This is a genomic window from Microbacterium sp. K27, from assembly GCF_004794435.1.
GTDB lineage: Bacteria > Actinomycetota > Actinomycetes > Actinomycetales > Microbacteriaceae > Microbacterium > Microbacterium maritypicum_A.
In genome coordinates this window covers 56958-152245 of sequence record NZ_SSDK01000037.1, presented here as the reverse complement: position 1 = coordinate 152245, position 95288 = coordinate 56958, and the positions used below count along the sequence as shown (strand labels likewise).

The following is a 95288-nucleotide window of genomic DNA, read 5'->3' as shown; positions in this document are numbered from 1 at the left end:
CTCCTCCCGATTCATTACGCGACTTCTCGAAATTCCTTCGTACGAGTTTCGGGGACCCCCGACATCCGGCTCCAGCGGCACCTCTGGCGAACCCGGGCATCGCCTTGGAGTTCCGGGAAAGGGTGGCTTCCCTGGGAGATTCGCGAGAGAATGGAGAAGTCGCGTGATGAGAGGCGCTCTCATGCGTCTCTTCCCGTGGAGGCGCACCTGCGCCCGGCGACAGATGGATGATTGTGCACGAAGAGAACACGACACACGACGAAGCGATCGGCGACGCCGACCTGATCCTCCGCACCCGTTCGGGCGACACGGAGGCGTTCGGTGAACTCTGGCGACGACACTACCCGTCGGGTCTCTCCGTGGCCCGCTCGGTCACCTCGTCGATCGACCCCGATGACCTCGTGCAGGAGTCGTACACGCGCATCTATCAGGCGATCATCAAAGGGGGCGGGCCGAACGGATCCTTCCGCGCCTACCTGTTTACGAGCATCCGCAACACGGCGGCAGGCTGGGGACGCGCCCGCCGCGAGACCGCGATCGATGAACTCGACACCGTCGCCGACCCCGACACCACCGATCAGGCTGCGAGCGAGGCACTCGACCGCAGCCTCACCGCGCAGGCTTTCCGCAGTCTCCCCTCCCGCTGGCAGGAGGTGCTCTGGTACACCGAGATCGAGCAGATGAAGCCGCAGGAGGTCGGCCCTCTCCTCGGGATGAAGGCCGGCGCCGTGTCGCAGTTGGCCTTCCGCGCCCGCGAGGGTCTGCGCGAAGCCTGGATCCAGGCGCATCTGCGCAGCGCCGAAGACGGCTCCGAGTGCCAGTGGACCATCGAGCACCTGGGCGCCTACTCACGTGGCAACCTCAGCACGCGCGACCACAAGCGGCTCGAGCTGCACCTCGATGAGTGCGCTCGATGCATGATCGTCGCGGCCGAGGCGAAAGATGTCTCCAAGCGTCTCGCCCTGGTGCTCCTGCCTCTCGTCCTCGGCGTCACCGGCGCCGCCGGCTACCTCGCCACGCTGCAAGGCGCCGGCACGCCGATCGTCGCGCTGGCGGCCATGCCGTCGAGCATTCCCGGAGCCGTCTTCGCCGGTGACCCCGGTGCTTCACACGCCGCGACGGGCCTCGCTGCGACCGGTGGTTCCGGTTCCGGTGGCGGGGCCGGCGGCTCGGCGGGAGGCACTGCCGGCTCGTCCGCCGGTGCCGGATCCGCGGGTGGTGTGTTCACCGGGATCGGCGCGCTCGTCGGTGTGGGATCGGCCGCTCTGGTGGTCGCCGGTGTCGTCGCTGCCGCCACGATCCTTCCCGGACTCGCCGGCGCCGACCCGGCGACCTCGCTTCCGAGCGCGGGGGACGAGGACCCGTCGTCGATCTCGGCGGACGTCGGACCGGACGAGAAGCTGAGCCTCGACGAGCCCGTCGTCATCGAGCCGCCGGTCACCGTACCGGAGCAGCCTCCTGCGCCGCCGGCCGTGGATCCGGTGCCGGGAGCAGATGAGGTGGGTCCGGCCGCCGCCGCGCCCCCCGCCACCCTCCCTCCCGTCACGCCCCCTCCGGTCACGGTGCCACCCGTGGACCCGGTCGACCCCGTGGACCCGGTCGACCCGGGTGTCCCCACGGAGGCTCCCGCCTGGGAGACCGCCACCATTTGGTTCAACGGCCTCCAGGTCCACTACAGCGTTCCGATCACCGGAATGGCCGGTCAAAGGGTCGAGGCCCTTCTCGACGACAGCACCGGCGGCGGTGACAGCATCCTGCTCGACGAGTCCGGCTTCGGCGTCATCGATCTCCGCCCGACTTTCTGGCAGTTCGTCGACGCGGACATCACAACCGTCACCTTCCGTTACGTCCTCGCGTCGGGCACCAGCCCCTCCACGGTCACCACACTGCTCGAGCTCGAGCCCAACCGTCCCGAGGGTCCGGAAGAGGAGGCTCCGATCGTGTCCGCCACCGCGACGCCGGACACCGCGAGCGATGTGTCGACCACCTCACCCGCGGCGTCCGAGCCGACGTCGGTGGCCGACCCTGTGACGGCTCCCGCACCTGCACCCGTCGACCCCGCACCCGTCGAGCCCGCGCCCGTCGAGGCCACGCCCGTCGAGGCCACGCCCGTCGAGGCCACGCCCGTCGTGGCCATGCCCGTCCCCGCAGACTCGACCGCAGCCGCACCTGCGCCTCTGGCCGAGGCCGCCGCTGCCCCGGCTGAGGACGCCCCCGCCGCCGAATAGACTGGATCCATGTCCTCGGATCCCGCTCCCGTTCCCGGTGTCGACCGCCCGGTCATCACCGCTCTCGACATCGTCCGCGCCGTCGTCCTCATCGTCGCCGTGGCCTCTCTCGCCCTCTGGGGCTTCGCGAGCTGGGACCTTCCCTGGAACGTCGTCATCGGCGTCGGGGCCCCCGTCGTCGTGATCCTGATCTGGGCGCTGTTCCTGTCGCCGCGTCCGGTCCTGCGCGTGCACCCTTTCCTCCGCGCCGCCGTCGAGTTGCTGATCTACGTCGGAGTCACCATCGCCTGGTGGTCGATGGGCCAGGCCCTCATCGGCACGGCCTTCGCCCTCGTCGCGGTGGTCGCCGGTGTGCTCAGCGGCCGACGCGCGCTGTCCTGAGACTTCTCTCGTGAGCACACCGTCGTGAGCACGCCATCATGAGCGCCCTCTCCCTCCTGCAGGAATCCCTCGGAACGCTCGTCGACACCGACGACGCCTCGCTCGAACAGGCCAGGGCCGACCGCTCCGGACATGCCGCAGTGGGCCGTCCACTCGCCGTCGTCCACGCGGAGCGGATCGAGCATGTGCAGCAGACAATGCGCATCGCCACCGCCACCCGCACTCCGGTCGTGATCCGCGGCGCCGGAACCGGGCTGGCGGGCGCCGCGAACGCAGGAACCGGCGAGATCGTGCTGTCGCTGCGCCGGATGACAGCGATCAACGAGATCCGTCCCGATGATCTGCTCGCCGTGGTCGAGCCCGGAATCCTGAACGCCGACCTCAACGCCGCACTCTCCGAGCACGGGCTGTGGTGGGCGCCCGACCCCGCCAGTCGCGACATCTCGACCGTCGGCGGCAACATCGCCACGGGCGCCGGCGGTCTGCTCTGCGCCAAGTACGGCGTCGTGCGCGACGCGGTACTCGGGGTCGACGTGGTGCTCGCGGACGGGCGGCTGGTGCACCTCGGACACCGCAGCGTCAAAGGCGTCACTGGACTGGATCTCACCGCACTGATGGTCGGCTCGGAAGGAACGCTCGGAGTCGTCGTCGGGGCCACCCTGAAGCTGCGCCGTCTCGTCCCCGGCGAGATCTGCACCGTCACAGCGACCTTCCCCGGCGTACGCACCGCGGCCGCCGCCTCCGCCGCCGTCACCGCTGCCGGCGTCCAGCCGGCGATCATGGAGCTGATGGATGCCGCGAGCCTCTCCGCCGTGCATGCTCTCCTCGCGCTCGCTGTTCCCCCGGAGGGCGCGGCCCAGCTGACCATCCAGACGGACGGCCCGGCGGCTGCCGCCGAAGCGGACACGATCGCCGCGATCCTGCGCGATCACGAGGGGGCGGTGATCGTCTCCCATGACCGCGACGAGGGCGAGCGCCTCCTCGCCGTCCGGCGGTCGATGCACGCAGCGATGGCATCGCTGGGCACGACGCTGATCGAAGACGTCTCGGTACCGCGCAGCGCCATGCCGGCGATGTTCGACGAGATCGCGCGCATCGAGCGCGAGTACCGCATCGTGATCCCGACGGTCGCCCATGCCGGCGACGGCAACCTGCACCCGAACTTCATCTTCGAGGGGACGGAGACGCCGCCGCACGTGTGGGCGGCAGCAGACGAGCTCTTCCGCGCCGCCATCCGTCTCGGCGGCACCCTGACAGGCGAGCACGGCATCGGAGTCCTGAAACGGCGCTGGCTCGCCGAGGAGTTGGGTGACGACCAATGGCAGCTCCAACGTCAGATCGCCGCCGTGTTCGATCCGCTCGGCATCCTCAACCCCGGAAAGGTGTTCGCCTCCGATGCCTGACATCCATGTGAGCGCGGCGGTGATCGTCGATGAGTCCGGACGCGTGCTGGTCGTCCGCAAGCAGGGCACGACCATGTTCATGCAGCCGGGCGGCAAGCCCGAGGCCGGCGAGTCCGCCGCGCAGACGCTGATCCGCGAGCTCGACGAGGAACTCGGACTGGTCCTCGACGAAGCCGACCTCGAGCCTCTCGGCACGTTCGTCTCCGCGGCAGCGAACGAACCGGGGCACCGGGTCGTCGCAGAGGCTTTCGCGACCTCCGTCGACCCCGGGGCGGTGAGTGTTCAGGCAGAGCTCGCCGAGCTGCGGTGGATCACCCCGGCCGACGTCGCCACGCTTCCGCTGGCGCCGCTGAGCGTCGAGCACCTGCTCCCGATCGCCTGGCCAGCGCCGGCGAGCTGAGCGCGCCGGCGCGGCGCTCGGGCAGGCCTCAGATGCCCTGCCAGGCGGGCTTGTTGGCGAACGTGTAGCGGTAGTAGTCGGCGAGTGCGAGGCGCGACGCCGCGGCTTCGTCGACCACGATCGTGGCGTGCGGGTGCAGCTGGATCGCGGAACCGGGCAGGAGAGCCGTGAGCGGTCCCTCGACCGCTCCGGCGACGGCCTCGGCCTTGCCCTCGCCGAAGGCGAGCAGCACGAGGTGACGCGCCCTCAGGATCGTTCCGAGCCCCTGGGTGATGCAGTGCATGGGAACGTCGTCGATCGAGTCGAAGAAGCGGGCGTTGTCTTCGCGCGTCTGCTCCGTGAGCGTCTTCACGCGAGTGCGGGACGCGAACGACGATCCGGGCTCGTTGAAGCCGATGTGTCCGTCCGTGCCGATGCCGAGGATCTGCAGGTCGACGCCCCCGGCGGCATCGATGGCCGCCTCGTAGTCATCGCCCGCGTGCTGGATCGTCGCCTGCGCACCGTTGGGGACATGGATGCGCTGCGGGTCGAGGCCGAGCGGCTCGACGACCTCACGGGTGATGACGGAGCGGTAGCTCTCCGGGTGCGCGGGGTCGATCCCGACGTACTCGTCGAGGGCGAAGCCGCGCACCTGCGAGACGTCGTGACCCGCGAGCTGCGTGCGCAGCGCCTGGTACACCGGCAGCGGTGTCGATCCGGTGGCGAGGCCGAGGACCGCATCCGCACGACGCGCGATCAGCTCCACGATCTCGGTGGCGACCAACGCACCGGCAGCCTCGGCATTCTCGACGATGACGACCTCAGCCATGGGGAACGATCTCCTTCTCGGTGATGGAAGCGCCGACGAGTGCGGCGCCGAATGCGGCGGCGGGAGAACCCGCGGGGAGCAGTTCGATTCTCTCATCCAGGCGGAGCGACCGCATGAACGGTGACGCCTCGGCGCCCGCGTGCAGGGCGGCGCGGATGCCGTTCTCGAGCCGGTCTCCGAGAGCGGTGAGTCCTCCCCCGATGACCACCGTCTCGACGTCGGCGGAGAGCACGAGAACCCGCACGGCGGCTGCGGCTCCGTGGTAGAGGTCGTCGCGAAGGGAGAGTGCCAGCGGATCGCCGGCGTCCGCCGCGTCGAAGATGTCCCGGATCGGCAGCGCCCCGGGGCGACCCCACGCCTTGGCCAGCGCGCCCCCACCGCAGAAGGTCTCGACGCAGCCGTGCTGTCCGCAGCCGCACAGTCGTCCACGCGGATCGACCGAGAGGTGACCGACCTCGCCGGCCGTTCCCCGCGCGCCGCGCCAGATGCGCCCGTCGATCACGATTCCGGCGGCGACGCCCGTTCCGAGGTTCAGGTAGGCCATGGACCCGGCGACTCCGCTCAGCACCGCGGCTCCGAGCGCCGCGGCCTTCACGTCGTTCTCCACCCGGAAGGGGACACCGAGTGCACGCTCGGCCGTGGCAGCGAGGTCCAGGGACTCCACCCCGAGGTTGACGGCGTGATCCACGCGGCCGGCCTCGGCGTCGACGAGTCCGGGGATCCCGATCCCCACGGATCCGACGTCGTCGAGGGTGAATCCGCTCTCGACGGCGAGGGCGGTGACCGCCGCGACGATGCTCTCGACGACGGCGTCGTCACCCCAGCCGGTCGGTCGGCGCAGTCTCCCCCGGATGTCTCCGGACGGATCGACGGCGACCGCGTCGATCTTCGTACCGCCGACGTCCAGGCCCACTCGAATGGGCCGACCGGAGCGGTCGGCACTGCCGGCACCCATCATCGGATGCTGCTCCCTGCCGTGACGGTGATGATGGCGTCGACGATCACGACACTCCCAGCTGTCCGGAGAGCACCATGACGGCGGCTCCTCGCAGGACGATGTCCTCCTGGTGCGTCAGCCGCACCACGACATCCTCGAAGACACCCTCGAGGGTCCGCGCGTGCAGCGTCTCGATGGCGGCGTCGATCAGGATGCCGTCGAGCAGCTCGGCCGGTCCGGAGAGCACGACCTCGGAGAGATCGAGCGCCGCGACGATCGGGGCGACCGCGATGGCCATCCGCGTTCCGGCATCACGGAGGATCTCGTCTCGCGCATCGGGGTCCGCAGCGATTGCCGCGCCGAGGCGGCTCACGCTGAGCCACGCTTCGAGACAGCCGTCCTTGCCGCACGCGCAGCGCGGTCCGCCGTCGGTTCCGACCACGACGTGACCGATCTCCCCTGCGGCGAAGCGGCTGCCGAGCAGAGGCTGGCTGCCGGTGATGAGACCGGCGCCGACGCCCTTGCCGATCTTGATCAGCATGAAGTCGGCCTTGGCGTCACCGAAGGTGTACTCCGCGAGCACCGCTGCGTTGGCGTCGTTTCGGGCGAGGACGGGAAGGTCGAGGTCGACGCCGAGCTTCGCCTCGAGCGGGAAGTTCGTCCAGCCGAGGTTGGGCGAGCTGAGGACGAGGCCATCGGGACGCACCACACCGGGCGTGCCGATTCCCACACCCAGCAGAGGCTGGGTCGATGCGGCGACGAGGGCGTCCGCCAGCTCACGCAGTGCCGCATAGGCCGCCTCGCCGTCGGGCGATGCGGGGCGGGCCACCTCGCGCCGCTCGAGCACATCTCCGTCGAGACTCAGCACCGCACCGGTGAAGGCGTCCGGTCCGGAGAGGTCGAGACCGACGATCTGATGCCCGAAGCGGTCGATGTCGATGAGGATCGGCGGCTTGCCGGGGCCGACGGCCTCACGGACGCCCATCTCGATCACGATGCCGTCGGCGATGAACTCTGCGACCAGGTCGGAGATGGTGACCCGGGTGAGTCCGGTCTCCCGGGAGAGGTCGGCACGACTCATCGCGCCGGCGTGGTAGAGCGTCTGCAGCACGAGGGCGCGGTTGTGCCCTCGTGCGTGCTCGGGCAGCACCTTGGATCGTGAGCGCAGGTGGCGCCCGGGGCCGAAGGCGTGCGCATTCGCACCGACGTACTCTGACGGCGATGCGGAACGCTGTTCATCCGAAACGGACATGTTTGTTAGTAGACCTTACGAACAAAATTTGCGCAACCTCTACCCGCGGACGCGCGAGCAGGGTTACCGAAACGTTACATTACTTTCGATCGTCTTCGGCGACCGTGTTCGAGCGCTCGAGGAGACGCTCCACCAGGCCCGCGACGATCTGCTCCCGCGCCTCGATCGTGAGCGGCTTCCCCGGCACGCCGGGACGGCGCTGAGCGGGTTGCGGACCGTCAAGGGGACGATACCGCACCCCGGCGGCGGCGAGCCGGCGCAGATGGGTCGGCAGGCGGCGTCCGAAGCCGGCATACGGTGCGGCGTCGCCTCCTTCCCAGAGTCTCTCGGCGATCGCCGAGAGACGCGGGAACACCGCGAAGTCGACGCGATCCGCTGTCGGCAGATGCTCGCTCCACACGTTCGCCTGTCCCCCCACTGCGCCATCCACGACGCGCAGCGTGTAGGCGCGCTCGATCGTGAGCGGCGGACCGACCCTGATCGGCTCCTCCTCGGACTCCGACTGCGGGTAGTCGAGATAGACCTCGAGGTCGGGGCACGCCACGACCTCGATACCGAGACGCAGCGCCTCGCGCATCGCCGCCGGGCCGCGCCAGGCGAGGATGCGCACCCCCTCGGGGACATCCCCTTCGAGAACCTCGTCCCAGGCAAGCGCGGTGCGCCCCCGGGAACGCACGTGCGCCACGAAGTGCGCGGTGAACCACGGCTGCACGTCATGCGGCGTGGCGAGGCCGAGCTCACGCATCCGCGCGCCGGCCGCTGCGCTCTGCGCCCACTCGGTGACCGGCACCTCGTCGCCGCCGATCCCGATCCACTCCGAATCGAAGGCATCGCACAGCGCATCGATCGCCGCACGTCCGAAGGCCAGAGCGGCATCCGTGGGCGCCAGGGTGCGCGGGTTCACCCCGAAGCGCTCCCAGGCGGAGGGCGCCGGCTCCCCGACGTCGAGGTTGCCGAGCTCGGGGTACGCGGCGAGGCCCGCCTGGATGTGCCCCGGCAGTTCCACCTCCGGCACGAGGGTCACGAATCGCTCGCGAGCGTAAGCGACCAGATCGTGCAGTTCCGCCGTCGTATAGAACCCCTCGTGCACACCGGGGACGACGGTCGACGACGGACCGTGTCCCAGCTGTGTCGCCTCCCGCCGCCCGCCCACCTCGGTGAGCCGGGGGAAGCCGGGCACCTCGAAACGCCAACCCTGGTCGTCGGTGAGGTGCAGATGCAGGACATTCAGGTGATGGTCGGCGAGAAGGTCGATGAACCGGCGGACCTCCTCGACGCTCCGGAAGTGCCGGGCGACGTCGAGCATGGCTCCGCGCCAGCTGTACGCGGGCGCCCCTTGCCAGACCCCCGCGGGGATCAGCGCCGTCGTGGCATCCGAGTCCCGGAGCTGTCGCAGTGTGGTCGCGCCCCGGAACACGCCCACGGGACTCGCGCCCCTGACCTCGATCCCGGACGCGCTCACGGTCACCCGGAAGGCCTCGTCGCCGATGCGGCCGGCGACGGCGGCATCCGCGCCGAGGGACTCGTCGATCACCAGACGGATCGGCGAGAGTTCGCCGTCGCCTCCCTCGCCGCCCAGGCGCGCCACGGATGCGCGGATATCAGAAGCGGTGAGATCAGAAGCGGTGATACCGGAAGCGGTGATACCGGAAGCGGTGCGGATCGGCGTCCGTTCCGTCCACAGGAATCCCGGGGCGGCCGGATCGATACGCGCATCGACGCGCGGCACCGTTGCACGGTGCGGCGGTGGCGGCATCCGCAGCGCGCGGCCGGGAGTGTGTCCGGTGACGTCACCGTCCGACACCACCGGTACGCCGTCGACCAGTACCTCGACGATGCCCTGCGGGGCGGCGAAAGGCGCCTCGAAGGTCGCTCCCGCCGCGATGGTCTCCGGATCGAACAGCACCAGATCCGCGGTCGCACCCTGCGTGACGATGCCACGGGGTGCATCGCCGCGATCGAGCCCCAGACGCCTGGCCGGAGTTCCGGAGAGGTGACGGACGGCTTCCTCCCAGGTGAGGATGCCGAGTTCGCGCACGTAGTGCCCGAGGTATCGCGGGAATGTGCCGCGCCCGCGCGGGTGCGGCCGGGCGCCGATCAGGATCCCGTCGCTTCCGCCCGCGTGCCGCGGATGCCGCATGATCGCGCGGACGTTCTCCTCGTCGCCGATGTGCATCAGGATCCCGGTGGCCCCGGCATCGTCGAGGATCGTGTCGAGCACCACATCGACGGCGCGGCGGCCGGTCGTGGTGGAGATCTCGGCGATGGTGCGTCCGACGAGATCGGCCAGGGCCGGATCGGCGGTGCCGGAGATCTGGATCTGCGTCCAATCGGCCTTCTCACCGTGGAAGCCGTCGCAGCCGACCTCCTCGAGCTCCACGCGCACGGCCTCTCGGCCGGCACTGTCGAGCCCGGCGATGGCACCGAGCAGATCGCCGGTGGCTGCGAGCCTGCTGGGCAGCAGTGCGGAGAGAGTGGTGGCGCCGGGAAGATAGGGATACGTGTCGAGCGTGACGTCCACGCCATCCGCGATCGCCTCGTCGACCAGAGTCAGCAGGTCACGCGCGCGCCCCCGGTTCGGAGCGAAGTTCATGGTGGCATGGGTCAGATGCACGGGGCATCCCGTGCGACGGCCGATGTCGAGCGCTTCGCGGTACGCCTCGAGCGCCCCTCCCCCGTAGCTGCGGGTGTGCGGCGCCCAGTAGCCGCCGCGTTCGGCGACGACGCGGCACAGCGCCTCGAGCTCGGCGGTGTCGGCGTACATCCCCGGCGTGTAGGTGAGTCCGCTCGACATCCCGAACGCTCCCGCATCCAGCGCTTCGCCCAGGAGGTCGGCCATAGCGGACACCTCGGCCGACGTCGCCGGACGGTTCTCATGACCGACGACCATCATCCGCAGGTTCCCCTGCGGTACGAGGACAGCGGCGTTCGCGACCGCTGCGGCGTCGATCGCCGCGAGCAGATCGTCCATCGTCCGCCATGGCACCTCGGCGGGCATGCCGTTCCATCCGGCGATCTGCGCGGGGATGACCGCGGCCGCCGCATCGTCGAGGGGCGCGTACCCGAGGCCGTCCTGACCGAGCACCTCGGTCGTGACGCCCTGGCGGATCTTCGCGTCGTGCGCCGCGCCGCTCAACACGGCGAGTTCGCTGTGCGCATGCATGTCGATGAATCCGGGGGCCAGCACGAGGCCGTCGGCTCCGACCTCCACAGCCCCGTCGGGAAGCGCGAGCACCGGCTCCGATGCCCCTTCGGGGATGATCGCCACCACCCTCTTTCCCTCCACGGCGACGTCGGCGACATACCTCGGCGCGCCCGTCCCGTCGATGACGGTGGCTCCGCGATAGACCCGGACCAGGCCGGCGGCCGCCTTCTCCGCGCTCAGAAGCATGTCGCCACCGCTCCGATCACCCGCGGGTCGGCGGCGTCCGGATCGTCGATCACCGCGACCACCCGCCATTTGTCGAACGCCGTGCAGGGATGTGAAAGTCCCAGCCGCACGACATCGCCGACGGCGACCCTCGCGTCATCCGCGAGGCTCAGGAACGCGTGCTGGTCGTTCAGCGCGGTGATCGCACCCGCGACGCTCTGGGGAACGGGCAGGTCGAGATCGAAGGGCACGTCTCGACGACCGGCGTCGAGCAGCGCGAGGCCGTCCTCGGGCTGCGACACCACGCGCGACCAGGCGTGCATCGCAGAACGCAGCGGTGCGGTCCCGGTGAGCGGCCCGAAGGGCGACATACGGGAGTAGAAGCCGTCGTCGTGGATCTGGAACGCGCCGGAGCGCAGCACGACATCCGCCTCGGCGCCCACCGTCCCGAGCACCGCCGCCGCCCGGTCGGGGAAGGAACTGCCGCCGGCGCTCAGCACAGGGCGCACGTCGTCCGGGTACTCCAGCCGCGTGTGCAGCTCGATGAGCGTCTCCAGGTAGGCGTCGACCGCGGCCACGGAGGTGTCGCCGCGGTCCGGCCCGAACGGCCCCTCGTATCCGGTGACGCCCGCGAGGCGCAGTCCCGGGGCGGCGGCGATGGCCTGCGCGATGCACTCCCCCTCCGCCACCGTGCGCGCGCCGGTTCGACCGTGCGCGCCGCCCAGCTCGACCAGCACGTCCAGCGGACGCGACGCATCGCGCATGCCGTTCGCGAGGATCATGACGCCGTCGAGGGAGTCGGCCCAGCACAGCACACGCAGCCCGTCGTCCGCACCGAGCAGGGATCCCAGTCGGCGCACCGCCGCGGGATCGGTGACGGCGTTCGCGATGAGCACGGTCGAGACGCCGGCATCCACGGCCACTTCGGCCTGCCAGGGCGTCGCGACCGAGATCCCCCACGCGCCCGCGTCGAGCAGCCGCTGCCACAGGGCCGGCGCCATGGTGGTCTTGCCGTGTGGAGCGAGCAGCACGCCACGGTCTTTCGCCCAGGTGAAGACGGTCTCCTCGTTGTGCGCGAGGGCACCCTCATGCACCGTCAGGACCGGGGTGACCAGATCGGAGAGGTGCAGGCCGGCCTCGGCCACCTCGGCGAGACGCAGTCCCGCAGCATGCGCCGGGAAGCCCTTCGTCCAGGCGCCGAGAACGGGATCCGGAATTTGTAGAGGCATCTAACAATGCTACTAGGCTTGACGGCATGACCGAGAAGATCCGCGTTTCCACCGATGCCGCCCCCGCCCCCGCCCACACGTTCTCGCAGGGGATCCGCAAAGGCCCGTTCGTGCAGGTGTCCGGTCAGGGCCCCGTCGACCCGACGACGAACGAGTACCTGTTCCCCGGCGACGTGGCCGCCCAGACCACCCGCACGCTCGAGAACGTGAAGGCGATCGTCGAAGCCTCCGGCGCGACGTTCGACGATGTCGTGATGCTGCGCGTCTACCTGACCAAGCGCGAGGACTTCCCGATCATGAACGACGCCTACGGGGAGTTCGTGACCGCGCACACCACGAACGGGGTGCTGCCCTCGCGCACCACCGTCTTCACCGGCCTGCCGCGCGAGGAGATGCTGGTCGAGATCGACGGCATCGCCATCGTCGACTGACCTGGCGAAGCGGGGAGGAACGCTATCACGGACCGTTGCCTCCCCGTTACCTCCCATCCCGTACCATTGGACGTCAGGACACGTTTGAGAACCGGGGGGTGAAGTTCGTGACCGATCTGATTTCTGCGCCGGGCGCAGCAGCCGAGGCGCGTGGAGATGACTCCGCGCCCACTGCAGTGCTCACTCCCACGGACGCTCCCACCGAGACCGTTCCACCGACCACAGGCGACCAGCCCCTGGCCTGGGCACCCATCGAGCCGTCTCCCAAGAAGCGCCGCCTCGGCCTCTGGATCGGACTGGGCCTGGGCGTCGTCGCACTCGGCGCCGGCGCCGCATCCATGATCCTCATCGCCCCAGGCACCACGGTCGCGGGAATTCCCGTCGGATGGATGACACCTGGTGCCGCAGCCGACGCCATCGACTCCCACCTGGCCGAGACCGAGATCACTCTCACGGGAGACGGAGACGGCACTGTCCTGACCGGCGCCGACCTCGGCGTCACCGTCGACGCGACCGCTCTCGCCGACAAGGCCTTCGCCGAGCACCCGCTGTGGAACCTCGGCGCGTGGATGGGCGAGCCCGTGCCGGCGGAGATCGCATTCGACGCCGAGAAGGCGACCACCGCACTGCGCGACGCGGTACCGACCAGCTTCGACGACCCCGTGGACGCGGGTGTCGTCTTCGATGCCGCGAGCGGCACCTTCGTCATCACCCCGGCCGAAACCGGAACCGGCATCGACCTCACCGCGCTCAACGCCGCCTTCACCGAGGCGGTCGGCGAAGGCCGTACCACGCTCGAGTACTCGGGCGACGCCGCCGAGGCCCTGCCCGCCGTCTCGGACGACGATGCCACCGCCACGGCCACGGCTCTCAACACCATGCTCCCCACCGTCGGGTTCTATGTCGGCGAGGAGCGCACCGTACCGGTGGATCCCGCCGTCGTCGCCACCTGGCTCACGGTCTCGGACGACGACGGTCAGCTGCGCATCGACGCCGATCCGCAGGCGATCCAGGCGACCGTCGACGGTCTTCCCGCTCTCGTCGACCGCGCGCCGGTCAATGCGACCAACATCGTCAACTCCGCCGGCACCGTGCTGCGCGCAGAGCAGGAGGGCGTCGCGGGGCGAGCGCTCGGAGACACCTCCGGCATCGCAGAGAAGTTCGCCGACCAGCTCGCCGCCGGCAACGGCGCCTTCGCGCTTTCGGTCACCGAGACGCCGTTCGAGACGGTGAGCCTGTTCCGCCGCATCGACATCAACCTGAGCTCGCAGCGCGCCGTTCTCTACGAGAACAACGTGGTCGTGAACTCGTGGGCCGTGTCGACCGGCCTTCCCGGAACGCTGACGCCCACCGGCAACTTCACGGTCTTCGCGCACACCCGCATCCAGGACATGGGCTGCTACGAAGGTGCCCCGTACTGCACCAAGGACGTGCCCTGGATCACCTGGTTCGCCCCGAACATCGGCTTCCACGGCACCTACTGGCACAACAACTTCGGCCAGCGGATGAGCCACGGTTGCGTCAACCTGCCGATCGACCTCGCCAAGTACGTCTACGACTGGTCCCCGAAGGGCCTCGAGGTCTCCGTCCACTACTGACGAGCGCTGTCCCTCTGCGCACGTGGAGGGACAGACGCGTCCCCCGCTGCCGACGACCGCATCGTCGCGCTCCGGCATCACGCGATCAGGTCGAGTCCGGAGACAGGACGCGCCACCCGCGCACCCGCGCGCCCGGCGCGGCATTCCGCGCGGACACGACGCGGGCTTCCGCGCGGGTACGCAGAAGGGGGCGGACGCCGCGGCGTCCGCCCCCTTCTGTCGACTTATGCGTCGACTGCTCAGCGTAGTGCGTCGACGATACCGTTCAGGGTCGCGGACGGACGCATGACCGCTTCGACCAACGCGTCGTCCGGACGGTAGTAGCCGCCGATCTCGACGGGCGCGCCCTGCACGGCGTTGAGCTCGGAGACGATGGCCTCCTCGTTCTGCGCGAGTGTCGCGGCGATCGGTGCGAACGCCGCAGCGAGGTCGGCGTCCTTCGTCTGCTTCGCCAGCTCCTGAGCCCAGTACAGACTCAGGTAGAAGTGGCTGCCGCGGTTGTCGATCGTGCCCAGAGCACGACCGGGCGAGCGGTCCTCCTCGAGGAACGTCCCGGTCGCGGCGTCCAGCGTCTCGGCGAGCACTCGGGCCTTCTCGTTACCGGTGCGGTCGGCGAAGTGCTCGAGCGAGGCAGCCAGCGCGAAGAACTCACCGAGCGAGTCCCAACGCAGGTAGTTCTGCTCGACGAGCTGCTGCACGTGCTTGGGCGCCGAGCCTCCGGCACCGGTCTCGAACAGGCCGCCGCCGGCGAGCAGCGGCACGATCGAGAGCATCTTGGCGCTCGTGCCGACCTCGAGGATCGGGAACAGGTCGGTCAGGTAGTCGCGCAGCACGTTGCCGGTGACCGAGATCGTGTCGAGCCCGTGACGCATGCGAGCGAGCGTGTAACGCGTGGCCTCCTCCGGCGCGAGGATGGTGATCGTGAGGCCCTTGGTGTCGAGGGTCGCGAGACCCTGGTGCACCTTGGCGATGATCTGCGCGTCGTGCGAACGGTTCGCGTCGAGCCAGAAGACGGCGGGGTCGCCGGTCGCACGGGCACGGGTCACCGCGAGTTTGACCCAGTCCATCACCGGGATGTGCTTGGTCTGCGTCGCGCGCCAGATGTCGCCCTTGCCGACCGTGTGCTCGATGAGCACGGTGCCCTCGCTGTCGAGCACCTGGACGATGCCGTCTGCCGCGATCTCGAACGTCTTGTCGTGGCTGCCGTATTCCTCAGCCGCCTGCGCCATCAGCCCGACGTTGGGAACCGTGCCGATCGTGGCCGGGTCGAGCGGACCGTTCGCGATCACGTCGTCGATCACAGCCTGATAGACGCTCGCGTACGAGGAGTCGGGGATCACGGCGAGCGTGTCGGTTTCTTCGCCCTCCTTGCCCCAGAGCTTGCCGCCGTTGCGCACCAGTGCCGGCATCGACGCATCGACGATCACATCGCTCGGCACGTGCAGGTTCGTGATGCCCTTGTCGGAGTTCACGTACGACAGACGCGGGCCCTCGGCGATGGCCTTGTCGAAGGCCGCGGCGATCTCGGCGCCGTCAGCCACGTTCGCGAGACCCGAGAGGATCGAGCCGAGCCCGTCGTTCGCGCTGAGGCCCGCAGCGGCCAGCTTGTCTCCGTACTGCGCGAACACGTCTGCGAAGAACGCCTTCACGACGTGACCGAAGATGATCGGGTCGCTGACCTTCATCATGGTCGCCTTGAGGTGCACCGAGTACAGCACGTCGTCGGCCTTGGCCTCTTCGAGCGTCTGGGCGAGGAACGCGTCGAGCTCCTTGGCGGAGAGGAACGTCGCGTCGATGATCTCGCGCGGGAGGACCTTGAGCCCCTCCTTCAGGACCGTGACCGTTCCGTCCTCCGCCGTGTGGCGGAAGCTCAGCACGTCGTCGTGTGCGGCGACCCAGGAGCGCTCGTTGTGCTTGAAGTCGTCGTGACCGAGAGTCGCGACGCGCGTCTTGGAGCCCGAGGCGAAGGGCTTGTTGCGGTGCGGGTGCTTCCTCGCGTAGTTCTTCACTGCCAATGGGGCACGTCGGTCGCTGTTGCCCTCACGCAGCACCGGGTTCACGGCGGAGCCCTTGATGCGGTCGTAACGAGCGCGGACGTCCTTCTCCTCGAGCGAGGACGGCTCGTCCGGGAAGTCGGGGATGTCGTAGCTCTGCTTCTGAAGCTCGGCGATGGCCCCCTTCAGCTGCGGAATCGACGCCGAGATGTTCGGCAGCTTGATGATGTTCGCCTCCGGGAGCGTGGCGAGACCGCCGAGCTCGGCGAGCGAATCGCCCACCTGCTGCTCCGGGGTGAGCTTCTGCGGGAAGGCGGCGAGGATGCGGCCTGCCAGCGAGATGTCGCGCGTCTCCACCTCGATACCGGCCTGGCCGGTGAATGCCTGGATGATCGGGAGGAACGAGGCGGTGGCGAGCGCCGGTGCCTCGTCTGTGTACGTGTAGATGATGGCGTCGTCGGTCACCGGGAGGTACTCCGTTCGCGGGGAAATTGTCTCGATACCAAGATACCTGAGCCGGTCTGGCCCTGCGGCCTCGGCCCACGACCGGTGGCCACCCCATATCGACGAACGGCCAGAGCGCAGCGAAATGTTGTCCGGAAAGGTGTCGCGCCTGCCGGGAGGGGTTAGCCTGGGTCCATGTCCGAACTGCGCATGGTCGAACTCTCCGCTGCGACGATCGTCGCCGTGAACAACCTGTCGCTCAAGCCCGGGCAGGAGCAGTTCCTCGCTCCGGTCTCGTACGGGATCGCAGCGACCGTCATCAACCCGCAGACCTCCTGGCAGCGGGTGATCCTGGACCGCAACGAGGTCGTGGGCTTCGTCAGCGCCAACTTCGACGCGGAGGCACCGGAAGAGCACTTCCGTTCAGTGCTGTGGCGCATCAACGTCGATGCCGACGACCAGGGCCGCGGTGTCGGCCGGTACGCCGTCGAGGCGCTCGTCGATGAGGCCCGCGCGCGCGGCGTCGACCACGTCAACGTGATCTACGAGGCGGGCGAAGGCGGTCCGGAGACCTTCTTCCACCGCGTCGGCTTCACCCCCGTGGGCGAGACCGCCTACGGCGAGGTCATCGCCGAGATCCGGGTCACGACCTAAGCCGGGCGGCGGGGTCTCGAATCCCCTCCCCCATCGAGACCTCGTCGCCCTTTCACGGGGTTCCGGGGGAGCGCTCTCACGACCTCCTCACGTGACGCACTGTCGTGGCGTCCCCCTCGTGACTCAGGGGCGTTCGTCCGGCTTGCCACCGCCGGGCTTGCGCCGATTCGTCCACGACGTGAGGGCGGCCGCAGCCGCACCGGCCGCTCGGTCGAGGGCTTCCGCGGAGCGGCTGAGCATGTCCTGCGCAGCGTCCTGCCACGCTGCCGTGGTCGGCGCCTCCCCCGCCTGCACCTTCGCGGCGTGCTCGGCCGCTTCGAACGCGCGCTCGAGCTCGGCGACGGCATCGCGATAGGCGGCGAACTCCGCCGGGGTGATGCGCCCGGCCGCCGCGCGGCGCATGTCCGTCGCGTGGCCGGCAGCACGGAAGTAGGCCGCCGTCTCGGGACTCTTGACGTCGGTCATCGCCGGATAGGAGATCTGCAGTGCCGGATCGGTCTCGTACCGCATCCACCGCGCCGTCACAGCATCGTGAGCGGCGTGCAACCGCTCCAAGGGGCGGGGCTCCGATGCCGAGGGCACCGCGGCCCGCGCCGCATTGAGACGCACCTGACGCGCGCGGACATCGGCCGAGGCGGCCTTCGCATCACGCTCCCGCTCCTTCAGCATCCGTCGCGCACCGGCCACCTGTTCGGCCGTCGCCCGCTGCGCCGCCCGCTCAGCGGTGACGCGAGCCAGGTCGGCGCGTGCGATCTTCCAGGCGGTGCGCCTCTCGGCCGCGGCCAGTTGCGCCTCCCTGAGATCATGACGCGCAGCATCGACTGCGAGGCGGCGTCCGCTCACCGTGCTGTTGCGACGACGCATTCCCATCACCCCCACCGTCCCCGCGGCGACCGCACTCGGCGCGATCCACCACCACTCGGCAACGAGCAGCAACGGGTCCATACCTCGATGCTACCCACGCACCGCGCTCGATGCGCGCCCCCGGACGTTCGCCCGAGGTCTCGACTGCTGCGGCCGCGATCGCCTCGCCGGGACGATGAGGCGGGCGTGGTCGCAGCAGTCGAGAGGGCGATCAGACGAGCGTCTCCTGCCACGCCGCGTGCAGCTGGGCGAACTTGCCTGTTCCGCCGATGAGCGCGGCAGGGGTGTCATCCTCGATGATGCGTCCGTGCTCCATCACGAGAACCCGGTCGGCGATCGCGACCGTCGACAGGCGGTGCGCGATGATGATCGCCGTGCGGTCCTTGAGAAGGGTCTGCAGGGCATCCTGGATCAGTCGCTCCGACGGGATGTCCAGCGACGCCGTGGCCTCGTCCAGGATCAGCACCGCCGGGTCGGCGAGGAAGGCCCGGGCGAACGAGATGAGCTGACGCTGACCGGCCGAGACCCGACCGCCGCGCTTGTTCACATCGGTGCCGTAGCCGTCGGGGAGCGACGAGATGAACCCGTCGGCGCCCACGGCCCGCGCCGCCGCCTTGATCTCGTCGAGCGTCGCCTCCGGCTTGCCGAGGGCGATGTTGTCGGCGACGGTCCCGCTGAACAGGTAGGCCTCCTGCGTGACCATGACGATCGCGCGGCGGAGGTCCTTCGGGTGCAGCGAGCGCAGGTCGACGCCGTCGAGGGTGACCCGCCCATCGGAGGGGTCGTAGAACCGGGAGATGAGCTTGGCGAGTGTCGACTTGCCCGCGCCGGTCGTGCCCACCAGAGCGATCGTCTGCCCGGCCGGGATGTCGAGGGAGAAGTTCGGGAGGATCGTCTTCTCTCCGTTGTAGCCGAACGTCACCTCGTCGAACTCCACGTGCCCGCGGGCTTCCCAGAGGTCGATCGGCTTCTCGGGATCCGGAACCGTCGGCACCTCCTCGAGCACGCCCGACACCTTCTCCAGCGCGGCCGTGGCTGACTGGTAGGAGTTCAGGAACATCGCGATCTCCTGCATCGGGGCGAAGAAGTTGCGCACATACAGCACCGCCGACAGCAGCACGCCGACGGTCAGCGCCCCCTCTGAGACGCGGATACCACCCCACAGCACGACGATTCCGAGCACGAGGGCCGCGACACCCATGAGCCCGGGCTCGAACGTGCCGAACAGCAGCATCGAGCGACGGTTGACGTCGCGATAGTCACCGGCGATCTCCTGGAACGCCTTGTCATTGCGCGGCTCCTTGCGGAAGGCCTTCACGGCCCGGATGCCGGTCATCGTCTCGACGAACTGCACGATCACCTTCGCGCTGATCACCCGCGACTCGCGGTAGACCAACTGCGAGCGCGAGTAGAACCACTTCATCAGGAAGAACAGCGGCACGCCGCCGATCGCCAGGATGAGACCCGACTGCCAGTCCCAGAAGCACAGCGCGATGAAGGTGAAGAGCCCGAAGAGCACGCCGGAGACGAGCTCGTTCAGACCGCCGTCGAGGAGCTCCTTGATCGAGTCGAGGTCACTCGTCTGGCGCGAGATGATGCGCCCGGACGTGTACGACTCGTGGAACTCCAGGCTCAGGCGCTGGGTGTGCAGGAAGATGCGTTTGCGCAGATCGAGCAGCACCGCCTGGGTGAGCTTGGCCGCGATGATCACGTACCACGCGATCAGCACGGCGGCGAGCGCACCCGCCAGCAGATAGATGCCGCCGATCATGAACGTCGGCATCCAGTCGGCCCGATCGATGGCCGCGGGCAGCGCGCGATCGAGGCCGATGCTGATGAGGATAGGGCCGGCGACCTGGAGGGCGGTCGACACGATCAGCACCGCGGCGGCGAGGACGATCCTCGGCTTCAACGGGCTGACCAGGGATCCGAGGAGTCGGAGGGATCGACGACGGATCTCCCGGCTCTCTTCGCGGGTGTACTCGGAACGATCCTCGTTCTGGGTTCCGGTGACGGCGGAGCTCATCGCTGCACCTCCTTCTCGGTGATCGGGTCTTCGTCGGCAGCCTGCATCCCGAGGCCCTCGCGGACCTCTTCGTCGATCTCGGCCTGCTCATCGCGGATCACGGGGATCGCGCCGGTGCGCGCCGCTTCCTCGGCCTCCAGGCTCGAGATGACGTGGCGGTAGTGCCGGCTCGACTTGAGCAGCTCGGAGTGCGTCCCCACCGCCGTCACACGACCCGCCTCGAGCAGGGCCACGCGGTCGGCGAGGGCGACGGTCGAGGGCCGGTGCGCCACGATCATGGCCGTGGTGTCGGCGAGCACGTGTCGCAGGGCCTCCTCCACGAGGGCCTCGGTGTCGACATCGAGAGCCGACAGCGGGTCGTCGAGCACGAGCACCTTCGGCTTCGCCGCGACCGCACGGGCGAGGGCGAGCCGCTGACGCTGGCCGCCGGAGAGGCTGAGCCCCTCTTCACCGATCACCGTCTCGACGCCGTCGGGCAGCGCGTCGACGAACGACGCCTGGGCGACGTCGAGGGCCTCGCGGAGCACGCGCTCGCCTTCGTCGCTGTGCACATCGAGTTCGGCACGTCCGAGCAGCACGTTCTCACGGACCGTCGCCGAGAACAGTGTCGCGTCCTCGAACGCCATGGCGATGTGCTGACGGAGCTCGGCGAGAGGGAGATCCCGCACATCGACACCGTCGAGCGTCACCTTGCCGCCCGTCACGTCGTACAGACGCGTGGGCAGCGTGGTGAGAGTGGTCTTGCCGCTGCCGGTCAGGCCCACCAGCGCCATGGTCTCACCCGGGCGCAGCACCAGGTCGATACCGTCGAGCAGATCCCGCTCGTGGGCACCGGCGTCCTGATAGCGGAAGTGCGCGTTCTGGAACGCGAGCTCCCCACGCGGGTTCTCGATGTGCACCGGGTTCTCCGGGTCGGTGATGGTGTTGGTCTCCGAGAAGATGTCGAACACGCGGTCGGTCGCCGTGCGCGCATCCAGCATGAACGAGAACAGGAAGCCGATCGACTCGATGGGCCACCGCAGCACGACCGCCATCGCGAAGAAGGCGAACAGCTGTGCCTCGTCGATCTGCCCCACGGAGATCAGCCAGATGCCGGACATCAGGCTGAGACCGAAGGCGATCTGCGGCATGAGGTCGAGCCAGAACCAGATCGACGCGATCGCGCCGGCCTTGCTCATCTCGGTCTCGCGCAGCGTCTCGGCCTGGCGGCTGAAGCGGCTGAGAGCGTGCTTGCCACGACCGAACGCCTTGAGCACGCGGATGCCGTGCACGCTCTCCTCGACACTCGTGGCGAGGTCGCCGGCCTGGTCCTGGCTGCGACGGGTGAGCGCGCCGTAGCGCTTCTCGAACAGGTAACCGCGGATCCACAGCGGGATCGCGGTCACCAGGAAGATCGTGCCCAGCAGCCAGTGCCAGCGGAACAGCAGCACGGAGCCGATGATGATCGTGAGGATGTTGACGACCAGCAGCACGAGCCCGAACGCGAGCCAGCGGCGGATGAGGCCGATGTCCTGCATCATGCGGCTGAGCAACTGTCCGGAGCCCCACCGGTCGTGGAACGACACCGGAAGGGTCTGCAGGCGCGAGTAGAGCTCGGTGCGCATCTTGTACTCGACCTCGGTCGACGGGTTGAGCACGAACTGGCGTCGCAGCCACACCATCAGGGCCTCGCCGAGGGCGAGAGCGAAGACGGCGACGGCACCCCAGACGATGGCGCTGATCTCACCGGAGCGAACGGGTCCGCTGATGATCTGCTCGAGCACGATCGGGATCATCAAGGCGATGACGGCGGCGATGAGCGCGCTGGCGGCACCGCCGGCGAGCCGCCAGATGACGGGCTTCACGAAGGGCTTCAGGCGCCACAGTGCGGCCGGAGTGGAAAGGGTCGATGAAGGCGAGGGATTCTGCACGGAAGGCGAGGAAGACATGTCTCTCAGACGAGTTTCGTATGGAAAGCGATTGCGGAAGGGGACGGATACGAGAGCGGACTCGTGGAGTCCGGTATCCGACGAAGAAGGGGCGGGGTGGCTCTAGGAGAGCGGACGCGCCGGGGTCGAGCCGAGAGCTGCGATCCGCGCGGTGGCGATCGTGGTCATGGTGTCCTCCTCAGGGGCTCGGCGATGTCGTCCGGTTGGCGCGACAGCCCACCAGCCTATTGCTGTGAACCAGCTGAAAGCAAGAGTCATTCCCGATTCGTCGACCGCGGCTCTCGAAGACCGCGGAGGGGGACGCCGGGAGCCTCAGGCGAGGGCTGCGGCTCCGAGCCCGGATCGGAGGAACCGCTGCAGGTTGCCGCCGAGGACGGCGAGGATCTCCTCTTCCCGCCAGCCACGACGCATCAGCGCCTCGGTCACGAGCGGGAGACCTGCCGGGCCCTCGAGGCCCGGCAGGTACCGATCGGCCGGCACGCCCTCGATCGTCGTCTGCACGCAGCACGGTGCCGTGGTGTCTTCCAGCACTTCGCGGACGAAGTCCGGCCCCATCCCGACGTGTTCGATTCCGGCGACCGACACCACGCGTTCGAAGTGGTCGATCAGTGTGTCGATCGTGTACGCGCTCTCATGCAGGTACGGAGCGAAGAAGTTGACGCACACGACTCCCCCGCTCTCGGCGACCCCGGCGATCTGGGCATCGGTGAGGTTGCGGTGGTGGTCGAACAGCGCACGGGCCGAGGAATGCGTGGCCATGACCGGGCGCGTGGCGAGCTCGAGCACGTGGTCGACCCCGCCCGCTCCGAGGTGGCTGATGTCGAAGATCATGCCGATGCGCTCCATCTCGGCGAGCGCTCGGACCCCGGTTCGCGTCAGCCTGCTGCCTGCGGCGTCTTCGCCGCTGCCGTCGGCGAACGCGCTGCGCCCGAAGTGCGCCACCGAGCCGATCCGCACCCCGAGGCGATGCACGGTCTCGAGGAGCTCGACGTCGTCGGCGATGCCGGGCATCCCCTCCAGGGCGAGCACCAGCGCGATGCGGCCCTCGCCGATCACCCGATCGATGTCGTCGCCATCCCCGCACAGACCGACGGTGTCTGCGTTGCCCTCCGCCAGCCGATGCGCGGCCTCGATCATGCGGAGGGTGCGACGCAGCGCCCCCTCCGGGCGATACACGTCATCGATGAACACGGGCAGCACCTGCAGCCCGACACCACCTTCGTGCAGCTGGGGAAGCCACTGGGCGCGGAAGTAGTCCGACCACTCGTCCGCGGGGCGGCTCGCCACCGAGCAGAGCAGATCGTTGTGTGCGTCGGCGACGACGGCGCGGCGGTGGAGGGCGAGTGCATCGTTGGCGGTCACGGCACGAGCCTATGGCCGCGTCGGTCGGGATGCTTCGTCGACGGGCACCATGTCGACCGCCCGTCGTGGTGCCTGCGACTCAACCCGCGCGACTCTCGCGCGCGAGCAGGCTCTCCTTGACATCGATCCCCCAGGCGAATCCGCCGAGGGTGCCGTCGGTGCGCAACACCCTGTGGCACGGGACGAACAGCGCCGGCGCGTTGCGCGCGCAGATGGATGCCGCCGCGCGCACGGCGCGGGGATTGTCGAGCCGCGTCGCGAAACCGGTGTACGTCAGAGGCTCGCCCGGCTCGATCGACCGCAGCGCCGACCAGCCGGCGAGTTGGAGGGCTGTTCCGGTCTGCTTCACGGCGACATCGTCGATCGCGGAGAGGTCGCCGGCGTAGTACGCGAGCGCTGCCTCGGCGGCCTCGGTCTCACCGTCTCGGAGATCTTCCGGTCGGTGCGCCGCGGACAGCCTGCCGAGGATCGCCTCGACGTCTGAGGTCCAGCCGGAAGACAGTACGCGCTGCCGGTCGTCGGCAAGGATCGTGAAGGCGCCGTCCGGCGTCTCGATGGTCTGGATGAGGGCGGTCATGGGGTCTCCTTCTTCGTCGTGTCTTCCGCGGGGGTGGGACGTGCCGCAGCCGAGGCGCGTCGAGGACCCACGGGGCGCACAGGTGCTGCGCGCCACAGGTGCGCGCTGAGATAGCTGCGCCAGGGGGCGGTGCGCTCGCCCCAGACGGTGAGCGGGCGTGCGTCGCCCGGCAGTCCGGAGGCTGCAGCGCCGGCGCGCAGCGCGACGTCTCCCGGGAGCAGCACATCGGGATCGCCGAGCACACGCATGCGCACGTAGTCGGCTGTCCAGGGTCCGATTCCCGGCATCGCGAGCAGAGCAGCGCGCTGGTCGACACCGTCGTCTCCGACCGTGAGCGTCAGGGAGCCGTCGGCGAGAGCGCCCGCAGCGCCGGTGATGGCGCGGATGCGGGCGGCCGGCCCTCGCAGCACCTCGGCTCCCTGGGCGGCGATCGCGGTCATCGTCGGGAACAGCAATCCGTTCTCGGTGCGCTCCCCCAACGCCTCGGCGAGTGCTGTGAGCGCGGTCCGGGCGGCGACCACGGTGATCTGTTGCCCCACCATGGCGCGGATGAGCATCTCGTGTGGATCAGCCGACCCCGGCACCCGGATCCCGGGGGTGCGCGCGACGAGCGGGGCGAGTTCGGTGTGCGCGGAGAGCGCCTCGTCGATCGCCTGCGGATCGGCATCGAGGTCGAAGATGCGCCGCACTATCGACACGAGCGGGGCCAGGTCTCCCAGCCGCGCGACCCGGGCGCGCAGGTGCAGACGAGCCGCATCGTCCTGACGCACGTCGAACCAGGCGGGTCCTCCCGACATCCGCAGATGCCGGGAGAACGACGTCGACGTCGTCTCCTCGATACCGGGAACGGCGCGTGCCGCCATCCAGGTGAAGATGCCGCTCGCGTCGAGCGGGCCGCGGTAGGGCAGCACGAGGTCGATCGCGCCGGGAACCGCGGACGCCGGAAGCCTTCGTCGGGCCCTGAGCTCGCCCGGGGTGAGTCCGAACACCTCGCGGATCGTGTCGTTGCATTGTCGGATGCTCGCGAATCCGGCGGAGAAGGCGACGTCGGAGATCGGCATGTCGGTGCCGACGAGGAGCATGCGCGCGGTGTGCGCCCTGTGTGCTCGCGCCAGTGCGAGCGGCCCGGCGCCGAGTTCGGTGGTCAGCAGCCGCGTGAGGTGCCGGCTGGAGTATCCCAGGCGCGCAGCCAGCCCGGGAACGCCCTCGCGCTCCACCACGCCATCCGAGATCAGGCGCATCGCCCGCGCGGCGGTGTCACCGCGGATGTCCCACGCGGGAGAACCGGGCGCCGCCTCGGGCAGGCATCGCTTGCACGCCCGATACCCGGCCTCGTGAGCCGCGGCGCTCGTCGGATAGAAGGTGACGTTCTGCGGCTTGGGCGTGCGGGCGGGGCAGCTCGGACGACAGTAGATCCCGGTCGAGCGGACGGCGGTCACGAACTGCCCGTCGAAGCGGGTGTCGCGCGCGCTGATCGCGCGGTAGCGCTCGTCGAAGTCGGTCACGGGGAAGCTCATGCCTCCACTCTGTCACGCTCCCTCGACGCCGACTGGCGGAAATCGGACACGGCTGTCGAGTCGGGAACGTCGAGACCCACCCGCCTCGTCCACCCCCACGTCGCCGGAGCGGCGCGTGCGGGTCTCGACGTGGAGAGTGGGTCTCGAGGTGCGAGCGCGGAGAGCACTCAGTGGAAGAAGTGGCGCTCCCCCGTGAAGAACATCGTGACGCCGGCCTTGCGAGCCGCGTCGACGACCTCCTCATCACGCACCGATCCGCCCGGCTGCACGATCGCCGTGACTCCGGCGTCGATCAGGACCTGGGCGCCGTCCGCGAAGGGGAAGAACGCATCGGAAGACGCGACCGATCCCGCGGCGCGGTCGCCTGCGCGCTCGACCGCCAGGCGGCACGAGTCGACACGGTTGACCTGGCCCATGCCGACGCCGACCGTGGCGTTGTCCTTCGCGAGCACGATCGCGTTCGACTTCACCGCGCGGCACGCCTTCCACGCGAAGATGAGGTTCTCCATCTCCTCGTCGCTCGGACGCTCGCCGGAGACGAGCTCCCAGTTCTTCGCGACGGAGACGATGTCGTCGGGGAAGCGGTCGGCGTCCTGCAGCAGCAGTCCACCGGAGACGAGACGCACATCCATGCGCTCCTGCTGCCAGTCCTCGGGCAGCTGCAGCAGACGCAGGTTCTTCTTCGCCTTGAACACCTCGAGCGCGGCCGGCTCGAACGACGGCGCGACGATGACCTCGGTGAAGATGTCCTTGAGGTTCTCGGCCATCTTGAGGGTGACCGTACCGTTGGCCGCGATCACCCCGCCGTATGCGGAGACCGGGTCGCACTCGTGCGCGCGCAGGTGGGCGCTGGCGATCGGGTCGAGAGCGTTCGGCGCGGTGGTCGCGATGCCGCACGGATTGGCGTGCTTGATGATCGCGACCGCCGGCTTGACCATGTCGTACGCGGCACGCAGCGCGGCGTCGGCATCGACGTAGTTGTTGTACGACATCTCCTTGCCCTGCAGCTGCGTCGCCTGGGCGATGCCGTGGCCACCGGCACGGGTGTAGATCGCGCCGCGCTGGTGCGAGTTCTCGCCGTAGCGGAGCGTGGCGAGGCGCTCGGCCTGGATCGTCAGGTGGGTCGGGAGGTCGCCGTCATCCTGCAGCGTCCCCTCGGCGAACCACGACGCGACCGCCGTGTCGTAGGCCGCCGTGTGCGCGAAGGCGCGGGCGGCCAGTTCGCGGCGCTGCGACACCGATGTGCCGCCGTCGGCGAGGGCCGAGATGATGCCGGGGTACGACTGCGGTGAGACCACGATCGCCACGTTGGCATGATTCTTCGCGGCGGCACGCACCATCGCGGGCCCGCCGATGTCGATCTGCTCGACGACATCGTCGCCGACGGCGCCCGAGGCGACGGTCTCGACGAAGGGGTAGAGATTCACGACGACGAGCTCGAACGGGGTGATGTCGAGTTCGGCGAGCTGGCGCTCGTGATCCTCGAGGCGCAGATCGGCGAGCAGACCGCCGTGGATCTTCGGGTGCAGCGTCTTGACGCGACCGTCGAGCATCTCGGCGACCCCCGTGACGGAGGCGACGTCGGTGACGGGGAAACCCGCATCGCGGATGGTCGATGCCGTCGAGCCGGTCGAGACGATCTCGACGCCCGCGTCGGCGAGAGCCTCGGCGAGGACCAGGAGATCGGTCTTGTCGCTCACCGAGACGAGAGCGCGCCGGATCGGCACGGTGTCGCGATCGCGGTAGAGCGTGGGGTCGTGGCGGGGGCCGGCCATGATGGGCTCCTTCGTGCGGGGGGCGTCGGGTGGAGGGGGTCAGGAAGAGGGGTCGAGGACGAGCGCGCCGGTGGCGATCCCGCGGACGACGTCGATGAGGAGTCGACGTTCGACGGGTTTGATCCGTTCGTGCAGGCTGTGCTCGGTGTCGCCCTCGAGGATCGCGACACGTTCCTGCGCCAGGATCGGCCCGGTGTCGACACCGTCGTCGACCACGATCACGCTGGCACCGGTCTCGGCCGCGCCGGAGGCGAGGGCGTCACGGACGCCGTGTGCCCCGGGGAACTCGGGAAGGTACGCGGGGTGGGTGTTGATGAGGCGTGGCGAGTACTGCGCGACGAGCGACGGAGGAAGCAGACGCATGAGGCCGCTGAGCACCACGAGATCGGGGGCCCAGACGGCGAGCTGGCGGGCGACCTCCTCCCCCCAGGCTTCGCGGCTCTCGTGCTCATGCCAGGGCACGGTGAAGCTGGGGATGCCGAACTCCTCGGCGTGGGCGAGTCCGTCCGCCTCACGGTCAGCACCGACGACGATCACCCTGGCGGGGAAATCGGGGTGACGAGCGGCCTCGAGGAGGGCGCGAAGATTCGAGCCGGTGCCCGAGATGAGAACGGCGACCGTGAGCACGCGCCCAGTCTACCGGGGCGCGAAGCCCTCTTCCGCCCGGCTTCCGCTCACGGGCGGTGGACGTCAATCGCGCTCGTGACGCGGCGGGGCGAAGCCGCGGACATCGTCCAGGGGCGCCGTGTCGTCGAACGTCGGCGTCTCGGAGAAGGGGATACCGGGCGCTGTCCGCGCCGATGCGAGGCTCGGGTCGAACTCGGTCATCTCGGCGATCCAGCGGTCCGTACGCTCCTCGGCCAGCTCATCGCGGTGACGCGGTGACAGCAGCAGGATCGCGGCGCCGACGAGCACCTCCAGTCCGAGGGCCAGCATGAACGGAAGAGCCGCGGGACCGACATCGGCGAGCTTTCCCGGACCCATCGAGCCGTTCGCGAGCACCGCGGCGAGGCCCGCGACCCCTGCGCTGACGACGGCGATCCCCACCGCGATCGCCGCCCGCTGCATCGTCCCCAACGGCGTGCCCTCCCAGACGAGGCGCGAACGCACCGCCCAGCCGGCGAAAGCACCGGCGGCGATCGGGACGAGCACCACGATCAGCATCCACATCGAACTGTTCTCGGGCAGCAGCCCGAACACCGGGATGCCCGGAACGACTCCCAACTGCGTACCGGCGGGCGAGACCGCGGTTCCGACGCCGACGGCGAAGCCGGGGCCGGCGAGCCAGGACGCCGCCCACACGATCAGGGTCGGGAGATACACGAGCTGCGCCAGCGTCATCACGGTCGCGCCGAGCGCATCGACACGGGCAGCCTGGAACAGCGCCACGACCTCGCCACCGCGGAACAGCGTGATGACGGCGAGGGCCAGAGCGGCCGCTCCGATCACGCCGACCAGGGTGAAGGCCGTGCCGCGCACGATCGCGACGGGGACGGGCGCCCAATCCTCGCGGGCGTCGATGCGGTCGTGCAGACGGTCGAGGACTCCGCCATCCCCCTCTTCCCATGCGACCCGGACAGCCCCGCACACCGCACCGACGAGATAGACGGCGGTGGGGAGCCCGATCGCGAGGGCCAGGGGGGTCTGCACGGCATCCAGTCGCGCGGTCAAAGCGACGCCGGTGGAGATGGCGGCAAACACCACCGTCCCGGACACTGAGCCGAGCAGCCACGTTCCGGCTGCCGCGGCCCTGGCACCCGAGCGGGCGGCGAAAAGCAGGGTGAAGAGCAGGAACGCCAGTGGAGTGATCGAGACCGCGAACGAGGCCGCCTGCGGGGGGATCGCGAGAGCGACCAGCAGCTCGTCCGGGATCGTGACCTCGAGGGGCACGCCGTGGCCGAACTCCCAGAGCGTGCCGGTGAGCGGCCAGAGCGCGCCCCAGTCGGCCGTGACCCCGAAGGCGAGCGTCCACAGCAGCGTCAGCGGCGCGAGCAGCACGACGAGGCCGACGGCCGCAGCGATGGCGGCGTCGAAGGCGGCGAGGAGCGCGACGAGGAGGCGTTGCATAGCGTTTCGAGACTACGACGAGTTGCCGACGAAGCCCTGGGGGCGCGCGTGGGGTCGGCGACACGATAGCGTTTCTCCGGAGGTTTCCCGATGACAACTGCCCCGCCCGCCCCGGCATCCACCGAACCCAAGAACTCCCTGGACCGCTTCTTCGAGATCAGCAAGCGCGGATCCACGATCGGCACCGAGATCCGAGGGGGTCTGGTGACATTCGTCACGATGGCCTACATCGTGATCCTGAACCCGATCATCCTCTCCGGCAAGCCCGATGTCGCCGGAGACATGCTCAGCTTCAACGCCGTGGGCGCCGCCACCGCGCTGACCGCCGGTGTGATGACGATCCTGTTCGGGCTCGTCACGCGCCTCCCGTTCGGTTTCGCTGCCGGCCTCGGCATCAATGCCTTCGTCGCGTTCTCGGTCGTCGGCCAGGTGACCTGGCCCGAGGCCATGGCGCTGGTGATGATCAACGGTGTCGTCATCGTGCTGCTCGCCGCCACCGGGCTGCGGAAGGCGATCTTCGACGCGGTGCCGTTCCAGCTGAAGATCGCGATCACGGTCGGCATCGGCCTCTTCATCGCGTTCATCGGCTTCGTCAACTCCGGCTTCGTCACGGCGACCGGCGCCTCGTCTCCTCCGGTCGGCCTCGGCGTGAACGGATCGGTCGCGACCGTTCCGACCCTGCTGTTCGTCATCACCCTCCTCCTCACCGGCATCCTCGTCGCCCTCAAGATCAAGGGCGGCATGCTGATCGGACTCATCGGCGGCACCGTGCTCGCGGTCATCGTCGAGGCGATCTGGCACATCGGGGCCCGCGGCTTCGATGACGAGGGCAACGTGGTCAACCCGGGCGGCTGGGGCCTGACGGTTCCCGCGCTCGACGGCTCCCCCGTGGGTGTGCCCGACCTCAGCCTGATCGGCGCCGTCGACTTCAGCTTCGATCTGAGCAAGGTCAGCCTCGTCGCGATCGTGATGATCGTCTTCACGCTGCTCTTCACGAACTTCTTCGACGCCATGGGCACCATGACGGGCCTCGCGAAGGAGGCGAACCTCGCCGACGACAACGGCGACTTCCCCCGCATCAAGTCGGCGCTGGTCGTCGAGGGTGTCGGCGCGATCGCCGGTGGCGCGACCTCCTCGTCTTCGAGCACGGTCTTCATCGAGTCGGGCGCCGGTATCGGCGAGGGTGCGCGCACCGGACTCGCGAACGTGGTCACCGGCGTCGTGTTCCTGATCGCGATGTTCCTGACCCCGCTGACGTCGATCGTCCCGACCGAGATCGCCGCTGCCGCGCTGATCATCGTCGGTGCGATGATGATGGCGCAGATCCGCTACATCGACTTCAGCGATTTCCGCGTTCTGCTGCCGGTGTTCCTCACCGTCTCGGTCATGCCGCTGACCTACTCGATCGCGAACGGCATCGGCGCGGGCTTCGTCAGCTGGGTGCTCATCCACGCGTTCTCCGGCAAAGCCAAGTCCATCAGCCCGCTGCTGTGGGTCGTCGGCGCCGGCTTCTTGATCTTCTTCGCCCGAGGTCCGATCGAAGCGCTCTTCGGCGTCGGGATCTGACGCCGATCCGAGATCACGAAAGAGGGGCGGGTGCTGCGGCATCCGCCCCTCTTCCGTACCTCCGCCGCCGCGGCCGTCACATGCATGTGCATCGGCCGGATGCAGGAACACACGCCCCGAGCGGCCATGCATCCGCTGAGAGGTCATGCATCTGACGAGGACGGCCACCTCGCGCGGCTCAGGCGTAGGCAGCGGCGAACTCCGGCGACGGCTCGATCGGCTCGATCACGTCGATCAGCACACCGCCGGGCGCCTCGACGATGAAGTGGCGCTGACCGAAGGCCTCGTCGCGGAGCGGCAGCCGTTCCGACAGACCCCGCTCCCCCACCAGGCGCGCATGCTCGGCAGCGGCATCCGGCACCTCGACGTTGAGCAGCAGCCCGCGCACGGGCTCACGAAATCCCTTGGGGATGGTCTCGTGCGAACGGTCGAGGATCGCGAGCTCACCGCCATCGAAGCGCAGGCTCACGTACCAGTCGGCCTCGAACACCACCTCGAAGTCGAACTCCTCTCTATAGAACCGCGCGCTCGCTGCGACGTCTTCGACCATCAGCACCGGGTAGAAGCTCGTGATCCGCATTCGTCTCTCCTTTACATACAGCGTGTTTGTATTCTGCGTGACTAGGATACATACAACCTGTACGTAAGGAAAGAGTCATGCCCCGAGCATCCGCGGCCGACGCCGCCGAGACCGCGCGACGAATTCTCGAGACCGCCACGACCCATTTCGCGGCGCACGGGTACGCCACCGCATCCGTGGACGAGATCGCCCGCCTTGCCGGAGTCACACGAGGTGCGGTCTACCACCACTACACGTCGAAGCCGCTGCTCTTCCGCGACGTCGCGGCCGCCCAGCAGCAGTCCGTGGCCGACGCGATCCGCGACGCCACGGAAGACAGTGCTCCGGATGCCGCTCTCCGCGACGGCAGTCACGCGTTCCTCGACGCGATCACCCGGGGAGCGGCGTCACGCGTGCTGCTCGTCGACGGTCCCGCCGTGCTCGGCGGGGAGCAGTGGCGCCGACTCGACGCGGAGGGACCGGAGCAGGAGCTGCGCACGGGCGTACGCGAAGCCGGCGTCTCCCCCGCGCTCGTGGATCCGCTCACCGCCGCACTCTCCGGAGCGATGAACGAGCTCGCGCTGTGGCTCGCCGCGCACCCCGATGACGCCGACGCGCGGTCGGAAGCGCACGTGGCACTCGAGCGCATCCTGGATGCCGTGGTCCCGCCCAGCTGAGTGCGATGCGGCGCGCCGACGGCGCAGCGCGCCGACCGGCGTCGAGGGTGGAGTCCCGACCCTGAGGAGATCCCGTGCATCACCGACGCCGCGACGACCACCCGTTCGACCTGAGACGGGACGTCGACCGGCGCCTCCTCGAGTACCGGGAGCTCATTCTGGCCAGCCTCGAAGGCCTCACCGAAGAGGAGGCGCGGTCCGCGCCGATCCCCGGCGCTCCGAGCCTGCTGGGAGTCGTGCGTCACACGGCGTACGTGGAGGGCGTCTGGTTCGACGAGAGGATCACCGGGCGCCCCCGGGCCGAGATCGGCCTGCCGGTGGCCACCGCCAACTCCTGGAAAGTGCGGCGCACCGACGATATCGCCTCCGTCACGGCAGAGTGTCGACGCATCAGCGCCCTCGCTGACAGCAATCTGACCGATCGCGGACTCGACGACGAAGTCGGCGAGAACCGGCGCAGCCTGCTCGCGATCTACGTCCACGTGTTGAGTGAGCTGGGCTGGAACACCGGACAGCTCGACATCCTGAGGGCAGCGATCCTCGCTGGGCGCCGCCGAGCCGCCAGGCCGACCGAACAGGCATGAAAGAAGGCCCCGGAGTGGAGTCCGGGGCCTTCAGATCAAGCGTAGCTCAGATCAGAGCGCTTCGATGATCGCGCGCATCAGGTCTGCCGTCTCGGACGGCGTCTTGCCGACCTTGACGCCGGCGGCCTCGAGGGCCTCCTTCTTCGCCTGAGCGGTGCCGGCCGAACCGGAGACGATCGCACCGGCGTGACCCATGGTCTTGCCCTCGGGAGCCGTGAAGCCCGCGACGTAGCCGACGACCGGCTTCGTGACGTTCGCCTTGATGTAGTCGGCGGCACGCTCCTCGGCGTCGCCACCGATCTCACCGATCATCACGATCGCCTTGGTCTCGGGGTCGGCCTCGAACGCCGCGAGCGCGTCGATGTGCGTGGTGCCGATGACCGGGTCGCCGCCGATGCCGATGGCGGTGGAGAAGCCCAGGTCGCGCAGCTCGAACATCATCTGGTAGGTCAGGGTGCCCGACTTCGACACGAGGCCGATCGGTCCCTTGCCCGTGATGTTCGCGGGCGTGATGCCCACGAGCGCCTCGCCCGGCGTGATGATGCCGGGGCAGTTCGGGCCGATGATGCGGGTCTTGTTGCCCTTGCTCTGCGCGTAGGCCCAGGCCTCGGCCGAGTCGCCGACGGGCACGCCCTCGGTGATGACCACGAGCAGGGGGATCTCGGCGTCGATGGCCTCGATCATCGCGTCCTTGGTGAACGCACCGGGCACGAAAGCGATCGACACGTCGGCGCCGGTCTCCTTCATGGCTTCGGCGACCGAGGCGAAGACGGGCAGCTCGACGGCGTTGCCGTCCTTGTCGGTGTGCGAGACCGTGGTACCGGCCTTGCGGGCGTTGACGCCACCGACGACCTGGGTGCCGGCCTTGAGCATCAGTGCGGTGTGCTTGGTGCCCTCACCGCCGGTGATGCCCTGGACGATGACCTTGGAGTCCTTGTTGAGGTAGATCGACATTCTTCTCGTCCTTCAGTCTCAGGCGTTGGCGAGCTCGGCGGCCTTGTCGGCGCCCTCGTCCATGGTGGCGGCCAGGGTCACAAGCGGGTGTGCGTACTCGGCGAGGATCGCGCGACCCTCGTCGACGCGGTTGCCGTCCAGGCGCACGACGAGCGGCTTGGAGGCCGTGGCGCCCAGCGTCTCGAGGGCGCCCTTGATGCCGTTGGCGACGGCGTCGCACGCCGTGATGCCGCCGAAGACGTTGACGAACACGCTCTTGACCTGCGGGTCGCCGAGGATGACGTCGAGGCCGGCGGCCATGACCTCGGCCGAGGCGCCGCCGCCGATGTCGAGGAAGTTGGCCGGCTTGACGCCGTTGTGGTTCTCGCCCGCGTAGGCGACCACGTCGAGCGTCGACATGACCAGACCCGCGCCGTTGCCGATGATCCCGACCTCGCCGTCGAGCTTCACGTAGTTGAGGCCCGACTCCTTGGCCTTGGCCTCGAGCGGGTCGGCTGCGTCCTTGTCCTCGAGCGCTTCGTGCTCGGGGTGACGGATCTCGGAGGCGTTGTCGTCGAGCGTGACCTTGCCGTCGAGCGCGATGATGTCGCCCTCTTCGGTGCGCACCAGCGGGTTGACCTCGACCAGCGTCGCGTCCTCGCCCTTGTACACGTCGTAGAGCTTCACGAAGACATCGGAGACCTTCTCGATGAGGTCTTCGGGGAAGTTCGCCGCGCGAGCGATCTCGACGGCCTTCTCCTTGTCGATGCCCGTGAGCGGGTTGACCTCGACGCGTGCGAGCGCCTCGGGGCGTTCGACGGCGAGCTCTTCGATCTCCATGCCGCCCTCGACCGAGCAGAGGCTCAGGTAGGAGCGGTTGGCGCGGTCGAGCAGCACGGAGAAGTAGAACTCCTCGGCGATGCGCGCACCCTGCGCGACCATGACGCGCTTGACGATGTGGCCCTTGATGTCGAGGCCGAGGATGGCCTTCGCTGCTTCGTACGCCTCGTCGGGCGTCTTGGCGACCTTGACGCCGCCCGCCTTTCCACGGCCGCCGGTCTTCACCTGAGCCTTGACGACGACCACTCCGCCGATCTTCTCGGCAGCCGCCCTCACCTCTTCAGGGGTGTCCGCGACGATGCCGGCGAGGACCGGCACTCCGTACTTTTCGAAAACGTCTCGTGCCTGGTACTCGTACAGATCCACTGTGGTTCCTTCACTGGGCTGCTGTCTGGTAATTCTCTCGATGTCGAGACATCGACCAGTCCCCCAGCCTACTACCCCGAACTGAGCGCTCCTGCGGCCCCGGCGCCTCGACCGCTCAGCGTCGAGTCGGCACTCCGGCTCCACGCGCGGGGAGGGCGACCCGTCGAAGCTGTCGGGTGATCAGGAACGGCATGACCACCAGGGCCGTGCCCGTGGCGACGATCACGGGGCGCACCACGACCACCGGCAACGAGCCCCACAGGGCGATGAGGATCGCGCCGATCATGACGGCACCGAGCACAAGTTCGCACACGAGGAGCTGGCGGCGCACCGATGCGCTGTCCTCGGCCATGGTCGTCTCGCGCCCGCGCACCGAGATGTGCGAGGTCCATCGCGTGCCGTCCCACCAGCGCCGCGTCCCGCGCCGCCGCGTGTCGAACCAGCCGGCCGGAATCCCGTCATCTCTCACGCTCCTCAGTATGACGGCGACGCCTCGGCTTCTCCGCCCGGCGAGGTCTAGGCTTTCGCCATGCACGAATCCGCAGAACTGCGCACCGGCGTCGTCGCCGCAGCGCTCGAACTCTTCAGCGCCCAGGGGTTCGACCAGACGTCGGTGGAGCAGATCGCCAAGGCCGCCGGCGTCTCCCGCTCGACCTTCTTCCGCCAGTTCGGCGGCAAGGAGGACGTGGTCTTCGCGGATCACGAGGTGCTTCTGGAACAGCTCAGGGAGTTCCTCGACGAGGGGCACGATGACCCGTGGGGCGCGGTGTGCGCGGCTTCGGAGTCGGTCTTCGCCCACTTCGCGCACGACCCGGAACTCGCCAGGCGCCGCTATCAGATCGTGCGACAGGTCCCCGTGCTGCGCGAGCGCGAGATCATCACGGTCTTCCGCTACGAGCGACTGTTCGACGACTACCTGCGCGGGGCGCTCCCCGGCGTGGATCCCCTGGACGCGGTCGGCTTCGCCGCCTTGGTGACGGCCGTGCACAACCATGTGCTGCGCCAGCTGCTGCGTGGCCGCAAGAAGGTGCCGCTGGCGACACTGCAGACGGCGCTGGCCGACGTCCGCCGTCGCTACGGGGTTGCGGGCGAGGCGGCCACCGCCCCGGATGACATGGTGGTCGCGGTGTTCCCCCGCTCCATGCCGATCGCCGAGGTCAGCCGCAGGCTGCAGTCACAGCTCGACTAGCTCGGCGTGCGGTCGGGTCGTGGAACCGAGTATCGAGGAGTACGATACTTGGTGCCACGAAGGAGTCCCATGAGCACTGCAGCCTCCCCCTTCCCCGGCGAGCGCGTCTCGTCGTACGACATCACCGGACGTCAGGACAGCGACTACTACGCCGTCTTCACCGACATCCCCGCCGCCGATCGGGAGGCGTGGGACCGCGCGAAGGCCTACGTCGACGAGGTCGCCCCGCAGATGGCCGACGCCTGGGACCGTGCGGAGTATCCGCTCGATGCCGCGCGTCGGATGGGCGAGATGGACCTCGTCGTCGACGGGGTGCAGCACCCGTCGCTCACGAGCCTGTCGCCACTGGCCGCAGGACTGGTGAACATGGAGATCTCCCGCGGCGACGGCTCCCTGGGCACGATCCTCGCGGTGCAGGGCGGACTCGCCCTGCGCACCCTGGCCCTGTTCGGCTCCCCCGCGCAGCAGGAGAAGTGGCTGACGGGCCTCGCCGACGGCTCGGTGCTGGGATCGTTCGCCCTGACCGAGCCCGATCACGGTTCCGACTCCGTCTCGCTGGAGACCGTGGCCCGCCGCGACGGCGACGGCTGGATCCTCCGCGGAACGAAGAAGTGGATCGGCAACGGCGCCTCCGGCGGCATCACCTTCGTCTGGGCGCGCATCGACGACGAGGGCGCCGAAGAGCATGGCGCCGTGCGCTGCTTCCTCGTGGAGCAGGAGACCCCGGGCTACACAGGCAGCGTCATCCGCGGAAAGGCCTCGCTGCGCGCGATCCACCAGGCACACATCGTGCTGGACGACGTACGGGTGCCCCTCGATGCGGTGCTGCCGGGGACCAAGAGCTTCAAGGACGCCTCGATCGTGCTGTACGCGACCCGTTCCGGTGTCGCCTGGTCGGCGCTCGGACACGCGACCGCCTGCTACGAGGCCGCCCTCGCCTACGCCACCCAGCGGGTGCAGTTCGGAAAGTCCCTCGCCGGATTCCAGATGGTCCAGGAGCGTCTGACCCACATGCTCGAAGACCTCACCGCCATGCAGCTGTACTGCCGGCGGATGGCAGACCTCGAGACCGCCGGTGAACTGCGCCCGACCCAGGCTTCGCTGGCGAAGTTCCACAACACGCGTGCCGCGCGGCGCATCGCCTCGACCGCCCGCGATCTGCTCGGCGGCAACGGCATCCTGCTCGAGAACGGCGTGATGCAGCACATGGCCGACATCGAGGCCATCCACACCTACGAGGGCACCGAGAGCGTTCAGGCCCTGCTCCTCGGGCGCGACATCACCGGGATGAGCGCGTTCGCCTGAGGTCGGATCCCCGGAGTCGACTCACCGGCGTCGGGCGCTCACGTGGCGCTCTCGACTCGCCGCCGACCCCGCGACCGCCTGCACCGCGAGGAGCAGCACGAGCGCCAGGACCGGGACGACCCACCCACCGACCGCGGCGTGCAGGATGCCGAGGCCGAGCGGACCGAAGCCGGCCAGCAGGTAGCCGACTCCCTGCGCCATCGTCGACAGGTGCGCCGTGTGCCTCGCATCCGGCGCGCGGAGCACGATGTACGTCAGCGACAGCGAGATGGCGGCCCCCTGCCCGAGACCGAGCAGCGTCATCCAGAGCCAGGGCGCGGCTCCACCGGGCGCGATGAGGAGGCCGATCAGCCCCGCCGCGCAGAGCAGCGCGGAGAGCACGACGGGGAGCCACGTCGGCCGCATGCGGCGCATCATCGTCGGCACGAGGAGCGCCGCCGCGATCCCGGGAAAACTGGAGTACGACAGCAGCACCCCGGCGTCCGACACCGAGACCCCGCCGTCCTGCAGCATCGTCGGAATCCAGGTCAGGGCCGCGTAATAGCTCAGGCTCTGCAACCCCATGAACGCGGTGACCGCCCACGCGACCGGGTCCCGCAACAGCGCCGACATCCGCGGCTCGTCGATGGGCTCCGTGATCGCATCGACGGGAACGCCCGCCACCGCCGGGGAGGTGACGACCCGACGCATCGCCCGGGGCAGCCAGACCACCAGGGCGAGTGCGGCGGGAATCGCCCAGACCCCCAGCGCGCCACGCCACGACCCGTCCAGGGCGATCATGAACGGCACCGTGAATGCGGCCGCCGCGGCGGCACCCAGGAACAGCGATGTGGAGTACAGCCCCATCATCAGACCGAGACGGTGCGCGAAGTCCTGCTTGATCACGGCGGGCATGCAGACGTTCGCGACCGCGATGCCCGCCCCCACCAACACCGTGCCGCCGAAGAGAGCCACGGGTGAGGGAAGCAGGCGGATGCCGATGCCGAGTGCCACCACGACCATCGTCAGCGCGAGCAGCCGATGCAGTCCGATCCAGCGTGTCAGCGCGGGCGTCAAGAACGCGAAGGCGCCGAAGGCGAACACGGGGATCGTCGTCAGGAGCCCTGCCGCGGCTGCTGGGATCCCCAGGTCCTGCTCGATCGCGGGGAGGACGGGTCCGACAGAAGCGACGCCCATGCGCAGGTTCAGCGCGATCAGCAGCAGGCCGGTGCCCACGTAGATCCCGGTGAGGATGCCGCCGCGCCGGGTGGACGGCGTGGTCAACGGGGTCGGCGCGGTGTCGAACGGTTCCTGCATCGTGGTCATGCATCGAGTCCAGCATTCACCCGGTATGTCAGGAAACACGTACACTGCATTTTGATGTCGAATACCCGCCAATCCTCGCAAATGGTCGACCTGAATCTGGTCGACTTCGATTCCCTGGCGGCCCTGCCCATGGAGGGCGCCTACCGGTTCGCGCACGCCGAGACCTCCCCCCGCCACGCCCACCCGCTCGGACACCTGGTGCATGCCGCTTCCGGAGTGCTGTCGCTGCTCACCGACGAGGGTGCCTGGATCGCGCCGTCGACCCGCATGGCCTGGGTGCCCGCCGGCGCCGAGCATCGTCATCGCGCGCACGGGCGCACGGACATGCGCATCGTCCATCTGACCGACGAGCTCGCCGCATTGCTCCCGGCCTCCCCTGCGGTGCTCGTCGCGACGCCACTCGCGCGCGAAACCGTGCTGTCGATGACGTCCGACCGCACTCGCAGCGACGAAGCCCTGGACCACCTGCGTCGCGTGATCGTCGACGAAGTCGTGACCGCGCCCGAGCAGCCGCTCCATCTCCCGGAGCCCCACGATCCGCGCCTGCGCCGTGCCGCACGCATCGTCGAGGATGACCTCGCCCTGCCCGTGCCGCTCGGGGAACTCGGCGCACGCACCGGCACCGCCGAGCGGACGCTGAGCCGCCTGTTCCAACAGGAGACCGGCATGGGATACCGGCAGTGGCGCCTGCAACTGCGCGTGCATCGGGCACTCGTCCTGCTCGCCGACGGCGCCACGGTGACCGACACGGCCTCCGCATGCGGGTGGGCCACGACCAGTCAGTTCATCGAGCAGTTCACACCGCTCGTCGGGATGACCCCCGGCCGATACCGGCTGTCGCAACCGACCGCGTGAGGGAAAGGACCACGACTGCGGTCGGCTCAGACCACGCGCGCCATGCACACGAGGCGTTCGCGATCGTCCCACGAGGGCACCCGCTCGAATCCCCGCGATTCATACAGACGCACGGGACCACCACGCCAGTCCCACACCGACAGCCGCACCTGCGACGCACCGAGATCGACCGCATCGGCCACCGCCGCGTCCAACAGCGCCGAACCCACCCCGCGGCCGCGCACGTCGGGCTGCGCCCACAATCGCTTGATCTCCGCCACACCATCGTGCACGGACAGCACCACGACCCCGACGATGCGTTCGTCGAGCTGCGCGACCCGCACTCGATGCGCGCCATACGCCTCGGCCGGGTCATCGACCTCGCGGAGATAGCGGTCGGGCAGCGGCACGGCGGGATCGCGCTCGGATCCGTGTTCCTGCAGACTCTTCTCCCGCTCGGTCTGCAGCAGATACGCACGCACAGCCGCACCGACCTCGAGTGCGTCGGGTCCGGTCAGGTCGGCGAGCCGGATCGACGGTCGGTCGAGCCCGGATCCCGCCTCGGCGCTCACGGTCAGTCGCAGCCGCAGCCGCCGGACGGCGTCTTCACCATGAAGCACACGTCGCACACGCCGTAGTCGCGATCCTCGACCGGCTTCGGAGCCTTCTCGGCCCGCGGGGCGGAGACGCGAGGAGTCGTCGTGCGCTTGGCCGCGCGCGGCGGGGTGAGCGGGATGAACTCGCTGGGGTGGCTCACGTAGAAGTACGGCGCCCGGCCTTCGCTCGGCTGCAGACGCAGCGGAGCGGAACCGACGACGAGGCGCTCGTCCTCGGTGAAGCCGTTCGTGTAGGTGCGCCCGATGTGCAGAGGGGCGCCCTCACCTCGACGGATCGCTTCGATGTAGCGACCGCGGTCGATGAACGAGCTGATCCCGATCTCTTCGACGATGGCGGTGATGAACGCGTGGTTGGCCGGATCGATGCGGTGCGCGCGCAACGCCTCCGGGAGCGAACGGTATGGACGGGAGGTGCCTGCGGGGGTCGGCCCCTGTACTTCTTTCATCAGTTCCAGGATCGCACGCCCAGAGGGGTACAGCCGACCGTTTTCCGCTCGTATACGTGCCAAACTGACGTCATGGCCCAGGCGACGATCATCGGCTCCGGCCCGAACGGGCTCGCTGCCGCAGTGACGCTCGCGCGCGCCGGCTATCGGGTGCGAGTTCTGGAGGGCGCCGACACCATCGGCGGCGGGGTGCGCACACGCGAATCCACGCTTCCGGGGTTCCGGCACGACCTCTGCTCCGCCGTGCATCCGGCCGCCCTCTCCTCCCCGTTCTTCCAGGCGTTCGGCCTCGACCGGCGGATCGAGTGGATCCGTCCCGACGCCTCGTACGCGCATCCGCTCGACGACGGGCGCGCAGCGATCGCCTGGCGCGACATCGAGCGCACGGCGGCGGACCTCGGAGTCGACGGATCCGCCTGGATCTCTCGCCTGCGTCCACTCAGCAGCCACATCGACGGGGTCGTCGACTTCACCGGCAACCAGCTGCTCCGCATCCCCCACGACCCGGTGACCGCCGCGCGTTTCGCGATCCGGATGCTGGACCAGGGCACTCCCCTGGCAGCTCGCGCCTTCCGCACGGAGGAGGCGGCGGCGCTCATCTCCGGGGTGGTCGCGCACGCCAACTCGCCGCAGCCCTCCCTCGCGGGTGCGGCGGCCGGGCTGCTGCTGGCCGCGCTCGGACACGCAGGCGGCTGGCCGTACCCGCGCGGAGGTGCGCAGCGCATCGCCGACGCGATGGTCGCCGACATCGAGCAGCACGGCGGAACGATCGAGGCGGGCACCCCCGTCTCCGATCTCGGTGCCCTGGACTGGGGCGACCCGCATCAGGGCGACCTGCTGCTGCTCAACACCTCGCCGCGACTCGCCCTCACGCATCCCGACGTGCCCGCCGGCTACGCACGGGCCCTCCGCTCGTACCGGTACGGGCCCGGAGCAGCGAAGGTCGACTTCGCGCTCGACGGCCCGATCCCGTGGACGAACGCCGACGTGGCAGCGGCCCCGACCGTGCATCTGGGCGGCACCCGCGCCGAGGTATGGGCGAGTGAGAACGCCGTCGCCGCCGGACGCGTGGTTGAGCGCCCGTATGTGCTCGCCGTGCAGCCATCGGTATTGGACGACTCACGCGCCCCCGCGGGGAAGGCCGTGCTCTGGGCGTACATCCACGTGCCCCCGGGTTCGGACCTCGACCCGACCGAGCTGATCACCGCCCAGGTCGAGCGCTTCGCTCCGGGCTTCCGCGACCTCGTCCTCGCGCACCACGCCGTCCCGGCGTCGTCGCGCGAGGCGATCAACCCCACGGAGATCGGTGGTGACATCTCCGGTGGCGTCTTCGACATGCGCCAGGCACTCCGGCGCCCGGTTCTCTCCCCCTCGCCGTGGCGCACGCCGATGCGTGGCGTGTACCTGGCGTCCGCCTCGACACCCCCCGGCCCCTCCGTGAACGGGATGGCCGGTTGGCATGCCGCCTGCACGGCGCTGCGGGATGCCGGAGAACCCGCCACCGTGACCGACCTCTTCGGCTGATCGTCCTCCCCTTCCGCCGCGGATCATCGGCGGCCAGGATGGGAGGATGCGCTACGACATCCCCGCGCCGATGCTCGCCAAGGCGGCGCCGGCCGTGCCCGACCCCGCGAAGACGCCGGGCGGATTGCTGTACGAGCCGAAGTGGGACGGCTTCCGTGGACTCATCGCCTGGGACGGGGAGACGGTGGAGATCGGGTCACGAGGCGCCAAGCCCCTGACCCGCTACTTCCCCGAACTGGTCGACGTGATCCCCCAGCTGCTTCCGGAACCGTGCCTGCTCGACGGCGAGATCGTCGTCGCCACCGGACCGGACGGCTCGCAGCGCCTGGACTGGGAGGCCCTCAGCCAGCGCATCCACCCCGCCGCCTCACGCGTCGCGAAGCTCGCCGTCGAGACCCCAGCCATGTTCATCGCGTTCGATCTGCTCGCCGTCGGGGTCGACGACCTGCTCACGCAGTCGTTCGAGACGAGGCGCGCACGCCTCGAGACCCTCATGGAGGGCGTCGGACATCCGCTGCACATCACCCGCACGACCCGCGATCGCGAGGCCGCGGTGCGCTGGCTCGCCGAGTTCGAAGGGGCAGGGCTCGACGGTGTCGTCGCGAAGCCGCTCGACCAGCCTTACGCGCCGGGAAAGCGCACTCTGTTCAAGATCAAGCATGCCCGCACCGCCGACGTCGTCGCGCTCGGCTATCGCATCCACAAGTCCGGATCGGGAGTGGGTTCCCTGCTGGTCGGGCTGTACGGCGACGACGGGGAGCTCCACCAGGTCGGCGGCGTGGCCGCGTGGAGCGATGCCCGTCGGCAGGAGCTCGTCGAAGAGCTCTCCCCGCTGGTCGAGCGCGACGAGTCGGGCGACGCCGTGACCGCCGAGGGCGAGCGGTCGCGATTCAGCGGATCGAAGGATGTGTCGTTCGTGCGGCTGCGCCCGGAGCGGGTGCTCGAGGTGCGATACGACCAACTCGAAGGCGCGCGGTTCCGCCACACCGTGCAGTTCGAACGCTGGCGCCCCGATCGCGACGCCCGCTCATGCACCTATGAGCAGCTGGACACCGTCGAGGGCTACGACCTCGCCGATGTCCTGAGCTGAGCGGGAGCCCTCACTCCTTCTCGGCCGGGGTGCCGTCCTCGTCCCAATTCGCTGCGACCTTCTTGCTCGGCTGCACGCGCGGCGGCTCACCCGGCATCTTCGGGAACTCCGGCGGGAAAGGCAGTTCGCCGAGACCGTTCTGCGTGTCACGCTCCCACCACTCCAGCAGCGTGTCGATGCGGCCACGGTTGTGCGGCATCGACGCCCACGGGTCGCCGACCTCGCCCAGACGCTTCGGGATGCTGCGCACCGTGAACACCTTCGGATCGAGACCGTCGAGCTCGTCCCAGGCCACCGGCGTCGACACGGTCGCTCCGGGAAGCGCGCGAGGACTGTAGGCACCGGCCATCGTGCGGTCGCGGTTGGCCTGGTTGAAGTCGACGAAGATGCGCGCGCCCCGCTCCTCCTTCCACCAGTTCGTCGTGACCTGCTCCGGCATCCGTCGCTCCAGCTCACGCCCGGCGGCGATCACGGCGTGCCGCACCTCCAGGAACTCGTGGGTCGGCTCGATCGGCGCGAACACGTGCAATCCTCTGTTGCCGCTGGTCTTGGCGAACGCCTCCAGACCCGCCTCGCGCAGCACCTCGCGCAGGGTGTGCGCGGCCGTGACCGCATCTGCGAAGTCGGTACCTGGCTGCGGATCGAGGTCGATGCGCAGCTCGACGGGGTTGTCCGCGTCAGTGGCGAGCGACGCCCAGGGGTGGAAGACGATCGTGTTCATCTGCACGGCCCACACGATCGCGCTCGCACGGTTCAACACGATCTGCGGATGCTGGCGCCCGCTGTTGTATGTCACCGTCACCGCGTCGACGAAGTCCGGGGTACCTTTGGGCGGGTTCTTCGAGAAGAAGCCCTCGGCCCGCGCCCCGCCTGCGGGTCCGATGCCGTCACGGAACCGCTCGAGCGAGACCGGGCGGTTGCCGTTCGCCGCCAGGAACGGCACCGCGACGAGCTGCACATACTCGGCCAGCTCCGCCTTGGTGATGCCGAGGTCGGGCCAGACCACGCGGTTCGGGCTGGACAGCGCGACCTCGCGTTCTCCATCGGAGTCGGCGACGGTCAGGGTCACGCGTTCTGAGGCCATGCTCCGACCCTAGAGCGCCGCCCGGACAGACGGAACCCCGCCGACGCGGACAGTGCGCGGAGTCCGGATCGTCCGTGTCCGGGTCGGTTCAGTCGCCGAGGTCGACCGCGAGCACGAGGACCGGCGTGAGCGCAGCCCGCTCGACGACGATCGACGGACCGGCCGAGTCCACGATCACTCCGGCGATGTCGGCGTGGCTCGTGAGGACCTTCGCCAGCTGCTCCGGCGCGAACGGGAGCGGACGGTCGCCGCGTCCGAGCGCGATGACCTCGAGCGGGTGCGAGAACAGCTGCAGGAACCGACGTCCGTCGGTCGTCTGCGCTTCGGCGATGCCGACGGGGCCACCGCCGGAGCCGTCGTTGACCGCGACCCACATCCGCGTGGTCGCAAGGGCTTCGCCGACCTTGACGACGGAATCCTGTTCCCGGGGAGCGGCGAGGATGCTCTTCACCGTCATGTCGACATCGGCCTGCTCGAGCGTCTTCTGCAGCAGCTCCGTCGGGAACACCACCCGATGCGGGGCCGACGCGTTGTCGACGATGAGGCCGGCGAAATCTCCGGACACGACCTGCTGCAGCACCGAGGTGACCGGCTGGGCGACCGCCGAGGTCGACGACGGGTCCGCTTCGAGCTGCACGGAATCACGTACCGCGCCGGCCGAGCTGAACGCCAGCATGTACTGGTTGTCTTCACTGTCGCGGACGACGGCGACGGAGAGCGCCTTCCCTTCGCTGATCTGGGCACGCGCATCGCCGTTCACGCGGATGTAGAGGTGTCCCTGAAGAGCCTGACGCATGACGCCGAGGAGCTGGTCGTTGGTCGCGCCCGCCTCGATCTCGCTGAGGGCCTCACGCAGGAGGACATTGTCCTTCATGCCGGCGACGGTCTCGGTCTGCTCCGGCGGCAGCACGGAGGCCAGAGGCAGGCGCCGCTCCTGGGGCGTCTCGGGCTGAACGGGCGGAGAGGGAGAAGCCTGCGGCGCGGCGGGCGCCGCCGAGACGGACGGGGCGTCGGAGCTCGAAGGACCGTCGGACGTCGGAAGGGAGACCTCGGGGCCGGCCTCAGCACCGACGCCCCGGAACGCCTGCACCGAGATCCCGATCGAGGGCGCTTCGACGGGCTGCTCGGCGGTCGGGCTCTCTGACGTCGTGTGCTCTCCGGCGACCGCGCCCGCACCGTTCTGCGTGGTGTCGTTCGGCGTGGTGTCGTTCGGCGTGGTGTCGTTCGGCGCGCTATCGCTCGCGACAGCCTCGGCGGTGGGGGCGACGACATCGTCACCGGACTTCTTGCGGCGGGAGAAGAGGGCCATATGAGCCAGCCTAACCGGCAATCCGGTCGGTGTTTCGCCGAGGCGGAAACACCGGCGGTGGGCTAGATCTTCTCGATCGGCGCGACCTTGATGAGGAGCTTCTTCTGCCCCGCCGAGTCGAATCGCACGTGAGCGATGCGCTTGGCACCCTCGCCCGTCACCGCATCCACCCGCCCTTCGCCGAAGTCGACGTGACGGATGCGGTCGCCGGCGGCGAGCTCGAGATCACCGTTGTCGCGCATCTTGGCCGTGACCCGGTTGGGGAACTTGTCCATCGCCGTCGACAGCGGCTTCAGGGAGTCTCGACCCGGCAGCGACGTCACCGCGAAACGATCGCCCGAGCCCGAGCCCGAGCCGCCGAAGCCGCCCTGGCGACGCGCGTTCAGTGCGCGCGACTGCATCCCCCCGCGCGAGTTCACGTCGCCCGGAGACTGTCGCCAGTCGATCAGGCCCGCCGGGATCTCCTGCAGGAAGCGGCTGGGCATCGCCACCGTGACCTCGCCGAACTGCGCCCTCGTCATCGCGAGAGAGAGGTGCAGACGCTTGCGCGCACGCGTGATGCCCACGTAGAAGAGACGGCGTTCCTCCTGCGGTCCCCCGGGCTCGCCGGCCGAGATGCGGTGCGGGATGAGATCTTCCTCGACGCCCGTGACGAACACGGCGTCATACTCCAGGCCCTTCGCCGTGTGCATGGTCATGAGCGAGACCGAGCCCGACTCGTCGTCGAGGTCATCGGCATCGGAGACCAGAGCGACCTCGGTGAGGAAGTCGACGATCGTGCCCTCCGGGTTGTTGCGCGCGAAATCACGAGCCACCGCGACGAATTCGTCGAGGTTCTCCACGCGCGCCTCGTCCTGAGGGTCGCGGCTCGCACGCAGGGCGTCGAGGTATCCGCTCTTGCCCAGCAACAGGCTCAGGCCGTCGGCCACCGCGGTGGGGGGAGGCAGCTCGCCGCTCGCGGGGGTCAGGATGGCGGCGGCTTCGGCGAGCACCGCGTCGAGCTGCCCGATCGCCGTCTGGATCTTCGGCCCGACCCCGAGCTGACCCGGCATCGACAGTGCATCGCGGAAGCTGATCCCGTGCTCCTCGGCGAACCGTGCGATGGCCGTCTCCGTGACGTCGCCGATGCCGCGCCTGGGCTTGTTCAGGATGCGGCGCACCGACATCTCGTCGGCCGGGTTCGCGACGGCGACGAGGTAGGCGAGCGCGTCCTTGATCTCGGCGCGATCGTAGAACTTGGTGCCGCCCATGATCTTGTACGGCACCGCCGAGCGGATGAAGATCTCCTCCAGCGCACGGGACTGCGAGTTGGTGCGGTAGAACACCGCCATCTCGGAGTAGGGCATGCCGGCGCGGTGCAGGGCCTCGACCTCGTCAGCCACGAACTGCGCCTCGTCGTGCTGCGAGTAGCCGGTGAAACCGATGATGGGATCGCCGTCGCCCTTGTCGCTCCAGAGCTTCTTGTCCTTGCGATCGAAGTTGTTGCCGATCACCGCGTTCGCCGCCGACAGGATGTTCTGCGTCGAGCGGTAGTTCTGCTCGAGCAGCACGACGCGGGCGCCGGGGAAGTCACGCTCGAACTCGCTGATGTTGCGGATGTCCGCGCCGCGGAACGCGTAGATCGATTGATCGGAGTCGCCGACCACGGTGAGCGAGGCACCGGGTTCGCCGGCGTCTGCCGTGGGGGCGGGATCGGGCTCGAAGATCATCATGCCGTTGGAGGCATACGGATCCGGCGCGGCACCGGCAGCACCGGACACGGGGCGCGTGAGCTCGTGGATCAGCGAGTACTGCGCGTGGTTCGTGTCCTGGTACTCGTCGACCAGGATGTGACGGAAACGACGACGGTAGGTGTCGGCGACCTGCGGGAACGCTCGGAACAGATACACGGTCTGCCCGATGAGGTCATCGAAGTCGAAGGCGTTGGCCTTCTGCAGCTGCCGTTGGTAGTCGGCGAAGACCTCGACGAAGACGCGCTCGGCCGGGTCGCTCATGTTGGCCTGACGCGCATACGACTCGGCATCGGACAGCTCGTTCTTCAGCTTCGAGATGCGCGACTGCACGGACGCGGGTGTGAGCCCGTAGGCATCGGCCTCGTGCTCTTTGACCAGGCGCTTGAGGAGAGCCCGCGAATCGCCCGAATCGTAGATGGTGAACGACTTCGTGTACCCGAACTGCTCGGCCTCGCGACGCAGGATGCGCACGCACGCGGAGTGGAACGTGGAGATCCACATGCCACGGGCGGCATCGCCGATCAGCCCTTCGACACGCTCGCGCATCTCGCCCGCGGCCTTGTTGGTGAAGGTGATCGCGAGGATCTGGCTCGGCCATGCCTCTCGGGCCCGCAACAGCGAGGCGATGCGGCGGGTGAGCACGCTCGTCTTGCCCGATCCGGCGCCCGCGACGATGAGCAGCGCCGGGCCGCGGTAGGTGACGGCCTCGAGCTGCTGAGGGTTGAGGCCGGCGAGGAGATCGTCCTGCCCCGGGGCTCCCGACGAGCGAGGACCGGCGGTGGAGGGGACGATGAGAGGAGCTTCGGTCATGGCCCTATGAGTCTAGGCGTCGGCACCGACACCGCGGCACGGCCTCGCGCCGTCCGGAGGCCTGCTCACGACGCGGCGTCCCGAGCAGGCTACCGGGTCTCCAGCGCGAGACGTCCGGCCAGGAGCACGTACGTCGCGGCGAAGGAGCGGCGCAGCCACGTCATGACCCTCGGTCGCCCCAGCACCTGGGCGCGCATGGTGGCCGCGAAGACGCCGTACAGCGCGAAGACCACGAACGTGAGCGCCATGAACACCAGGCTGAGCCCGACCATCTGCCAGGTGCCGTTCGGCGTCTGGGCCGGGACGAACTGGGGCAGGAAGGCGAAGAAGAAGATCGTGAGCTTGGGATTGAGCACGTTGATGAGGACAGCGGTGCGGATCACACGCCAGGACGACAGCGGGGCGACGCTCTCGTCGGCCTGGATCAACGACTTGTCCCTCATGGTCTGCCAGGCGAGGAACAGCAGATAGGCGATGCCGAGCCACTTGATGGTCTCGAACGCGATCGCGGAGGCGTTCAGGATCGCTGCGAGCCCCGTGATCGCGGCGATCATGTGCGGGATGACACCGAGGGTGCAGCCGAACGCGGCGATGACTCCGGCTCGGCGTCCTCGCGAGATGCCCGCCGCTATCGAGTAGACGGCACCGGTCCCCGGCGTCGCGACGATCACCAGGGTGGTCAGCAGGAATGCGATGCTCATCGACGGCCCTCCGCGCGCGGTCCTTCCGCGCCTCCCCCATGTCTAGCGGTGCCGGGGCCCGCGCGCATCCTCCATTGCAGATGATCCACGCGGAGCGGCGGGCACGTGACCGTCCGGCCATGGGAGGGCGCACACGAGCGCACGCGCGCGCCCCCTCCCATGGCTCATGCCGTGCGCTTGCGCCGCACGGCCACCGCACCGGCGGTGAGCAGCATCAGCGCCAGTGCGAGGGCGGCGACGGGGAGTTCCGCACCGGTCGTCGCCAGCCCACCGGCCCCTGCCCCTGCCCCTGCCCCGGCCCCGGCCCCGGCACCGGCCCCGTTACCCGCCGCGACGCGGAGGTCCGCCCAACCGAGGAGCGCGCCGCTCGCATCGAACACCGCGATCCTGTGCGCGCCGAGCGGAGCGTCCGCCGGGACGGTCACCGAGATGGTGCCCGCGTCCGTGAGCGTCCCCGACGCGATCCGCGTCGGGTCGGAGTACATCCACACCGACACGTCCGTTCCCGCGCCGCCGGCCCCGACCGTGATCGTGACCTTCTGCCCGCGGGTCGCGACCGACGGGTCCACCGTCAGACCGTGGCGATTGTCGTCGACGAGGCCGGTGCCGGGGAGCGGCGGGGTCTCGCCGCCGGGGGTGCCGTCGTCGACTCCCGGCAGCGTTCCCGTGCGCAGCGCCTCGGAGGCGAACCCGTCGGCGAACCACCACACCGGGCGCTGTCCGTCGACCGACAGCGAGGCCGGCGCGGTCGCGAAGCCCTCGTTGTTGATGTCGGGCATCCCGGCAGGGCGGGCGTAGTGCACGAGGCTCGGCTGCCCGGTGCCGTTCAGCGTGATCTCGGCGGAGCGGCCCTGGCAGCCGTCGTCGCACACGGCCCACAGGGTGTTGCGCACGGTGTCGTAGTCGAGCGCCATGACTCCGGTGAGACCGGGAGCGATCTCCGACACGAGCGTCGCGGAGCCGTCGGCCCCGAGGGCGAATGCGTAGACGTGACCGTTGTCCTCGACCGCGACGAAGAACAGCCCGTCACCGTGACCGGCGTAGTCCCTCGGGTCGTACGCCGCACCCGTCCTGTCATCGAAGAGCTTTCCGGCGAGCGCGGCATCCGGCACCCACTGCACGGCCTCCATGCCGAGGTTCGCCCCGACGGCAGGAAGCAACGCGGTCAGATCCCATTCCTGCTGGGCGACGAGATCGCCGTCCGAGGCCTCGGGGTCGACCTTCAGCACCACGTTCTGGTTCACGCCCTTGGCGCTGTTGTCGCGTTCGGACGCCACGTAGACGAAGCCGTCTCCGTCGACCGTGATGCCTTCGGTGTCGGGGCCCGCGGCGCCCGGGTTCGCGGCGTCCTTCTGGAAGCGCACACGCTTGCCCGCATCCCAGCCGTCGACCTTCTCGACCGAGCCGTCGGCGTGCGCCTCGAGCTTCCAGATACGGCCTTGTCCGTTGTCGACCGCCCAGAGGAACGCGCCGTCGGCGGTCTCCTGCACGTCGAGCCCCGAGCTGTCCTCGAGGAACGTCGGGATGCCGTCCACCACGCGCACCTCGGCAGAGCCGGGCCACGGCGACACGGCAACCTCACCGGTGCACACGTTCGCGGTGCCCTTCGTGGGCGCTGCGGTGACGGCGAACGCGCCGCTCGTGTCGGGGCAACGCCCCCAGGTGGTGGCGGCGTGGCCCGCACCCCAGGTGGTCTCGTCCACGAGCAGGTCGCCGTCGAACACCCGCACCGCATCGCCAGCGCCGAGGCCGAAGCCGAGCTGCGCCCGCTCGATCACGAGGTACTCCCCCGCACCGATCGACGTACCGGCCGGGATCGCGTACGCGTGGGTGTCGTCGTCGTCCTTCACCACGATGCCCGACACATCGAGCGCCGTGCTCGTCGGGTTCACGAGCTCCACCCAGTCGTCGGGCGAGCCGCCGTCGGATTCGACCTCGTTGATGCGCACGGGGTTGCCGCAGGCGTTGCGCAGCCCCTTGGTCGAGACCCCGATGTCGACGAAGTCGCCGGTGGCATCAGCGCAACGCGCGAGGACCCCTGCGGCATGCGCGGCGTACACGTGCTCATCGACCGTGTTGCCGTTCGCGTCGCGGATCGACACGGTATCGCCGTTGCCGAGACCGAAGACGAAGTTCGTGGGCTGGTCGAAGACGAAGTAGCCTCCGGGCTGCAGGATCGTGCCTGCGGGCAACGGAGTGGTTTCACCGGCGTGGCCGACGGGGTCGCTGTCCATCACGGTCCAGCCGGAGAGGTCGACCGCCGTGCTGCCGGTGTTGACGACCTCGACCCAATCTGTGGTGTCGCCGTTCGACTCGATCTCGTTGATCACGACGTCGGGCATGACGCACGAGTTCGTGGCGCCCGGGGTCGGGTGCGCGAGCACGAAGGAGCCGACGCCGTCAGGGCAGCGCGCCAGGGTGGCCGCGGCGAAGTCGCCGTCGATCGCCGCGTGCCCCTGCCACGGGAGCGTGTCGTCGATCATCGCGCCCGAGGTGTCGTAGAGGCGGATGCGGTCGGCGCTGCCGATGCCGATCGGCTCGCGGAATGCGGCCTCGACGCCTCCGGAGACCCCGACCGTACCCTCTTCGACCACGAGGAACTGTCCCGCGCCGATCTGCGTTCCCGGGAGGAACTGCCAGCGGTGATCGTCCGAGTTGTCCCGGATCTCGTAGCCCGAGATGTCGAGCGCAGCGGTGCCGGGGTTGTAGAACTCCACCCAGTCGGCCGGCTGCGAGTCGACCTCGTTGATCACGATGGAACCGGCGACAGGAGCAACCTCGCAATCGTTCGCAGCGCCGGGCGTCACCTGCGTCGCCGGCGCCCAGGTACCCGTGCCGTCAGGGCAGCGCGCCCACACCGACAGCGGCGCGGTGTTCGCATAGGCATAGGAGTCGACCTCGGTGCCGTCCGGGTCGAAGAGCACGACCTCGTCGCCCTTGCCGAGCCCGAACGCGAAGTCGACGTCCTTCACCAGCACCAGGAACTCCCCCGGGGCGAGCGACGTGCCATCCGGGGCCGCGCCGAAGGTGTCGCGCTTCTCGTCCGCGATCTTCCACCCCGCGAGATCGACCACCTCGGTCCCGGCGTTGTAGATCTCGACCTGGTCGGCGAGGCCGGTCGCCGCGTCGTCGTAGACGATCTCGTTCAGGACGAGACTCGGAGCGGTCGACGTCGCCACGGACGGGCGGATGCCGGGGTCGGCGCCGATCGCGGCGATGGGAGTGGCGAGCAGGGCGGCGGCGCTCAAGGCGCACACCGCCGTGACCGCCGCTGCACGGTGCAGGCGGGGCATGGAGGACTCCTGGGTGGCTGGGCCGGCAGACCCCAGGGTGCAGGGCCGGACCGGAGGGGGGACTCAGTCGGGTACCCGCCCAGACCACCGACCCCACGTGGCCGCAGAGGATCCGCCGAGTGCACGGCAGATGAACGGAAGGTGGCCATCCGCTGCCCACGTCTTCGCCGTTCCCGGTTCCCGTCCCGGTCCCACTTGCCGCCGCATCAGAGCGTCCGGAACGGCGGGTGGTGCGACCGGAACGTGCCCGAGGGGAAGAGCCTCAGGCGATGCGCGTGCCCGGGGGCAGCCGGCGAGCCGGCGTCCGCGTGCGCGCCCATGCCCCCGCGAACAGCGAACCCGCGATGACGATCTGCACCCCCAGGCCGACGAACCAGCTCGGCACCGTCGAGTCGATCACCTCTTGGGGTGTGCGGTACCCGCCACCGGGGTCGCACTCGTCCCAGCGCTGTTCCAAGGGCGAGAGCTGCGCGCTGCGCAATCCGTACTTGATCTGACCGAACATGTCGACGGGATAACCCCCCGTCGCGTACTCGGTCGGGGTCGCGTCGGCGAGCACGACGAACGGGTTCGCGGCGAGCGTCCACCACATCAGATCGAACCGAGGCACATCCTGGGTGCTGTTCACCTCCCAGCGATCACAGTCCGGCGTGCCGTTCGCGTCGTACGGGCGCGAGTACACGGTCGCTTCGCTGCGCACCGCCATGCCGCCGAGTCCGAACACGATGAGCGTTCCGAACACGAGCGCGGCGACGACCAGGTAGGTCGTCGCGACCGAGAACAGCGGACGCGCGATGAGTCCGCTCAACCCCACTCCGATCGCGGCCACGATGATGATCTCGGCCGCGAGCACGAGCAGGGAGATGAGCAGCACGGCCGGGTTCGCTCCCCCACCCAGCAACGACAGGGCCAGGAACGGCACCGCGACCACCAGGAAGGCGCCGCCGGTCGCCACGGCCGCGACGAGCTTGCCGAGCATGATGTCGCCGGTCGACGCGGCGGTCACCTGCACGGCCGCGAGCGTCGCGGCATCACGATCCCCGTTGATCGCGTTGCCGCTGAGCGTCGGCGACACCAGCACGACCAGCAGCAGCACGATGTTGACGACGATCGAGTAGACGCCGGCACCGACCGCATCGCCCCAGGAGTACACGGCGAACGAGAGCCCCGTGACCCCGAGCAGCACCAGGGCGAAGACCCCGAGCAGCACATACCAGCCCACGCTGCGCAGGCGCTGGGTCAGTTCGAGTCGGGCGATGATGCCGATGTTCGCGAGGCTCATGCGCCCGCCTCCGTTCCGGTGGATGCCTGGGGTGGTGTCGCATGATGCAGGTTCAGGAACGTGTGCTCCAACTGGTTCTGCGCCGGAGCGAACTCCACGACCGGGAGCCCCGCCTCGATCAGATGTCGAAGGGCCTGTGCTGCGGCATCCTCTCCCTCGAATCCGACGAGCACCGCTCCACGATCCTGCGAGAGGGATTCGTGGGCGATACCGAGATTCGAGGCCACCTGCCAGGCATCGGCCTTCATCCGATCCTCGGTCGCACCGGCGAGACGCACCCGCCACGCGCGCAGCATGCTCCGCGCCGGTGCGGCATCGACGACGGCACCGGCGACGAGGAAGACCGCGTCGTCGACGACCTCTTCGAGCTCCGAGAGGATGTGGCTCGAGATCAGCACGGTGCGCCCCTCCGCCGCGAAACGGCGCAGCAGCACCCGCAGCTGCACCCGCGCCTCCGGATCGAGACCGGAAGCCGGTTCGTCGAGGAGCAGCACCTGCGGGTCGTTCACCAACGCGCGTGCCAGGCCCAGCTTCTGCTTCTGCCCTCGCGACAGCACCTTGGCCGGGGAGTCGGCGAGTTCGGTCAGCCCGACGAGGGCGAGCAGCTGCTCCGCACGGACCGCGGCCTGCGGCTTCTCGATGCCGTACAGGCGGGCGGTCGTGACGATGGTCTCCCGTGCGGTGAGCGACGGCCACGCACCGAGAGCGTCCGGCATCCATCCGAGCAGGCGTCGTGCGGCGAGCGGATCGACGGAGGGGTCGACGCCTCCGATGCTGATCGTCCCGGTGTCGGGAGCGAGGAGGGAGGCGAGCATCAGCAGCAGAGTGGTCTTGCCTGCTCCGTTCGGCCCCACGAGGCCGGTGACCCGGCCGGGCTCGGCCCGGAGAGTGGCGCCCCTCACCGCCTGCACCGTCCCGAACGCTCTGCTGACGTCTTGCACCACGATTCCGGTCATGCGGTCAGTCTGGCATCCGGAGTCCGTCGCCTCCGGGACCTCGGGGCGGATGCTCAGGCCCGGCCGCAGAGGGGTGACACAATCAGCTCATGCGCACGATCCTCAACATCATCTGGGTCATCCTCGCCGGCTGGGCCCTGTTCCTCGGGTACGTCCTCGCCGGCATCCTGCTGTGCATCCCGATCATCACGATCCCCTGGGCGATCGCCTCGTTCCGCATCGCCGCCTACGCGATCTGGCCGTTCGGCCGCGAGGTCATCAGCAAGCCCACCGCGGGTGTCGGGTCGTTCCTCGGCAACGTGCTGTGGGTGATCCTGGCCGGCTGGTGGCTCGCGATCGGACACATCGTGTCCGGAATCCTGCTCTGCATCACGATCATCGGCATCCCGATGGGCATCGCCGACTTCAAGATGGTCCCGATCTCGCTCATGCCGCTGGGCAAGGAGATCGTCTCCACCCGCCGCGGCGCCTTCGACCGCACCCTCTGAGCGGGAATCCGCCGACACGGGCCCCATTCACACCGGCCCCTCTACACTGGGCCGATGGATGCCGCCCGTCTGATCGCCTGGGATCAGGAGCTCCGGTCGGCGCACTCCCGTCTGCGTGCCGCCCTCGCCGCCACGCGCGACGCCCTCGACCAGGGCACGGACGTCCCCGATGCCACATCGGAACTCGTGCTCTACTGCGTCGGATTCTGCGCCGCCCTCGACGGCCACCACGGCGCCGAGGATCGGCAGCTCTTCCCTGCTCTGCGCGCGGAGCATCCGGAGCTCGGCGGGATCATCGACAAGCTGATGCAGGACCACTCGATGCTCGCCCACCTGCTCGCCTCGCTGCGCGGTGCAGCCGAGCGCGGCGACGATGCGACCGCGATCGGCGGTCACCTCGACGGGATCGCCGCGATCATGGAATCCCACTTCCGTTTCGAGGAACGCGAGATCCTCGAGCCCCTGCGCGCCCTGATGCTCGAGAGCGACGTGCAGAGCGTGCTCGGACCGCTCTGACGCCGCGGACCTGCGCGACCGCATCAGCTGCGGAAGAAGGCGACGCCCAGATCCGGATGATCGACGAACACGCCATCCACGCCCTGACGTGCGATGACGCCCCACTCCGCCTCGTAGTCGCCGTAGGCGCCGCGCCCACCCCGGCCGCGGAACTCCGCCGCGAGGAAGGCGTTCTCCGGCCGGCACGTCCATGTGAAGACCTGCAGACCTCGTGCATGCGCATCCGCGACGATCGTGTTGCCCCGGTCGAGCAGCATCTTCTTGCTCACGCTGATGCCGTCGACCTGTCCGACGAGGGCGTCGAGCCCCTCCGGGGTGACGGTCTCCCTGTACGTGCGGGCGTGCGTGCCCTCGGCCACCAGGAGGTCGTACGGACGCCCCGACGCCTCGATCAGGTAGATGTACGATGCGGAGATCCCGCGTTCCCGCAGCTGCCCGAGCACGGTCGACTCGAAGCACTCGATCACCAGCGGCAGCTCCCCCTCGGCCCATCCGGCGTCGCGCAGCTCGCGGTCGATGAGGGGGGCCAGGTCGAGGCCGATGCTCGCGAAGTACGTGGCGTGCTTGACCTCGAGCACCACGCCGATCTCGCGTCCATGCTCCGCCGATCCGTCGCGCACGATGTCGAGCACATCGCGCAGGCGCAGGATCTGCTGGGCGCCGTCGAAGCTCGCGCTCGATGCCCGCACCTCGGGCAGCCGCTCGCGGATGCGCAGGGTCGACAGCTCGTCCCAGGTGAAGTCTTCGCTGAACCATCCGGTCAGCGCCTGCCCGTCGACGCGCTTCGTCGTCTTGCGGTCGGCGAACTCCGGATGTTCCGCCACGTCGGTCGTGCCCGAGATCTCGTTCTCGTGCCGCACGATGAGCACGCCGTCCTTGGTCGCCACGACGTCGGGTTCGACCGCATCCACCCCCATGGCGAGAGCGAGCTCATAGGAGGAGCGGCTGTGCTCCGGGCGATAGCCGGGCGCACCGCGGTGCCCGATGACGAGGGGGGATTTCCTGGGCACGCTCTCAGCGTAGAACACCCCGGCGGTGCGCCCTCCCGAGTATCGTGGAGGAAAGAGACCTACTACCCCCCTTTGGAGTGAGGCCCACCAATGAGCAACTTCGCTTTCAACAACCCTGCTTTCCAGCAGCAGGACCCGCGCAACGTCGCGACGTACCCGGGCGGACCTCAGGCTGCCCAGGGCGCGCAGAACGCCTCGCTCCAGCACGGGGCGATGGACGCTGCGGCCAACGCACAGCTCGAGGGCATGTACGCCGCCCCGCCGGCCGGAGCGATCGAGACCGACCGCATGTCGGTCGAGGACACGGTCTGGAAGACGGCCGGCCTGTTCGGCATCCTGCTCGTCACCGCCGCGATCGGCTGGGTGCTGACGCTCGGCGGCCTGGACGTGCCGCGATATGACCCGTACAACTCCGCGCCCGTCAGCATGCTGCCGTGGATCGTCGGCGCCCTCGGCGGCTTCGTGCTCGCGATGGTCATCACCTTCACGTCGCGCAAGAAGGTCCGGCCCGCGCTGATCTTCGCCTACGCCGCGTTCGAGGGCCTCTTCATCGGTGGCATCTCGGCGTTCTTCGAGGTCATCTACCCCGGCATCGTCTTCCAGGCGACGCTCGCGACCGTCTCGGTCGTCGGGGTGACCCTGGCTCTCTTCGCGAGCGGCAAGATCCGCGCGTCGAAGAAGGCGACGAAGATCTTCATGATCGCGATGATCGGCTACCTGGTCTTCTCGCTGCTGAACCTGGTCCTCATGTGGACCGGCGTGCTGCCCCAGGGCCAGGCCTTCGGCCTGCTGAGCGCCAACATCTTCGGCATCCCGCTCGGTGTCATCATCGGCGTGCTCGTCGTCATCATGGCGGCGTACTCGCTCGTGCTCGACTTCGATCAGATCCAGCAGGGCGTCCGCAACGGTGCTCCCCGCAAGTACGGCTGGCTCGGCGCCTTCGGCATCATGGTCACGGTCGTCTGGCTCTACGTCGAGATCCTGCGCATCATCGCGATCGTCCGCGGCAACAACTGACCGCGAACCGATCCGACCGCGTCGAGAGGCCCGTCTCCCCTGGGGAGGCGGGCCTCTTCGCACATCCAGGCATGTGTGCGCAAGGGGTTGGCACGCGAGCAGCGATGTCGGCACTCTGGATACCAGAAGCCCCGGCACCCCGGGGCTCCCGATCCACAGGAGCTGACCATGAGTTTTCTCGGCTTTCTTCTTCTCGGCCTCATCGCCGGAGCCATCGCCAAGCTGATCCTTCCCGGCAAGCAGGGCGGCGGCTGGTTCATCACGCTGCTCCTCGGCGTCGTGGGCGCACTGCTCGGCGGCTGGCTCGGCAGTCTGATCCTCAACCGTCCGCTCACCGAGTTCTGGGACCTCGGCACCTGGCTCCTCGCCATCGCCGGTTCCATCATCGTGCTCCTGATCTACGGCCTGATCGCCGGTCGCGGCCAGAAGGCGCGCAGCTGACGGCATCCGCCGTCGACGCCACGCGCGTCACCCTGATGCCCGTCCCCTTCGGATGCCTCGCGCACCCGAAGGGGGCGGGTCATTTCTGTGCCCCTCGTGCCTTCCGCTCCAGCAGCGATCTCTCCCGATCATTGCCGGCGAGTCCGGCGGCGACGGTGAACTCGCTCCGGGCTTCCTCCTCGCGCCCGAGCCGACGCAACAGTTCGCCGCGCGTCGCGGGCAGCAGGTGGTAGCCGCGCAAGGCGCCCGAACTCGACAGCTGGTCGATGATGAGCAGAGCGGACGCCGGCCCGGTCCCCATCGCCACCGCAGCCGCTCGGTTGAGCTCGACCACCGGCGACGGAGCGAGCCGCCCGAGCGCCTCGTAGAGCAGCACGATCCGTTCCCAGTCGGTCTCCTCGACAGACGCCGCCACGGCATGGCACTCGGCGATCGCCGCCTGCAGCCCATAGGCACCGCGCCCGCGTCCGAGAGCATCGGCGGTCGCCAGCGATGCACGTCCACGCGAGATGCGGCCACGATCCCAGCGCCGACGGTCCTGATCGGCAAGCAGCACCGGGTCGCCGTGTCGATCAACGCGCGCCCCGAATCGCGCGGCCGTCAGCTCCATCAGCGCCAGCAGGCCGTGCACCTCGGGTTCCTGCGGCATCAGCGCGGCGAGCACGCGCCCGAGACGGATGGCCTCGTCACTCAGCTCGGGGCGCATCCAGTCGGGTCCGCTGCTCGCGGCGTGGGCCTCGTTGAAGATCAGATACAGCACGCCGAGGATCGCACCGATGCGCGGCGCACGCTCCTCGCGCGAAGGCACCTCGAACGGGACGTTGGCGGCGGAGAGCGTCTTCTTCGCCCGCACGATGCGCTGCTGCACGGTGGCGGTCGGCACGAGGAACGCGCGGGCGATCTCCTCGCTGGAAAGCCCACCCACCACCCGCAGCGTCAGGGCGACCTGCGCCTCTTTCGAGAGCACGGGGTGGCAGGAGATGAAGATCAGGCGCAGCACGTCATCATCGACGGCGTCCGGATCCCACAGCAGGTCTCGCCCCTCCCGCTGCTCCTGCTCCAGGTCGTGTGCGAGAAGGGCGACCCGCTCGTCCAGACGCTCCTGTCGACGCCACCGATCGATGGCCTTGCGTTTCGCGACCGCGGTCAGCCAGGCCCCGGCGTTGCGCGGGACGCCGTCGACCGGCCACTGCCGCAACGCATCCACCAGCGCCTCCTGAGCCAGGTCCTCCGCGAGGCCGAAGTCACCGACCATGCGCGTCAGAGCTCCGACGATGCGGGCGGACTCGATCCGCCACACGGCGGCGACGGCGCGCTCCGCAGACCCGGTATCGGGAGTGGAACGCGCCGTCTCGCTGTGTGGGGAAGAGTCCATCACTGCTGTGCCATCACTGCTGTGCCATCACTGCTGTGCCGCGCGCTGAGCTGCTTCCTCGCGCCAGCCCTCTTCCTTCTGGATCCACTCGTTGTCCGCCGGGAAGTCCTCGACGCCGGTCACGCGACGCACTTCGAGGAACGAGCCGGCGCCGAGAGGCGCACGGCTGGCCCACTCGGCTGCCTCCTCGCGCGTGGGGACCTCGATGATCCAGAAGCCGTTGAACAACTCCTTCGTCTCGCCGTAGGGGCCGTCGGTGATGAGCGGCTTCTCGGCGCTGAAGTCGACCACGAAACCCTCGGCCGCATCGGTCAGGCCCTCGCCCGCGACGAGCACTCCGGCCTTGATCATCGACTCGTTGTACTTGCCCATGGCCTCGATGACCTGCTCGAAGGGCATGTCCTTGTAGGCCTCGACGGCCTCGTCGGTCGCGCGCATGATGAGCATGAACTTCATGATGTTCTCCTTGTTCGAAGGGCCGTCTCTCGACCCTCTCATCAATGACGTCGAACGGGAACGGCCCGGATCGACATCATCTCGGAATTCTTTCTGAAGAACTTCTCGGGGCGGTCGTAGACTCGCTCCCGTGACCGCCGCAGACCTCGTGCAGAGCATCCGATCCGCGCTCCGTGATGAGGCCGATCCGGAGCTGGCACCCGCGCAGCAGGCGTACATGAAGTCGGCGCTGCCCTTCCTCGGCGTACGTGTTCCCGGGGTGCGAGCCGTGGCGCGTGGGCTCGCGCGCGAGGTGACGGATACGGCGGTGTTGCGCGGTACGGCACTCGTGCTGTGGCGGGAGGCGGCGTTTCGCGAGGAGCGCTACGCCGCCAGTGCTCTGATGGCTCTGCGTCCGGTGCGAGCCCGACTCGACATGCTCGATGTGCATGAGGAGATGATCCGCACAGGAGCGTGGTGGGATCACGTCGACGAGGTCTCGCATCGGCTCACCGAGACGCTCGATGCGCACCCTGCCGAGATGACGCCGGTGCTGCGGACGTGGTCGCGCGACGACGACTTCTGGGTGCGCCGGGCGAGCATCATCTCCCAGCTCGGACGCAGAGGTGCCACCGATCGCGAGCTGCTCGCCACTGTGATCGAACCGAACCTCGCCGACACCGAGTTCTTCATCCGCAAGGCCATCGGTTGGGCACTGCGCGAGCTCGGCAAGACCGACCCGGCGTGGGTGCGAGCCTTCGTCGAGTCGCACGAGCTGTCGCCGCTCTCCCGCCGCGAGGCGCTCAAGCTGCTCTAGATCACGCTCCGGTCGCAGTTCCTGCCGCGCGGGCCGCCGCGAGGCGACAGAAAGTGCGACCGGAGCGGTCAGGCGACGCGGTCAGCCGACGCGGTCAGGCGACGCGGTCAGGCGACGCGGTCAGACGCGACGGGACGGGCGCGCGGCGACGTCGGCGATCGCCGCGGTCAGGGCGTCGAGCGAACGCTGCGGGCTCCAGGCCGCAGCGACCGACGGGGCCTCGGCGCTCAGCGCCGCGAGCCGATCGGGGTCGGTCAGCAGCGCGCGGATCGCCTCGCCCAGCGCCTCGACGTCGCCGCTCGGGACCAGGACGCCACCGCCCTGTTCCAGCACGTCACGGATGCCGTAGCGGGCGTCGTATGACACGACAGGGGTCCCATGCAGGAGTGCCTCGACGATCGACAACGGCTGGCCCTCGAAGGCGGTGGCCGTGACGATCATCGACGCCCGATCGAGCACGGTGCCGGGCGAATCTGTGTAACCCGCGAGCAGCACGCGGTCCCCCGCGCCGAGCTCCTCGATCAGCGCGCGCAGCCGATCCTCTTCGGGCCCGCCGCCCCAGATCTCCATCCGGGTCCCGGCGACGTCCGCGGCGAGGAACGCCCGGATCGCCTGATCGATGCGCTTGCCTGGCGCGAGACGACCGAGCACGACGACGAGCCCGTCTTCGCGGAGGTCGTCCCGATGCTCCACCGGGGCGATCGGGTTCGGCACCACGACATGAGAAGCCGCGGAGCCGAAACGCGCCACGACATCGTCGCGCTGGGTGGTGGTCGGCCAGATGACGGCGTCGAAACGGCCGGTCAGCCGGAACCAGCGCGTCCAGAGCGTGTTCATCGGAGCATCCGGGGTGTACGGCGCCTCCACGTGCATGGTGTGGATCGGGTGGACGATGCGCACACGCGGATCGGACCAGTCGGCGATGAGCTCGCCGAGCTGCCGGGATTCGCAGATCACGACGATGAGGCGATCACCGAACGCGTCCGCGACGTGCTCGAGCCAGGCCCGGTAGAGCCCGCGGAACCCGTGCAGCGCCCCGACCACCTCGCCTGCGGCGTCGTAGACGAGAACGGGTTCCTCGGTCAGATGCCAGTCCGGATTGCCGGGGATGACCGGTAGCGCGGCGAACGGCCGGCCGTCGTCATCCGTCAGCACGCGGTACTCGACGTCGGGGTCGGCGGTCACCGCGGGGTCGGCGGCAGCGCGCAGCCAATCGGCCGCTCCCCCACCGGAATCCGTGGCCTCGTCGAACAGGTTGCGCATGCGTGAGGGGTCGACGAGCGCCCCCTGCTCCGCGAAGGTCCGACGGTGCGCGGCATGATCGGCAGCTGCCCCCGGGTCGAACGTGAGCAGCTGCGGACCCGCCCCCTTCGCGACCCCGGCCTCGGCGAGCTGCCGGGCACGTGTGAGCGTCGCGATCGTGTAGCCGCCGTCCATGCCCGGGATCAACCGACTGGACAGCACCACGTACTCGGCGTCGGGAAGCACCGGCGCCGCATCGGGGAGCATGGCGCTCCCTACTCCCACTCGATCGTTCCCGGCGGCTTCGACGTGACATCGAGCACGACGCGGTTGACGTCGCGCACGCCGTTCGTGATGCGGTTCGAGATCTTCGACAGCACGTCATACGGCAGACGCGTCCAGTCGGCGGTCATGGCGTCTTCGCTCGACACCGGGCGCAGCACGATCGGGTGGCCGTAGGTGCGGCCGTCGCCCTGCACACCCACCGAGCGCACGTCGGCGAGCAGCACGACGGGGCACTGCCAGATCTCCTGATCGAGGCCGGCCTTGGTCAGCTCCTCGCGGGCGATGGCGTCGGCCTCACGCAGAATCTCGAGACGGTCAGCGGTGACCTCACCGATGATCCGGATACCGAGGCCGGGCCCCGGAAACGGCTGGCGTCCGACGATCGCCTCGGGGATGCCGAGCTCGCGACCGATCGCGCGGACCTCGTCCTTGAACAGGGCGCGCAGCGGCTCGATCAGCTCGAAGTCGAGGTCGTCGGGAAGGCCGCCCACGTTGTGGTGCGACTTGATGTTCGCCGTGCCCGCACCACCGCCGGACTCGACGACGTCGGGGTAGAGCGTGCCCTGCACGAGGAACTTCACGGGAGCGCCGCCCGAAGCCTTGGCCTCGGCGACCAGGTCGAGCTGCACCTTCTCGAACGCACGAATGAACTCGCGTCCGATGATCTTGCGCTTCTCTTCCGGGTCGGTCACCCCCTGGAGGTGGCCGAGGAAGGTCTCTGCCGCGTCGACCGTGATCAGACGCACGCCGGTGGACTCGACGTAATCCTTCTCGACCTGCTCGCGCTCGCCCTTGCGGAGGAGGCCGTGATCGACGAAGACCGCGGTGAGCTGGTCGCCGATGGCCTTGTGCACCAGTGCCGTGGAGACGGCGGAGTCGACACCGCCGGAGAGCGCGGAGATGACGCGGGCGTCACCCACCTGCTCGCGGATGCGCTCGATCTGCTCGGCGATCACGTTGCCGCTGTTCCAGTCGGACGCGAGGCCCGCACCCTTGTGCAGGAAGTTCTCGAGCACGCGCTGACCGTGGTCCGAGTGCTTGACCTCGGGGTGCCACTGCACGCCGTAGAAGCCGCGCTCCTCGTTCGCGAACGCCGCGACCTTGGTCGCATCCGTCGTCGCGAGCACGTCGAAGCCCTCGGGGGCCTTGGCGACCTGGTCGCCGTGGCTCATCCAGACGTTCTGCTCGGCCGGCTGACCGCCGAGCAGCGTCCCGCCGTCGCCGGTGATCACGGCATCCGTGGCGCCGTACTCGCGCAGACCGGTGTTCGCGACCTCGCCGCCCAGCGTCTGGGCCATGTACTGGAAGCCGTAGCAGATGCCGAGGGTCGGCACCCCGAGGTCGAAGACCGCCGGGTCCAGCTTCGGCGCTCCCTCCTCGTACACCGACGAGGGGCCTCCGGAGAGGATGATCGCGACCGGGTTCTTGGCGGCGATCTCCTCAGCCGTGGCGGTGTGCGGCACGATCTCGCTGTACACACCCGCCTCGCGGACGCGGCGGGCGATCAGCTGCGCGTACTGCGCGCCGAAGTCGACGACGAGCGCAGGACGCTGCTGGGTCTCGGACTGTTCGGTCAACGGACACCTTCCGGGGCGGGGGCGGAGGCCTCGGCGGCCTCTCTGGTGGCGAGATAGGTCTTGACTTCACGGGCGACGACGGCCTCCATGAAGAACGACAGCAGCGGCACGACGCCGCCGAGCGCGAGCAGGATGAAGCGCGGGAACCGCCAGCGCATCAGGCTCCACATGCGGAAGCACGCGAAGAGGTAGACGACGTAGAACCAACCGTGCGCCACGAGGATGAACAGCGACAGGTTGAATCCGTCGCCCAGCGAGGTCATCTCGCAGGAGTTGGTCATCGGGGCGAACAGCGACCACCACTGGCAGTCGGGCCCGGCGAGCACGCCGGCGAACCAGAGCGGTCCTCCGGAGCCTCCCATGAAGAGCTCGAGGTGGATCGGCGTGTACTTGAGCACCATCTCGGTCAGCAGCAGGAGCAGCATGACTCCTGTGATGATCGACGCGATCTGGTAGAACTTCAGCGCACCGCGGATCGCCGGAAAGCTGGCGACTTTCGGTTCGGGCATGCGTCCAGTCTAGCCGCCGGGAAATCGTGTCGAATCCGGGCACCATCGTGCGGAGAGAGCGCTGCGCATCGGTCAGGAATCGAGAAGCACGCGGGAAGACGCGCTCGTAGCGTCGTCGACATGAACACCACGATCGATTCCCTCACCCTCGACGTCCCCGACGTGGACGCCGCCCGCTCGTTCTACGCGCACGCGTTCGACCTCGGCGATCGCCTGCGATTCCGCACCGCGGATGCCGACACCACCGGCTTCCGCGGCTACACCCTGTCGCTCGTCGTCTCCCAGCCTGCGAATGTGCGTGCACTCGTGGATGCCGCGGTCACCGCCGGCGCCACGGTGATCAAGCCCGTGTCGAAGTCGCTGTGGGGCGTCGGCGGCACGATCCAGGCCCCGGACGGCGCTATCTGGAAGGTCGCGACCTCGGCGAAGAAGGACACCGCTCCCCCGAGCCGGACGGTCGACGAGATCATCCTCCTGCTCGGAGCGGACGACGTCGTCGCATCGAAGACCTTCTACACGGAGCGCGGCATCCCGGTCGGCAAGAGCTTCGGCCGCAGCTATGTGCAGTTCGACACCGGAGCCGGCCCGATCGGCCTCGGCCTGTACCGGCACGCATCCCTCGCGAAGGACGCGGGCGTGCCCGCCGAAGGATCCGGCTCGCATCGGATCACGGTCAACGGCGTGCTCGGCGCTGCGGTCGACCCCGACGGATTCGTGTGGGCTCCCGTCGCAGTCGACGCCTGAATCCCGGACGACGTGGCGAAGGCCGCCGGGAGAGTCCCGACGGCCTTCGCCTGTGTCATCCCCTACCCGATCAGAACCACCGGGTCAGCAGCTCCCAGAGCCAGTCGAGGATCGCACCGATGATGCCGCCGGCACGGTTGACGGTGACCGTGGCGGTCGCCGCGTCTCCATCGGCCTGCGACGCCGCCACGGTGTACTTGCCCGACGGGGCGCTCTTCGGCACGGTGACCGAGGTGCTGAACGTGCCGTCGGCGCCGACCTGGACGGTGCCGACCTGCACCGGCTTGCCCTTCTTTGGGCGCAGCTCGATCGACACGGTCTCGCCGGGCACGTAGCCCTCACCGGTGACCTTGAGGCTCTTGCCCGCGGTCACCTTGGACGAGCCGAGGGCGATCGTGCCGGCGAACTCGGCTTCTCCCGCGATCGTGAACGGCACCTGCACCGTGGTTCCGGTACCGGCGACGTTCACGGTGAGCACCTGCTCGCCGAAGACACCGGACGGAACCGTGAAGGTCAGGCTGGCGCGCCCGCCCTCGTCGGTGGTGTCGACGACCGCCGGGTCGACCGCACCGGCCGCGAGCTGCGTGTCGCCGAGCGACAGCGACACCTCACCCGGAGCCGGCTCGCCCGCGCTGAAGGCCAGCGAGGAGAGCGACACGGTCACCTGGTCGCCGGCGCTGTAGCCGTCGGCATCCGCGGGGCTGACCGCCACGCCGACCGCGCGCTGGGCGTAGTCGGGGCTCGCGGTCTTGTTCGCGTCGAACCAGTCGACCATGGACTGCAGGTCGACCTTGCCGGTGTCGCGCTTGCCCGTGCCCTCCTTGAAGGTGAAGAAGTTGTCTCCACCGGCCGCGAGGAACGAGTTGGCGGCGACCGTGTAGTTCTTCGCCGGATCGAGCGGGGCACCGTCGAGGGTGATCGAGGTGATCCGCGAACCCTGAGCTGCGGCGGGATCGTAGGTGTAGACCAATCCCTTCGAGACTCCGAGCTTCAGGAACGGACGAGCCGAGCCTGCCGGCTGCCACTGCTCCTCGAGCACGCCCTTCAGCTGCGCCCCCGTGAGCGTCAGCGTCACGAGCGTGTTGGCGAACGGCTGGACCGTCGCCGCCTCACGGTAGGTGACGTTGCCGTCGGGGTCGGACGCGCCGGCCGACGCGTACGTGAGGTTCGCCCGGATGCCGCCCGGGTTCATGATCGCCACATCAGCGCCCGTGGACCACTTCTGCACATCGGCGACGAAGTTTCCGATGGTGGACTCGCCACCGCGGTTCTCGGATCCGTTCGTCTGACGCGCGCGGTTGAAGTCGGCCGTGATGTCGCCGACCTTGATCGCACCCAGCACATCGGCCTCGGCCTTCGCCTTGGCCACGATGTCCGCGACCTCGGGGACGGCCGGGTAGAGCGGCTTGCCCCCAGCGGTGAGGGGCTTGATCTCGTTGGTGATCGAGATCAGGTCCTTCGTCTTCGGGTCGACCTTGATGTTCATCAGGCCCAGGTTCTCGCCATACTGCCCCGCGGAGACGACCGGGCGGCCGTCGATCACGTGGTTGTAGGCGAGGTGGGTGTGCGCCGACACGATGGCGTCCACGTCGTCATCGACCCCGTAGACGATCTCGCCGAGGGGCGAGTCCGGCGTGATGCTCGAGAGCTCGACGCTGGACGCACCTTCGTGCACGAGCAGGATGACGACATCCGCCTCGCCGTTGGACTCATCGCCGTCGCGCAGGTCGTCGGCCACCGCATTCACGGAATCGACGATGCTGCGGACCTCGAGGTCCTTGATGCCCTCGGGCGAGACGAGCGAATCGAGGTCTTCGGTGACCGCACCGACGAAGCCGACCCGCACGCCGTCGAGCTCCTTCACCCAGGCCGGTGCGAGCGCGGGCTCGCCGGTCTCCGTGACGAACACGTTCGAGGAGATGTACTCCCAGTCCGCGCGCTCCTGCACGCGATCACGCAGGTCTTCCCAGCCCTGATCGAACTCGTGGTTGCCCGCCGCACTGACATCGAGGCCGGCCGCGTTGAGCGCGTCGATCGTGGGGTTGTCGTCGTTGATGAACGAGGTGAACGTCGACGCGCCGATCAGGTCGCCGGCACCGGCGAAGATCGTGTTCGGGTTCGCCTCACGGAACTGCTTGACCGCACCGGCCAGGACCGCCGCACCCGCCGCAGCGCCGTCGGCCTCGATCCGACCGTGGAAGTCGTTGACCGTGACGACGTCGATGCTCACCGGCGGGATCTCCGAGGAGACGCCGACGATGATGGGGTCGTGGTCGCTGGAGCGGTAGGGCGTTCCCTGCTCGGTGGCGCCGAACGCGTAGCCGCGGTCGCTCCATTCCGGGGAGTTGATGCCCCACACGCCCGCACCGGTGATCGACGAGGCGAGCGACGGCGACGCGATCACGTGGTCGAGCGAGCCGAGCTCGCCGTCGAACGAGTACGTGTACTGGCCGGAGGCCTTGTCGGCGACCAGGTCGCTCCACCCGTTCGAGGTGAACACGTCGATCGGATCTTCCTTGCCGTAGGCGTTGAAGTCGCCGATCAGCAGCATGTCGCCGCTGCCGGTCGTCTGCTCGAGCTGGTCGGTGAAGGCGAGGATGGCGTTCGCCTGCTTCACGCGGTCGGCGTTGAAGAAGCCCTGTCCGTCGGCCGGCTCCGCTCCCGCTCCCTCGGGCGGCGACTTCGACTTCAGGTGGTTCGCGACGACGGTGACGACGCGGCCGTCGATGTCGAACGCCTGCGCGATCGGCTCGCGGGCGTTGCCCCACACGGTCTCGTCGGTGACGGTGACGCTGTCTCCGACCCGCTTGACCGCATCCTTCTTGTAGATGATCGCGTTGGTGATGAAGTCGGTCGTCGCCGCGTTGTTCAAGGCGGCGGGAGTGGGCACGTAGCCCCACACGTCACTGCCGGCGTCGGCGTTGAGGCCGGCGACGAGGTCCTTGAGGGCGGTGTCGATGGGCTTGCCCAGCTTGACCGAGTTCTCGATCTCCATGAGCGAGACGATCTCGGCGTCGAGCCCGTTGATCGCCGCGACGATCTTGGACTTCTGGATCGCGAACTGCGCCGCGTTCGCCGCACCTCGGGCGTTGGAGTTCTCGCTCTTCAACGTCGTGAAGTAGTTGTAGACGTTGAAGGACGCGACCTGGACGTCGCCGCCCACGGACGGCGCGCTGTCCGTGCGCGGGTTCGTCGCCTCGAAGCCGACCTTGAGGTCGGCCGACGAGGAGTCGTCGATCGGCACGACCGGCTGCAGGCGCCAATCGTTGAAGCCCCACTGCAGCACGTAGCCGTTGTCGCCGAAGTCGACGGTGTCGCCGTTGCGGACCACCGTGTCCTTCGTGAAGTAGGGCTGCTCGCCGGGGTGGCCGCTGTTGGACACCTGGATCGACCAGCCGTCGTCCAGCAGGATGCGGTTCGCCCGGTTCGCCGCGGCGATCGCGGCAGCCTCGGCACCGGGACGCGTGGTCTCGGTGCTCTTCACGGCGAGTGCGTCCCCGGCATTCAGCCAGAGCGTGCCGAAGTTGAAGAGCTGGTGGCTGGAGGCGAGACGGTAGGTCCCCTCCGGAGCCACGTACATGTTCTCGAACTGCTCGCGGTCGGCTCCCTGCACCGCGGCGGGCAGCGGTGTGACGGCGGGAACACCGACGCCTGCCGTGACGACGGAGACGTCGGCGGCCGCGGCCGGGTTGATCTGCGTCTGTCCGAAGTACTCGCTCACAGAGCCCGTCACCGAGACGAGGTCGCCGATCGCGAGGGTCGGGTTCAGCGCGTTCAGGAAGACGAAGACGCCATCCGAGGCACCGGGCGTCGCGTCGGTCGCGCCGCCGGAGCCCTGGGTCTGGACGACGATGCCCTTGTAGCCGCCGGTGCGGTAGTCGGCAGTGACCACGCCCTCGACCTGCACGGTCTGCCCGTTCAGCGGCGAGACGTCGGTCGTGCCCTGGACCTCGGCGATGGTGGCCGTGGTCGGATCCGTGCCCGGACCGGTGCCCGGGTCGGTGTCGCCGGAGTTCTGCGGGGTGATCGTGGGCGAGAGCGTGAAGTCGGCGCTGTTGACGTCGGTGTCGACGCCGCCCGTGCGGTTGAGCGACTTGACGTCGGTGTTGCCGGAGGGCGCGGTGGCCGCCGTGCCCTCGAAGGTGTTCGAGGTGCCGTAGCCCAGCAGGTCGACGACGCCGTCGACGCCGACGGCCGAGCCCGGCGTGAGGCTCACGGCCGCGGTGCCCTCGACGAGCGCGAGCGTACCGTTGGTACCGCTCGGGGTCAGGGTGCTGACGGCATCCGGTGCGGGCAGCTCGGCACCGTTCGCGCCGTTGCTGTTGCCCTGCACCAGGTAGTAGCCGCCGGCGGGGATGACGCCGGTGAGCGGAGCCACGCCGTTGAACGCGGCCGTCCCGTTCGCCGAGCGGTACTGCAGCGACATGCCGTCGAGGGTGATCGGAGCCGAGGTGGGGTTGTACAGCTCGACGAACTTGTTCTTGAACGCCGCTCCCGCGCTGCCGCCGGAGAGATATGCCTCGTTGATCACCACCCCTGTGCCCGAGGTGTCGGCGGTGGCGGGAACGGCGGCCAGCGAGCCGAGGCTCAGCGCGGCGACACAGGTCACGGCGAGAGCGCCGATGCGCCCTCGACTTCTACGGTGCGAGACGGGAGCCATGCGGTTCCCCTCGTCTGGAGCGGACATCATCGGTGCGGTCTCCTCGGTCGGGTTCGACACTTCTCAGGACTGTCACGGCACACAGGGGAAACTCCCAGCGTGCTCACATGGTTGCGAGCATACGGAGCGGTCCGGACATCCTCAACGGAGTTTTCCGATTCGTCATCGAGCGATCACCGGATGGCCGGAACGACCCCTGACGAAGGTCACTACCCACACACGATGGCGCACAATTGCGCATCAGAACGCGCGCGGATGCGCGTGAGATCAGGCGGTGGTGCCGCCCTGCGCCTCGTCCTCGAACTCCTCGACCTCGCGCTCCCAGGCATCCTTCGCGAGGCGATACCAGAGATAGAACGCGAAGCCTGCGAAGATCGCCCACTCGACCGCGTAGAAGACGTTGAGCCAGTTGACGGGAGACATCTCATCGGGTGCCGGCGAGGAGATGTCGACCAATCCTGCCGTCGCCGTGGTCGAGGCGAGGTAGGGACGGTAGACGTCGAGCTCCTCGACATCGTGCCAACGGCTGAGGAGCGCGGCCGGCGACATGCGATCCAGCCGCTGCGGATCGGAGTGCGGCGGTACACGGGGGCCCTCGTCCGAGATGATGCGTCCGGTGACCTCGACCTCGGAGCCGTCGGCGCCGGCTTCCAGTTCTTCCACGGCCGCGTCAGCCGTCTGCTGATCGGGAGCCCAGCCGATCGCGACGGCGATGGAGGTGCGCTCGGCGACCCGCAGCTGACCGGTGACCCAGTAGCCCTCGACATCGTCGTTGAAGCGGCTCGACACCACGATGAAGTCCCCGGGAACCCAGGTGCCGGTGGTCTCGACCCGCTGACCCACGAGCGGCTCGGGCAGATAGGCGCCCGGCTCGAGGACGTCGGTGAGCTGCTGGACCTGCTCGGTGGCACCGGGAGCGGGCGGATCGGTCTCGATCGCGCGCTCCAGCTGCCACTGTCCGAGCCAGGCGAAGACCCCGGCCACGAGGAGGCAGAGCAGGAGCATCCCGATCCAGCGTCCCCGCAGCATGACCTCGCGGAGAGTCGGGGGGAACAGAGCAGGAGTGGTCACGGTGGAGCGCAGGACCCTCAGGCCTCGTACGGTGCGAGCACGACCTCGACCCGCTGGAACTCCTTGAGGTCGGAGTATCCGGTGGTCGCCATCGACTTGCGCAGCGCACCGATGAGGTTCGCGGTGCCGTCTGCCACGGGCGCCGGGCCGTAGAGGATCTCTTCGAGCGTGCCGATGCCGCCGACCTCGACACGGTGGCCGCGCGGCAGCTTGGGGTGATGCGCCTCGGGCCCCCAGTGGAAACCGTGGCCCGGTGCGTCGGTGGCACGGGCGAGCGCGACGCCGAGCATGACCGCGTCGGCGCCCATCGCGAGAGCCTTGACGATGTCGCCGGACGTGCCCACGCCGCCGTCGGCGATCACGTGCACGTAGCGTCCGCCGGACTCGTCGAGGTAGTCACGGCGAGCGGCGGCGACGTCGGAGACTGCCGTCGCCATCGGCGCGTGGATGCCGAGGGTGGCGCGCGTGGTCGACGCCGCTCCCCCGCCGAAGCCGACGAGCACACCGGCGGCGCCCGTGCGCATCAGGTGGAGGGCCGCGGTGTAGGTCGCGGCACCGCCGACGATGACGGGCACGTCGAGGTCGTAGATGAACTTCTTGAGGTTGAGGGGCTCTGCGACACTCGACACGTGCTCGGCCGACACCGTGGTGCCGCGGATCACGAAGAGGTCGACGCCGGCGGCGGCGACGGTGTCGTAGTACTCCTGAGTGCGCTGCGGGGTGAGGGACCCTGCGACCGTGACGCCCGCTTCGCGGACCTCGGCGAGGCGACGGGTGATGAGCTCGGGCTTGATCGGCTCGGAGTACAGCTCCTGCATCCGCACCGTGGCCCCGGCATCGTCGAGACCCGCGATCTCCGCGAGCAGCGGCTCGGGGTTCTCGTAACGCGTCCACAGGCCCTCGAGGTCGAGGACCCCGAGTCCGCCGAGCTGACCGAGCATGATCGCGGTCTGCGGGCTCACGACCGAGTCCATCGGCGCGCCGAGCACCGGGATCTCGAAGCCGAAGGCGTCGATCGTCCAGGCGGTGGACACGTCCTCCGGGTTGCGCGTGCGCCGCGAGGGCACCACCGCGATGTCATCGAACGTGTACGCGCGGCGTGCACGCTTTCCTCGGCCGAGCTCGATCTCCATGGTCACCCCACCAGCCTACCCGGCGGCCGGACGGGCCCGTGCTGGAAGACTGGCTCCGAGACCGGGAGGACGACATGAGGACCGAGACCGTGGACGTCGTTGTGGTGGGCGGCGGCGTGATGGGGCTGGCGACGGCGTGGGAGCTGGTGCGACGAGGACGTCGTCCCGTCGTGGTCGACCGGTTCGCACGCGGCCATCATGAGGGCGCCTCGCACGGGGCGACCCGCAACTTCAACAACGCGTACGACGAGGATCACTACCTCGATCTGCTCGTGAGCGCCCGCGCCGGGTGGGATGCACTGGGCGACGTCGACGGCGAGCCGCTCCTGCGCCTGCACGGACTCGTCACCCATGGCCACCCCGACCTCGCCGCGGTGCACGTGGGGCTCGACGCCCGCGGCATCCCGAGCGCGGTACTCTCCCCCGCCGAGGCGAGCGCCCGGTGGCCGGGGATGCGCTTCGACGGCGACGTGCTGTGGTCCTCCGACGCCGGGGTCGTGCGCGCGAAGGAAACACTCCGCGAGCTGGAACGGCGGATCGTCGCCGGGGGCGCAGAGGTGCGCTGGAACATGCCGGTCGCGCACATCGACGAGCACCGGGACGGCGCCGCGGTCGATCTCGCCGACGGCAGCCGGCTGCGTGCGGAGATCGTCATCGTGACCGCCGGCGCGTGGACGCAGAAGCTCCTCGCCCGCTTCGGCCTGCCGCGACTCGCCGTCACCGAAGAGACGCCGGCGCACTTCCGGCCGCTGACCGACGCGACCTGGCCCTCGTTCAATCACTACGTCGATCCCGCGGCATACCCTGCCACCGTCTACGGCATGCCGACGCCAGGCGAAGGCGTGAAGGTGGGTTTCCACCGCGTGGGAGATGAGGTCGACCCGGACGCCCGACCGCACCTGCCCACGCATCAACGCGCGCTGGCGGACTACGTGCGCGAGTGGATGCCGGGGCTCGACGCCGCATCCGCCGCGCCGATCAGCTGCACGTACACCTCGACCGACGACGGGACGTTCGTGCTGGATCGCCGAGGCCGGATCGTGGTGGGCGCCGGATTCTCCGGTCATGGCTTCAAGTTCGCCCCGGGCGTCGGCGGGATCCTCGCCGACCTCACGATAGATCCCACCGCGCGCGCCGCTGCGCCCTTCCGGCTGCCCTGATCCGCGCCGAAAGTCAGCGTGTGCGCGCCACCCGCTTCTCGTCCCACACGGGCTCGTCGGATTCGTACACGTCCCCGTCCGATCCGAACACCAGGAACCGGTCGAACGACCGCGCGAACCAGCGGTCGTGAGTGACGGCGAGCACGGTGCCCTCGAATCGTGCGAGCGCCTGTTCGAGCGCCTCGGCCGACTCCAGGTCGAGGTTGTCTGTCGGCTCGTCCAACAGCAGCAGCGTCGCCCCGGAGAGCTCCAGCAGCAGCACCTGGAACCGCGCCTGCTGTCCACCCGAGAGCGAATCGAACGTCTGCTGAGCCTGCCGCACGAGGCCGTACCGGTCGAGCGCCGAGCTCGCGGCATCACGCGGCATCCCGGCGCGTCGATCGTCGCCGCGGTGCAGGATCTCGAGCAGCGTGCGTCCGACGAACTCCGGATGCGCATGCGTCTGCGCGAACAGGCCGGGTACCACGCGCGCACCGAGGGCGGCTGTGCCGGTGTGCTCCACCGCGCTCAGCTGCTCGCCGGTCGCGGTGACATGGCCGAGCGTCGCATCGGGATCGCTGCCGCCGCGCGCCAACAGCCGCAGGAAGTGCGACTTCCCCGATCCGTTCGAGCCCAGCACGGCGACCCGGTCGCCGTACCAGACCTCGGCATCGAACGGACGCATGAGCCCGGTCAGCTCCAGCCGCTGCGCGACCACCGCCCGCTTGCCCGTGCGCGCGCCGCGCAGTCGCATGTCGAACTCCTGCGCGGGCGGCCGCTCCTCGGGCGGGCCGGCTTCCTCGAACTTGCGCAGACGGGTCTGCGCCGCCTGATACCGCGACGCGAAACCGTCGTTCGCCGAGGCTTTCACCTTGAGGTTCGCCACCAGGGTGCGCAGCTTCTCGTGCTGCTCGTCCCAGCGCCGGCGCAGCTCGTCGAGCCGGTCCATCCGGTCGATCCTCGCCTGCTGGTAGGTGCCGAAGCCGCCACCGTGCACCCAGGCCGTCGCGCCGGCTCCCCCGGGTTCGAGGGTGATGAGCCGATCGGCCGCACGAGCGAGCAGCTCGCGGTCGTGCGACACCAGCAGCACGGTCTTGGGCGTCTGACGCAGTTGTTCCTCGAGCCAGCGCTTGGTGGGCACGTCGAGGTAGTTGTCCGGCTCGTCGAGCAGCAGCACCTCGTCGGGCCCCCGCAGCAGCGCCTCGAGCGCGAGCCGCTTCTGCTCACCCCCGGAGAGCGTGGTGAGCTCGCGATACCGCGCCCGCTCGTACGGCACCCCGAGGGCAGCGATCGTGCACTGGTCCCAGACGGTCTCGTGCTCGTAGCCTCCGGCATCCGCGTACTCGGCGATCGCCGACGCGTAGGCCATCTGCGTGTCGTGCTCATCGCGTTCGATCAGCGCGTTCTCCGCCGCCTCGAGCCCTTCGGCCGCCGTGCGGATGCGTGCAGGAGCGACCCGCACCAGGAGCTGCTGGACGGTCTCGCCCGCCTCGCCGTGACCGACGAACTGGTCCATCACGCCGAGTCCGCCGTCGATCGTCACCACGCCGTCATCGGCCGTCTGATCGCCGCGGATGATGCGGAGCAGGGTGGTCTTGCCCGCGCCGTTCGGGCCGATCAGCGCGCTCGTCGAGCCGGCGCCGACGCGAAAACTCGCCTCGTCGAGAAGAGGTCTGCCGTCGGGGAGCGTCAAGGAGACGCTGGATACATCGATAGAGCCCACGGTGCGTGGCCGTCCTTCCGCCCGCGCATGCCGAGCCGACCAGGCTATCAGCAGGAGCGGGCATGCTCCACACCGCGTCCGGAGATGCTCCGAACGGTCAGACCAGAACGCTCGACGTCGGCACGGGAGCGGCGAAGAGATCGAGCACGGGGCAGTGCGCGTCGACGACGGTACGCAGGTTCTCGTACTCCTCGGGGGTGTTCGGGCCGGTGATGTCGACCGCCACCCGCACGTCGTGGAATCCTGCACGCCCCGACTCGTCGATGCCGAACAGCTTGCGCACGTCGAGGTCACCCTCCGCAGTGATCTCGATCCCGTCGATCGTGAGCCCGAGAGCCTGGGCGTAGAGCCGGTACACGACCACCTGACACGAGACGAGCGCACCCAGCGCATACTCGACCGGGCTGGCCGCCACGTCGTCCCCCGCGAGCGCGCCCGGCTCGTCGACGATGAAGCGGTGCTTGCCTGCGCGGATCTCGGTCGCCACGGAGCCGATGCCGCGCCCACTGACCCGATACGTCAGCCGGGCATTGGCGTCGTCCGCCGCGATCCGGTCGTTCCACGCCGATCCGGCGTCGGTGAGGCGCTGCGCGCGCTCGGGAGTTGTGACATCGGCGACACCGGCGAGCTGGTCCTGGAGAAGAGTCATGGCCCGACGGTAGCGACCATCCCGCGTGCGCTGCCGGCAATTCGTCATCCGGCTTCACACCGGGACACGCAGCGTCACGACGCCGAGATGTTCTCCGCTCGGGTCAGCGTCGCAGCTGCTCGATGCGCTCGGACTCGCCCCACGCGCGGTCCGCCGTGAGAACGGGCATGTCGAGACGTCGCGCGAGTGCGAGACACAACCGATCTCCCAGTGAGAGCCCGCTCCCGCGTTCCCATGACTCCGCGGCGGCTTCGGCGTCGCGCTGAGACACGGGTTCCACCCGCACTCGATAGCTGAGCAGCAAACCGGAAGCGACCCCCCAATCGGCACCGGCTGCGCGCACCTTCTGCGCGACCTCCGACCAGTTCGCCGCTCCGATCACCGACTCATCGAGGACTTCCTCGACCCGATCGGCGCCCGGGTCTCCCTGCAGGAACGCGAGGAGCGCTGACGCGTCGACCACCATCACGCAGCCGCGTCCTCGGAGTTCGCTGATCTGCGTCGCTCTGCAAGAAGGGACTCGAGAGCGTCCTTCCCTTCCAGCTGCGACCTCACCAGCGCCTTGGCTTGCTCCCGGGTGACGAGAATCACGCCTCCCGCCGTCTCGATCATGAGCAGGGGAACCCCCTGCTCCCAGTGCTGACGGGCACGGAGCTCGGCGGGGACCACCAGGCGCCCACGGTCGCCCATCGGTGCAACGAATGTGGTCCCCATGCCCCGAGAGTACCCTCCGGCTCGATGAGGGACTCAGTCGGGCCGGCTCAGGCTCATCAGCACTTCGGTGCGAGGCGCTGCCGGCAGGAAGAAGCGGAACTCCGTCCCGACACCCTCCTGACTCGTCACGTCCATCGTCCCCCCATGCGCCAGCACGATGGCCCGGGTGATCGTGAGGCCGAGCCCCACCCCCGGTACCGCGTTGCGCGTCGCGGTCGATGCACGGAAGAAGCGGGTGAAGAGCATCCCCTGCTCGTCCTCCGGAATGCCCACTCCGGTGTCCGCGATCGAGAACTCCACGCCTCCGTCGAGCGTCCGCACCCGAGCGGTGACCGTACCGCCTCGCGGCGTGAACTTGATGGCGTTCGAGAGCAGATTGTCGATGGCCTGCCCGATGCGACCCGCGTCGACGAAGACGGGGATCGCATCCGCCCCGACTTCGGCCACGAGATCGATGCCCTCGCGCTGCGCATGCGGCCCGGCCGACGTCACGGCCGATCGCACCAACTCGGCGACGTCGGTCTCCTCGCGCTCGAGCGGGAACCGCCCCGACTCGACCTGCGCCGTGAAGAGCAGATCGCCCACGAGGGTGAGCAGACGCTGCGCGTTGCGCTCGATGATGCCGACGAACTCCTGCTGGTCATCGGTGAGCGGCTGCCCCGGATCGTTCTGGAGCAGATCGAGGAAGCCGATGATCGCGCTGAGAGGCGTGCGGAGCTCGTGCGAGATCATCCCCACGAACTCATCCTTCATGCGGGCGACCTCGACGGCCCTGGTCTCGTCGGTCAGCACGAAGAGGTAGCCCTGCTGTGCGCCGGCGCCGTCCTTGTGCGGGCTGACCGTCACGCGCGCCGGAACCGTGGTGCCCCCTGCCGTGACCACCTCGATGTCGCTGTCCACCGTCGACCCGGCATCGGCCTGCGCGAACAGCGCTTCGATCCCGGCGGCGAGCTCGGCATCCCCCGGAGGATTCCCCCGCACGACCTGCGCGTCCTGCGCGTTCTCCGCGGCGAGCATCGAGAGCACGGCGGTGGAGAAGAAGCGATCGATGCGCACGTCGCGGAGCGCCTCGTCGACCGGCAGCCCGAGAAGCCGCACCGCGCCGGGGTTCCACGCCGTCACGATGCCGCGCCGATCCGTGGCGATCACCGCCTGTGCCGTGATGGACGACCAGAGGCTCTCGAACGAGTCGAGCAGCTCACGGTACTGACGCTCCTTGTCGCGCAGCTGCACGATCATCGCGACGTTCTCCGACAGCGCCCTGGTGCGTTCGGCGACGAGCTCCTCCGCCTGCTCCACGCGCATGCGCTGCTGTCTCGAGAGCTGGTTGATGACCGCCGCCACCGCCGAGAACACGAGCGGTCCGACCACGCCGCGCAGCCATTCGACCGAGGTCTCGGGCGGGTCGGTGAAGTACGGCATGAGCAGGGCGATCGAGGTCAGCCCGCCGACCACGAACACCCAGCGGATTCCGGGCGCCGCGGCCAGCCAGACCACGGGGAGGAGCACGAGCGAGGAGAAGAGCGAGGTGGCGCCACCGGTGCCGGTGCGGAAGAGGCCGAGCCCGGCGATGTCGACGATGGGGATGAGGAGGACGGCCCACCCGTCGATCGTGCCGCGCGCGGTGAGCACGGCGGCGAACGCGGTCGCCGCGAGGACCACCGCGATTCCCGCCACGGCCGGTGCGACGTGCGTGATCGGCAGGTCGGGGACCCACCAGGTCAAGATCGCCGCGATGACGGTCGCGATGACCGTCGGTGCCTGCTTGAGCAGCGGGCTCGGGTTGTCGAAGACCTGATACCAGCGGTTCTCCGCCCGGTCGAGCGGAGTCGCCCTCATCGCCGCACCGTCCCCACGATGGCATGCAGGTCGGAGCCGGTGATCGGCTTCGGCAGGGCGGCATCGGCCGGCGGATAGTCGGCGGCGTCGAGCACCGAGCTGATCACGAGGAAGCACTCGGGGAACCGCTCCCGGACCAGTCGCGCGCACTCCTGTCCCGAGATGCCGGGGAGGATGAGGTCGAGCACCGCCAGTACGGGATCGATCTCGGAGAACGCCGCGATCGCCGATTCCGCGTCACCGGCGATGAACACGTCGAAGCCCTCACGATCGAGGTATCGACGCAGCAGGGCGGCCTGGTCGGGAGCGTCCTCGACGACGAGGGCCAGCGGCCTCCCGGTCATCGAAGGAACAGCTCTCGCACGACGACGATGATGACGACGACGACCAGGGCGAGCAGGGCTTGAGGGATCAGTCGCCGCTCTCGTCGGGCGTCCGCGGCGATCTCCTCGACTTCGGCATCGTGCGACGGGGTTGCGGTCATGAGTCGACACGTCCGATCTTCTCGGTCTTGATCCAGGAGGCGTCGGCTCGACGCCATTCTTTGATGTAGGAGTCCACGGTGATCGCACACAGCAGCGACCCGTAGCCGCAGATGTACAGCAGCAGACCGGCGAAGAACCGTCCACCGGGAAGAGGCTCCACCGCGCGCGCCAGCCAGATGCCGAGCATCGAGATCGGGCCCCACAGGTAGAAGATCACGGCCCAGACGAAGCGGGATTGATCCGTCAGCCCCAGCCCGACGGCGGTCAGGAGCGATTCGAACGCCCAGGGGAAGAGGGCGATCGCCATCAGGATCAGGGCACCGAGCCCCGGGAACATGATCGCCTCGCGCCAGGAATGTCTGCCGGTCCGCGGGTCGAGCTGCACGGAGTAGAGCATCGAGAAGAGGTAGATGCAGGCCGCGGAGATCCACATGAAGCGGAAGACGAACTCGGCGATGTCGCTGTGCAGGACGAGCAGTGCGAGCATCCCCGCAGCCGCGAGCAGCATGAAGGCGGGCAGCAGCAGGATCGTGAACCAGGCCAGCCCGAAACCGAAGCTGCCCAGGTTGTGTTCGCGGCTCGGGCGGAACCAGAGCTTGCGGTAGATCGAGGTCAGCTGCACGTTGCCCCGCGCCCAGCGCAACCGCTGCTTCCACAGGCTGTCGATCGTCCGCGGCTCCTCGGCCAGCACGACCGCGTGCGGCTCGAAGACCATCCGACGTCCCTTGAGCTGACCCTCGAAGGTCGTCATGGTGTCTTCGGCGAGCGTGCCCGTCGGGATGCGTCCCCCGATGGCCTCGAGGTTCGCCCGCGAATGCAGCTGCGCGCCGCCGGCGAGGCAGGCGATCGCACCGCCCACGTTCTGCACCCGGCGGGCGGAGAGCTGGCCGATCACGTACTCGATCGCGATGAACCGGGTGAGGTAGTTGCGGTCGCGGCTGCCCTCAGCGATGTACGCCGTCACCGCGCCGACCTTCTCGTCGGCGAGGTGCCTGGTGAGCTTGCGCAGCGAGTCGCGCGCGAAGATCACGTCCGCATCCATGATGAGCACCGCTTCGGTCCACGAGTCGGCGAGGACCACATCGAGACCGTGGTTGAGCGTGTGCGCCTTGCCCTCGCCACCCTTCTCGCGACGCAGGTGCACGACGCGACCCGGATGGGCCTGCGCCTTCGCGCCGACGATCGCCGGGGTGTCGTCCGTGGACGCATCGTCGACGACGAAGACCCGGAGGCGTTCGGCGGGATACTCCAGCTGCAGCAGTCGTTCGATGGCCGGACCGATCACCGCGCCTTCGTTCCAGGCCGGGATGATGACGGCGACGTGCGGGTGGTACGGCGCCGCCTTGCCGTAGTGATTGCGGAACGCGTGCAGCGGCAGCACGAGGAACTGCAGCCCGGTATTGATCACGGGCAGCGTTCCCACCAGCACGCAGAGCAGGAGGACGATGACCAGCACGGCCTCCAGCACCGAGAGATCCGTCATCACGACACCTCCATCGCGTCGAGCAACGCGATCACCCGGGAGTATCGGCCGACCTCCGAGGCGTCATGACTGTCGGTGGAGGCGACGATCTCACCGCCGACGCGACGCAGGGCGGTCAGTGCCGGGACGTCGGGGCACCCCCACTTCTCGTTGACCTCGACGAGGGTGTCGGTCTCGGCGGCGGCTCGGGCCCAGGCTTCCGTCCGCTCCGGGCCGAGATCGTCTTCAGACAGGCCGATCTTCGGCAGGATCGAGAAGCAGTGCGCGAGCTGGTTCCCCGGGTACCGGCGCATCGTGGCGACGAGCGCCTCGACGAGCTGATCGAGCACATCGTCGGTCGCCCAGCCGGCGGCGATCCGCTCCCGGACCGCCGAGGGCCCGAGAGGACCGGCCGCACCGGGGAACTGATGATCGGCGATGAGGATGCGGTCGATCCCGTCCGGGAGCGTCGGGATGTCCAGCGTTCCCGCGGCGTCGAGGATCTTCGCCTCCACTCCCGTGAGCACCGCGAGACCATCCGGCACCCGGAGGGCCCGCACCGCAGCGAGGTACTCCGGCACCCAGGTGGTGCCCTGTCGCACGTGATCGACCAGACGCAGAGTGGTGAGTCCCGCGGCCGCCGCCGCCTCGACGTTCTGGGCGAGCGTCGATACGGCATCGTCCGAGAACGTCGAGTGGACGTGGTGATCGCCGCGAAGCAGAGCGTGGCTCACAGCTCCTCCTGATGCCCTGCATGGGCGGAGACCAGCACGTCTTCGATCTCGACGATCACGTCCTCCAGGAAGCGCACGGAAGCGACCTCACGGAACGGTACCTGCACCGGCAGCTCGCGCCCCAGGAACAGGTCGGCCACGAGCGACGGGATGTCGACGCCCGCGGCTATCGTCAGCGGCAGGGCCCCGGGAAAGCGCGGATTGACCTCGAGCAGCACGGCACGACCGGTGCGATCGCGCCGCAGCTGCACGTTTGCGACGCCGACCAGTCCGATCGCACGCGCGATCGATGCCGCCGTCTCCTCGAGCTCCGGGTCGCGGACGGTGCGCCCCGCGATCGCCACGCCGGAATCGACCCGGGCACGGGTGCGGGGCACGGCCGCGACGACGTTGCCGGCGGCATCCGCGATGACGTCGACCGAGTACTCCTCCCCCGGGAGGAAGTCCTGCACGATGAGTCCCTCGTCCGTCGGCAGCGCCTCGAGAGCCGCGCGATCGGGGACGAGCCGCACGCCACGGCTTCCCGCGCCTTGACGCGGTTTGGCGAAGACCGGGAACTCCCAGTCGACGGCCTCGGCGTCACGTCCGGCGAGAACCGTGCGCGGGGTGTGTCCGGTCGGCGCGCAGCGCTCGGCGAGCGCGAGCTTGTCGAGCGCGGTGTTCAGGGTGTCCGCCGACGGAGCGGCCAGGACAGCGGGGGCCAGCTCCTCCCGACGCTCGGCGAGCGCGATGAGCTCGACGTCGACGGTCGAGATCACCAGGTCGAGGCCGTCTTCCGCGACCAGGCGGGCGATCGCCGGTACGAAGTCGGCGTCCCTTCCCGGCGGCACCAGACGCCGCTGCGCCGGTGGAACCAGGTAGATGCCGCTCGCCCAGCCGTCCATGTCGGCGGCGAACACGGTCAGATCGGATCGGCGCAGCAGCGACCGGATCACCGCCACTCCTGCCGGTCCCCCGGCACCGGTCACCAGCACCCGCTTGGTCATCAGCTCTCCCGTCGCGTGAGTTCGTGGGCGCCGATGAACTCGGCGGTCTCGCGGACCACTTCGAGAGGTTCGACCGCGGTGCCTCCGCCGAACCTCGACCAGTACCGGGCCGTTGCGGTGACGAACTCGGGCGCCAGGTAGTCGCGGCTCGCGGTCTGCGATCCGAAGCGCTCCAGCAGCCGCAGCTTCTCGTCGAGGTAGTGGTCGATGCGCACGAACCTCGTGGGACGGAAGTCGATCGTGGAGGACGGGCTCTGGTAGCAGGCAACGGTGCCCACGCGCCGCGTCGCGACGATGGTGGCCTCGCTCACGGCGCGGTGATCCTGATGGCGGTCGTGACTCGAATGCGTGTAGACGATCGTCGGCTGGATCTCCTGCACGACCTCTTCGATGATCCGCACCGTGGAGCCGCCTCCGGAGATCTCCGTGTCGACGAGGTCCTTCAGGAACAGACGGGCGCCCAACATGTCGGCCGCGGCCAGGGATTCGTTCTGACGGCTGTCGGCGTCGCCCCCTCTGGCCCCGCGGGAGAGCGTGAGGATGGTGATCTCATCGTGAGCCGCGGCGTGCGCCGCGAGCAGCCCGCCGACGCCGATCTCGACGTCGTCGGGGTGCGCACCGATCGCGAGCACCCGCTCGGGCTTGCGCGCCTCTTCACGGCGTCGCCGCCCCTCTTCGACGAGACGGGTGACCGCCTCCACGAGCTTGCCGTTGTCGAGCGGCTTGGTGAGGAACTCATCCGCCTGCGCCCGCAGAGCAGAGACGGCGTACTCCACTGAGACGTGGGCGGTCATCACCACGACCGGAACCGAGGGAACCGTCTTCCGCAACTCGGCGAGCAGTTCGAGCCCGTTGAGTCCCGGCATCTCGATGTCGGTGACGACGACGTCCGGACGCACTTCGGCGACGCGCTCCACAGCCGAACGGCCGTCTTCGGCGACGTCGACGATGCAGCCGGCTCGCCGCTCGAGCACGGTCTTCACGAGCAGGGCGACGTCCGGATCGTCATCGACGACGAGAACGCGAGGGGATTCCTCCATGTACAGCTCTCCTTGGGGAGGTTCCCTGACCGATGGGGGTCGGTCACGCGATCTCGATGCCCTTCGACACCGGGTCCGCAGGGAAAGTCGAGCGGGGTATGTCGATTCTGGCATACGGCACCGTCCTGGCGACGGCGCCTCTCCTACGCTCCGGCGCGGGCCGCGCGCTTCTCCTCCTGGAAGACCCGGATCGCCTCGTACCGCTCAGCGGATCGGGCCCGCCTCTTCGCCGCTTCGTCTTCGCGATTCTTCGGCGGCGCCGTGGTGACGAGCTCGCTCAGGAGCCGGCTGACGACCACGGCGATCTCACCGACGGCGCTGTCGAACGCCGGCTGGTTGGCTCTCGACGGGGTTGTGGTCCCGGCGATCTTGCGCACGAACTGCAGGGCGGCGTCGTGGCATTCCTCATCGGTCGCTGCGGGTTCGAGGTTGTTCAACGGGACGATGTTCCGACACATACCGGAACGCTACGCCGCCCCGCACGCAGACGGAAGAGGCCGACCGGAGGTCCACGGCGCGGAGGGGATGGTGCGGTCGTGGGGCGGTCGCTACGCTCGGGGGCAACCGGGACCGCCCGTGCGTTCCCTCCCGCCTCGTCGACAGGAAAGCACATGACCAACCCCCCGTTCCCCGAACCGCCAGCGCCCGACTCCTCGAACCCGGTGCCGCCGCCGGCAGCCGCCCCCACTCCGCCTCCGCCCGCCTCGGCACCGACCTGGGATACCGCTCCGGGCGCGGCACCCGCCTCCGGATACCCGGCTCCCGCAGCACCCGCGTATCCGCAGCCGGAACCGACCCCTCCTGGACGCGTGCTGTCCATCGTCGGCCTCGTCCTCGCGTTCGTGGCTGCACCGATCGGCCTCATCCTGAGCATCGTCGCCGTCGTGAAGCTCGGCAAGGCGGGGCAGCCGAAGGGACTCGCGATCGCCGGCATCATCATCGGCGCGATCCTGACCATCGCCGGCATCATCGGGATCATCCTGTTCGCGACGGTCATCGCCGGCCTCATCGGCATGTGTGCCGAGCTGGGCACCGGCGTATGGGAGGTCGACGGCGTCACCTACCGGTGCGGCTGAGCCTCCCCCGACGAGAAGACGAGAGGGACCGGATGCGACACGCATCCGGTCCCTCTCGTCGTCTGTAGCGGCTACTTCTTGTAGTTCGGCGCCTCGACCACGATCTGCACGTCGTGCGGGTGCGACTCCTTGAGCCCCGCCGAGGTGATGCGCACGAACTTGCCACGCGTCTTGAGCTCTTCGATGGTGCGCGCGCCGACATAGAACATCGACTGACGCAGCCCCCCGACCAGCTGATAGGCCACGGCGGAGAGCGGGCCGCGGTACGGCACCTGCCCCTCGATGCCCTCGGGGATCAGCTTGTCGTCGCTGGGGACGTCGGCCTGAAAGTAGCGGTCCTTGGAGTACGAGGTCTGCTTGCCCCGGGTCTGCATGGCGCCCAGCGAGCCCATGCCGCGGTACTGCTTGAACTGCTTGCCGGACTGGAAGACGATCTCGCCCGGGGACTCGTCGGTTCCGGCCAGGAGCGAGCCGAGCATCACGGCGTCGGCACCGGCGACCAGGGCCTTGGCGATGTCACCCGAGTACTGCAGCCCGCCGTCGGCGATCACCGGAACCCCCGCGGGACGCGCGGCGAGCGACGCCTCGTAGACCGCGGTGACCTGGGGGACGCCCACACCGGCGACGACGCGCGTGGTGCAGATGGACCCGGGACCGACACCGACCTTGACGGCGTCGACGCCCGCGTCGACCAGTGCTTGGGCGCCCTCGCGGGTCGCGACGTTGCCGCCGATGATGTCGATGTGCTCGAACGAGGTGTCGGCCTTGAGACGGCGGACGAGGTCGATGACGCCCTGCGACTGCCCGTTGGCGGTGTCGACAACGAGCACGTCGACACCGGCGTCGCGCAGCGCCTCCGCACGCTCCCAGGCATCGCCGAAGAAGCCGATGGCGGCACCGACGCGCAGGCGGCCCTGGTCGTCCTTGGTGGCGAGCGGGTACTTCTCGCTCTTGTCGAAGTCCTTGATGGTGATGAGGCCGGCGAGCTTGCCGTCGCCGTCGATGAGCGGCAGCTTCTCGACACGGTGCTTGGCGAACAGCGCGATGACCTCGCCCGCGGCGACGCCGACGGGAGCGGTCACGAGGTTCTCCCGCGTCATGACGTCCTTGACGAAGGTGGTCTGACGCTCGAAGCCCGAGACGAACCGCATGTCGCGGTTCGTGATGATGCCGACCAGCTTTCCTTCGTCGTCGACGACCGGAAGACCGGAGATGCGGTACTTCGCGCAGAGGTTGTCGACTTCTTCGACGGTCGCATCCTGCGTCGTCGTGATGGGGTCGGTGATCATGCCAGACTCGCTGCGCTTGACGCGGTCGACGTGCGCGGCCTGGTCGGCGATGGAGAGGTTGCGGTGCAGGATGCCGATGCCGCCCTCACGGGCCATGGCGATCGCCATGCGGGATTCGGTGACCGTGTCCATCGCGCTCGACAGCAGCGGGGTGGCGACCGAGATGCGGCGCGTGATCCGCGACGAGGTGTCGGCCTCGCTGGGGATCACGTCGGTGTGCCCGGGGAGCAGCAGCACGTCATCGTACGTCAGTCCGACGAAGCCGAAGGGATCGTGCTGTTCCATGGATTCTCCTTCTGCGCGAGTCGCGCATGTCCGAGTGCGAGGGGGTGGTCGACGTCGGCCGGTGCGGGGCCGCGGCCCGTATGAAGATTCTAAGCGAGACACGCCCGAGAACATTCCCAGAGCCCCGTCGTTACCGGACTGTTGGCAGGGACCGTAGGCGAATCGCCGATCGCGCATTACGCTCAAGTGCGTCGTCCATCCCCGCGGTCGACCCGACACCGCGGAGACACAGCACTCAAAGTGGAGGTTGCGTGGGACCCACAACAATCGCTGTGCAGCGAAAGCGCCCCTGGGTGGTCGCGCTGCTCGCTATCCTCATGGCGCTCACCGCGTTCGTGTTCCTGCCCCCCTCATCGGCTTCGGCCGAGACGACGGACGACGGGCAGGAGGTCACGGAGTTCTACTTCGCCGGTGTCGTCACCTTCGACGATCAACCTGTCGAAGGCGTCGTCATGTCCATCGAGGGCAAGGGCTTCAAGGGTGAGACCGAGACCGACGCCGAAGGCAAATGGCGTCTCTACGTGCCCGAGAAGGAGAAGTACACCCTGACGGTCGACGAGTCGACCCTGCCCGAGGGCGTGATCGTCGACGCGACCCAGTTGCCGGAGGGAACGCAGCCGATCGCGGGGACGACAGCCTCCTTCGAGGTCGAGTTCGGTCTCACCGGGACCAAGATCATGAATCTGTTCCTCGGCGAGGGCCAGCGGGTCACGGTCTCCTTCGTCGACCAGCTGCTCTCACGACTGGTCGGCGGCCTGAACTTCGGCCTCCTGCTCGCACTCGCCTCGATGGGTGCCGCGCTCATCTACGGCACCACCCGGTTGTCGAACTTCGCGCACGCGGAGATGGTGACGTGGGGCGGTCTCGTCGCCCTGGTCACGACCACGTTCTGGCATCTCCCGCTCTGGCTCGGCATCGTCGCGGCCGTCATCGGCGGTGGCCTGTTCGGCTGGGCGCTGGATGCGGGGATCTGGCGTCCGCTGCGGCGACGTGGGCTCGGTGTCGTCCAGCTCATGATCGTCAGCATCGGACTCTCCCTGGCCCTCCGCTACGCATTCCAGTTCATCATCGGCGGAGGCACGTACCAGCTCCCCGGTGCCAGCCCCACGCCGATCCAGTTCGGTCCGATCTCGCTGTCGTACATCGACATGATCGCGATGGGCGTGAGCATCGTCGTGATCCTGGCGGTGGCGTTCTTCCTGACACGCACGCGGATCGGCAAGGCGACGCGAGCGATCTCCGACAACCCCCAGCTCGCCGCCGCCTCGGGCATCGACGTCGACAGGGTCATCCGCTACGTCTGGATCCTCTCCGGAACACTGGCCGCGATCTCCGGCATCCTCTGGGCCTACTTCCGCCCGGGTGTGAAGTGGGACATGGGCATGCAGATGCTGCTGCTGATCTTCGCCGCCATCACGCTGGGCGGTCTCGGCACGGCGTTCGGCGCCCTCGTCGGCTCCCTCATCGTCGGCATCGCGGTCGAGGTCTCGACCCTCTGGATCCCGTCGGACCTGAAGTATGCGAGCGCCCTCGTGGTGCTCATCGTCATCCTCCTCGTGAGACCGCAGGGTCTGCTCGGACGCAGGGAAAGGCTGGGCTGATCACCATGGACTTCGGAAGCATCTTCTCGAACACGGCCGTCTACCTGTTCAGCCCGGTCACGATCGCCTACGCCCTCGCGGCGACCGGCCTCGCCGTGCACTTCGGATACGCGGGTCTGCTCAACTTCGGCATGGCCGCCTTCATGGCCATCGGCGGCTACGGCTACGCCATCTCGGTGCTGAGCTTCGGCCTGCCCTGGTGGATCGGCATGCTCATCGGTCTGCTCGGCGGCGCGTTCTTCGCCGTCCTCCTGGGCATCCCGACGCTGCGCCTGCGTGCCGACTATCTCGCGATCGCGACGATCGCGGCCGGTGAGATCGTCCGCCTCCTGTTCACGACGCAGCTGTTCGACGAATGGACCAACAGCGCCGACGGCCTCGCGCAGTACAACGGCGGATTCCGCGATGCGAACCCCATCCCCACGGGCACCTACGGGTTCGGCCCCTGGATGTACAGCGCGAACGATCTCTGGAACCGCGTCTTCGGCGTGATCGTCCTGGCGGTCGCCATCCTCCTGGTGTGGGCGCTGATGCGCAGCCCGTGGGGTCGTGTGCTCAAGGGCATCCGCGAGGACGAGGACGCGGTGCGGTCGCTCGGCAAGAACGTCTTCGCCTACAAGATGCAGGCGCTCGTGGTGGGTGGTGTGATCGGCGCCGCGGGCGGGATCATCTTCGTGCTCCCCTCCGCGGTCGTCCCCGGCAGCTACTCGACGTCGCTGACGTTCTTCCTGTGGACCATCCTCCTTCTCGGCGGCGCGGCCACGGTGTTCGGGCCCACGCTGGGTGCGGTGCTGTTCTGGGTGGTGTTCGCCTTCATGGCCAACCTGCTCCCCTCGATGGCGAAAGCAGGGCTGCTGCCGATGTCCGACAGCCAGGCATCGACGCTGGTGTTCGTCTTCGTCGGCATCGCGCTCATGCTGCTCGTGATCTTCCGCCCCCAGGGCATCCTCGGCGACAAGAGGGAGATGACCTTTGTCAAATGAACTGACCCCCGAACAGGTCCCCGGCCCCGGCGATGACGCCGCGACGGCTGCGCCGTCCACGGGGAGCATCCGCCGCCCGAAGACGACCGGCCTGACCAAGGGAGAGGTCAAGCCCGGCGTCGCCAAGGTGGATCCGATCCTCGTCGTCGACGCGGTCCAGCGTCGTTTCGGTGGCCTGACCGCCGTCGACGTCGATCACCTCGAAGTGCCCCGTGGCGCGATCACCGCTCTAATCGGCCCGAACGGCGCGGGCAAGACGACGCTCTTCAACCTGCTCTGCGGATTCGACAAGCCCAACAGCGGCACCTGGTCGTTCGACGGCACCAGCCTCTCCGGAGTGCCGTCGTTCAAGGTGGCCAGGATGGGGCAGGTGCGCACGTTCCAGCTGACCAAGTCGCTCTCGCTGCTGACCGTCCTCGAGAACATGAAGCTCGGCGCTCCGCATCAGCGCGGCGAGGGCTTCTGGTCGAGCCTGTTCCCCTTCCTCTGGCGCGCGCAGGACACCGAGATCGAGGGCAAGGCGCGGGAACTGCTGACACGCTTCAAGCTCGACGCCAAGGAGAAGGACTTCGCCGCATCGCTCTCGGGAGGTCAGCGCAAGCTCCTCGAGATGGCCAGAGCGCTGATGAGCGATCCGACGCTGGTGATGCTCGACGAGCCGATGGCCGGCGTCAATCCCGCCCTCACACAGTCGCTCCTCGACCACATCCTCGACTTGAAGGAGCAGGGGATGACCGTGCTCTTCGTCGAGCACGACATGCACATGGTCCGCCACATCGCGGACTGGGTGATCGTGATGGCCGAGGGCCGCGTCGTCGCGGAAGGGCCTCCCGACGAGGTCATGGAGAACCCGGCGGTCGTCGATGCCTACCTCGGTGCACATCAGGACCTCGACCTGGGAGCGGTCACCGGGCGCATCCCCGTGCTCGAGGACGCCGCGGCGGTCAGACTCCGCGAGAAGATCGAAGCAGAAGCGGAGGCCGAGCTCGAAGCGAGCGATCCGGTCTCCGGGACCGAGGGGAAGGGCAGCGCATGAGCGCGGAGACGCCGACCAACGCACCGCAGGCCATACCGCAGGACGACGTCGTCGTCGAGCTGACCGATGTCCATGCCGGATACCTCCCCGGAGTGAACATCCTCAACGGTGCGAACCTCATCGCCCGCCAGGGGGAACTGATCGGGATCATCGGCCCGAACGGCGCCGGCAAGTCGACCCTGCTGAAGGCCATCTTCGGTCTGGTGAACGTGCGCAGCGGCGACATCACGGTGAAGGGCGAGAGCATCGTGGGCCTGAAGGCCGACAAGCTCGTCCGGCGCGGAGTCGCCTTCGTGCCGCAGACGAACAACGTCTTCCCCTCTCTTTCGATCGAGGAGAACCTGCAGATGGGGCTCTACCAGAACCCCAAGATCTACACGGAGCGGCTCGAGTTCGTGACCGGCATCTTCGCCGAACTGGGAAAGCGGCTCAAGCAGCGCGCAGGCTCCCTCTCCGGCGGCGAGCGGCAGATGGTCGCGATGTCGCGCGCGCTGATGATGGATCCGTCGGTGCTGCTGCTCGACGAGCCGTCGGCCGGCCTCTCCCCCGTGCGTCAGGATGACGCGTTCATCCGGGTGTCCGACATCAACAAGGCCGGCGTCACGACGATCATGGTGGAGCAGAACGCCCGACGCTGCCTGCAGATCTGCGACCGCGGGTATGTGCTCGACCAGGGCAAGGATGCCCACGAGGGCACCGGGCGGGATCTGCTGAACGACCCGAAGGTGATCGGTCTCTACCTCGGAACGCTCGGCACCGACGCGGCCTGAACCGCCGACATCGACGCGGCGACACCACGACAGGACATCACACGACAAAGGCCCCGGATCGGATCCGGGGCCTTCGTCATGTGATCGTCTGATCAGTTGGTGCGGGTGATCATGTTGTCGGCACCGTACTTGTAGATGCCGATCGATGCGCCCTGCGGGTCGCCGGCCTCATCGAAGGTGATGTCGCCGGAGTAGCCGTCGTAGTCGGCCGTGCCGCCGTCGTTGATGATCTTGGCGCACTCGGCGAAACTGGTGCACTTCTTGCCGTCGCCGGAACCGCCCGAGACCTCCTGCATCTTGGCCGCGATGTCCGCGCCCTCGGTGGAGCCCGCCGCCAGCGACGCCAGAGCCACGAGGATGACGGCGTCGTACGCCTCAGCCGCGTAGGTGAAGTCCTTGACCTCGGGGTTGCCCTCGCCGGTCCAGTAGTCCTGCAGACGCGAGGTGAAGTCATCCGCGAGCGCAGGACCGGCCTTGGTTCCCTGCGCGCCCTCGAGCGAGACCGGGATCTCTGTGCCGTAGTCGGACAGGTTGCCGTCGACCATGTAGAACTTGTCGGCCGAGATGCCGGCGTTCACCAGCAGCGGTGCGATGGTCTTGAACTGGTCGAACGACACGATCGCGACCGCGTCGGGGTTCTGCGCCTTGATCGACTCGACCTGCGCGTCGAACTGCGCGTCGCCCACGTTGAACGAGACCGACTCGACGACCTCACCGCCAGTGCTCTCGAACGTCTTCGTGATGGCGTCGTTGAGGCCGGTGCCGTACGCGTCGTTCTGGTAGATGATGCCGAGCGTCTTCGCGCCGTCCTCGGCGATCAGGTTGCCGAGCACCTCGCCCTGCAGCAGGTCACTGGGGGCGGTGCGGAAGTACAGGCCGTTGTCATCCCACGTGGTGAAGTCGGGCGACGTGTTCGACGCCGAGATCTGCAGGATGCCTGCGCTCACGTTGCCGTCGAGGATGAGCTTGGAGACGCCCGACGCCGCGGCGCCGACGATGGCGGAGACGCCCGCGCCCTGCAGCTTGGTGATCGACGTCTCGTACGCCTTGGTGTCGGTGTCGCCCTCGTCTTCGGCCGTCAGGTCGATCGTGACGCCGGCGGCGGCGTCGTTGACCTCCTGGACGGCGAGCCCGACACCGGACTCCATGGGCGGGCCGAGGAACGCCAGCGAACCCGTCTGCGGAAGCAGCGAACCGAGCTTGAGCGTCAGATCGGCGGCGGGCTTGTCGCTGCCGCCGCTCTCCGAGCTCGGAGTGCTGCTGCAGCCGGCGATGACGATGGCGGATGCACTGATCAGTGCGATCCCGGCGAAGACCTTCGCTGTGCGCGAGCCCTTCAATGCGTTCATGATGCTCCCTTGCGTAACTGAACGTGGATTGTGGCCACAATCGGGTGCTCTAACACTAGGGCGTGAGTCCCGCGCACAGGGGTCGCAAGTATCTCGGTGCGTTAACGATCCGACACCCGGTCCCTCTGCGGATGAATCCGGGGATCAGGCGGGTTCGGCCCGGGGAATCCTGCGCCCCCGACGCGCGGCGAGCAGCAGGTCGACGATGAAGACGCCGATCGCGATCCACACGATGATGAAGCCCGCCCAGCGTTCGGCCGGCATCGGCTCATGCAGCACCAGGACGCCGATGAGGAACTGCATCACGGGGGTGATGAACTGGATCATGCCGATCACGGTGAGGTTGATGCGTCGGGTCCCCGCGGCGAAGAGCAGCAGCGGGACGGCCGTGGCGACACCGGCGAAGGCCAGTAGCAGCGCATGCGCCCAACCGTTCGTCCCCATCGTGATCCCCGTGGTCTGTGCGACGACGATCAGCTGCACCACCGCGATGGGGATCAGCCAGAACGACTCCAGCGTCAGACCGCTGACCGCATCGACGGCAGGGCCGATCTTCTTCTTGATGAGTCCGTAGACCCCGAAGGACGCGGTGAGTGACAGCGCGATCCACGGGAACTCCCCGTAGGCGACGACGATCACGACGACGGCGATCGCGGCGATGCCGATCGCCGCCCACTGCAATCGGCGGATGCGCTCCTTCAACACGAAGACGCCGAGCAGGACGGTCGTGATCGGGTTGATGAAGTAGCCCAGACTCGTCTCGACGACGTTGCCGCTGAGGGTTCCGATCAGGAACACCTGCCAGTTGACGTAGATCAGCAGCCCCGCGAGCGCCGTCCAGCCCAGCAGCCGGGGTTGCCGGATGATGACGCCGAACGCCGCCCAGCCGCGCATGACCGTGAGCAGCAGGAGGCAGAAGACGAACGACAGCAGGACGCGCCAGGCGACGACCTCCCACGGCCCCGTCGGAACCAGGAGGAGGAAGTAGAGGGGAAGCACACCCCAGAGGAGGTAGGCCCCACCGGCATAGGCGACGCCGGCGGTCTGCGCGGCGCGGGTGGTCTGTGGTGGCACCGCACAACCCTATGCCCGCGGCGGCGTCGCGAACGGCGCCGCCGCCCCGTCGATCGCAGTTCGGCAGGAATCGGACGCTCGCTGGCGGATGCAGAAGGGGCCCGGATGCGATACGCATCCGGGCCCCTTCGATGGCCTTGCCCGCCCCTCAGGAGAGACGGGAATCAGGTTCCGCAGATCAGCGGACGACGACCGCCAGGACGTCGCGGGCCGACAGGACGAGGAACTCGTCTGCGCCGAACTTCACCTCGGTGCCGCCGTACTTGCTGTAGAGCACGCGGTCGCCGACAGCGACGTCGAGCGGAACACGGTTGCCGTTGTCGTCGATGCGGCCGGGGCCGACCGCCACGACCTCGCCCTCCTGGGGCTTCTCCTTGGCGGTGTCGGGGATGACCAGGCCACTCGCGGTGGTCTGCTCGGCCTCGACCTGCTTGATGACGATGCGGTCCTCGAGCGGCTTGATGGAAACCGACACGGTCTACCTCTTCTTTCTTGACGCTGACACGAAAGACTTGTTCGCACTCTCAACCCGAGAGTGCTAATCCAGTCTAGGCGCTCGGCTGGCACTCACGCAATGCGAGTGCCAGTGCGCGCCGCAGTTCGACGACTCGCCCGGGCAATTAGGCTGAGCGGGTGGAGATGTCCGAGCTGCGCGCCCTGCTGACCCCCGCCGGTCTCGAACTGCTCGACACGGTCGGGCCCATCGATTCGACCGCCGATGTCGCCCGCACCGTCTCGCGGCTGCGCGCGGGCGGCCACTCCCCCGAGCTGGTCTCCGCCGTCGTCGGCCAGGCCCGCCTGCGCTCCAGGGCCACCGCGAAGTTCGGGCCCTTCGCCGCACGCATGCTGTTCACCCGCGCGGGGCTGGAGCAGGCGACGAGGCTGGGCGTCGCAGCCCGGCATGCGCAGCGGATCCGTCACGCCGGTTTCACCCGTGTCGCCGACCTCGGCTGCGGAATCGGCGGTGACGCCCTGGCCTTCGCCGGCGCCGGACTCGATGTGCGCGCCGTCGACGCCGACGAGGTGACCTCGGCGATCGCCGCCTACAACCTGGCCCCGTTCGGCGACAGCGCGGTCGTCGACCATCGCACGGCCGAAGACGCCTTCTCGTCGCTGGACCCGGGGAGCGCGGTCTGGATGGACCCGGCCAGACGCACTTCGGGTCACAGCGAGACCCGACGCGTCTCGGCCGACGACTACTCCCCCTCGCTGGACTGGGCATTCGAGGTGGCGGCTCACCATCCGACCGGTATCAAGCTCGGACCGGCGCACGACCGCGACGCCCTGCCGGTCGACGCCGAGGCACAGTGGGTCAGTGCCGACGGCAGCGTGGTCGAACTGGTCGTCTGGAGCGGCGCGCTCGCCCGGGAAGGGGTGCGGCGGGCGGCCCTCGTGATCCGCGACGAGCGCTCGCACGAGCTGACGGCGCCGGCGGACGCCCCCGATGAACCCGTGCGCGAGCTCGGCGCGTTCGTGCACGAACCGGACGGCGCCGTGATCCGTGCGCGGCTGATCGGCGAGGTCGCCCGGAGCCTGGAGGCGGGGATGCTCGACGAGCACATCGCGTATCTGACCTCCGACGCGGCGTTGACGAGTCCTTTCGTGCAGTCCTTCCGGGTGCGCGAGACCCTCCCGGCCCACCCCAAGGCGATCAACGCCGCCCTCCAGGCGCAGGGCATCGGGCGCCTGGAGATCAAGAAGCGCGGAGTCGACGTGGATCCCGCCGCTTTCCGCAAGAAGCTCACGCTGCGTGGGGACCAGGAGGCGACACTCATCCTGGCCCGCATCGGCGATCAGCGCCGCGCGATCCTCGCCGACCGGGTGCCCGCAGCGAACTGACCCCCGCTCAACGCTCCGCGTCGCGACCCGGCGGCTCGACCACGATGGGGTCACCGGGAGGCGCGTCGACCCGAACGGTATCCCCCGGCTCCGCGCCGGTCACCGGCGCGTCGGTGATGGTCAGATAGGGCGTCTGCCACCTCGTGAACCGCGCCTCGAGCACCGACGAGCCGACGACCCCGCCGGAAGCCCCGTCGACGTCATCGATCCGCGCTTCGATCCCGGATTCCGCTGCCGCGTCGAGAGATGCGCACGCCGTCAGATCGACGGCGTCGACGACGAGGCACTTCTCGATCTCGCCCTCGTCCGAGAGACGGTCGCCGACCCACACCGGGGCCGTGCGGAAGTAACCCACGATCTCGATCGTGAACGCGAACCCCTCATCCACCAGTTCCTCTGCCCGCGTGCGCTCGCCGCCGGCGAACTGCGACGGCGCGGTGGAGGGCATCGACCAGTGCTGGAGCACGACCATCGGCTCCCCCGTCGTCGAGACGAGCATCGTGGCGTTCACACCCCCCACACCACGCGGGTCGCCTTCCGGGTCGTCGTCCGGCGCGGCGAGCGGCACGGGAAACGACACGCTCAGGCCGCGTCCGGTGTCGGCGACCGGCAGACAGTTCGACTGCGACTGTTCGCCCGCATCGAGGATCACGCAGACGATGCTGCCGTCGTCCTTGGTCGCGTACCACGCCAGGGCCTCTTCGTCCCGAGCGACGGCGCGGATCGAGCCGGGGTCGAAGTCGGCCGCGGCGAGCACCTCGCGGCGTTCCTGCTGCGCTGCCGTGAGCGGGATGCTCCCGTCTCGTGGCGCGAAAACGGCTCCACCGATGGCGGTACCGAGCGCCAGAAGCAGGACGGCGAGCGCCGACACGCCCCACCGATAGCGCCGAAGGGCACGGCGAACCGCGCCCCATGACCGTGGCGCATCCACCGGCTCAGACTCAGGCACCGGCACCGGCACCGGCACAGGCACCGGCACAGGCACCGGCACCGGCACCGGCTCAGGCTCAGGCGCATCCACCGGCTCAGACTCAGACAGAGGACGCTCCGGGCCGATGCTCACCGCGAGTGGCTCCGCAGGAGTCGGCGTGCTCGTCGACATCGCGGATCGTCGAGCGTCCTCGAGCTCGCGCAACCGCCGGATCTCGTCATCCGTCACCACACCGTCGCGGGCGTAGGCCCTGCGCCGGAGCGCGCGGAGCTCGTCGGCGTCAGCCTCCCCCTGCACGGCCGGCACCCCCCTCACGCCTGATCGTCAGCGAGGAGTTCCCGTTGCTCGCGGTCGGAAGCTCGAGGCGCACGAGCTCGCCGCTCGCATCGTCGAGCACGTTCAGCACCAGCGTGGCACCCTGCTCCTGCATCGTGAGTGCATCCGCGCAGACGCGCGGGAAGCGGTCGTCCGAGCCGTCGTAGATCAGGCAGGTCTGGAAGCCCTCGAGCTCCATCCCCGTCCACACCGGCACCTCTCCGTCGTAGCCGATGACCCAGAGCGAGTTGATCTCGAACCCCTGCCCGGCGATCCGCTTCGCCTTCTCCGCCTCCTCGGCGTTCTCGTAGATGACGCCGTTGGTGGTGCCGGGACCGTACTCCGACGTGTGGACGGCGACGGCGGGCTCCCCGGAGGGGGCGAACATCAGCTGCACATTG

The 95288-nt window shown here is 69.0% G+C and carries 84 protein-coding genes (1 of these 84 only partly in view); 28 read left to right on the top strand and 56 right to left on the bottom strand.

Annotated features, from left to right (window positions below; all coding sequences use genetic code 11):
• Nucleotides 1–227: 227 nt before the first annotated feature.
• The 4 genes from DW307_RS09220 to DW307_RS09205 are packed head-to-tail and all read left to right on the top strand — an operon-like array spanning nucleotide 228 to nucleotide 4412.
• On the top strand, nucleotides 228–2228 hold the full coding sequence (locus tag DW307_RS09220; RefSeq protein ID WP_136024562.1) for a sigma-70 family RNA polymerase sigma factor: 2001 nt from the start codon (nucleotides 228–230) through the stop codon (nucleotides 2226–2228).
• Nucleotides 2229–2237: 9 nt separating this feature from the next.
• The gene (locus tag DW307_RS09215; protein ID WP_021198839.1) at nucleotides 2238–2609 is read left to right on the top strand and encodes a YrdB family protein; all 372 of its coding nucleotides are present in this window, start codon (nucleotides 2238–2240) and stop codon (nucleotides 2607–2609) included.
• A gap of 38 nt (nucleotides 2610–2647) precedes the next feature.
• Nucleotides 2648–4012, top strand: a complete 1365-nt coding sequence (locus tag DW307_RS09210; RefSeq protein ID WP_136024561.1) for an FAD-binding oxidoreductase — start codon at nucleotides 2648–2650, stop codon at nucleotides 4010–4012.
• Nucleotides 4005–4412 carry an NUDIX hydrolase gene (locus DW307_RS09205; protein ID WP_021198841.1) on the top strand — a complete coding sequence of 136 codons (408 nt, stop codon included), beginning with the start codon at nucleotides 4005–4007 and terminating at the stop codon, nucleotides 4410–4412. The genes DW307_RS09210 and DW307_RS09205 overlap by 8 nt, the downstream gene beginning before the upstream one ends.
• A 28-nt stretch (nucleotides 4413–4440) precedes the next feature.
• Here the strand turns inward: DW307_RS09205 and nagB are convergent, their stop codons facing one another.
• From nagB to DW307_RS09180, 5 genes are all read right to left on the bottom strand, one after another.
• Complete coding sequence (gene nagB, locus DW307_RS09200; RefSeq protein WP_021198842.1) at nucleotides 4441–5220, bottom strand: glucosamine-6-phosphate deaminase; 780 nt, start codon at nucleotides 5218–5220, stop codon at nucleotides 4441–4443.
• Entirely contained in the window at nucleotides 5213–6178 is a 966-nt protein-coding gene (locus tag DW307_RS09195; RefSeq protein WP_205810446.1) for an ROK family protein, read from the bottom strand. Before DW307_RS09195 ends, nagB begins: the two co-directional genes overlap by 8 nt.
• Nucleotides 6179–6221: 43 nt before the next feature.
• Complete coding sequence (locus tag DW307_RS09190; RefSeq protein WP_021198844.1) at nucleotides 6222–7409, bottom strand: ROK family transcriptional regulator; 1188 nt, start codon at nucleotides 7407–7409, stop codon at nucleotides 6222–6224.
• 79 nt (nucleotides 7410–7488) lie between these two features.
• Nucleotides 7489–10800, bottom strand: coding sequence for a family 20 glycosylhydrolase (locus DW307_RS09185; RefSeq protein ID WP_136024560.1), 3312 nt, complete (start codon nucleotides 10798–10800; stop codon nucleotides 7489–7491).
• Nucleotides 10791–12008 carry an alanine racemase gene (locus DW307_RS09180; RefSeq protein ID WP_231479893.1) on the bottom strand — a complete coding sequence of 406 codons (1218 nt, stop codon included), beginning with the start codon at nucleotides 12006–12008 and terminating at the stop codon, nucleotides 10791–10793. Before DW307_RS09180 ends, DW307_RS09185 begins: the two co-directional genes overlap by 10 nt.
• Nucleotides 12009–12034: 26 nt before the next feature.
• On the opposite strand from DW307_RS09180, the gene DW307_RS09175 reads away from it, so the two are divergent.
• Nucleotides 12035–12439 (top strand): RidA family protein, encoded by a 405-nt coding sequence (locus tag DW307_RS09175; RefSeq protein WP_021198847.1) that lies wholly within the window; start codon nucleotides 12035–12037, stop codon nucleotides 12437–12439.
• Between the two features lie 98 nt (nucleotides 12440–12537).
• Nucleotides 12538–14037, top strand: a complete 1500-nt coding sequence (locus DW307_RS09170; protein WP_021198848.1) for a L,D-transpeptidase family protein — start codon at nucleotides 12538–12540, stop codon at nucleotides 14035–14037.
• 239 nt (nucleotides 14038–14276) lie between these two features.
• Here the strand turns inward: DW307_RS09170 and DW307_RS09165 are convergent, their stop codons facing one another.
• Nucleotides 14277–16496: an NADP-dependent isocitrate dehydrogenase gene (locus DW307_RS09165; RefSeq protein WP_136024559.1), complete on the bottom strand. Its 2220-nt coding sequence runs from the start codon at nucleotides 16494–16496 to the stop codon at nucleotides 14277–14279.
• Between the two features lie 174 nt (nucleotides 16497–16670).
• Between DW307_RS09165 and DW307_RS09160 the strand changes: the two genes are divergently transcribed.
• On the top strand, nucleotides 16671–17129 hold the full coding sequence (locus DW307_RS09160) for a GNAT family N-acetyltransferase (RefSeq protein WP_021198850.1): 459 nt from the start codon (nucleotides 16671–16673) through the stop codon (nucleotides 17127–17129).
• A gap of 123 nt (nucleotides 17130–17252) precedes the next feature.
• Here DW307_RS09160 and DW307_RS09155 read toward each other — a convergent pair whose 3' ends face one another.
• The 9 genes from DW307_RS09155 to DW307_RS09115 form a co-directional block, all read right to left on the bottom strand.
• A complete protein-coding gene (locus tag DW307_RS09155) occupies nucleotides 17253–18074 on the bottom strand; it encodes a hypothetical protein (RefSeq protein ID WP_051668037.1) in 822 nt (273 codons plus the stop codon).
• 130 nt (nucleotides 18075–18204) lie between these two features.
• A complete protein-coding gene (locus DW307_RS09150) occupies nucleotides 18205–20019 on the bottom strand; it encodes an ABC transporter ATP-binding protein (protein ID WP_021198851.1) in 1815 nt (604 codons plus the stop codon).
• The gene (locus DW307_RS09145; RefSeq protein WP_031206834.1) at nucleotides 20016–21947 is read right to left on the bottom strand and encodes an ABC transporter ATP-binding protein; all 1932 of its coding nucleotides are present in this window, start codon (nucleotides 21945–21947) and stop codon (nucleotides 20016–20018) included. The genes DW307_RS09150 and DW307_RS09145 overlap by 4 nt, the downstream gene beginning before the upstream one ends.
• A 312-nt stretch (nucleotides 21948–22259) precedes the next feature.
• Entirely contained in the window at nucleotides 22260–23309 is a 1050-nt protein-coding gene (locus DW307_RS09140; protein WP_136024558.1) for a dipeptidase, read from the bottom strand.
• 79 nt (nucleotides 23310–23388) lie between these two features.
• On the bottom strand, nucleotides 23389–23886 hold the full coding sequence (locus tag DW307_RS09135; RefSeq protein WP_029266939.1) for a methylated-DNA--[protein]-cysteine S-methyltransferase: 498 nt from the start codon (nucleotides 23884–23886) through the stop codon (nucleotides 23389–23391).
• The gene (locus tag DW307_RS09130) at nucleotides 23883–25403 is read right to left on the bottom strand and encodes a DNA-3-methyladenine glycosylase 2 family protein (protein WP_136024557.1); all 1521 of its coding nucleotides are present in this window, start codon (nucleotides 25401–25403) and stop codon (nucleotides 23883–23885) included. Before DW307_RS09130 ends, DW307_RS09135 begins: the two co-directional genes overlap by 4 nt.
• Nucleotides 25404–25570: 167 nt before the next feature.
• Nucleotides 25571–27178: a bifunctional phosphoribosylaminoimidazolecarboxamide formyltransferase/IMP cyclohydrolase gene (purH, locus tag DW307_RS09125; RefSeq protein ID WP_029258569.1), complete on the bottom strand. Its 1608-nt coding sequence runs from the start codon at nucleotides 27176–27178 to the stop codon at nucleotides 25571–25573.
• Nucleotides 27179–27217: 39 nt separating this feature from the next.
• Entirely contained in the window at nucleotides 27218–27805 is a 588-nt protein-coding gene (gene purN / locus DW307_RS09120) for a phosphoribosylglycinamide formyltransferase (RefSeq protein ID WP_029258570.1), read from the bottom strand.
• A 63-nt stretch (nucleotides 27806–27868) separates the two neighbouring features.
• Nucleotides 27869–29245, bottom strand: a complete 1377-nt coding sequence (locus tag DW307_RS09115; RefSeq protein ID WP_136024556.1) for a cell division protein PerM — start codon at nucleotides 29243–29245, stop codon at nucleotides 27869–27871.
• 90 nt (nucleotides 29246–29335) lie between these two features.
• Here DW307_RS09115 and DW307_RS09110 point away from each other — a divergent pair, with 90 nt between their 5' ends.
• Nucleotides 29336–30811 (top strand): NCS2 family permease, encoded by a 1476-nt coding sequence (locus DW307_RS09110; protein ID WP_021198859.1) that lies wholly within the window; start codon nucleotides 29336–29338, stop codon nucleotides 30809–30811.
• Nucleotides 30812–30989: 178 nt separating this feature from the next.
• Here DW307_RS09110 and DW307_RS09105 read toward each other — a convergent pair whose 3' ends face one another.
• A complete protein-coding gene (locus DW307_RS09105) occupies nucleotides 30990–31391 on the bottom strand; it encodes a VOC family protein (protein WP_021198860.1) in 402 nt (133 codons plus the stop codon).
• Nucleotides 31392–31468: 77 nt separating this feature from the next.
• On the opposite strand from DW307_RS09105, the gene DW307_RS09100 reads away from it, so the two are divergent.
• Together DW307_RS09100 and DW307_RS09095 are read left to right on the top strand one after the other, a co-directional pair.
• Nucleotides 31469–32047 (top strand): TetR/AcrR family transcriptional regulator, encoded by a 579-nt coding sequence (locus DW307_RS09100; protein WP_029266946.1) that lies wholly within the window; start codon nucleotides 31469–31471, stop codon nucleotides 32045–32047.
• Between the two features lie 74 nt (nucleotides 32048–32121).
• Entirely contained in the window at nucleotides 32122–32631 is a 510-nt protein-coding gene (locus DW307_RS09095; protein ID WP_136024555.1) for a mycothiol transferase, read from the top strand.
• Between the two features lie 51 nt (nucleotides 32632–32682).
• Here the strand turns inward: DW307_RS09095 and sucD are convergent, their stop codons facing one another.
• From sucD to DW307_RS09080, 3 genes are all read right to left on the bottom strand, one after another.
• Nucleotides 32683–33585 (bottom strand): succinate--CoA ligase subunit alpha, encoded by a 903-nt coding sequence (gene sucD, locus DW307_RS09090; RefSeq protein WP_021198863.1) that lies wholly within the window; start codon nucleotides 33583–33585, stop codon nucleotides 32683–32685.
• 18 nt (nucleotides 33586–33603) lie between these two features.
• Nucleotides 33604–34770 (bottom strand): ADP-forming succinate--CoA ligase subunit beta, encoded by a 1167-nt coding sequence (gene sucC / locus DW307_RS09085; protein WP_021198864.1) that lies wholly within the window; start codon nucleotides 34768–34770, stop codon nucleotides 33604–33606.
• A gap of 115 nt (nucleotides 34771–34885) precedes the next feature.
• On the bottom strand, nucleotides 34886–35239 hold the full coding sequence (locus DW307_RS09080; RefSeq protein ID WP_021198865.1) for a DUF2510 domain-containing protein: 354 nt from the start codon (nucleotides 35237–35239) through the stop codon (nucleotides 34886–34888).
• 60 nt (nucleotides 35240–35299) lie between these two features.
• Between DW307_RS09080 and DW307_RS09075 the strand changes: the two genes are divergently transcribed.
• Entirely contained in the window at nucleotides 35300–35959 is a 660-nt protein-coding gene (locus DW307_RS09075) for a TetR/AcrR family transcriptional regulator (RefSeq protein WP_029258576.1), read from the top strand.
• A 69-nt stretch (nucleotides 35960–36028) separates the two neighbouring features.
• Entirely contained in the window at nucleotides 36029–37264 is a 1236-nt protein-coding gene (locus DW307_RS09070; RefSeq protein ID WP_136024554.1) for an acyl-CoA dehydrogenase family protein, read from the top strand.
• A 21-nt stretch (nucleotides 37265–37285) separates the two neighbouring features.
• Here the strand turns inward: DW307_RS09070 and DW307_RS09065 are convergent, their stop codons facing one another.
• A complete protein-coding gene (locus tag DW307_RS09065) occupies nucleotides 37286–38569 on the bottom strand; it encodes a CynX/NimT family MFS transporter (RefSeq protein WP_136024553.1) in 1284 nt (427 codons plus the stop codon).
• Nucleotides 38570–38650: 81 nt separating this feature from the next.
• Here DW307_RS09065 and DW307_RS09060 point away from each other — a divergent pair, with 81 nt between their 5' ends.
• Nucleotides 38651–39424, top strand: a complete 774-nt coding sequence (locus DW307_RS09060) for an AraC family transcriptional regulator (RefSeq protein WP_240750588.1) — start codon at nucleotides 38651–38653, stop codon at nucleotides 39422–39424.
• Between the two features lie 26 nt (nucleotides 39425–39450).
• Here DW307_RS09060 and DW307_RS09055 read toward each other — a convergent pair whose 3' ends face one another.
• The gene (locus DW307_RS09055) at nucleotides 39451–40032 is read right to left on the bottom strand and encodes a GNAT family N-acetyltransferase (protein WP_205810444.1); all 582 of its coding nucleotides are present in this window, start codon (nucleotides 40030–40032) and stop codon (nucleotides 39451–39453) included.
• Complete coding sequence (locus DW307_RS09050) at nucleotides 39978–40466, bottom strand: hypothetical protein (protein ID WP_136024551.1); 489 nt, start codon at nucleotides 40464–40466, stop codon at nucleotides 39978–39980. Before DW307_RS09050 ends, DW307_RS09055 begins: the two co-directional genes overlap by 55 nt.
• Before the next feature lie 72 nt (nucleotides 40467–40538).
• Here DW307_RS09050 and DW307_RS09045 point away from each other — a divergent pair, with 72 nt between their 5' ends.
• Both DW307_RS09045 and DW307_RS09040 read left to right on the top strand, forming a co-directional pair.
• Nucleotides 40539–41990 carry a phytoene desaturase family protein gene (locus tag DW307_RS09045; RefSeq protein WP_136024550.1) on the top strand — a complete coding sequence of 484 codons (1452 nt, stop codon included), beginning with the start codon at nucleotides 40539–40541 and terminating at the stop codon, nucleotides 41988–41990.
• A gap of 46 nt (nucleotides 41991–42036) precedes the next feature.
• Entirely contained in the window at nucleotides 42037–43080 is a 1044-nt protein-coding gene (locus DW307_RS09040) for an ATP-dependent DNA ligase (protein WP_136024549.1), read from the top strand.
• Nucleotides 43081–43090: 10 nt separating this feature from the next.
• On the opposite strand, the gene ligD is transcribed toward DW307_RS09040, so the two are convergent.
• The 7 genes from ligD to DW307_RS09005 all read right to left on the bottom strand — a co-directional run bounded on the left by ligD (nucleotide 43091) and on the right by DW307_RS09005 (nucleotide 54248).
• Complete coding sequence (ligD, locus tag DW307_RS09035) at nucleotides 43091–44164, bottom strand: non-homologous end-joining DNA ligase (protein ID WP_136024548.1); 1074 nt, start codon at nucleotides 44162–44164, stop codon at nucleotides 43091–43093.
• 88 nt (nucleotides 44165–44252) lie between these two features.
• Complete coding sequence (locus tag DW307_RS09030) at nucleotides 44253–45473, bottom strand: SseB family protein (protein ID WP_136024547.1); 1221 nt, start codon at nucleotides 45471–45473, stop codon at nucleotides 44253–44255.
• Nucleotides 45474–45535: 62 nt separating this feature from the next.
• A complete protein-coding gene (locus DW307_RS09025) occupies nucleotides 45536–48016 on the bottom strand; it encodes an ATP-dependent helicase (RefSeq protein WP_136024546.1) in 2481 nt (826 codons plus the stop codon).
• A gap of 89 nt (nucleotides 48017–48105) precedes the next feature.
• Complete coding sequence (locus DW307_RS09020; RefSeq protein ID WP_021198877.1) at nucleotides 48106–48717, bottom strand: LysE family translocator; 612 nt, start codon at nucleotides 48715–48717, stop codon at nucleotides 48106–48108.
• Nucleotides 48718–48881: 164 nt separating this feature from the next.
• Nucleotides 48882–52010 carry a lamin tail domain-containing protein gene (locus tag DW307_RS09015; RefSeq protein WP_136024545.1) on the bottom strand — a complete coding sequence of 1043 codons (3129 nt, stop codon included), beginning with the start codon at nucleotides 52008–52010 and terminating at the stop codon, nucleotides 48882–48884.
• Between the two features lie 262 nt (nucleotides 52011–52272).
• Nucleotides 52273–53292 (bottom strand): ABC transporter permease, encoded by a 1020-nt coding sequence (locus DW307_RS09010; RefSeq protein ID WP_029266973.1) that lies wholly within the window; start codon nucleotides 53290–53292, stop codon nucleotides 52273–52275.
• A complete protein-coding gene (locus tag DW307_RS09005; RefSeq protein ID WP_051668039.1) occupies nucleotides 53289–54248 on the bottom strand; it encodes an ABC transporter ATP-binding protein in 960 nt (319 codons plus the stop codon). Before DW307_RS09005 ends, DW307_RS09010 begins: the two co-directional genes overlap by 4 nt.
• Before the next feature lie 89 nt (nucleotides 54249–54337).
• Here DW307_RS09005 and DW307_RS09000 point away from each other — a divergent pair, with 89 nt between their 5' ends.
• Both DW307_RS09000 and DW307_RS08995 read left to right on the top strand, forming a co-directional pair.
• A complete protein-coding gene (locus tag DW307_RS09000; RefSeq protein WP_021198881.1) occupies nucleotides 54338–54736 on the top strand; it encodes a YccF domain-containing protein in 399 nt (132 codons plus the stop codon).
• Between the two features lie 54 nt (nucleotides 54737–54790).
• Entirely contained in the window at nucleotides 54791–55252 is a 462-nt protein-coding gene (locus DW307_RS08995) for a hemerythrin domain-containing protein (RefSeq protein WP_029266975.1), read from the top strand.
• 23 nt (nucleotides 55253–55275) lie between these two features.
• On the opposite strand, the gene DW307_RS08990 is transcribed toward DW307_RS08995, so the two are convergent.
• A complete protein-coding gene (locus tag DW307_RS08990) occupies nucleotides 55276–56262 on the bottom strand; it encodes a glycerophosphodiester phosphodiesterase family protein (protein WP_029266976.1) in 987 nt (328 codons plus the stop codon).
• Between the two features lie 90 nt (nucleotides 56263–56352).
• On the opposite strand from DW307_RS08990, the gene DW307_RS08985 reads away from it, so the two are divergent.
• Both DW307_RS08985 and DW307_RS08980 read left to right on the top strand, forming a co-directional pair.
• A complete protein-coding gene (locus DW307_RS08985) occupies nucleotides 56353–57279 on the top strand; it encodes a Bax inhibitor-1/YccA family protein (RefSeq protein WP_029266978.1) in 927 nt (308 codons plus the stop codon).
• Nucleotides 57280–57447: 168 nt separating this feature from the next.
• Nucleotides 57448–57720: a GlsB/YeaQ/YmgE family stress response membrane protein gene (locus DW307_RS08980; RefSeq protein ID WP_021198885.1), complete on the top strand. Its 273-nt coding sequence runs from the start codon at nucleotides 57448–57450 to the stop codon at nucleotides 57718–57720.
• Between the two features lie 79 nt (nucleotides 57721–57799).
• Here the strand turns inward: DW307_RS08980 and DW307_RS08975 are convergent, their stop codons facing one another.
• Nucleotides 57800–59095, bottom strand: a complete 1296-nt coding sequence (locus DW307_RS08975) for an RNA polymerase sigma factor (protein ID WP_136024544.1) — start codon at nucleotides 59093–59095, stop codon at nucleotides 57800–57802.
• A 27-nt stretch (nucleotides 59096–59122) separates the two neighbouring features.
• Nucleotides 59123–59551, bottom strand: a complete 429-nt coding sequence (locus DW307_RS08970) for a YciI family protein (protein ID WP_029266980.1) — start codon at nucleotides 59549–59551, stop codon at nucleotides 59123–59125.
• A 130-nt stretch (nucleotides 59552–59681) separates the two neighbouring features.
• Between DW307_RS08970 and DW307_RS08965 the strand changes: the two genes are divergently transcribed.
• Entirely contained in the window at nucleotides 59682–60347 is a 666-nt protein-coding gene (locus DW307_RS08965; RefSeq protein WP_029266981.1) for a DNA alkylation repair protein, read from the top strand.
• Between the two features lie 120 nt (nucleotides 60348–60467).
• On the opposite strand, the gene DW307_RS08960 is transcribed toward DW307_RS08965, so the two are convergent.
• Genes DW307_RS08960 through DW307_RS08950 form a run of 3 tightly spaced genes read right to left on the bottom strand, consistent with a single transcriptional unit; the run spans nucleotide 60468 to nucleotide 63960 of the window.
• Nucleotides 60468–61856 (bottom strand): glycosyltransferase, encoded by a 1389-nt coding sequence (locus DW307_RS08960; protein ID WP_029266982.1) that lies wholly within the window; start codon nucleotides 61854–61856, stop codon nucleotides 60468–60470.
• 8 nt (nucleotides 61857–61864) lie between these two features.
• Nucleotides 61865–63451, bottom strand: coding sequence for a glutamine-hydrolyzing GMP synthase (gene guaA / locus DW307_RS08955; RefSeq protein WP_021198890.1), 1587 nt, complete (start codon nucleotides 63449–63451; stop codon nucleotides 61865–61867).
• Nucleotides 63448–63960 (bottom strand): DUF3817 domain-containing protein, encoded by a 513-nt coding sequence (locus tag DW307_RS08950; protein WP_021198891.1) that lies wholly within the window; start codon nucleotides 63958–63960, stop codon nucleotides 63448–63450. Before DW307_RS08950 ends, guaA begins: the two co-directional genes overlap by 4 nt.
• 120 nt (nucleotides 63961–64080) lie before the next feature.
• Between DW307_RS08950 and DW307_RS08945 the strand changes: the two genes are divergently transcribed.
• A complete protein-coding gene (locus tag DW307_RS08945; RefSeq protein WP_029266983.1) occupies nucleotides 64081–64704 on the top strand; it encodes a glyoxalase in 624 nt (207 codons plus the stop codon).
• 70 nt (nucleotides 64705–64774) lie between these two features.
• Here DW307_RS08945 and DW307_RS08940 read toward each other — a convergent pair whose 3' ends face one another.
• The 3 genes from DW307_RS08940 to DW307_RS08930 form a co-directional block, all read right to left on the bottom strand.
• Nucleotides 64775–69394, bottom strand: coding sequence for an ExeM/NucH family extracellular endonuclease (locus DW307_RS08940; protein ID WP_136024543.1), 4620 nt, complete (start codon nucleotides 69392–69394; stop codon nucleotides 64775–64777).
• A gap of 237 nt (nucleotides 69395–69631) precedes the next feature.
• Nucleotides 69632–70393: an SURF1 family protein gene (locus DW307_RS08935; RefSeq protein ID WP_136024565.1), complete on the bottom strand. Its 762-nt coding sequence runs from the start codon at nucleotides 70391–70393 to the stop codon at nucleotides 69632–69634.
• A 59-nt stretch (nucleotides 70394–70452) separates the two neighbouring features.
• A complete protein-coding gene (locus tag DW307_RS08930) occupies nucleotides 70453–71568 on the bottom strand; it encodes a GuaB3 family IMP dehydrogenase-related protein (protein WP_021198895.1) in 1116 nt (371 codons plus the stop codon).
• A 74-nt stretch (nucleotides 71569–71642) separates the two neighbouring features.
• Between DW307_RS08930 and DW307_RS08925 the strand changes: the two genes are divergently transcribed.
• A complete protein-coding gene (locus tag DW307_RS08925) occupies nucleotides 71643–72728 on the top strand; it encodes an FAD-dependent oxidoreductase (RefSeq protein WP_029266986.1) in 1086 nt (361 codons plus the stop codon).
• A 13-nt stretch (nucleotides 72729–72741) separates the two neighbouring features.
• Here the strand turns inward: DW307_RS08925 and DW307_RS08920 are convergent, their stop codons facing one another.
• From DW307_RS08920 to DW307_RS08870, 12 genes are all read right to left on the bottom strand, one after another.
• The gene (locus DW307_RS08920; RefSeq protein WP_029258597.1) at nucleotides 72742–74430 is read right to left on the bottom strand and encodes an ABC-F family ATP-binding cassette domain-containing protein; all 1689 of its coding nucleotides are present in this window, start codon (nucleotides 74428–74430) and stop codon (nucleotides 72742–72744) included.
• A gap of 97 nt (nucleotides 74431–74527) precedes the next feature.
• Nucleotides 74528–75079, bottom strand: coding sequence for an OsmC family protein (locus tag DW307_RS08915; protein ID WP_029266987.1), 552 nt, complete (start codon nucleotides 75077–75079; stop codon nucleotides 74528–74530).
• A gap of 103 nt (nucleotides 75080–75182) precedes the next feature.
• The gene (locus DW307_RS08910) at nucleotides 75183–75545 is read right to left on the bottom strand and encodes a type II toxin-antitoxin system VapC family toxin (protein ID WP_036331535.1); all 363 of its coding nucleotides are present in this window, start codon (nucleotides 75543–75545) and stop codon (nucleotides 75183–75185) included.
• Nucleotides 75545–75793, bottom strand: a complete 249-nt coding sequence (locus DW307_RS08905) for an AbrB/MazE/SpoVT family DNA-binding domain-containing protein (RefSeq protein WP_021198899.1) — start codon at nucleotides 75791–75793, stop codon at nucleotides 75545–75547. The genes DW307_RS08910 and DW307_RS08905 overlap by 1 nt, the downstream gene beginning before the upstream one ends.
• A gap of 33 nt (nucleotides 75794–75826) precedes the next feature.
• Entirely contained in the window at nucleotides 75827–77632 is a 1806-nt protein-coding gene (locus DW307_RS08900; protein ID WP_136024542.1) for an ATP-binding protein, read from the bottom strand.
• Nucleotides 77629–77976: a response regulator gene (locus DW307_RS08895; RefSeq protein WP_136024541.1), complete on the bottom strand. Its 348-nt coding sequence runs from the start codon at nucleotides 77974–77976 to the stop codon at nucleotides 77629–77631. Before DW307_RS08895 ends, DW307_RS08900 begins: the two co-directional genes overlap by 4 nt.
• The gene (locus DW307_RS18100) at nucleotides 77973–78116 is read right to left on the bottom strand and encodes a hypothetical protein (RefSeq protein WP_021198902.1); all 144 of its coding nucleotides are present in this window, start codon (nucleotides 78114–78116) and stop codon (nucleotides 77973–77975) included. The genes DW307_RS08895 and DW307_RS18100 overlap by 4 nt, the downstream gene beginning before the upstream one ends.
• On the bottom strand, nucleotides 78113–79600 hold the full coding sequence (locus DW307_RS08890; RefSeq protein ID WP_021198903.1) for a glycosyltransferase family 2 protein: 1488 nt from the start codon (nucleotides 79598–79600) through the stop codon (nucleotides 78113–78115). Before DW307_RS08890 ends, DW307_RS18100 begins: the two co-directional genes overlap by 4 nt.
• Nucleotides 79600–80313, bottom strand: a complete 714-nt coding sequence (locus DW307_RS08885; protein WP_136024540.1) for a PHP domain-containing protein — start codon at nucleotides 80311–80313, stop codon at nucleotides 79600–79602. Before DW307_RS08885 ends, DW307_RS08890 begins: the two co-directional genes overlap by 1 nt.
• Nucleotides 80310–81299 carry an ATP-grasp domain-containing protein gene (locus tag DW307_RS08880; protein WP_029258602.1) on the bottom strand — a complete coding sequence of 330 codons (990 nt, stop codon included), beginning with the start codon at nucleotides 81297–81299 and terminating at the stop codon, nucleotides 80310–80312. Before DW307_RS08880 ends, DW307_RS08885 begins: the two co-directional genes overlap by 4 nt.
• A complete protein-coding gene (locus DW307_RS08875) occupies nucleotides 81299–82339 on the bottom strand; it encodes a response regulator (RefSeq protein ID WP_029258603.1) in 1041 nt (346 codons plus the stop codon). The genes DW307_RS08880 and DW307_RS08875 overlap by 1 nt, the downstream gene beginning before the upstream one ends.
• Nucleotides 82340–82482: 143 nt before the next feature.
• A complete protein-coding gene (locus tag DW307_RS08870) occupies nucleotides 82483–82797 on the bottom strand; it encodes a DUF2277 domain-containing protein (RefSeq protein WP_029258604.1) in 315 nt (104 codons plus the stop codon).
• Between the two features lie 153 nt (nucleotides 82798–82950).
• On the opposite strand from DW307_RS08870, the gene DW307_RS08865 reads away from it, so the two are divergent.
• Nucleotides 82951–83415: a hypothetical protein gene (locus DW307_RS08865; RefSeq protein ID WP_081860083.1), complete on the top strand. Its 465-nt coding sequence runs from the start codon at nucleotides 82951–82953 to the stop codon at nucleotides 83413–83415.
• A 71-nt stretch (nucleotides 83416–83486) separates the two neighbouring features.
• Here the strand turns inward: DW307_RS08865 and guaB are convergent, their stop codons facing one another.
• Nucleotides 83487–84989, bottom strand: coding sequence for an IMP dehydrogenase (guaB, locus tag DW307_RS08860; RefSeq protein WP_021198909.1), 1503 nt, complete (start codon nucleotides 84987–84989; stop codon nucleotides 83487–83489).
• A 317-nt stretch (nucleotides 84990–85306) separates the two neighbouring features.
• Here guaB and DW307_RS08855 point away from each other — a divergent pair, with 317 nt between their 5' ends.
• The 4 genes from DW307_RS08855 (at nucleotide 85307) to DW307_RS08840 (ending at nucleotide 89379) form a co-directional block, all read left to right on the top strand.
• Nucleotides 85307–86590: an ABC transporter permease subunit gene (locus DW307_RS08855; RefSeq protein ID WP_240750590.1), complete on the top strand. Its 1284-nt coding sequence runs from the start codon at nucleotides 85307–85309 to the stop codon at nucleotides 86588–86590.
• Nucleotides 86591–86595: 5 nt separating this feature from the next.
• On the top strand, nucleotides 86596–87573 hold the full coding sequence (locus tag DW307_RS08850; RefSeq protein ID WP_021198911.1) for a branched-chain amino acid ABC transporter permease: 978 nt from the start codon (nucleotides 86596–86598) through the stop codon (nucleotides 87571–87573).
• 67 nt (nucleotides 87574–87640) lie between these two features.
• Nucleotides 87641–88609 carry an ABC transporter ATP-binding protein gene (locus DW307_RS08845; RefSeq protein WP_136024563.1) on the top strand — a complete coding sequence of 323 codons (969 nt, stop codon included), beginning with the start codon at nucleotides 87641–87643 and terminating at the stop codon, nucleotides 88607–88609.
• On the top strand, nucleotides 88606–89379 hold the full coding sequence (locus DW307_RS08840; protein ID WP_029258607.1) for an ABC transporter ATP-binding protein: 774 nt from the start codon (nucleotides 88606–88608) through the stop codon (nucleotides 89377–89379). Before DW307_RS08845 ends, DW307_RS08840 begins: the two co-directional genes overlap by 4 nt.
• Nucleotides 89380–89471: 92 nt before the next feature.
• Here DW307_RS08840 and DW307_RS08835 read toward each other — a convergent pair whose 3' ends face one another.
• The 3 genes from DW307_RS08835 to groES form a co-directional block, all read right to left on the bottom strand.
• Nucleotides 89472–90728, bottom strand: a complete 1257-nt coding sequence (locus DW307_RS08835; RefSeq protein WP_021198914.1) for an ABC transporter substrate-binding protein — start codon at nucleotides 90726–90728, stop codon at nucleotides 89472–89474.
• Nucleotides 90729–90872: 144 nt separating this feature from the next.
• Nucleotides 90873–91802 carry an EamA family transporter RarD gene (gene rarD / locus DW307_RS08830; RefSeq protein WP_021198915.1) on the bottom strand — a complete coding sequence of 310 codons (930 nt, stop codon included), beginning with the start codon at nucleotides 91800–91802 and terminating at the stop codon, nucleotides 90873–90875.
• Between the two features lie 178 nt (nucleotides 91803–91980).
• Nucleotides 91981–92277: a co-chaperone GroES gene (gene groES / locus DW307_RS08825; RefSeq protein ID WP_017203655.1), complete on the bottom strand. Its 297-nt coding sequence runs from the start codon at nucleotides 92275–92277 to the stop codon at nucleotides 91981–91983.
• A 158-nt stretch (nucleotides 92278–92435) separates the two neighbouring features.
• On the opposite strand from groES, the gene DW307_RS08820 reads away from it, so the two are divergent.
• Complete coding sequence (locus DW307_RS08820; protein ID WP_136024539.1) at nucleotides 92436–93641, top strand: class I SAM-dependent methyltransferase; 1206 nt, start codon at nucleotides 92436–92438, stop codon at nucleotides 93639–93641.
• Nucleotides 93642–93648: 7 nt separating this feature from the next.
• On the opposite strand, the gene DW307_RS08815 is transcribed toward DW307_RS08820, so the two are convergent.
• Both DW307_RS08815 and DW307_RS08810 read right to left on the bottom strand, forming a co-directional pair.
• Complete coding sequence (locus DW307_RS08815; protein ID WP_136024538.1) at nucleotides 93649–94887, bottom strand: hypothetical protein; 1239 nt, start codon at nucleotides 94885–94887, stop codon at nucleotides 93649–93651.
• Nucleotides 94853–95288, bottom strand: partial view of a hypothetical protein gene (locus DW307_RS08810; RefSeq protein WP_136024537.1) — the end only. The gene runs 707 nt beyond the window's last position; the window shows 436 of its 1143 coding nt (coding positions 708–1143); the start codon falls outside the window, past its right edge — the gene reads right to left on this strand; it ends in the stop codon at nucleotides 94853–94855. The genes DW307_RS08815 and DW307_RS08810 overlap by 35 nt, the downstream gene beginning before the upstream one ends.

Coding starts and splice junctions, on each gene's coding strand:
- DW307_RS09220 (WP_136024562.1), top strand. CDS start 228: ATGATTGTGCACGAAGAGAACACGACACACGACGAAGCGATCGGCGAC.
- DW307_RS09215 (WP_021198839.1), top strand. CDS start 2,238: ATGTCCTCGGATCCCGCTCCCGTTCCCGGTGTCGACCGCCCGGTCATC.
- DW307_RS09210 (WP_136024561.1), top strand. CDS start 2,648: ATGAGCGCCCTCTCCCTCCTGCAGGAATCCCTCGGAACGCTCGTCGAC.
- DW307_RS09205 (WP_021198841.1), top strand. CDS start 4,005: ATGCCTGACATCCATGTGAGCGCGGCGGTGATCGTCGATGAGTCCGGA.
- nagB (WP_021198842.1), bottom strand. CDS start 5,220: ATGGCTGAGGTCGTCATCGTCGAGAATGCCGAGGCTGCCGGTGCGTTG.
- DW307_RS09195 (WP_205810446.1), bottom strand. CDS start 6,178: ATGATGGGTGCCGGCAGTGCCGACCGCTCCGGTCGGCCCATTCGAGTG.
- DW307_RS09190 (WP_021198844.1), bottom strand. CDS start 7,409: ATGTCCGTTTCGGATGAACAGCGTTCCGCATCGCCGTCAGAGTACGTC.
- DW307_RS09185 (WP_136024560.1), bottom strand. CDS start 10,800: ATGCTTCTGAGCGCGGAGAAGGCGGCCGCCGGCCTGGTCCGGGTCTAT.
- DW307_RS09180 (WP_231479893.1), bottom strand. CDS start 12,008: ATGCCTCTACAAATTCCGGATCCCGTTCTCGGCGCCTGGACGAAGGGC.
- DW307_RS09175 (WP_021198847.1), top strand. CDS start 12,035: ATGACCGAGAAGATCCGCGTTTCCACCGATGCCGCCCCCGCCCCCGCC.
- DW307_RS09160 (WP_021198850.1), top strand. CDS start 16,671: ATGTCCGAACTGCGCATGGTCGAACTCTCCGCTGCGACGATCGTCGCC.
- DW307_RS09155 (WP_051668037.1), bottom strand. CDS start 18,074: ATGGACCCGTTGCTGCTCGTTGCCGAGTGGTGGTGGATCGCGCCGAGT.
- DW307_RS09150 (WP_021198851.1), bottom strand. CDS start 20,019: ATGAGCTCCGCCGTCACCGGAACCCAGAACGAGGATCGTTCCGAGTAC.
- DW307_RS09145 (WP_031206834.1), bottom strand. CDS start 21,947: ATGTCTTCCTCGCCTTCCGTGCAGAATCCCTCGCCTTCATCGACCCTT.
- DW307_RS09135 (WP_029266939.1), bottom strand. CDS start 23,886: ATGACCGCCCTCATCCAGACCATCGAGACGCCGGACGGCGCCTTCACG.
- DW307_RS09130 (WP_136024557.1), bottom strand. CDS start 25,403: ATGAGCTTCCCCGTGACCGACTTCGACGAGCGCTACCGCGCGATCAGC.
- purH (WP_029258569.1), bottom strand. CDS start 27,178: ATGGCCGGCCCCCGCCACGACCCCACGCTCTACCGCGATCGCGACACC.
- DW307_RS09115 (WP_136024556.1), bottom strand. CDS start 29,245: ATGCAACGCCTCCTCGTCGCGCTCCTCGCCGCCTTCGACGCCGCCATC.
- DW307_RS09110 (WP_021198859.1), top strand. CDS start 29,336: ATGACAACTGCCCCGCCCGCCCCGGCATCCACCGAACCCAAGAACTCC.
- DW307_RS09105 (WP_021198860.1), bottom strand. CDS start 31,391: ATGCGGATCACGAGCTTCTACCCGGTGCTGATGGTCGAAGACGTCGCA.
- DW307_RS09100 (WP_029266946.1), top strand. CDS start 31,469: ATGCCCCGAGCATCCGCGGCCGACGCCGCCGAGACCGCGCGACGAATT.
- sucD (WP_021198863.1), bottom strand. CDS start 33,585: ATGTCGATCTACCTCAACAAGGACTCCAAGGTCATCGTCCAGGGCATC.
- DW307_RS09075 (WP_029258576.1), top strand. CDS start 35,300: ATGCACGAATCCGCAGAACTGCGCACCGGCGTCGTCGCCGCAGCGCTC.
- DW307_RS09070 (WP_136024554.1), top strand. CDS start 36,029: ATGAGCACTGCAGCCTCCCCCTTCCCCGGCGAGCGCGTCTCGTCGTAC.
- DW307_RS09065 (WP_136024553.1), bottom strand. CDS start 38,569: ATGACCACGATGCAGGAACCGTTCGACACCGCGCCGACCCCGTTGACC.
- DW307_RS09060 (WP_240750588.1), top strand. CDS start 38,651: ATGGTCGACCTGAATCTGGTCGACTTCGATTCCCTGGCGGCCCTGCCC.
- DW307_RS09050 (WP_136024551.1), bottom strand. CDS start 40,466: ATGAAAGAAGTACAGGGGCCGACCCCCGCAGGCACCTCCCGTCCATAC.
- DW307_RS09045 (WP_136024550.1), top strand. CDS start 40,539: ATGGCCCAGGCGACGATCATCGGCTCCGGCCCGAACGGGCTCGCTGCC.
- DW307_RS09040 (WP_136024549.1), top strand. CDS start 42,037: ATGCGCTACGACATCCCCGCGCCGATGCTCGCCAAGGCGGCGCCGGCC.
- ligD (WP_136024548.1), bottom strand. CDS start 44,164: ATGGCCTCAGAACGCGTGACCCTGACCGTCGCCGACTCCGATGGAGAA.
- DW307_RS09030 (WP_136024547.1), bottom strand. CDS start 45,473: ATGGCCCTCTTCTCCCGCCGCAAGAAGTCCGGTGACGATGTCGTCGCC.
- DW307_RS09025 (WP_136024546.1), bottom strand. CDS start 48,016: ATGACCGAAGCTCCTCTCATCGTCCCCTCCACCGCCGGTCCTCGCTCG.
- DW307_RS09020 (WP_021198877.1), bottom strand. CDS start 48,717: ATGAGCATCGCATTCCTGCTGACCACCCTGGTGATCGTCGCGACGCCG.
- DW307_RS09015 (WP_136024545.1), bottom strand. CDS start 52,010: ATGCCCCGCCTGCACCGTGCAGCGGCGGTCACGGCGGTGTGCGCCTTG.
- DW307_RS09010 (WP_029266973.1), bottom strand. CDS start 53,292: ATGAGCCTCGCGAACATCGGCATCATCGCCCGACTCGAACTGACCCAG.
- DW307_RS09005 (WP_051668039.1), bottom strand. CDS start 54,248: ATGACCGGAATCGTGGTGCAAGACGTCAGCAGAGCGTTCGGGACGGTG.
- DW307_RS09000 (WP_021198881.1), top strand. CDS start 54,338: ATGCGCACGATCCTCAACATCATCTGGGTCATCCTCGCCGGCTGGGCC.
- DW307_RS08995 (WP_029266975.1), top strand. CDS start 54,791: ATGGATGCCGCCCGTCTGATCGCCTGGGATCAGGAGCTCCGGTCGGCG.
- DW307_RS08985 (WP_029266978.1), top strand. CDS start 56,353: ATGAGCAACTTCGCTTTCAACAACCCTGCTTTCCAGCAGCAGGACCCG.
- DW307_RS08980 (WP_021198885.1), top strand. CDS start 57,448: ATGAGTTTTCTCGGCTTTCTTCTTCTCGGCCTCATCGCCGGAGCCATC.
- DW307_RS08975 (WP_136024544.1), bottom strand. CDS start 59,095: ATGGACTCTTCCCCACACAGCGAGACGGCGCGTTCCACTCCCGATACC.
- DW307_RS08970 (WP_029266980.1), bottom strand. CDS start 59,551: ATGAAGTTCATGCTCATCATGCGCGCGACCGACGAGGCCGTCGAGGCC.
- DW307_RS08960 (WP_029266982.1), bottom strand. CDS start 61,856: ATGCTCCCCGATGCGGCGCCGGTGCTTCCCGACGCCGAGTACGTGGTG.
- DW307_RS08950 (WP_021198891.1), bottom strand. CDS start 63,960: ATGCCCGAACCGAAAGTCGCCAGCTTTCCGGCGATCCGCGGTGCGCTG.
- DW307_RS08945 (WP_029266983.1), top strand. CDS start 64,081: ATGAACACCACGATCGATTCCCTCACCCTCGACGTCCCCGACGTGGAC.
- DW307_RS08940 (WP_136024543.1), bottom strand. CDS start 69,394: ATGATGTCCGCTCCAGACGAGGGGAACCGCATGGCTCCCGTCTCGCAC.
- DW307_RS08935 (WP_136024565.1), bottom strand. CDS start 70,393: ATGCTGCGGGGACGCTGGATCGGGATGCTCCTGCTCTGCCTCCTCGTG.
- DW307_RS08930 (WP_021198895.1), bottom strand. CDS start 71,568: ATGGAGATCGAGCTCGGCCGAGGAAAGCGTGCACGCCGCGCGTACACG.
- DW307_RS08925 (WP_029266986.1), top strand. CDS start 71,643: ATGAGGACCGAGACCGTGGACGTCGTTGTGGTGGGCGGCGGCGTGATG.
- DW307_RS08915 (WP_029266987.1), bottom strand. CDS start 75,079: ATGACTCTTCTCCAGGACCAGCTCGCCGGTGTCGCCGATGTCACAACT.
- DW307_RS08910 (WP_036331535.1), bottom strand. CDS start 75,545: ATGGTGGTCGACGCGTCAGCGCTCCTCGCGTTCCTGCAGGGAGACCCG.
- DW307_RS08905 (WP_021198899.1), bottom strand. CDS start 75,793: ATGGGGACCACATTCGTTGCACCGATGGGCGACCGTGGGCGCCTGGTG.
- DW307_RS08900 (WP_136024542.1), bottom strand. CDS start 77,632: ATGAGGGCGACTCCGCTCGACCGGGCGGAGAACCGCTGGTATCAGGTC.
- DW307_RS08895 (WP_136024541.1), bottom strand. CDS start 77,976: ATGACCGGGAGGCCGCTGGCCCTCGTCGTCGAGGACGCTCCCGACCAG.
- DW307_RS18100 (WP_021198902.1), bottom strand. CDS start 78,116: ATGACCGCAACCCCGTCGCACGATGCCGAAGTCGAGGAGATCGCCGCG.
- DW307_RS08890 (WP_021198903.1), bottom strand. CDS start 79,600: ATGACGGATCTCTCGGTGCTGGAGGCCGTGCTGGTCATCGTCCTCCTG.
- DW307_RS08880 (WP_029258602.1), bottom strand. CDS start 81,299: ATGACCAAGCGGGTGCTGGTGACCGGTGCCGGGGGACCGGCAGGAGTG.
- DW307_RS08875 (WP_029258603.1), bottom strand. CDS start 82,339: ATGGAGGAATCCCCTCGCGTTCTCGTCGTCGATGACGATCCGGACGTC.
- DW307_RS08870 (WP_029258604.1), bottom strand. CDS start 82,797: ATGTGTCGGAACATCGTCCCGTTGAACAACCTCGAACCCGCAGCGACC.
- DW307_RS08865 (WP_081860083.1), top strand. CDS start 82,951: ATGACCAACCCCCCGTTCCCCGAACCGCCAGCGCCCGACTCCTCGAAC.
- guaB (WP_021198909.1), bottom strand. CDS start 84,989: ATGGAACAGCACGATCCCTTCGGCTTCGTCGGACTGACGTACGATGAC.
- DW307_RS08855 (WP_240750590.1), top strand. CDS start 85,307: ATGGCGCTCACCGCGTTCGTGTTCCTGCCCCCCTCATCGGCTTCGGCC.
- DW307_RS08850 (WP_021198911.1), top strand. CDS start 86,596: ATGGACTTCGGAAGCATCTTCTCGAACACGGCCGTCTACCTGTTCAGC.
- DW307_RS08840 (WP_029258607.1), top strand. CDS start 88,606: ATGAGCGCGGAGACGCCGACCAACGCACCGCAGGCCATACCGCAGGAC.
- DW307_RS08835 (WP_021198914.1), bottom strand. CDS start 90,728: ATGAACGCATTGAAGGGCTCGCGCACAGCGAAGGTCTTCGCCGGGATC.